Source organism: Mycolicibacterium sp. XJ879, assembly GCF_053483935.1.
On sequence record NZ_JBEFTH010000013.1, the window covers coordinates 1 to 94,871 of the forward strand.

General features: G+C 67.8%; 78 protein-coding genes and 1 tRNA gene. 54 read left to right on the forward strand and 25 right to left on the reverse strand.

The window, feature by feature from the left end; all coding sequences use genetic code 11:
* From ABQF13_RS22120 to ABQF13_RS22145, 6 genes are all read left to right on the forward strand, one after another.
* Nucleotides 1–1,027, forward strand: a 1,027-nt coding sequence (locus ABQF13_RS22120; protein WP_448394939.1) for an MCE family protein, incomplete at its 5' end; no start/stop codon positions are given.
* Nucleotides 1,024–2,046, forward strand: coding sequence for an MCE family protein (locus ABQF13_RS22125; RefSeq protein ID WP_448394940.1), 1,023 nt, complete (start codon nt 1,024–1,026; stop codon nt 2,044–2,046). The genes ABQF13_RS22120 and ABQF13_RS22125, both read left to right, overlap by 4 nt.
* Nucleotides 2,046–3,128: an MCE family protein gene (locus ABQF13_RS22130; protein ID WP_448394941.1), complete on the forward strand. Its 1,083-nt coding sequence runs from the start codon at nt 2,046–2,048 to the stop codon at nt 3,126–3,128. Before ABQF13_RS22125 ends, ABQF13_RS22130 begins: the two co-directional genes overlap by 1 nt.
* Nucleotides 3,125–4,558 carry an MCE family protein gene (locus ABQF13_RS22135; RefSeq protein ID WP_448394942.1) on the forward strand — a complete coding sequence of 478 codons (1,434 nt, stop codon included), beginning with the start codon at nt 3,125–3,127 and terminating at the stop codon, nt 4,556–4,558. The genes ABQF13_RS22130 and ABQF13_RS22135 overlap by 4 nt, the downstream gene beginning before the upstream one ends.
* Complete coding sequence (locus tag ABQF13_RS22140) at nt 4,555–5,739, forward strand: MCE family protein (RefSeq protein ID WP_448394943.1); 1,185 nt, start codon at nt 4,555–4,557, stop codon at nt 5,737–5,739. Before ABQF13_RS22135 ends, ABQF13_RS22140 begins: the two co-directional genes overlap by 4 nt.
* Nucleotides 5,739–7,223 carry an MCE family protein gene (locus ABQF13_RS22145; protein WP_448394944.1) on the forward strand — a complete coding sequence of 495 codons (1,485 nt, stop codon included), beginning with the start codon at nt 5,739–5,741 and terminating at the stop codon, nt 7,221–7,223. The genes ABQF13_RS22140 and ABQF13_RS22145 overlap by 1 nt, the downstream gene beginning before the upstream one ends.
* A gap of 9 nt (nt 7,224–7,232) precedes the next feature.
* Here ABQF13_RS22145 and ABQF13_RS22150 read toward each other — a convergent pair whose 3' ends face one another.
* Nucleotides 7,233–7,754 (reverse strand): Rv2253/PknI dimerization domain-containing protein, encoded by a 522-nt coding sequence (locus ABQF13_RS22150; RefSeq protein WP_448394945.1) that lies wholly within the window; start codon nt 7,752–7,754, stop codon nt 7,233–7,235.
* A gap of 187 nt (nt 7,755–7,941) precedes the next feature.
* On the opposite strand from ABQF13_RS22150, the gene ABQF13_RS22155 reads away from it, so the two are divergent.
* Nucleotides 7,942–8,376 (forward strand): hypothetical protein, encoded by a 435-nt coding sequence (locus ABQF13_RS22155; RefSeq protein WP_448394946.1) that lies wholly within the window; start codon nt 7,942–7,944, stop codon nt 8,374–8,376.
* A 1,045-nt stretch (nt 8,377–9,421) separates the two neighbouring features.
* Here the strand turns inward: ABQF13_RS22155 and ABQF13_RS22160 are convergent.
* Nucleotides 9,422–10,186, reverse strand: coding sequence for a hypothetical protein (locus ABQF13_RS22160; RefSeq protein WP_448394947.1), 765 nt, complete (start codon nt 10,184–10,186; stop codon nt 9,422–9,424).
* A 157-nt stretch (nt 10,187–10,343) separates the two neighbouring features.
* On the opposite strand from ABQF13_RS22160, the gene ABQF13_RS22165 reads away from it, so the two are divergent.
* Genes ABQF13_RS22165 through holA form a run of 3 tightly spaced genes read left to right on the forward strand, consistent with a single transcriptional unit; the run spans nt 10,344 to nt 13,689 of the window.
* Nucleotides 10,344–11,180, forward strand: coding sequence for a ComEA family DNA-binding protein (locus ABQF13_RS22165; RefSeq protein ID WP_448394948.1), 837 nt, complete (start codon nt 10,344–10,346; stop codon nt 11,178–11,180).
* Nucleotides 11,181–11,185: 5 nt separating this feature from the next.
* The gene (locus ABQF13_RS22170; RefSeq protein ID WP_448395014.1) at nt 11,186–12,730 is read left to right on the forward strand and encodes a ComEC/Rec2 family competence protein; all 1,545 of its coding nucleotides are present in this window, start codon (nt 11,186–11,188) and stop codon (nt 12,728–12,730) included.
* Entirely contained in the window at nt 12,727–13,689 is a 963-nt protein-coding gene (gene holA, locus ABQF13_RS22175; RefSeq protein WP_448394949.1) for a DNA polymerase III subunit delta, read from the forward strand. The genes ABQF13_RS22170 and holA overlap by 4 nt, the downstream gene beginning before the upstream one ends.
* A gap of 5 nt (nt 13,690–13,694) precedes the next feature.
* Here the strand turns inward: holA and rpsT are convergent, their stop codons facing one another.
* Nucleotides 13,695–13,955, reverse strand: coding sequence for a 30S ribosomal protein S20 (gene rpsT, locus ABQF13_RS22180; protein ID WP_448394950.1), 261 nt, complete (start codon nt 13,953–13,955; stop codon nt 13,695–13,697).
* Nucleotides 13,956–14,095: 140 nt separating this feature from the next.
* On the reverse strand, nt 14,096–14,953 hold the full coding sequence (locus ABQF13_RS22185) for a ribonuclease Z (protein WP_448394951.1): 858 nt from the start codon (nt 14,951–14,953) through the stop codon (nt 14,096–14,098).
* 238 nt (nt 14,954–15,191) lie between these two features.
* On the opposite strand from ABQF13_RS22185, the gene ABQF13_RS22190 reads away from it, so the two are divergent.
* The gene (locus ABQF13_RS22190) at nt 15,192–15,623 is read left to right on the forward strand and encodes a CBS domain-containing protein (protein WP_448394952.1); all 432 of its coding nucleotides are present in this window, start codon (nt 15,192–15,194) and stop codon (nt 15,621–15,623) included.
* Nucleotides 15,623–16,234 carry a GNAT family N-acetyltransferase gene (locus ABQF13_RS22195; RefSeq protein WP_448394953.1) on the forward strand — a complete coding sequence of 204 codons (612 nt, stop codon included), beginning with the start codon at nt 15,623–15,625 and terminating at the stop codon, nt 16,232–16,234. Before ABQF13_RS22190 ends, ABQF13_RS22195 begins: the two co-directional genes overlap by 1 nt.
* 82 nt (nt 16,235–16,316) lie before the next feature.
* On the opposite strand, the gene ABQF13_RS22200 is transcribed toward ABQF13_RS22195, so the two are convergent.
* Nucleotides 16,317–16,919, reverse strand: coding sequence for a type II toxin-antitoxin system PemK/MazF family toxin (locus ABQF13_RS22200; protein ID WP_448394954.1), 603 nt, complete (start codon nt 16,917–16,919; stop codon nt 16,317–16,319).
* An 83-nt stretch (nt 16,920–17,002) separates the two neighbouring features.
* On the opposite strand from ABQF13_RS22200, the gene lepA reads away from it, so the two are divergent.
* Both lepA and ABQF13_RS22210 read left to right on the forward strand, forming a co-directional pair.
* Nucleotides 17,003–18,862: a translation elongation factor 4 gene (lepA, locus tag ABQF13_RS22205; protein ID WP_448395015.1), complete on the forward strand. Its 1,860-nt coding sequence runs from the start codon at nt 17,003–17,005 to the stop codon at nt 18,860–18,862.
* A gap of 7 nt (nt 18,863–18,869) precedes the next feature.
* Complete coding sequence (locus ABQF13_RS22210; protein ID WP_448394955.1) at nt 18,870–19,568, forward strand: sensor domain-containing protein; 699 nt, start codon at nt 18,870–18,872, stop codon at nt 19,566–19,568.
* On the opposite strand, the gene epsC is transcribed toward ABQF13_RS22210, so the two are convergent.
* The 4 genes from epsC to ABQF13_RS22230 all read right to left on the reverse strand — a co-directional run bounded on the left by epsC (nt 19,565) and on the right by ABQF13_RS22230 (nt 24,487).
* On the reverse strand, nt 19,565–20,149 hold the full coding sequence (epsC, locus tag ABQF13_RS22215; protein ID WP_448394956.1) for a serine O-acetyltransferase EpsC: 585 nt from the start codon (nt 20,147–20,149) through the stop codon (nt 19,565–19,567). The genes ABQF13_RS22210 and epsC overlap by 4 nt on opposite strands.
* A gap of 7 nt (nt 20,150–20,156) precedes the next feature.
* The gene (gene cysK / locus ABQF13_RS22220) at nt 20,157–21,092 is read right to left on the reverse strand and encodes a cysteine synthase A (RefSeq protein WP_448394957.1); all 936 of its coding nucleotides are present in this window, start codon (nt 21,090–21,092) and stop codon (nt 20,157–20,159) included.
* A gap of 56 nt (nt 21,093–21,148) precedes the next feature.
* On the reverse strand, nt 21,149–23,185 hold the full coding sequence (locus ABQF13_RS22225; RefSeq protein ID WP_448394958.1) for a glycoside hydrolase family 15 protein: 2,037 nt from the start codon (nt 23,183–23,185) through the stop codon (nt 21,149–21,151).
* A gap of 69 nt (nt 23,186–23,254) precedes the next feature.
* The gene (locus ABQF13_RS22230; protein ID WP_448394960.1) at nt 23,255–24,487 is read right to left on the reverse strand and encodes an FAD-dependent oxidoreductase; all 1,233 of its coding nucleotides are present in this window, start codon (nt 24,485–24,487) and stop codon (nt 23,255–23,257) included.
* Nucleotides 24,488–24,519: 32 nt separating this feature from the next.
* Here ABQF13_RS22230 and ABQF13_RS22235 point away from each other — a divergent pair, with 32 nt between their 5' ends.
* The 6 genes from ABQF13_RS22235 to ABQF13_RS22260 all read left to right on the forward strand — a co-directional run bounded on the left by ABQF13_RS22235 (nt 24,520) and on the right by ABQF13_RS22260 (nt 28,879).
* Nucleotides 24,520–24,717, forward strand: a complete 198-nt coding sequence (locus ABQF13_RS22235) for a hypothetical protein (protein ID WP_448394961.1) — start codon at nt 24,520–24,522, stop codon at nt 24,715–24,717.
* A 138-nt stretch (nt 24,718–24,855) separates the two neighbouring features.
* The gene (locus ABQF13_RS22240) at nt 24,856–24,948 is read left to right on the forward strand and encodes an Ms4533A family Cys-rich leader peptide (RefSeq protein WP_448394962.1); all 93 of its coding nucleotides are present in this window, start codon (nt 24,856–24,858) and stop codon (nt 24,946–24,948) included.
* 120 nt (nt 24,949–25,068) lie between these two features.
* Complete coding sequence (locus tag ABQF13_RS22245) at nt 25,069–26,097, forward strand: sulfate ABC transporter substrate-binding protein (protein ID WP_448394963.1); 1,029 nt, start codon at nt 25,069–25,071, stop codon at nt 26,095–26,097.
* Nucleotides 26,094–26,972, forward strand: a complete 879-nt coding sequence (cysT, locus tag ABQF13_RS22250; RefSeq protein WP_448394964.1) for a sulfate ABC transporter permease subunit CysT — start codon at nt 26,094–26,096, stop codon at nt 26,970–26,972. Before ABQF13_RS22245 ends, cysT begins: the two co-directional genes overlap by 4 nt.
* Entirely contained in the window at nt 26,969–27,781 is an 813-nt protein-coding gene (cysW, locus tag ABQF13_RS22255; RefSeq protein WP_448394965.1) for a sulfate ABC transporter permease subunit CysW, read from the forward strand. The genes cysT and cysW overlap by 4 nt, the downstream gene beginning before the upstream one ends.
* A gap of 27 nt (nt 27,782–27,808) precedes the next feature.
* Nucleotides 27,809–28,879, forward strand: a complete 1,071-nt coding sequence (locus tag ABQF13_RS22260; protein ID WP_448394966.1) for a sulfate/molybdate ABC transporter ATP-binding protein — start codon at nt 27,809–27,811, stop codon at nt 28,877–28,879.
* A 1-nt stretch (nt 28,880) separates the two neighbouring features.
* On the opposite strand, the gene ABQF13_RS22265 is transcribed toward ABQF13_RS22260, so the two are convergent.
* The 4 genes from ABQF13_RS22265 to ABQF13_RS22280 all read right to left on the reverse strand — a co-directional run bounded on the left by ABQF13_RS22265 (nt 28,881) and on the right by ABQF13_RS22280 (nt 32,172).
* Nucleotides 28,881–29,603: a sirohydrochlorin chelatase gene (locus ABQF13_RS22265; RefSeq protein WP_448394967.1), complete on the reverse strand. Its 723-nt coding sequence runs from the start codon at nt 29,601–29,603 to the stop codon at nt 28,881–28,883.
* Nucleotides 29,582–30,286 carry a phosphoadenylyl-sulfate reductase gene (locus ABQF13_RS22270; RefSeq protein WP_448394968.1) on the reverse strand — a complete coding sequence of 235 codons (705 nt, stop codon included), beginning with the start codon at nt 30,284–30,286 and terminating at the stop codon, nt 29,582–29,584. The genes ABQF13_RS22265 and ABQF13_RS22270 overlap by 22 nt, the downstream gene beginning before the upstream one ends.
* Nucleotides 30,283–31,956 carry a nitrite/sulfite reductase gene (locus tag ABQF13_RS22275; RefSeq protein WP_448394969.1) on the reverse strand — a complete coding sequence of 558 codons (1,674 nt, stop codon included), beginning with the start codon at nt 31,954–31,956 and terminating at the stop codon, nt 30,283–30,285. Before ABQF13_RS22275 ends, ABQF13_RS22270 begins: the two co-directional genes overlap by 4 nt.
* A 123-nt stretch (nt 31,957–32,079) precedes the next feature.
* Entirely contained in the window at nt 32,080–32,172 is a 93-nt protein-coding gene (locus ABQF13_RS22280) for an Ms4527A family Cys-rich leader peptide (protein WP_448394970.1), read from the reverse strand.
* Nucleotides 32,173–32,264: 92 nt separating this feature from the next.
* Between ABQF13_RS22280 and hemW the strand changes: the two genes are divergently transcribed.
* The 4 genes from hemW to ABQF13_RS22300 all read left to right on the forward strand — a co-directional run bounded on the left by hemW (nt 32,265) and on the right by ABQF13_RS22300 (nt 39,970).
* Nucleotides 32,265–33,440 (forward strand): radical SAM family heme chaperone HemW, encoded by a 1,176-nt coding sequence (gene hemW / locus ABQF13_RS22285; RefSeq protein ID WP_448394971.1) that lies wholly within the window; start codon nt 32,265–32,267, stop codon nt 33,438–33,440.
* 77 nt (nt 33,441–33,517) lie between these two features.
* Complete coding sequence (locus ABQF13_RS22290) at nt 33,518–34,030, forward strand: sigma-70 family RNA polymerase sigma factor (RefSeq protein WP_448394972.1); 513 nt, start codon at nt 33,518–33,520, stop codon at nt 34,028–34,030.
* Entirely contained in the window at nt 34,027–34,698 is a 672-nt protein-coding gene (locus tag ABQF13_RS22295; protein ID WP_448394973.1) for an anti-sigma factor family protein, read from the forward strand. The genes ABQF13_RS22290 and ABQF13_RS22295 overlap by 4 nt, the downstream gene beginning before the upstream one ends.
* Before the next feature lie 160 nt (nt 34,699–34,858).
* A complete protein-coding gene (locus ABQF13_RS22300) occupies nt 34,859–39,970 on the forward strand; it encodes a beta-ketoacyl synthase N-terminal-like domain-containing protein (protein WP_448394974.1) in 5,112 nt (1,703 codons plus the stop codon).
* Nucleotides 39,971–39,982: 12 nt separating this feature from the next.
* Here ABQF13_RS22300 and ABQF13_RS22305 read toward each other — a convergent pair whose 3' ends face one another.
* Entirely contained in the window at nt 39,983–41,638 is a 1,656-nt protein-coding gene (locus ABQF13_RS22305; protein WP_448394975.1) for a (2,3-dihydroxybenzoyl)adenylate synthase, read from the reverse strand.
* A gap of 99 nt (nt 41,639–41,737) precedes the next feature.
* On the opposite strand from ABQF13_RS22305, the gene ABQF13_RS22310 reads away from it, so the two are divergent.
* Nucleotides 41,738–45,193 carry a non-ribosomal peptide synthetase gene (locus ABQF13_RS22310; protein ID WP_448394976.1) on the forward strand — a complete coding sequence of 1,152 codons (3,456 nt, stop codon included), beginning with the start codon at nt 41,738–41,740 and terminating at the stop codon, nt 45,191–45,193.
* On the opposite strand, the gene ABQF13_RS22315 is transcribed toward ABQF13_RS22310, so the two are convergent.
* Nucleotides 45,190–46,050, reverse strand: coding sequence for an LLM class F420-dependent oxidoreductase (locus ABQF13_RS22315; RefSeq protein WP_448394977.1), 861 nt, complete (start codon nt 46,048–46,050; stop codon nt 45,190–45,192). The two genes, ABQF13_RS22310 and ABQF13_RS22315, sit on opposite strands and share 4 nt — an antisense overlap.
* Before the next feature lie 359 nt (nt 46,051–46,409).
* On the opposite strand from ABQF13_RS22315, the gene ABQF13_RS22320 reads away from it, so the two are divergent.
* From ABQF13_RS22320 to ABQF13_RS22355, 8 genes are read left to right on the forward strand one after another with little or no spacing between them, the layout of a single operon-like run.
* Nucleotides 46,410–47,156 carry a thioesterase II family protein gene (locus ABQF13_RS22320; RefSeq protein ID WP_448394978.1) on the forward strand — a complete coding sequence of 249 codons (747 nt, stop codon included), beginning with the start codon at nt 46,410–46,412 and terminating at the stop codon, nt 47,154–47,156.
* Nucleotides 47,146–48,456, forward strand: coding sequence for a beta-ketoacyl [acyl carrier protein] synthase domain-containing protein (locus tag ABQF13_RS22325; protein WP_448394979.1), 1,311 nt, complete (start codon nt 47,146–47,148; stop codon nt 48,454–48,456). The genes ABQF13_RS22320 and ABQF13_RS22325 overlap by 11 nt, the downstream gene beginning before the upstream one ends.
* On the forward strand, nt 48,456–51,401 hold the full coding sequence (mbtD, locus tag ABQF13_RS22330) for a mycobactin polyketide synthase MbtD (RefSeq protein ID WP_448394980.1): 2,946 nt from the start codon (nt 48,456–48,458) through the stop codon (nt 51,399–51,401). The genes ABQF13_RS22325 and mbtD overlap by 1 nt, the downstream gene beginning before the upstream one ends.
* Complete coding sequence (locus ABQF13_RS22335) at nt 51,394–56,490, forward strand: non-ribosomal peptide synthetase (protein WP_448394981.1); 5,097 nt, start codon at nt 51,394–51,396, stop codon at nt 56,488–56,490. Before mbtD ends, ABQF13_RS22335 begins: the two co-directional genes overlap by 8 nt.
* Nucleotides 56,487–60,818, forward strand: coding sequence for a non-ribosomal peptide synthetase (locus ABQF13_RS22340; RefSeq protein WP_448394982.1), 4,332 nt, complete (start codon nt 56,487–56,489; stop codon nt 60,816–60,818). The genes ABQF13_RS22335 and ABQF13_RS22340 overlap by 4 nt, the downstream gene beginning before the upstream one ends.
* The gene (mbtG, locus tag ABQF13_RS22345; protein ID WP_448394983.1) at nt 60,818–62,131 is read left to right on the forward strand and encodes an NADPH-dependent L-lysine N(6)-monooxygenase MbtG; all 1,314 of its coding nucleotides are present in this window, start codon (nt 60,818–60,820) and stop codon (nt 62,129–62,131) included. Before ABQF13_RS22340 ends, mbtG begins: the two co-directional genes overlap by 1 nt.
* The gene (locus ABQF13_RS22350; protein WP_448394984.1) at nt 62,109–62,324 is read left to right on the forward strand and encodes an MbtH family protein; all 216 of its coding nucleotides are present in this window, start codon (nt 62,109–62,111) and stop codon (nt 62,322–62,324) included. Before mbtG ends, ABQF13_RS22350 begins: the two co-directional genes overlap by 23 nt.
* An 18-nt stretch (nt 62,325–62,342) precedes the next feature.
* Nucleotides 62,343–62,987, forward strand: a complete 645-nt coding sequence (locus tag ABQF13_RS22355; protein WP_448394985.1) for a DUF998 domain-containing protein — start codon at nt 62,343–62,345, stop codon at nt 62,985–62,987.
* Here ABQF13_RS22355 and ABQF13_RS22360 read toward each other — a convergent pair.
* A complete protein-coding gene (locus tag ABQF13_RS22360) occupies nt 62,970–63,284 on the reverse strand; it encodes a type II toxin-antitoxin system VapB family antitoxin (protein WP_448395016.1) in 315 nt (104 codons plus the stop codon). The two genes, ABQF13_RS22355 and ABQF13_RS22360, sit on opposite strands and share 18 nt — an antisense overlap.
* Before the next feature lie 146 nt (nt 63,285–63,430).
* Here ABQF13_RS22360 and hrcA point away from each other — a divergent pair, with 146 nt between their 5' ends.
* The 8 genes from hrcA to era all read left to right on the forward strand — a co-directional run bounded on the left by hrcA (nt 63,431) and on the right by era (nt 70,763).
* Nucleotides 63,431–64,462: a heat-inducible transcriptional repressor HrcA gene (hrcA, locus tag ABQF13_RS22365; protein ID WP_448394986.1), complete on the forward strand. Its 1,032-nt coding sequence runs from the start codon at nt 63,431–63,433 to the stop codon at nt 64,460–64,462.
* A gap of 39 nt (nt 64,463–64,501) precedes the next feature.
* A complete protein-coding gene (dnaJ, locus tag ABQF13_RS22370; protein WP_448394987.1) occupies nt 64,502–65,650 on the forward strand; it encodes a molecular chaperone DnaJ in 1,149 nt (382 codons plus the stop codon).
* 84 nt (nt 65,651–65,734) lie between these two features.
* A complete protein-coding gene (locus ABQF13_RS22375) occupies nt 65,735–66,475 on the forward strand; it encodes a 16S rRNA (uracil(1498)-N(3))-methyltransferase (protein ID WP_448394988.1) in 741 nt (246 codons plus the stop codon).
* A 105-nt stretch (nt 66,476–66,580) separates the two neighbouring features.
* Nucleotides 66,581–67,621 carry a PhoH family protein gene (locus ABQF13_RS22380; RefSeq protein WP_448394989.1) on the forward strand — a complete coding sequence of 347 codons (1,041 nt, stop codon included), beginning with the start codon at nt 66,581–66,583 and terminating at the stop codon, nt 67,619–67,621.
* Nucleotides 67,622–67,627: 6 nt separating this feature from the next.
* The gene (ybeY, locus tag ABQF13_RS22385; protein ID WP_448394990.1) at nt 67,628–68,164 is read left to right on the forward strand and encodes an rRNA maturation RNase YbeY; all 537 of its coding nucleotides are present in this window, start codon (nt 67,628–67,630) and stop codon (nt 68,162–68,164) included.
* Nucleotides 68,161–69,453 (forward strand): hemolysin family protein, encoded by a 1,293-nt coding sequence (locus tag ABQF13_RS22390; RefSeq protein WP_448394991.1) that lies wholly within the window; start codon nt 68,161–68,163, stop codon nt 69,451–69,453. The genes ybeY and ABQF13_RS22390 overlap by 4 nt, the downstream gene beginning before the upstream one ends.
* Nucleotides 69,446–69,763, forward strand: coding sequence for a cytidine deaminase-like protein (locus tag ABQF13_RS22395; RefSeq protein ID WP_448394992.1), 318 nt, complete (start codon nt 69,446–69,448; stop codon nt 69,761–69,763). The genes ABQF13_RS22390 and ABQF13_RS22395 overlap by 8 nt, the downstream gene beginning before the upstream one ends.
* 85 nt (nt 69,764–69,848) lie before the next feature.
* On the forward strand, nt 69,849–70,763 hold the full coding sequence (era, locus tag ABQF13_RS22400) for a GTPase Era (RefSeq protein WP_448394993.1): 915 nt from the start codon (nt 69,849–69,851) through the stop codon (nt 70,761–70,763).
* 4 nt (nt 70,764–70,767) lie between these two features.
* Here the strand turns inward: era and ABQF13_RS22405 are convergent, their stop codons facing one another.
* Together ABQF13_RS22405 and ABQF13_RS22410 are read right to left on the reverse strand one after the other, a co-directional pair.
* A complete protein-coding gene (locus ABQF13_RS22405; protein ID WP_448394994.1) occupies nt 70,768–71,319 on the reverse strand; it encodes a CAP domain-containing protein in 552 nt (183 codons plus the stop codon).
* Nucleotides 71,320–71,329: 10 nt separating this feature from the next.
* On the reverse strand, nt 71,330–72,820 hold the full coding sequence (locus tag ABQF13_RS22410; RefSeq protein WP_448394995.1) for an amidase: 1,491 nt from the start codon (nt 72,818–72,820) through the stop codon (nt 71,330–71,332).
* 63 nt (nt 72,821–72,883) lie between these two features.
* On the opposite strand from ABQF13_RS22410, the gene recO reads away from it, so the two are divergent.
* From recO to ABQF13_RS22425, 3 genes are read left to right on the forward strand one after another with little or no spacing between them, the layout of a single operon-like run.
* A complete protein-coding gene (gene recO / locus ABQF13_RS22415) occupies nt 72,884–73,741 on the forward strand; it encodes a DNA repair protein RecO (RefSeq protein ID WP_448394996.1) in 858 nt (285 codons plus the stop codon).
* The gene (locus ABQF13_RS22420; protein ID WP_448394997.1) at nt 73,674–74,573 is read left to right on the forward strand and encodes a decaprenyl diphosphate synthase; all 900 of its coding nucleotides are present in this window, start codon (nt 73,674–73,676) and stop codon (nt 74,571–74,573) included. The genes recO and ABQF13_RS22420 overlap by 68 nt, the downstream gene beginning before the upstream one ends.
* Before the next feature lie 22 nt (nt 74,574–74,595).
* Entirely contained in the window at nt 74,596–75,021 is a 426-nt protein-coding gene (locus ABQF13_RS22425; protein ID WP_448394998.1) for a hypothetical protein, read from the forward strand.
* Here ABQF13_RS22425 and ABQF13_RS22430 read toward each other — a convergent pair.
* Together ABQF13_RS22430 and ABQF13_RS22435 are read right to left on the reverse strand one after the other, a co-directional pair.
* Complete coding sequence (locus tag ABQF13_RS22430) at nt 75,010–75,405, reverse strand: Fur family transcriptional regulator (RefSeq protein WP_448394999.1); 396 nt, start codon at nt 75,403–75,405, stop codon at nt 75,010–75,012. The genes ABQF13_RS22425 and ABQF13_RS22430 overlap by 12 nt on opposite strands.
* Complete coding sequence (locus ABQF13_RS22435) at nt 75,402–75,773, reverse strand: ArsR/SmtB family transcription factor (RefSeq protein WP_448395000.1); 372 nt, start codon at nt 75,771–75,773, stop codon at nt 75,402–75,404. The genes ABQF13_RS22430 and ABQF13_RS22435 overlap by 4 nt, the downstream gene beginning before the upstream one ends.
* 70 nt (nt 75,774–75,843) lie before the next feature.
* On the opposite strand from ABQF13_RS22435, the gene ABQF13_RS22440 reads away from it, so the two are divergent.
* Nucleotides 75,844–77,250, forward strand: coding sequence for a glycine--tRNA ligase (locus tag ABQF13_RS22440; protein WP_448395001.1), 1,407 nt, complete (start codon nt 75,844–75,846; stop codon nt 77,248–77,250).
* Nucleotides 77,251–77,411: 161 nt separating this feature from the next.
* A complete protein-coding gene (locus tag ABQF13_RS22445) occupies nt 77,412–78,299 on the forward strand; it encodes a type IV toxin-antitoxin system AbiEi family antitoxin (RefSeq protein WP_448395002.1) in 888 nt (295 codons plus the stop codon).
* Between the two features lie 73 nt (nt 78,300–78,372).
* Here ABQF13_RS22445 and ABQF13_RS22450 read toward each other — a convergent pair whose 3' ends face one another.
* Nucleotides 78,373–80,355, reverse strand: a complete 1,983-nt coding sequence (locus ABQF13_RS22450) for a TPM domain-containing protein (RefSeq protein ID WP_448395003.1) — start codon at nt 80,353–80,355, stop codon at nt 78,373–78,375.
* Between the two features lie 72 nt (nt 80,356–80,427).
* Between ABQF13_RS22450 and ABQF13_RS22455 the strand changes: the two genes are divergently transcribed.
* The 3 genes from ABQF13_RS22455 (at nt 80,428) to ABQF13_RS22465 (ending at nt 84,002) form a co-directional block, all read left to right on the forward strand.
* Nucleotides 80,428–81,690 carry a deoxyguanosinetriphosphate triphosphohydrolase gene (locus ABQF13_RS22455; protein ID WP_448395004.1) on the forward strand — a complete coding sequence of 421 codons (1,263 nt, stop codon included), beginning with the start codon at nt 80,428–80,430 and terminating at the stop codon, nt 81,688–81,690.
* Between the two features lie 24 nt (nt 81,691–81,714).
* Complete coding sequence (dnaG, locus tag ABQF13_RS22460) at nt 81,715–83,640, forward strand: DNA primase (RefSeq protein ID WP_448395005.1); 1,926 nt, start codon at nt 81,715–81,717, stop codon at nt 83,638–83,640.
* Nucleotides 83,641–83,705: 65 nt separating this feature from the next.
* Nucleotides 83,706–84,002: a DUF7155 family protein gene (locus ABQF13_RS22465; RefSeq protein ID WP_448395017.1), complete on the forward strand. Its 297-nt coding sequence runs from the start codon at nt 83,706–83,708 to the stop codon at nt 84,000–84,002.
* On the opposite strand, the gene ABQF13_RS22470 is transcribed toward ABQF13_RS22465, so the two are convergent.
* Entirely contained in the window at nt 83,995–84,252 is a 258-nt protein-coding gene (locus ABQF13_RS22470; RefSeq protein ID WP_448395006.1) for a hypothetical protein, read from the reverse strand. The two genes, ABQF13_RS22465 and ABQF13_RS22470, sit on opposite strands and share 8 nt — an antisense overlap.
* A 149-nt stretch (nt 84,253–84,401) precedes the next feature.
* Here ABQF13_RS22470 and ABQF13_RS22475 point away from each other — a divergent pair.
* From ABQF13_RS22475 to ABQF13_RS22490, 4 genes are all read left to right on the forward strand, one after another.
* Nucleotides 84,402–84,474: transfer RNA gene (locus ABQF13_RS22475), tRNA-Asn, on the forward strand.
* Between the two features lie 525 nt (nt 84,475–84,999).
* On the forward strand, nt 85,000–87,006 hold the full coding sequence (locus ABQF13_RS22480) for an ATP-binding protein (protein WP_448395007.1): 2,007 nt from the start codon (nt 85,000–85,002) through the stop codon (nt 87,004–87,006).
* The gene (locus ABQF13_RS22485; RefSeq protein ID WP_448395008.1) at nt 87,003–88,421 is read left to right on the forward strand and encodes a hypothetical protein; all 1,419 of its coding nucleotides are present in this window, start codon (nt 87,003–87,005) and stop codon (nt 88,419–88,421) included. The genes ABQF13_RS22480 and ABQF13_RS22485 overlap by 4 nt, the downstream gene beginning before the upstream one ends.
* A gap of 40 nt (nt 88,422–88,461) precedes the next feature.
* Entirely contained in the window at nt 88,462–89,667 is a 1,206-nt protein-coding gene (locus tag ABQF13_RS22490; protein WP_448395009.1) for a DNA adenine methylase, read from the forward strand.
* Nucleotides 89,668–89,698: 31 nt separating this feature from the next.
* Here ABQF13_RS22490 and ABQF13_RS22495 read toward each other — a convergent pair whose 3' ends face one another.
* From ABQF13_RS22495 to ABQF13_RS22505, 3 genes are read right to left on the reverse strand one after another with little or no spacing between them, the layout of a single operon-like run.
* Nucleotides 89,699–91,573, reverse strand: coding sequence for an AAA family ATPase (locus ABQF13_RS22495; RefSeq protein WP_448395010.1), 1,875 nt, complete (start codon nt 91,571–91,573; stop codon nt 89,699–89,701).
* Between the two features lie 17 nt (nt 91,574–91,590).
* Entirely contained in the window at nt 91,591–92,556 is a 966-nt protein-coding gene (locus tag ABQF13_RS22500; protein ID WP_448395011.1) for a hypothetical protein, read from the reverse strand.
* The gene (locus tag ABQF13_RS22505) at nt 92,553–93,626 is read right to left on the reverse strand and encodes a helix-turn-helix transcriptional regulator (protein WP_448395012.1); all 1,074 of its coding nucleotides are present in this window, start codon (nt 93,624–93,626) and stop codon (nt 92,553–92,555) included. Before ABQF13_RS22505 ends, ABQF13_RS22500 begins: the two co-directional genes overlap by 4 nt.
* Before the next feature lie 492 nt (nt 93,627–94,118).
* Here ABQF13_RS22505 and ABQF13_RS22510 point away from each other — a divergent pair, with 492 nt between their 5' ends.
* A complete protein-coding gene (locus ABQF13_RS22510; protein ID WP_448395013.1) occupies nt 94,119–94,802 on the forward strand; it encodes a hypothetical protein in 684 nt (227 codons plus the stop codon).
* Nucleotides 94,803–94,871 lie beyond the last annotated feature (69 nt).

Sequence of the window (94,871 nt, forward strand, 5' to 3'; positions counted from 1 at the left end):
TCGGGTCAAACTCAACGGAGCGCAAATCGGCACGGTGGCCGCGATCGACGCGTTGCCCGACGGGAAGGCCGCCATTCGCCTGGCGTTGGAACCCTCTGCGCTGGAACTGATCCCAGCCGACGTACGGGTGGATATCACCTCGTCCACCGTCTTCGGCGCGAAGTACGTCGCGCTGGTCCCGCCGGACAATCCGTCACCGCAGCCGTTGCGGTCCGGTCAGGTGCTCGACTCACAGCATGTCACGGTCGAAATCAACACGATCTTCGAACAACTCGTCACGGTGCTGAACAAGATCGAACCGACCAAGCTCAACGAAACCCTGCGGGCGCTCGCCGCTGGACTCGACGGGCGCGGGCAGAAGTTCGGCCAGACGTTCACGGATCTGGACGCGCTGCTGGCCAAGATCAATCCCAGTCTGGACAACCTCGCCCACGACATCGCGGTCGCACCCCAGGTGCTCGACGCGTACGCCGATGCGGCGCCGCACCTTCTGACGATCGTCGACAGTGCCACCGCGATGAGCGACACCATCGTCGACAAGCAAAGCGATCTGGACGCCTTGCTGCTCAGCACGATTGGGCTGGCCGAGACCGGCAACGACGTGGTCGGCACCAACCGGCAGGCGATCACCGACGTCGTGCACCTGCTGGCGCCCACGACCGACTTGACCAACGAGTACCACACGGCGCTCAACTGCGCGCTGGCCGGCATGGTGCCGTTGGCCACTGCGCCGCCGCCACCGGTTCCCGGTGTGCTGCTGCTGGACTCGTTCGTGCTGGGTTCCGAACGCTACCGCTACCCCGGTAACCTGCCCAAGGTCGCGGCCACCGGTGGGCCGCAATGCGGTCAGTTGCCGGACATCGGTTACGCAACGCGCGCACCGTATGTCGTTTCCGATATGGGCGCCAACCGTGCGCAATACGGTAACCAGGGCATCCTGCTCAACTCGGACGCGCTCAAGCAGGCGTTGTTCGGTCCGATCGACGGGCCGCCGCGCAACACCGCACAGATTGGACAGCCGGGATGAGGCTGTTGGCAACCGCGGTCAAGTTCGGCGCCTTCGGCGGCGTCATGGCCCTGATGACCGCCGCGCTGTTCGCGGTCTTCGGCGAATATCGCTCCGGGTCGGCACACGCCTACTCCGCGGTGTTCGCCGACGTGTCGAGCCTGGAACCCGGGGATTCGGTGCGGGTTTCGGGGATCCGGGTCGGCACGGTAACCGACATCGCGTTGCAACCCGACAACAACGTCGTGGTCCGATTCAATGCAGACCCCGACATCGTGCTGACCACCGGCACCCGGGCGGCGGTGCGCTACCTCAACCTGGTGGGGGACCGCTATCTCGAACTGCTCGACGGCCCCGGCTCAACCGAGATTCAGTCCGCCGGTACCCAAATCCCCAGTGAGCGCACCGAATCGGCGTTGGACCTCGACCTGCTGCTCGGCGGCCTCAAACCGGTCATCCGCGGATTGGACGCCCAGGACGTCAACGCGCTGACCAACTCGCTGATCCAGATCCTGCAGGGCCAGAGCAGCGATGTGGAGTCGCTGTTCACCAAGACCGCGTCATTCACCAACGCGATCGCCGACAACGGCCAGACGGTGCGGCAACTGATCGACAACCTCGACGCGGTGATGACCACCGTGGCCAAGGACGGCGACAAGTTCTCCGACGCCGTCGACCAACTCGAACAGTTGATCACCGGCTTGGCCGCCGACCGAGACCCCATCGGCGAGGCGATCACCGCGCTCGACAACGGCACCGCATCGCTGGCCGACCTGCTCGACAACGCACGCCAGCCGCTGGCGGGCAGCATCGACCAACTCAACCGGGTGGCGCCGTTGCTGGAGGACGGTGAGCCGATGCTGGATATCTCACTGCAGAAGCTTCCCGAGAACTACAAGAAGGTGGTGCGTCTGGGCGCCTACGGAAGCTTCCTGAACCAGTACCTCTGCGGAATCTCCGTGCGCGTCACCGATCTGCAGGGGCGCACCGCGCACTTCCCCTGGGTCATTCAGAACACTGCCCGGTGCGGGGAGCCCTGATGCTGAAATACCGGCAATCCTCGTTCATCCGCACCGGGTTCATCGGTGCGATCCTCATCGTGCTCGTGTGCGTGGTCGGGCTGCAGTCCGAGCGGCTGTTGGCGATGGCGACTTCGGTGAAGTACCAAGCGCTGTTCGCCGAGGCCGGCGGGCTGACGGCAGGTAACGACGTGAAGGTGTCCGGCATGAAGGTCGGTTCGGTTTCCCAGGTCACTCTGGACAAGGGCAAGGCGTTGGTGACCTTCACCGTCGACAGCAGCGTGCGGCTCGGCTCCCAGACCACGGCCCACATCCGCACCGGAACGTTGCTCGGCGAGCGCATGATGACGTTGGAGCCGGACGGCGACGTCAAACTGGGCCCGTCCGAAGTGATCCCGCTATCGCACACCTCTTCGCCGTACTCGTTGACCGAGGCCGTCAGCGAGTTCACGTCGAACACCGCGAGCACCGACACCGCCGCGCTGAACCAGTCGCTGGACACGCTGTCGGAAACCATCGAGCGAATCGCGCCGCAACTGGGACCCATGTTCGACGGGCTGAGCCAGCTGTCGCAGTCACTGAACGGACGCGACGAGTCACTGGGCAACCTGCTCGACAGCGCCGCCGACGTCACCGGAGTCCTCTCCGAACGCAGTCAACAACTCAACACGCTCATCCTCAACGCCAACGACTTCATGGGCGTGCTCGAGCGGCGCCGCCACGCGATCGTGAACCTGCTCGCCCAAACCTCGGCCGTCGCACAGCAACTGACCGGCCTGGTGCATGACAACGAAGCCGAGCTCGCCCCGACCCTGCAGAAGTTGAACATGGTGTACGACATGCTCGAGCGCAACCGCGACAACATCGCCACCGCGCTCAGCGGTCTGGCCAAGTACCAGGTGACCCAGGGTGAGGCGGTCAACAACGGGTTCTACTACAACGCATTCGTCGGCAACCTGCTGCCCGGGCCCGCGCTGCAGCCGTTCCTCGACTACCTCTGGGGCTTCCGGCGCGGCGTCGACGCCGGACAGCCCCCGGACAACGCCGGGCCGCGCGCAGAATTCCCGTTCCCGTACAACGGAATCCCCGGAGGGTCCCGATGAACGGCCGTACGCGGGCGAGGGCCGCACTGTCCGTTGCGCTGGCGGGACTGCTCATCGCGGGGTCGGCGGTGCTGGTGTACCAGAACTTCTTCGGCGCGAAGATCATCACGGCCTACTTCACCTCGGCCACCGCGATCTACCCCGGTGACGAGGTGCGGGTGTCCGGAGTCAAAGTGGGCACCATCAAATCCATCGAACCGGTAGGTGCCGAGGCACGGATCACGCTCGCCGTCGACCGTGGCGTGCCCGTGCCCGCCGACGCCAAAGCGATCATCGTCGCCCAAAACCTGGTCTCCGCACGCTACGTGCAGCTCACACCCGCCTACGAGACCAGCGGACCGACGATGCCCGACGACGCGGTGATCGGCGTCGACCGCACCGCGGTGCCGGTCGAGTGGGACGAGGTCAAGACGCAACTGACGCGGTTGGCAACGGAGTTGGGGCCCTCCAGCGACATCTCCACCACCTCGATCGGACGTTTCATCGACAGCACCGCCAACGCGATGCAGGGCAACGGGGTCAAGTTGCGCGAGACCATCACCCAGCTCTCACAGGTCGGGCGCATCTTCGCGGACGGCAGCACAGACATCGTCGACGTCATCAAGAACCTGCAGACCTTCGTTGCGGCCCTGCGCGACAGCAACATCCAGATCGTGCAGTTCCAGGACCGGTTGGCCACCGTGAGCAGCGTGGTGGATGCCAGCAGGTCCGACCTCGACGCTGCGCTGACCTACCTGTCGGAGGCCGTCGTCGAGGTGCAGCGGTTCGTGGCAGGCAGCAGGGACCAGACCGCCGAGCAGATATCCCGGTTGGCCGGCGTGACGCAGAACCTCGCGGACAACCGGCTGGCGTTGGAAAACGTGTTGCACGCCGCGCCGAACGCCATCGCCAACGGCTACAACATCTACAACCCCGACACCGGCACGATGATCGGTAGCTTTGCGATGTCGAACTTCGCCAACCCCGCACAGCTGGTCTGCGCAGCGATCGGAGCCGTCGAAAACGCCACCGCGGCAGAGTCATCCAGGCTCTGCTCGGAGTATCTGGGACCCGCGCTGCGGCTGCTCAACTTCAACTACCTGCCGATGCCTTTCAACGCATACCTGCAGAAATCGCCGAGCCCGGGCAACCTGATCTACTCCGACCCCGCGCTGGCGCCCGGCGGCACAGGTGGCCGCCCGTCACAACCGGAACCGGCGCCCGCGGTGTCGGCCTACACCGGCATCGGCGACGTCGCGCCACCGGCGGGTTGGGGCCCGGCACCGCCCCGACCGCCGGGAGCATATGCCCCCAACGGATTACCCGCACACCCCCAACCCGCGCTGTTCCCCGGTGCGCCGATTCCACCCGGGGTTCCCGCGCCCACAACCCTTTCGGACATGTTGCTTCCCGCCGAAGCGCAGCCAACCGCGCAGGAGCCCCCATCATGACCATCGGTACCTCGCTGCGCCGCCTGGCCGTGCTCGCCACCGGCGTCGTCCTCGCGGCCACCGGATGCGCCTTCCAGGGACTGAACTCTCTCGCACTGCCCGGCACCGTCGGACGCGGACCCGACGCGTCGACCTACCGGGTCATCATCGCCAACGTCGGCTCGCTGGAATCGAATTCGCCGGTCCTGGTCGATGACGTCGTGGTCGGCAGCGTCGGACGGATGCGCGTGAACAACTGGCACGCCGACGTCGAGATCTCGGTGAGACCCGATGTGGTCATACCGGCCAACGCGGTGGCCACCGTCGGGCAGACGAGCCTGCTCGGCTCCATGCACCTGGCCCTAGACCCCCCGGTGGGCCAACCCGTCAGCGGCAGACTGCAACCGGGAGCGACCATCGGCCTGGAAAACTCCTCGACGTATCCGTCCACCGAACAAACCCTGGCGTCCCTGGCCGTCGTCATCAACGGCGGGGGGCTGGGGCAGGTGGGCGACATCGTCAGGGAGTTCAACGCCGCGCTGAACGGGCGCGAGACAAATATCAGGAGCCTGCTGACACGGTTGAACGACTTCGTCGGCATGCTCGACACGCAACGGGACGACGTCAATGCGTCCATCGCCGCGATGGACCGGCTGGCAACCACGTTCGCCGGTCAGCGCGACGTGATCAGCGCTGCGCTCCAGCGGATTCCGCCGGCACTGGACGTGCTGGTCAGGGAACGCCCGCGCATCACCGAAGCGCTGGACAAACTCCGGCGCTTCAGCGACACCGCCACCGGGTTGATCAACGACTCCCAAGCCGACCTGGTGCGCAACCTCGAAAACCTCGAGCCGACCTTGCAGGCGTTGGCCGATGTCGGACCCGACCTCGGCACGGTGCTGGCGTACGCGCCGACCTTCCCTTACACGCAGAGCTTCATCGACCGCGCGATCCGCGGCGACTACATGAACCAGTTCATCGTCTTCGACTTCACCATCCCGCGGCTCAAGAGGGGATTGTTCCTCGGGACCCGCTGGGGACAGGAGGGCGCGCCGATGGTGCCCGCGCCGGGGGATCCGTGGTATCTGTCCTACACCTACGACCCGCTCAAGGCGCCGATCACCCCGACACCTCCCGAAGTCGCCGACCTGCCGCCCCTGATCGATGCACCGGCCGACGCAATGGCTGAGGGCGGTCGCTGATGCTGTCCCGCTTCGTTCGAAATCAGTTGATCGTCTTCACGATTGCCTCGGTCATCGCCGTCTCGGTGATGCTGTTCACCTATATGCAGGTGCCGACGCTGTTGGGCATCGGGCGTATCACGGTGAAGTTGGAATTGACCGGCACCGGCGGCCTTTACCGGTTCGCCAACGTCACCTACCGCGGGGTGCAGGTCGGCAAGGTGATGGAGGTGCGCCCCACCCGCGACGGTGCTGTGGCGACCCTGTCGCTGGCCACATCGCCGAAAATCCCGGCCAGCTCCCACGCCGCCGTGCGCAGCGTCTCGGCCGTCGGCGAACAGTACGTCGACCTGATGCCCCCCAACGCCGACGGCCCGTACCTTCAGGACGGATCGGTCATCTCGAAAGCCGACACGTCAGTTCCGCAAGCCGTCGGACCCATGCTCGATCAGGTCAGCGCGTTGGTGGACAGTGTGCCCAAAGACAAGATCCACGCGCTGCTCGAGGAATCGTTTCAAGGCCTCGACGGGGCCGATTACGAGATCGGGTCGCTGGTGGATTCGGCGGCGACGATCGTCGGCGACGCCGATGCCGTCGCGGACCAGACCCGGTCGCTCATCGACGACAGCCGCCCGTTGCTCGATGGTCAGGCGCAGTCTGCCGACAGCATCCGGACCTGGGCGCGCAGCGTGGCAGGAGTCACCGAACAGCTCGCCGCCAACGACCCGCAGATGCGCACGTTGCTGGACGCCGGTCCGGGCGCGGCCGACGAAGCCTCGCGGTTGCTCAACGACGTCAAGGCGACGCTGCCGGTGCTGCTGGCCAACCTGACCACGATCGGCAAGATCGGCGTGACCTATCACGCGTCCCTGGAACAACTGCTCGTGCTGTTTCCGCCCTATGTCGCGGCCACCCAGACCGTCGGCGTCTCGCGAAACAACCCGACCGGAATGTCGTTGGGCGACTTCACGATGGCGATGAACGATCCACCTGCCTGCACCGTCGGGTTCCTTCCGCCGAACATGTGGCGCTCACCCGCGGACACCTCGATCGTCGACACCCCCGACGGGTTGTACTGCAAGCTGCCGCAGGACTCACCGATCGGCGTGCGCGGCGCACGGAACTACCCGTGCATGGGGAAGCCGGGTAAGCGCGCACCCACGGTCGAGATCTGTGAAAGCGACAAGCCCTACGAACCGCTGGCGATGCGCCAGCACGCACTCGGCCCGTATCCGATCGATCCGAACCTGATCGCTCAGGGAATCGCACCCGATGACCGGGTGGACTTCGGAGATCGCATTCACGCGCCGGTCGAGGGGACGCCGCCGCCGCCGGAGACGGCGCCTGCGGCAGTGCCGCCCACCGGGCCCTCGGTTGCGGCCGCGATCTACGATCCGCAGACCGGCCAGTACGCCACGCCGGACGGGAAAGTCTTCCGCCAAACGGATCTCGTCACGCCGGCAGGTCCACGACCCTGGCAGGACCTCTTCACCCACGGACGGTGACGGTCAACTTCAACCGTCGACCTTAACCAGCTTGAACGGCATGGTGATGAACACCGGCTTACTGACCCCGCAGGCGCCGCTGACCCCCGTCGTCTGGTCCTCGCCGGCCAGCGTCGTCGACGCGGGATCGGTCATGCTGCCGTCGTCCACGACCGGTACGAACCGAAACACCTGAAGTCCGGGCGCCGCCGTACCGTCCGGGCACGGCACCCAGTTCTCGATGGTGTGCTTGACGAACCAGACGCCGCCGGTCTTGTAGATCGGTGCGCGCCAACCGAAGTCGCTGACCACGGTGCCCGTGCATTCGGTCGGGTAACTGCAGTCCGTCGAGATCGTCCAGGTGCTGCGCAAGCTGTCGAGTTCGCGGAACCTGTCGTTGGTCTTGGCCCATTCGCCGTTCGACGTGGCGGTGTAGGCGCCGTTGAGACCCCACGAGTCCTCGGACGCGTGGGCAATCGGCGCGGACCCGGCGATGGCGAGCCCAAGCGCCAACGCCGTCGCGCAGCCCGCCCAATCGGAGATACCCAACACAGCCTCCTCGCCGCGACCGGTCGGCCAGGACTCAACGTAGCGGGGCGTTCGGGGCGCGGCGCGGCCGTCGCCCGCTCAGCGGGAAATCCCGCCGATGTGCTGTCCCGCTTGCAGGGACACACCGAGGTACGGGTGCACTTCATCGACGAGAATCAGGCGCAGCCGAACTCAAGCCCGGAGAAACCCCATGAAAGCCGCCCTGGTCGCCGCCGCGTTGACCCTCGTCGCGTTGATGTGTCCGGCGCCGGCCGCCGCCCATACCCCGTACGGCAACTTCGAGCTGCGCATCGACGGCCGCTACGACTTCCACACCTGGCTGTGGGCGATCTCGCGCTGCCCCGGGGAGTGCCTCCAGATCCAGGCGATACCGCAACCCAACGCGAAGGCGTTCCCGTACCGGGGGACCGCCCAGCTGGTGGACGGCCGGTACACGATGGCCGTCGACGTCCCGGACGGTTTGCGGTGCGGCAACGTCTATTACGGGCCGGTCATCGCGACGCGCGACGTCTATTCCTGGGATGCGACGACGCGCTCCGGCACCCTGGAGTCGTCCTTCGCCGTGGGATGTGACGGTGCACCGGGCGGCACGTTCACCTACCCGTTCACGCTCGTGCGGCTGTAGCCGGCCGCGGATCGAACTTTTCGGCGCCCGCATTCGTGACCTGAGAAATCCGGTCACAACCTGTGGGGGTCGAGATGCGTGGTCGCGTGCAATCAGGTCTGGTGGCCGCGGTCACCGCCATCGGCGTCGTCGCACCGATGGGCGTCGTCCCCGCACCACCGCCACCGACGTGGACGCCGCGCGCCGAGATTCACGACGTGCGGCTCGCCGCGGCCGCGCCACCCCTGGGTGCGATACCGCTGGCGTTCATCCGCAACCAGTTCCAGTACTGCAGCGTCATCTGCCCCCACGTCGTCGCGGGGCTGGCCACGGTGCCCGTCGCTCTGGTGATGGCGCCGGTGACGTTTTCGGGCGCCCTCGGTACGACCGGGTCACCGTTGCGGGCGATCGGTGCCGCCGCGGCTTCGGTGACCGGGGCGGCGAACGCCGCGCTGACGCCGGTCATCGAAAACGATGTCTATCGCGTGGTGCCGAAGGCGTTCAACAATCTCGAGGTCGCGGTTGTCGAGTTGGTCAACGTCGCGTCGGCCGTGTTGCGACCCGAGGAGTTTTTGCGCGTGTTCGACACCGCGCGGGCCAACATCCTCGCCGCGTTGAATCAGCCGTTGCCGCCGCCGGCGCCGACCGAAACCGGGGCGAAGACGCTGCCGCAGGTGATGGCCGTGGAGGCCATCAGGGTGTTCGCGGCCGTTGCGTTCCAAGCCGGGGAAATGCTGCTGCTCGGCGTCGTTCAAACGGCGGATGCCGCGGCCCAGGAGCTGGCCCGGTCCGGCGACCCGTTCGCGGCGATCGCCGCGGGCACCGCAGCCGCGGCCGGGTCGCTGACCACCGCCGGCCGCATCGTCAACGACGCCGCCGACACCGCGGTCACCAATGTGCGCGCCGCGCTCGCGGACCCGTTCCCGCCCACCGCATCCGCCGTTCACACCGAGGATGCGCGGGACGCCGACAGCCCACCACCTGAGCCTGACACCCAGCCGACGGCCCAACCATCACGCGCGGATGCGCACGAAACCCAACTCGACCGTCGCCAGCGGATGGCCGACTACGACGACGATTCGTTCTCCTCGACCGACTCCTCGGCCACGTCTTCCGCCGGTTCGTCGGCGACCTCTTCCGATGGCTCCTCGGCGGGCCCCTCGACATCGCCGGACCGACCCGACGGTCCGGACGCCACCGACGACGGCACATCCACGGATAACGCGACGCCGAGCGCGACGAAGAACGCGATGAACAACGACCCGCCGAGGTAGGCGTTCATCGGCCCGCCCGGTGAGATGAAGCTGCCCGGCGGGCCGATGATCGTGATCGTCTCAATCAACTGCTCGACGGTGAACACCGCGGCCGCGATCCCCAACCAGCGCGGAAACCGGTCTTCGTTGGCCGCCCAGAGTATTGGCACCGCCACCATGATGTTGGCGACCGTGAGCATCGGCGCCGACATCGCCACGATGTCGCCGATCGTGCGCGCTGTCGCCGAACCGAGTTGACCGGGGTGTAGCGCGAAACCCGCGGTGAACCAACTCGCGACGAGGATCTGGACGAGTACCAGCGCTGAACCGATCGTGCACACGTACGCCGCCGGGCCGGTCAGCCGGTCACGGGCGTGGCCGAGCACCACCACCAACGCCAACGACCCGAACGCCACCAACAGCGCGTGCGCCCGCATCGCGGACGAATGTTCGTTGACATGCGAGACGATGTCGAAGCCGGGCGCTTCGATACCCGGCATGGTCGGCACCATCACCAGCGCTATGGCGAACAGAACGCCGAACGCGATGCCGGCGATCATCGGTGTACGACGATCCATTGCTGCGCTCCCTAGGTGCCGTGGCGATGCGTTGCGCGGGCGCCGGCGGACGACCGTTGACCACACCGTATCCACAAACGCGAATTCATCCACAGCCCACACGGCGTGTCACCGCACATGACCGAATTGGTCGTGGCCGCGCCCTACCTTTCAGCGCATGCGAACCGAATTGCCTGCCGAACGGCTGCAGCGTCGACTGGGCGCCGAAACGGAGTTCGACGCGCGTGACGGCGATCCACCTGCCGACGGCCACCCACCCGACACGCTGCTGTCGCGGTGGCTTCCCGACACCAAGGCGGGCGGCGCCGCCGGCTGGATGGCTGCCGTGCGCGCGGACCCGGGCCGAGCCGGTGCCGTGGCATTGGCCGCGGTGGGCATCGTCGCGGTTCTGGTCACGGTGTTCGCCATCGTCCGCGACCGGCCGCCGCCGGTGACATCGGCGAATCTTCCTCCGGTGCAGATGGTTTCGTCAGGCAGCCCGACACCGAGCGGTGCACCACCTGCGGCTGAGCAGCCCGTCGTCGTCAGCGTGGTCGGGTTGGTGCATGAACCCGGGCTGGTCACGCTGGATCCCGGTGCGCGCATCGCCGACGCGCTGGGGGCCGCCGGAGGACCGCTCGACGGCGCCGACCTGCTCGGGTTGAACATGGCCAGGCGTGTGGCCGACGGTGAGCAGATCATCGTCGGCATCGCGCCGGCTCCGGGGACACCGACCGCGATGGGCAGCTCGATCACGGCGGACAACGCCACCGCCGCACCGGCCGACGCCTCAGCCCCCGCTGACGGCACGGCGGGGCCCGACGCCGTCGTGGACCTCAACACCGCGACGGTCGAACAGCTCGAGACGCTGCCCGGAATCGGGCCGGTGACCGCGTCGGCCATCGTGGCGTGGCGCGAGACCAACGGGCCGTTCAGCAGCGTCGAACAGCTCGGTGACGTGGACGGGATCGGCCCCGCGCGGCTGGAGAAGCTTCGTGACCGCGTCCGTGTGTGAGCCCAGTGGACGCCGGCGTCTTTCGGCTCGATCTGCGCTTAGTGCCCGCGGCGCTGACCAGCTGGGCGGTGACCGCGGCCGGGATCCTGTGGCATATCACGGGTTTGGTCGCGGCAGTGATCGCCGCGGTGGTGCTGACGGCAGCAGCAGGGTGGTTCGGTCATGACCGCAGCGACACCGACGCCGACCGGGGGTCGGTCCGGGCCGGCGTGGTCGCCGTCGCTGTGGTCGGTGCGACGTTTGCCATCGCGATCGGGCTGCGGGTCGACGAGCTGCAAGATCATCCAGTCACGCTGCGCTACGGCACGGTCGCCGCCGTCGTCGTGACACCGAGCGAAAGCCCACGCGTGCTGGGCGGTAACCGGGCGATGTTCCGCGGATCGCTGGTGGCGCTCAACGGACACGAGATGACCGGCCGGGTAGTCGTTTTCGCCTCGGCGGTCGCGGTCGCCGACCTGGCCGCAGGACAACCCGCCGGGTTCCGCGCGCGCATAGGCCGGCCGACGCGCCGCGACCTGTCCGTTGCGGTGCTGTCGGTCAGCGGCGACATGTCGCGAGGGGAGGCGTCGCCGATGCACCAGGCCGCACACCGGGTCCGGCGCGGGTTCGCCGACGCCGCACGGCGAGTGCTGCCCGCCGATCAGGCGGCGATGCTGCCCGCGCTGGTGTTGGGCGACACCTCGGCGGTGAGCGCGCGAACGACCGGCGAGTTCAAGGCGTCGGGTCTGACCCACCTGACCGCGGTATCCGGGGCCAACGTCACCATCGTCTGCGGTGCGGTGCTGCTGGCCGCGGGGCTGATCGGACCGCGCGTGGCTGTCATGTTGGCTGCGGTAGTACTGGTGGCGTTCGTCGTCGTGGTGCAGCCATCGGCCAGCGTGCTGCGTGCGGCGGTCATGGGTGGGATCACGTTGCTGGCGTTGGTGACCCATCGCCGCCGCCAGGCCATGCCCGCGTTGGCGGCCAGCGTGCTGCTGCTGATGGTCGTGTCGCCGGAGTTGGCGGTCGACGTCGGGTTCGCGCTCTCGGTGTCGGCGACGGCGGCCCTCGTCGTCATCGCCCCGCACTGGTCGCGATGGCTCGTCGGGCAGGGCTGGCCCAAGCCGCTGGCCGACGCGGTGGCCGTCGCCGTGGCTGCGCAGTTGGTCACCGCCCCGTTGGTGGCCGGGATCTCGGGCAAGTTGAGCCTGGTCGCCGTCGCCGCGAACCTGGCTGCGGCCCCGGTTATCCCGCCGATCACGGTGGTCGGCACCGCGGCGGCAGCGCTGGGCGCGCTCTGGGCCGACGGCGCCCAACTGCTGATCCGGTTCACCGGGCCCGAGCTGTGGTGGTTGCTGGGTGTCGCGCGGTGGGCCTCGGCTGTTCCCGGTGCATCGCTGCCGGTGCCGTCCGGCCTGCCGGGTGTGGTGACGATCGCGGTGACCGGTGTCGCCGCCGTGCTGGCGTGGCGGTGGCGCGCGGTGCGGGTCGCGGTGTGCGTCGTCGCGATCTGCCTGCTCGCGTGGACGGTGTCGGGTCTGTCGGCCGGGCATGACACGATCGGGGAGTGAGCCAAGAGGTTTCGCGACTGCACCTGGTCCTCGGCGACGAAGAACTGCTGGTCGAACGCGCTGTCGCGGCGGTGCTGCGGGCCGCCCGCAAGAGCGCGGGCACCGATGACGTCCCCGTGGACCGGTTGCGCGCCGGCGAGGTCAGCACCAGCGAACTCGCCGAGTTGCTCAGCCCATCGTTGTTCGCCGACGAGCGGGTGGTGGTGTTGGAGTCGGCGGGGGAGGCGGGCAAGGACGCGGCCGCCGTCGTCGCCGCCGCGGCCGCCGACCTGCCGCCGGGGACCATGCTCGTCGTCGTGCACTCCGGCGGAGGCCGCGCCAAAGCCCTCGCGGACCAGATCAAAAAGCTTGGGGCACAAGTGCATCCGTGCGCCAGGATCACCAAGCCGCGCGAGCGCGCCGACTTCGTGCGAGCCGAGTTCCGCGCGTTGAAAATGAAGGTCGACGACGACACCGTCACCGCTGTGCTCGACGCCGTCGGCTCCGACATCCGCGAACTGGCGGCGGCCTGCTCACAACTGGTCGCCGACACCGGCGGCGCCGTCGACGCCGCGGCGGTGCGCCGCTACCACTCCGGCAAAGCGGAGGTGAAGGGCTTCGACATCGCCGACAAGGCGGTCGTCGGCGACGTCGCCGGGGCGGCCGAGGCGCTGCGGTGGGCGATGATGCGCGGCGAACCCCAGGTGGTGCTGGCCGACGCGTTGGCCGAGGCCGTGCACACGATCGCGCGGGTGGCCCCGCTGTCGGGTGATCCGTACCGGCTGGCCTCAGAGTTGGGCATGCCGCCGTGGCGGGTGCAGAAGGCGCAGAAACAGGCTCGGCGGTGGTCGCGCGCATCGGTGGCCGAGGCGATGCGCCTCGTCGCGGCGCTCAACGCCGATGTCAAGGGTGCCGCAGCCGACGCCGATTACGCGCTGGAATCCGCGGTGCGCAAAGTCGCCGAACTAGCGGCGGACTGAAAAGCTCAGAGCTTGTTCAACGCGCGGGCCAATGCCGACTTGCGGTTGGCCGCCTGGTTCTTGTGGATGACGCCCTTGCTGGCCGCCTTGTCCAACTGCCGGCTGGTCGACAGCAGCAGCTCGTTGGCCTTCTCCTTGTCGCCGGCCTCCACGGCCGCCCTGAATCCGCGCACCGCGGTGTGAAGCGACGACTTCACCGACTTGTTGCGCACCCGGCGCTTCTCGTTGGTGCGGTTGCGCTTCATCTGCGACTTGATGTTGGCCACGCGGATAGTCCTTCGCAAATCTCGATTGGGTTGGGCAAAGTGTGTGGGTGCCCGAACTAGGGCAGCGACTGATCAGGGTACCAGCGAGCGCCCTGATCTCCCAAAGCGAGGCCCGCTGGCCTGCTGATATGAGAACCCGCTCAGCTGGACTTCACCGCGACGCCCGGGTGCACCTCGACGCGGTGCAGGTCGTCGCCCAGCTCGATCTGGCGGTCGAACTTCGAGGCGGCCAGTGCGCGCCATTCGTCTTCCTGACCGGGTTCGATGCCTGGCACGTAATGGGTGAGGATGAGGATGCCCACCCCGGCGCGCGCCGCGGTGTCCGCCGCCTCCTCGACCGACGAGTGGTAGTCGCAGATGTCGCGGATGCGCTGCATCGGCATCGCTTCGACCAGGTCTTTGCGGATCACCGTGTGCACCATCGCGCCGGCCCCGGCGGCCAGCTTGTCGAGGCTTTCGCACGGCACCGTGTCGCCGGCCAGCACCACCGACGCGTCGGCGTGTTCGACGCGGAAACCGATCGTGGGGGCGACCGGGCGGTGATCGGTCGGCGCCGCGGTGATCGTGACGCCGTCGCGGTCCCACACCACCCCCTCGGTGTACTCGTGCACCTCGAGCGGCGGTGGGGTCTTCAGGTCGTCGTGGTGGGCGATCCGATAACCGATGTCGAAGCCGAACGCTTTGAGCGTGGCGTCGACCACCTCCGCCGTGCCCGGCGGGCCGATGATCTGAAACGGCGGCTGTTCGGGGGTGAACGTGGTGACCCAGCGGCTGATGATCATGTCGCCCAGATCGGCGATGTGATCGCTGTGTAGGTGCGTCAGCAGCAGCGCGGTCAGGCCGTTGGCCGCCGCGCCCGCAGCGGTCAACCGCTGCTGGACTCCGCGGCCGCAGTCGATCAGGAACGTCTGCCCTCCCGCCCGCACCAGCGTCGACGGGCCCGCACGGTTCGCGTCGGGTATCGGACTTCCAGTTCCGAGCAGCGTCACCTCGATCATGGCCCCACATATACCTGACGGCGGCGTCGAAAGTGCGCTATTGACCGGATCGAAATCCGCTGTGGTGACGAACAATTCGACCCGCACGCGGCGACGGCGCAGCGTAGGGCGCATGCAACGCACGGTCAAGAGGGTCCGGAGTTTCGCCGCGGTTCTGGGACACCGATGCCAAAAGCTCCCACTTTTGGCCGCGCCGACCTAGCCTGGTGTGAGAAAGATCACTGGAACGGAGGCATCGATGCGGATCGCGGACGTATTGCGCAGTAAGGGTGCGTCGGTGGCGACCATCACCCCGGAGACTTCGGTCGCTGGGCTGCTGACCGAGCTGAGCGTGCACAACATCGGCGCGATGGTGGTGGTTGGGCAGGATGGCCTGGTCGGCATCGTGTCAGAACGCGACGTGGTGCGTGCACTGCAGAAAAGAGGCGCCGAACTGCTCACGCAGCCGGTGTCGGAAATCATGTCCACGCTGGTGGCGACCTGCTCACCCAACGACTCGGTGGACAGCCTCAGCGCGTTGATGACCACCAACCGGGTGCGTCACATTCCGGTGATGGTGAACGGTCGCCTCGCCGGAATCGTTAGCATCGGCGACGTGGTTAAGACGCGCATGGAGGAACTCGAGGCACAACAGGAGCACTTGGAGGCCTATATCACCCAGGGCGGCTGATGCCATTCGCGATCGACGTTCGTCCCCCGCAGAAGGGCGATATCCGGCCGTTGGCCCTCACCCTGGGCAGGGCTTTCTACGACGACCCCCTGATGAAGTGGATGCTGGCCGACGGCAGCCGCCGCACCAAGGGGTTGACGCGGATGTTCGCGACGATGACCCGGCATCACTTTCTGGCCGGCGGAGGCGTCGAGGTTGCGCTCGGAGCCGACGGCATCGGTGCGGCCGCGCTGTGGGATCCGCCCGGCCGGTGGAAGCAGTCGCCGGTGCAGGAACTGCGGATGATGCCCAGCTTTCTTCTGGCGATGCGCGCGGGGGCAAGACGAGGTCGTCAGGTCAGCGAGCTGATGAAGGAATGCCATCCCGAAGAGCCGCATTGGTATCTCGGTGTGATCGGCAGCGACCCCACCGTGCGCGGCGGCGGGTTCGGGCGGGCGTTGATGCAGTCGCGGCTGGACCGCGTCGACGCCGAACACGCGCCGGCCTACCTCGAGTCCAGCAACCCCGACAACATCCCCTACTACCAGCGGTTCGGCTTCGAGGTCACCGGCGAGATCACGCTGCCCGACGGTGGCCCGAAGATGTGGCCGATGTGGCGAAACCCGAGGTAGGTCACCCCTGCGGCGAGCGTGCGCAAACTCCGGCTGAACCGCGGCGCGTCGCCCTCGAACACGCACGCTCGCGGCGTAAAAATTAGCTCCAGGAGTATTCCGCGCGTAGCCGGGTGGCGACCAGCTCGAACTTCTCACGCTCGAGGATCGCGCCTTCGCGTCGGATGCCCTCCTCGGGCACGTCGAGCACCCGGTCCAGCCGCACCCAACTCTGCCTGCTCTCGAAATCCCAGCTGCCGGCGCCGATCGCCACCCAATTCGGATCGTCGCCGTGGTGGTCGCGGCTGGAGAGCATCAACCCGAGCAGAGTGGACCGGTCCCTGCCGACCACCAGCACCGGACGGTCCTTACCGCGGTCCGGATCGTCCTCGTAGACCACCCAGGTCCAGACGATCTCGCCGGGATCGGCGCGGCCGTCGAGGTCGGGGGCGTAAACCAGCTTGCGGGCCCGGTGCGCGGTCGGTACGAAGGTTCGGCTGACCGGGCGTCCCGCGGTGATGGCCGGAGCCTCGGCCTCGGTCGGACCCACGATGACGTCCATGCCGATCTTGATGCCCTGTTGGATACCGCGCTGCAGCGTCGGCGAATTCTGCAGCTGACGGACGAACTTGGGCGCCTCGTTGAACACGAGGTTCTCCGCGAAGCGCTGAAAAGTCTTCCATGGCGGAGCCATATTGCCGAGCATAAGTGAAGTCGCCTGGCCACGATTGTGTCGACCGGCGCCTCCCTCGATACGCTGGTGGCACCCACTGCCCGTCTCACCAGGAGATTCCCATCAGCAGCTTCGCCGACCAGACCTTCACCGCGCCGGCGCAGATTCGGAACTTCTGCATCATCGCCCACATCGACCACGGCAAGTCGACGCTGGCCGACCGGATGCTGCAACTCACCGGTGTCGTCGACGACCGCACCATGCGTGCGCAGTACTTGGACCGGATGGACATCGAACGCGAGCGTGGCATCACGATCAAGGCCCAGAACGTAAGGCTGCCTTGGGCCGTGGAAGAGGGGCCCGGCGCCGGCGACTACGTGCTGCACCTGATCGACACCCCCGGCCACGTCGACTTCACCTACGAGGTGTCGCGGGCGCTGGAAGCCTGCGAGGGTGCGGTGCTGCTGGTCGACGCTGCCCAGGGCATCGAGGCTCAGACCCTGGCCAACCTCTACCTGGCGTTGGACCGCGACCTGGTCATCATCCCGGTGCTCAACAAGATCGACCTGCCCGCCGCCGACCCGGACCGTTATGCCGCCGAGATCGCCCACATCATCGGCTGCGAACCCAGCGACGTCCTGCGCGTGTCGGGCAAGACCGGCGACGGGGTCGCCGACCTGCTCGACCACCTCGTGCGTGAGGTGCCGCCCCCCACCGGCGACGCCGACGCCCCCGCACGCGCGATGATCTTCGACTCGGTCTATGACACCTACCGCGGCGTGGTGACCTACGTCCGCGTCGTCGACGGCAAGATCGTCCCGCGCGAGCGGATCAAGATGATGTCCACCGGTGCCGTCCACGAACTGCTGGAAGTCGGCATCATGTCCCCGGAACCCAAACCCGCCGACGGCCTTGGCGTCGGTGAGGTCGGCTACCTGATCACCGGCGTGAAGGACGTGCGTCAGTCCAAGGTCGGTGACACCGTGACGACTGCGCGCGGCGGCGCCACCGAAGCGCTGACCGGCTACCGCGAACCCAAGCCGATGGTCTACTCCGGGCTGTATCCGGTCGACGGCTCCGACTACCCGGATCTGCGTGACGCGCTAGACCGGCTGCAGCTCAACGATGCCGCGCTGACCTGGGAACCCGAGACGTCGGTGGCGCTGGGGTTCGGTTTCCGCTGCGGCTTTCTGGGCCTGCTGCACATGGAGATCACCCGCGAGCGCCTCGAGCGCGAATTCAACCTCGACCTCATCTCCACCTCGCCCAACGTCGTGTATCGCGTTGTGACCGAAGACGGTTCGGAACTGATGGTGACCAACCCGTCGGACTGGCCGGGCGGCAAGATGCGTGCTGTGTACGAGCCCGTCGTCAAGACGACGATCATCGCGCCCAGCGAGTTCATCGGCGCCATCATGGAACTGTGCCAATCGCGCCGCGGTGAACTCGGCGGCATGGACTATCTGTCTCCCGAGCGCGTGGAGTTGCGCTACACGATGCCGCTGGGCGAGATCATCTTCGACTTCTTCGACTCGCTGAAATCCCGCACCCGCGGATATGCCAGCCTCGACTACGAGGACGCAGGCGAACAGGAAGCCGACCTGGTCAAGGTCGATATCCTGCTCCAGGGTGAGCCGGTGGACGCGTTCAGCGCGATCGTGCACAAGGACGCGGCGTATGCCTATGGCAACAAGATGACGACCAAACTTCGCGAGTTGATCCCGCGCCAGCAGTTCGAAGTTCCGGTGCAGGCCGCGATCGGGTCGAAGATCATTGCTCGCGAAAACATCCGCGCGATCCGCAAAGACGTGCTATCGAAGTGCTACGGCGGTGACATCAGCCGTAAGCGCAAGCTGCTGGAGAAGCAGAAGGAAGGCAAGAAGCGGATGAAGACCATCGGTCGGGTCGAGGTGCCGCAGGAGGCGTTCGTCGCAGCCCTGTCCACCGACTCGTCTGCCGACAAGGCCAAGAAGTAGGCAGCCGATGCGCTCGCGCGGGGTGGCCGTCGTTGCGCTGAGCGCCGGTGTGGTGCTTGCCGGGTGTACGGCCCAGGTCGCCGACCCGCCCACGTTGCGGATCGCCGAGGTCGTCAAACCGTCGCCGGTGCGTGCGCTCGCCCAGATCCTGCCCACCGCCGACGAACTGGCCGCGATGCTGGGCACGACGGGCTTCTCGGGCCAGCTCGTCGAGGGCGGTCCCGACCTGCTGCTGCAGAGCGTCGGGGAAGGTCAAGCGACGCCCGCCGACTGTGTGAGCACCGGTTACCGGTTGCAGAAAACGGTGTACGACGCCGATCCGGTGCGCACGGTGGCCAGCCAGTCCTGGGTGGGCGGCGACGCCACCGGTCCGTCGTCGTCGGGTTTCTTCGGTGTCGTGCAGTTCGCCACCGCTGACGCCGCCCAGGAGTTCTTCGCCGCCGCGGCCGAGAACTGGCACCGCTGCAACGGCGAGACGCTGGTGCTGTACCGGCCCGGCTCGCACACCTCGGCCGTCAGCAGGATCACCGGCGTTGCCGTCGATCAGAGCACTGTGTCGGCCGTCGTGCTGCACGACGCCGGCTCGACAGTTCAGCGCGCGCTGGGCATCGCCGCGGATTGCATTGTGGACGTGGAGATTTCGGATGCGATGGGTGCGCAGGACGCGGTCTCGGTCGCCAACCTGATGTTGGACAAGATCGGTTAGATATACATGGCGGGATCGATGTAGCAGGTAGGGTCGACGGCCTGCTCGCGTTCTCTTTCGGTGCGATGCCGCACGACCGCCGGTATGCCGGTCGCGATCGAATCCGCCGGAACATCGTGGGTGACAACGGCATTGGCGCCGATCGCGCTGTCGTCACCGACCGTGAGCGGACCCAGCACCTTGGCGCCAGCACCGATCGTGACCCGGTTGCCGATCGTAGGGTGACGCTTGACCCGTTTGAGGGTGCGCCCTCCCAACGTCACCCCGTGGTAGATCATCACGTCATCGCCGATTTCGGTGGTTTCGCCGATCACCACGCCCATGCCGTGGTCGATGAAGAAGCGCCGGCCGATGGTGGCGCCCGGGTGAATCTCGATCCCCGTGACCGCCCGGACGATCTGCATCAGCACGCGGGCCGGTCCACGCAGCGCCGGACGCGCCCACATCCGGTGCGCCACCCGGTGGGTCCAGATCGCGTGCAGACCGGAGTACACCAGCGCGTTCTCCACGTCCCCGCGCGCGGCCGGATCGTGGGCACGGGCGTTCTGCAGGTCCTCCCGCAGGGTGGCGAGCAGCGCCATGACGGTCTCAGTCCCGGATGTGCTCGAACAGCGGCGTGGAGACATAGCGTTCACCGAAGTCGGGGATGACCACCACGATCATCTTCCCGGCGTTCTCCGGCCGCTTGGCCAACTCGAGCGCGGCCCACACGTTGGCCCCCGCCGAGATGCCGCCCAGGATGCCTTCCTGGGTGGCCAGGGCACGGGCGACCGTGATCGCGTCGTCGAATCCGGCGTCGATGATCTCGTCGTACACCTCGCGGTCGAGCACCTCGGGGATGAAGTTGGCCCCGATGCCCTGAATCTTGTGCGGGCCGGGTTCGCCGCCGTTGAGGATCGGGGAGTCTGCCGGTTCGACGCCGACGATCTGCACCCCGGGCTTGCGGGATTTGAGTACCCGGCCGACGCCGGTCAGCGTGCCGCCGGTGCCGATCCCGGCGACGAAGATGTCCACCGTTCCGTCGGTGTCGGCCCAGACCTCCTCGCCGGTGGTGCGTTCGTGGATGTCCGGATTGGCCGGGTTGGCGAATTGCTCTGCGGCCACCGCGTTCTCAGTCTCGGCGATGATCTGTTCGGCGCGGGCGACGGCACCGGCCATGCCCTCGGCGCCGGGCGTCAGCACGATCTCGGCGCCGAAGGCCCGCAGCATCACCCGGCGTTCGGTCGACATGGTGTCGGGCATGGTCAGGATCACCCGGTAGCCGCGCGCCGCGCCGACCATCGCCAAGGCGATACCGGTGTTGCCGCTGGTGGCCTCCACGATGGTGCCGCCCGGCCGCAGCGCGCCGGCGGCCTCCGCCGCGTCGACGATCGCTACCCCGATCCGGTCCTTGACGCTGTTGGCCGGGTTGTAGAACTCCAACTTGGCGAGCACCTGCGCCTGCAGGCCCTCGGTCATACGGTTGAGTCGGACCAGCGGGGTCCGTCCCACGATCTCGCTGACGTCGCTATAGATGTTGCCCATACCGCCCTTTGGTCAAGCCCATTTGTCAGACCGAGAGTAGCGGTAACGCACCTCGGCTACATCGGCGCGTTGGCGGGCACGAACCCGCCGGAGCTGTCGGCCTCCTCTTCGGCGCGGATCACGTGCACCACCGCGTTGATCAACGCCAGATGGGTGAACGCCTGCGGGAAGTTGCCGAGGTGGCGGCCCGTGCGCGGCTCGATCTCCTCGGCGTACAGGTGCAGTGGGCTGGCGAACGACAGCAGCCGCTCACACAGGTGTTTTGCGCGGTGGATCTCGCCGATCTCCACCAGCGCCGACACCAGCCAGAACGAGCAGATCGTGAACGTGCCCTCCTCGCCGGCCAGGCCGTCGTCGGTCTCCTCGACGCGGTAGCGCAGCACCAGGCCTTCCTCGGTGAGCTCGTCGGCGATCGCCAGCACGGTGGCCCGCACCCGCGGGTCGTCGGGCGGCAGGAACCGGGTCAGCACCGCCAGCAGCAGCGACGCGTCCAGCGCGTCGTGGCCGTAGCGCTGGGTCAGCACCCCGCGCGAGTCGACGCCGTTCTTGAGCACATCGGCCTTGATCTCCTCGGCGATGGCGCGCCACTGCTGGGCGTAGGACTTCTCACCCTGCAGTTCGGCGAGTTTGGAGCCGCGGTCCAGCGCCACCCAGCACATGATCTTGCTGGAGGTGAAGTGCTGCGGTTCGCCGCGTACCTCCCAGATGCCGCGGTCTGGCTGGCGCCAGTGCTTGATCGCCTCTTCGACCTGTTGTTTGAGCACCGGCCACAACGTGTCGGAGATCTGCTCCCGCGACTTCGCGTGCAGATACACCGAGTCCAGCATCGTGCCCCAGATGTCGTGCTGCATCTGGTTGTAGGCGCCGTTGCCGATGCGCACCGGGCGGGCGCCGTCGTAGCCGGACAGGTGGTGCAGTTCCTCCTCGACCAGGGTGCGCTCACCGCCGACGGCATACATCACCTGAAGCGGGTGGCGTTCACCGTTGTTCGCACCGGACACGTCGGCGATGAACGCGAAGAAGTCGTCGGCTTCACGGTCCAGACCCAAGGTGTACAGACCCCACAGCGCGAACGTGGAGTCCCGCACCCACGCGTAGCGGTAGTCCCAATTGCGCTCGCCCTGTGGGGTTTCCGGCAACGACGTGGTGGGCGCCGCCAGTAGCGCACCGGTCGGGGAGTAGGTGAGCCCCTTCAGCGTCAACGCGCTGCGCTGCAGGTAGGCCCGCCACGGGTGGTCGGGGAAGTTGCCGATGTTGATCCACTGCCGCCAGCATTCGCTGGTCTGCCACATCTTGTCGGCGGCTTCCTCGTAGTTCTGCGGCGCGGGGTGTTTGGACCAGGACAGCGCGACAAACGCGTTGTCGCCCTCCTTCATCCGGGTGCGGGCGCGGGCCTCGTGGCCTTCGAGCCCGAGTCGCAGGTTGGTGGTCAGCCTCAGCGTCGGATGCGCATCGGGGTCGCGGCGGGCGCGGGCGATCGCCTCCCCGTAGGCCTGGGCCGAGTACTCCCAGGTGGCCGGGATGCGGTGGTAGTCGAAGGCCGGTTCGCAGTTCAACACCAACTCGACCGTGCCGCTGACACAGCGCACCGTGCGCAACAGGATGTGCTCGGCGTCCCAGTCCATCGGGGTGCGGCGGTGCGTGCGGGACCTGGCGTCGAGGTCATGCCACGGTCCCATCACCAGCGCGTCGCGCACGATCAGCCAGCCGGTGTGGGTCTGCCAGGTGGTCTCCAGGATCAGGCTGCCCGGGAGGTAGCGGCGGGCGGCAGGCACCGACACCCCGTAGGGGCCCAGCCGGAAGTGGCCTGCGCCGCGGTCGAGGATCGCGCCGAACACGCTGGGGGAGTCCGGACGCGGTACGCACAGCCATTCGATGGAGCCTGCCGACGAGATCAGGCAGGTGTTCTCGCAGTCGGACAGAAACGCGTAGTCGGCGATCGGCGGAAAGGGGTTCCGCAACGACGCGGATGGCGCGTAGGGCATCGGCCCGGTCATCGTCAGTGGGGCGTTCGGGTCGCTGCGGCGGCCCGACGCGGACCCGTTGTCGGTCTCCGATGGCACTTCGGACGGCTCGATGTGTGGTAGCACCATGCCGACATCATCGACTGCGGACCTGCTCGGCGTCCACCGAATCGTTCCCGTGTTCCCGCGCACCGGCCCTCAGCGGCGGGCGAACGCCGGCACGTGTTCGGGCAGCGGGCCGATCGCGACACCGTAGGCCGCGACCCGGCGCAACAGCGGCGCGCGCGCGGCGATCCGGACCAGAAGCGGTGGTTTGGCCGGACCGGTCGCCCCCACCGCCACCGCGATCACCCGCGCGTGGATCAGCCGCTGCACCGCCTGGACCAGCGCCGCAGGCAGCCACCGGCGGGCCTGCACCCGCGCCAGGTGCCGGGTCGAGACCGTGCCGGTGCGCAGCGGAGCGGCCAGCATCCGCCCGGCGGCGACGGCGTCGGCCACCGCGAGATTGATCCCGACGCCGCCGACCGGCGACATCGCGTGGGCGGCGTCACCGATGAGCAACAACCCGTCGGTGTACCAGCGGCGCAGCCGGTTGAGCGCCACGTTGAGCAGCTTGACCTCGTCCATCGACGTCAGCGCCGCGGTGTGCTCGGCCAGCCACGGCACCAGCGCCACCACGTCACGGCGCAGCGCTTCGACGCCCTCGGCGCGAAGGTCGCTGTCGCGGCCCTTGGGGATGACGTAGGCGCATTGGTAGTACTCACCGCGGTCGATGACGATCTGGGCGTGGCCCGTCCCCAGCACCCCGGCCAGCCCGTGCGGGTCGTCGGGGCGGCGCGGCAGCCGAAACCACCACACGTCCATGGGCGTCCCGAAGTTCTTCGGCGTCAGCCCCATCGCCGTGCGCAGCGTCGAGGACCGGCCGTCGCAGGCGACGGTCAGCGGCGCGTGCATCGCGCGGACCTCACCGTCGGCGGTGCGGTACCGGACCCCGACCACGGTGCTGCCGCGCACGATCGGCCCCAGCACCTCGGTGTTGCGCAGCAGTGTGAACGTCGGCTCTTTCTCCGCTGCCGACGCCAACAGCTCGAGGAAGTCCCACTGGGGCACCAGCGCAATCTGCTTGTGCGGACCGGGAATCCGCCGTAGATCCATCCTCACCTCGGTGCCCTGCACGTTGAGGGAGAGCTGTTCGATCTCCCGGTGCGGCAGCTGGGCGAACTGCTCGGCGAGGCCGAGTTCGTCAAGCAACCGCAGCGTGCTGGCGTGCACCGTGTCGCCGCGGAAGTCACGCAGGAAGTCCGCGTGTTTCTCCATGACCGTGACGTCGACGCCGGCGCGGGCAAGCAGCAGGCCCAGCATGATTCCCGCGGGACCGCCGCCGGCGACGATGCAGCCGGTACTGTCGGTGCGCTCCTCGTCCTCGGGCACGGCGCAATCTTTACATCACATACGCTGGCCGGGTGGACGGCTTCCTCAATTGGTGGGACGGCGTTGAGCTGTGGCTCACCGGGCTGCCGTTCGTAGTGCAGACCGCGGTGGTGATGCCCGTGGTGGTCGCGCTGGCGTTCGGCATTGCTGTGGTGCTCGACGGTGCGCTGGGCAACAGCATTCGGCTGGTGCGGCGGGTGCGCCATCTCGACCAAGACGACGACCGATGAGGGGCGGTATGCCACCGTCGCGGGTGACGATGGCGCTGGCTTTCCTGGTGGTATTGGTGCTCGTCACCTGGCTGGTGACGCGTCAGGGCGGCTGATCGACACCGTGCACAACCGGCCGGCTCTGTTATTCTTTGCGCCATGCGTTCGGCGACCGGCAACAAGGGCGGCCACGTCTTGGCCCTCATCGCCGTGGGACTCGCTGCCGTCGCTGATGTCTGCTGTTGTTGCTGACTCCTTTCCCGTCCGCGGTTTTAGTGTGTCGGCGGCAACTGTTCTGAGCCCGAATGCTGCTCGCGCCTTGCCGACGTGACGGATCGTCTTCGTTAGCGTCCCTGCAAGGAAAGGTCATCAATGCGTGATCACCAGAAGTTCTGGCGCACCGCCGCCGTCGTCGCCGCCGCGAGCCTGGTCACCGCGTGCGGCGGCGGATCCAGCGACGTCGTCGGCGGCGCTCCGGAGACCGGTGGCGGCGACAGCACGCTGACGCTGGTCGCCTACGCGGTTCCCGAGCCCGGCTGGAGCCAGATCATCCCGGCGTTTGCGGCTACCCAGGAAGGTGATGGCGCCGCGGTGACCGCGTCCTACGGCCCCTCGGGCGATCAGTCGCGCGCTGTGGTCGACGGTAAACCCGCCGACATCGTCAACTTCTCCGTCGAACCCGACGTCGCCCGGTTGGTCAAGGCGGGCAAGGTCGCCGAGGACTGGAACGCCGACGCCACCGGCGGTGTCCCGTTCGGCTCCGTCGTCACGCTCGTGGTGCGCGAGGGCAACCCGAAGAACATCAGGGACTGGGACGACCTGCTGGCGCCGGGCCTCGAGGTGGTGAGTCCGAGCCCGCTCAGTTCGGGATCGGCGAAGTGGAACCTATTGGCGCCGTATGCCGCCAAGAGCAACGGCGGTCAAAACCCACAGGCCGGGCTGGATTTCGTCAACGAGCTGGTCACGGATCACATCAGGACCCGGCCGTCGTCCGGGCGCGCGGCCAGCGACCTGTTCCTGCAGGGCACCGGCGATGTGCTGCTGAGCTACGAGAACGAGGCCATCCACATCGAACGGCAGGGCGAGCCCGTCGAACATGTGAACCCGCCGCAGACGTTCAAGATCGAGAACCCCGTTGCGGTCGTCACCTCGAGCCCGCACCTCGAGAAGGCCACCGCGCTCAAGAACTTCCTCTACACCCCTGAGGGGCAGAGGATCTGGGCCGAGGCCGGTTTCCGGCCGGTCGATCCCGGGGTTGCGTTGGATTTCGCGGACGATTTCCCCGCCCCGGAGAGACTGTGGACGATCGCCGATCTGGGTGGCTGGCAGAGCGTGGATGCGGCATTGTTCGACAAGGACAACGGCACGATCACGAAAATCTACAAAGAAGCCACGGGATGACAGCTGGCCTGGACGCGAAAGGCCCGCGGCTCCCGCAGGAGCCGTTCGACGATGCCGGGACGCCCAAGGGCTTTTTCATCAGCCGCTACGGCAACACCAAGCTGCGCGTCGGCGTGGCCACCACCTGGTTGTCGATCATCGTGCTGCTGCCGCTCGCCGCGATCGTGTGGCAGTCCGCCGGTGGTGGGTGGGACGCGTTCTGGCAGGCGGTGACCTCCACCGGCGCGATCCAGTCGTTTCAGGTCACGCTGACCGTCTCATTCGCGGTCGCGGTGATCAACCTGTTCTTCGGCCTGCTGGTGGCGTGGGTGCTCACCCGCGACGACTTCGTCGGCAAGCGGTTGGTGGACGCCATCATCGACCTGCCGTTCGCATTGCCCACCATCGTGGCCAGCCTGGTGATGCTGGCACTCTACGGGCCGAGCAGCCCGGTCGGGATCCACATCCAGCACACCAAGTGGGGGGTGGGCATCGCGCTGCTGTTCGTCACCCTGCCGTTCGTGGTGCGCTCGGTGCAGCCGGTGATCCTGGAGTTGGATCGTGAGGTCGAGGAAGCCGCGGCATCGCTGGGCGCCGACAACTTCACGATCTTCCGGCTCGTGATGCTGCCCGCGCTGCTGCCGTCCCTGCTCTCCGGTGCCGGGCTGGCCTTCTCCCGCGCGATCGGTGAATACGGTTCGGTGGTGCTGATCGGCGGCGCGGTACCCGGTGAATCCGAGGTGTCCTCGCAGTACATCCGCACCCTGATCGAGTTCGACGACCGCACCGGTGCGGCGGCGGTATCGATTGTGCTGCTTACGATTTCGTTCGTGGTGCTGTTCATCCTGCGCACCATCGGCTCGCGGGTGGCCAAACGCCAGGAGTTGACGACGTGACGTTGTCGCCTGCGGTTCGCTACCTGCTGCGTTTTCTGGCGCTGGGCTATCTGGCGGTCTTGCTGGTGGTGCCGGTCGGCTTGATTCTGTGGCGCACCTTCGAACCGGGTATCGGCGAGTTCGTCGGGTCGATCACCACGCCGGCGGCCATCTCGGCGCTGCAACTGTCGCTGATCGTGGTGGCCATCGTGGTGCCGCTCAACGTGATCTTCGGGGTCCCGACCGCTCTGGTATTGGCGCGCAACAAGTTTCGTGGTAAGAGCATGCTGCAGGCGGTGATCGACCTGCCGTTTGCGGTGTCGCCGGTGGTGGTCGGTGTCGCGCTGATCCTGCTGTGGGGCTCGGCCGGTGCGCTGGGCTTCGTCGAGAACAACCTCGGCCTCAAGATCATCTTCGGGTTCCCGGGCATCGTGCTGGCCAGCATCTTCGTCACCGTGCCCTACGTGATCCGGGAGGTCGAACCGGTGTTGCACGAGTTGGGCACCGACCAGGAGGAGGCCGCCTCGACCCTGGGTTCCAGCGCGTGGCAGACCTTCCGGCTGGTCACGCTGCCCTCGATCAAGTGGGGTCTGATGTACGGGGTGGTGTTGACCGTCGCGCGGACGCTCGGCGAGTACGGGGCCGTGATCATGGTGTCGTCGAACCTGCCGGGCCAGTCGCAGACGTTGACGTTGCTGGTGTCCGACCGCCACGCGCTCGGAAACGAGTATGGCGCGTACGCGATCTCGACACTGTTGATGAGCGTCGCAGTGATCGTCCTGATCGTGCAGGTGATTCTCGACGCCCGCCGCGCGAAACTGGACACCTGAGCCATGGGCGATGAGGAGACGACGGCTGTGACCACCAGCACGACCAACGCGATCACGGTGCGGGGCGCCAACAAGCGCTACGGCGACTTCGCCGCGCTCGACAACGTCGACTTCGACGTGCCGTCGGGGTCGTTGACGGCGCTGCTCGGCCCCAGCGGTTCGGGTAAATCCACCCTGCTGCGCGCGATCGCCGGGCTGGACCAACCCGACACCGGAACCATCACGATCAACGGCCGCGACGTCACCAACGTGCCGCCGCAGCGACGCGGTATCGGGTTCGTGTTCCAGCACTACGCGGCGTTCAAGCACCTGACGGTGCGTGACAACGTGGCCTTCGGCCTCAAGATCCGCAAACGGCCGAAGGCCGAGATCAAGGAAAAGGTCGACAACCTGCTGGACGTGGTGGGGCTGACCGGCTTTCAGACCCGCTACCCCAACCAGCTGTCCGGGGGACAACGCCAACGCATGGCGCTGGCCCGCGCGCTCGCCGTCGACCCGCAGGTGCTACTGCTCGACGAGCCGTTCGGCGCACTGGACGCCAAAGTCCGTGAGGATCTGCGGGTCTGGTTGCGACACCTGCACGAGGAGGTCAACGTCACCACCGTGCTGGTCACCCACGACCAGTCCGAAGCGCTGGACGTGGCCGACCGCATCGCCGTGCTCAACAACGGCCGTATCGAGCAGGTCGGTTCTCCGACACAGGTTTACGACCAACCCGCCAACGCGTTCGTGATGTCGTTTCTGGGTGCGGTGTCGTCGCTGAACGGCAGCCTGGTGCGCCCCCACGACATCCGCGTCGGACGCACCCCGGAGATGGCCATCGCGGCCAGCGAAGACTCCATCGCCGCCACCGGCGTGGTACGAGCCACCATCGACCGGATCGTCATGCTGGGCTTCGAAGTTCGCGTCGAACTCACCAACGCCGCATCGAACACCTCGTTCACCGCGCAGATTACCCGCGGTGATGCCGAAGCACTCGCCTTGAAAGAGGGCGACACCGTCTACGTGCGCGCCACCCGCATCCCCGCGATACCGGCAGGCTCCGAAGTGCCCGCAGCCGACACCGCCGACGAGCGCGCAGTCGAAAGCCTCAGCTAGGCTAGGCCGCCACGGAGGCGGCGGTGAGCGCGTCGAAGCGGTCCAGTACCGTCGCGGCGACCAGGTTGTGCGATCCCAGCGGCTCGGCCATCGAGATGTCTTGTGCGGCGGCGTAGTTGGCGACGCGATCGGTGATCCGGCCGTGCGCCAGGAACCACGGGGCGATCACCAAACGGCGCGCACCCTTGGCGCGCAGCAGTTGTGCGGCGTCGTCGACGCTGGGATGCGGGCCGGTGGCGAACGCGACTTCGGCGCCCGCCCAACGGGTTCCGGTACCCAGCGTCCGCGCCACCGAGGTGGTGCGGGCGTTCGCGGTAGCGCTCGACGACCCGACGGCCACGACCAGCACTCCGAGGCCGTCGTCGTCCGGAGACGCACCGCGTTCGGCGAGGCGCTGTCGCAACACCGACAACAGCGCCGGATCCTCACCCAACACCCCGGCCTGCTCGACGTCGGCTCCCGAGGCTTCGATCACCGCGGGCAGGTCGATGCGGGCGTGGTAGGCGTCGGCCAGCAGGAACGGCACGACGACGCCGCGGCCGGGCATGTCGGCCAGCACGTCGCCCAGGCTCGGTGCGGCGTTCTCCAGAAACGCCGCACGCACATCCAGCCACGGCCGCAGTCGTCGGATCCGGCCCGCGACCGCATGCGTCACGGCCGCTGAGCGCGGATCGACACTGCCGTGCGCGGTCAAAATGAGCGTCACGAGGCGTGCAGCCCGCATTCGATCTTGCCGGTGCCCGCCCAGCGGCCGCTGCGCGGATCGGCACCCTCGACGGGCTTGGCCGTGCACGGCGCGCAGCCGATCGACGGATAGCCCTCGTCGACAAGCGGATTGACCAACACGCCGTTGGCGTCGATGTAGCGCTGCATGTCGTCGTCGGTCCACGCCGCCAACGGGTTGATCTTCACCAGCCCGAACGCCTTATCCCAACTGATCAGCGGCGCGTTCGCGCGCGTCGGCGCCTCCACCCGCCGGATGCCGGTGACCCATGCCGCATATCCGCTCAGCGCCTTGCTCAACGGCTCGACCTTGCGCGTCCGGCAGCACTCGTTGGGTTCACGAGCGAACAGATCCTTGCCGAAGAGCGCATCCTGTTCGGCCACGGACTTTTCCGGGGTGACGTTGACCACGTTCACGTCGTAGACCGACGCGACCGCGTCACGGGTGCCGATCGTTTCGGCGAAGTGATAGCCGGTGTCCAGAAACAGCACGTCCACACCGGGGCGCACCTTGGCGGCCATATCGACGAGGACCGCATCCTGCATGTTGGACGCCACGATGTAGTTGCCTGCGAAGTTCTCGTCGGTCCAGCGCAGCAGGTCGATGGCGCTGGCACCGTCGAGTTCCTCGGCGGCCCGCTCGGCCAGCGCCTGCAGGTCGGTGTCGGATAGAACGTCAGTCACCGCAGATCCGCCTCCTCGGCTCGCATCGCCCACGTAGCGAAACGCTCGCCGTCCTCGCGTTGTTTCACGAAGTTGCGGACCACCCTGTCGATGTAGTCCCCGACGTCCTTGGACAGCACCTTGTGCTGGCGCAGCTTGCGGCCGAAACCGCTGTCCAGCCCGAGGCTGCCGCCCAGGTGCACCTGGAAACCCTCTTCAGGGCCGTCGCCGTCGTCGACCATCTGGCCCTTGAAACCGATGTCGGCCACCTGGATCCGCGCGCAGGAGTTCGGGCAGCCGTTCAGGTTGATCGTGATCGGCACGTCGAGCTGGGCGTTGATGTCCTCGAGCCGCTTCTCCAGCTCGGGCACGAGCGCCTGTGCGCGGGTGCGGGTCTCGGTGAACGACAGCTTGCAGAATTCGATGCCCGTGCAGGCCATCAGGTTCTTGCGCCAGTGCGTCGGCTCGGCGGGCAACCCCAGCTGCGCCAGCCCGGCGGTCAGGTCGTCGAGCTTGTCGTCAGGCACATCGAGGATGATCAGCTTCTGATACGGGGTGAACCGCGCGCGGTCGGAACCGGCCTTCTCCATCAGGTCGGCCACCGCGGTCAGGATCGTGCCCGACACCCGGCCGGCGATCGGGGCGACGCCGACTGCGTTGAGGCCGTTCTTGAGCTTCTGGATGCCGACGTGGTCGATCGGATGCTTGACCGGCTGGGGCGCCGGGCCGTCGATCAACGGACGCTTCAGATACTCCGTTTCGAGAACCTCGCGGAACTTTTCTACACCCCAGTCCTTGACCAGGAACTTCAGCCGCGCCTTCGACCGCAGCCTGCGGTAGCCGTAGTCGCGGAACACCGAGGTGACGGCCTCCCACACGTCGGGCACCTCGTTCAACGGCACCCACACGCCGAGCCGTTGGGCCAGCATCGGGTTGGTGGACAGGCCGCCGCCCACCCACAGGTCCAGCCCGGGCCCGTGCTCGGGATGGTTCACCCCGATAAACGAGATGTCGTTGACCTCATGGGCGACGTCCTGCAGACCCGAGACCGCGGTCTTGTACTTACGCGGCAGGTTGGAGTACTCGGGGTTGTCGATGTAGCGGCGGACGATCTCGTCGAGCGCCGGGGTCGGGTCGATCACCTCGTCGTGGGACAACCCGGCCAGCGGCGAGCCCAGCATGCCGCGCGGGCAGTCACCGCAGGCCTCGGTGGTCTGCAGCCCGACCTCATCGAGCCGACGCCAGATCTCGGGGACGTTCTCGATCTCCAGCCAGTGGTACTGCAGGTTCATCCGGTCGGTGATGTCGGCGGTGTCGCGGGCGAAGTCGGTGGAGATCGCCCCCAGCGTGCGCAGCGCGGCCACCGAGAGCGCCTTGCCGTCGCAGCGGACCCGCATCATGAAGTACTTGGCCTCCAGCAGATCGGCGTTCTCGTCGCCGGTCCAGGTGCCGTCGTAGCCCTGCTCGCGCTGGGTGTACAGACCCATCCAGCGGAAGCGGCCACGCAGGTCGGACGTGTCGATACCGTCGAATCCCGTCTTGGCGTAGATGTTGACGATGCGGTCCCGCACGTTGAGCGGGTTGTCGTCCTTTTTGAGCTGCTCGTTGCCGTTGAGCGGTTCTCGGTAGCCGAGGGCCCACTGGCCTTCTGCGCGTGGCTTGCGGGCCGGTTTGGCTTTTGCCTGAGTCATTCGGTGTTGGCTCCTTCGTGGAGCCGGCGTTCAGATCGCGCGTGTCACCGGAGAGCTGTCCGGCGGCGCAGATCCGGCGGCCAGCTAAAAGGGATTGGTGGGCTGGGGTCCGTAATCAGCGCGTCAAGGCAGACAGCAACAGGTACAAACGCGCTTGTAATCGACATGCCGACGCGCCACCAGCGAAATGCGGGGGAAGATGCGTGCAGCAGTCACGACGCCAATTGTGCCATGAACTTGGGCCAACGCCCTAACCGGCCCATATTTGCGCTCAGGGCGAGCAGAACTCTTCTGGGAAGCTGGACCATATGACCGTGCGAACGGCGCCCGCGGCGCTGCCGAACCTCAGGGCCACCCCCGGCCGCGCGTTCGGCGTCTACGTCCACGTGCCGTTCTGCGCGACGCGCTGCGGTTACTGCGACTTCAACACCTATACGCCCACGGAGCTGGGCGGCGCCACCCCGGACGGATACCTGGCCGGGCTGCGCACCGAGCTTCGGCTGGCCGCCGCGGCAATGGGTGCGCCGCCGCCGGTCGACACCGTGTTCATCGGCGGCGGAACCCCGTCGTTGCTGGGCGCCGACGGCCTGGCCACGGTGCTCGACGCGATCCGCGCGCATTTCGACTTCGCGCCCGACGCCGAGCTCACCACTGAAGCCAATCCGGAGTCGACGTCGCCGCGGTTCTTCGACCAGCTGCGCGCCGCCGGGTACACCCGGGTGTCGCTGGGCATACAGTCCACGGCCGCGCACGTGCTGGCGGTGCTGGACCGGGTGCACTCACCGGGGCGTGCGCTGGAGGCGGCCCGCGAGGCCGGCGCCGCCGGGTTCGAGCACCTCAACCTGGATCTGATCTACGGCACACCCGGAGAGCGCGACGAGGATCTGCTGCGCTCGATCGAGGCCGCGCTCGACGCCGGCGTCGACCACGTCTCCGGGTACGCGCTGGTGGTCGAGGACGGCACCGCGATGGCGCGCCGGGTGCGCCGCGGCGAGCTCACCACCCCCGACAACGACGAGTTGGCGCACCGCTACGAGCTGCTCGACGCGCGGCTGTCGGCGGCCGGCTTCGACTGGTACGAGCTGTCGAACTGGTGTCGGCCCGGCGGCGAGTGCCGACACAACATCGGCTACTGGAACGGCGGTCAGTGGTGGGGCACCGGACCGGGCGCTCACGGCTACCTCGGCGCGACGCGGTGGTGGAATGTCAAGCACCCCAACGCTTATGCGCAAACCTTGAGCGAGGGCCGGCTTCCGGTCGCCGGTTACGAACTGCTCGATGCCGAAACCCGCCACACCGAGGATGTGCTGTTGGGGGTGCGGCTGCGCGACGGGCTGGCGATGGACCTGCTGAGCGAGGCCGAACGCCGCCGCGCCGCGACAGTGGTCGACGACGGGCTCGCGATCGTGCGGTCCGACCGGCTGGTGCTCACCGACCGGGGGCGGTTGTTGGCCGACGCGGTGGTGCGCACCATCCTTGATTAGCGCCGAACGTGGGTTACCCGCACGGCTTTTTGGCGTTTGCCGTCACACCAGCCCACATTCGGCGGCAGCATGTACGGGTGACCGAGCCCGACCAGGCGGCGCTGCTGCGCGCGATTTCCGATGCGCACAGCCAGGCGCTGCTGCGCTACGTCATGCGGCTCACCCGCGGAGACCGGCCGTTCGCCGAGGACGTGGTGCAGGAATCGCTGCTGCGGCTGTGGCGTAAACCCGAGATCCTGCAACAGCCCAGCGAATCCGTGCGGGCGTGGCTGTTCACCGTGGCCCGCAACCTGGTGATCGACGACCGCCGTAGCGCACGGTTCGCCCGCGAGCTGCAGACCGACGACGTCCCGGAACGGCCGTCGCTGGACGCGATCGGCCCCGCGGTCGACAAATGGATCCTGACCGATGCGCTCAAGTCGCTCAGCGCCGAGCACCGCAGCGTGATCGTACGCGCCTACTACCTCGGCCAGACCGTCGCCGACATCGCGCAACAGGAACAGATACCGGCGGGCACGGTCAAGTCCAGGATGCACTACGCGCTGCGCGCGTTGCGAATTGCGTTGCAGGAAAGGGGGATTGTCCAGTGAGCAAGCCCAGCGGTGCGTCCGACGACGACTTTGCCCGGTGGGACGCCGCCTATGTGCTGGGCGCGCTGAGTTCCCAAGACCGGCGAAGCTACGAAAACTACCTCGCCGCCAACCCCGAGAAGGCCGCCGAGCTCACCGAACTCGCCGAGATGCCGACCATCCTCGAGGCGCTCAGCCCCGACGAAGCCGCGGCGCTGATCGAACCGGTCGGCGCGGCCTCACTGGCGGAAAAGCGGCAACAGCGGTCGCGGCGCGCGATCCTGATGAGCGCGGTCGCCGCGGCGGCCGCGTTGGCGATCGTGGGCGGCGTGATCGGCGCGACGGTGTTCCCCCGCACCACCGATGGGGTGCAGACGGTGGCGATGGCCCCGATGCAGCCGGGCCAGCGCGAGGGACTGACCGCCCAACTCGCGGTCACCGAGAAGGGTTGGGGCACCGAGCTGAACTGGTCATGCGAGTACACCAAGGACTGGGCGCGCAACGTCGCCAGCTACGACATCGTGGTGACCACCCGCGACGGCACCCAGACCGTCGTCGGGTCCTGGCGGCCCGCCGGCGACGAGGCGACCGGGCTGTCGGCGGCGACCAGCATCCCGACGCCACAGATCCACACCGTCGACATCCGGGTCTCCGGTGACGATCAGCCGCTGGCCGTGAAGACGCTGTAGGAACCACAGCACCCCGCCGACGTCAGCGGCACCACGTCGCCCCGCTGTCCCTACTTCCCAAATGTTCGCCGGGATGTGCCAATATTGGCGCCATGGCGCGTTGCGACTTAGGCAAGGCTATCCAGACCAGTGGGGCTTCTGGTGCCCGTCGGACTCTTTCGTGAGCGCAGCCTCCGAGCCCGTCGCGGTGGTCGGCATGGGGTGCCGGCTGGCCGGCAACATCACCACGCCCGCCCAGTTCTGGCGGTTTCTGTGCGACGGCGGCAGCGCGGTCAGCGAAGTGCCCGCCGAACGATGGGAGCCGTACCTGCGCCGCGATCCGCGTAACGCCGCGGTGTTGCGCGACGTCACCCGCTTAGGCACCTTCCTCGACGATCTGCCCGGCTTCGACGCGGAGTTCTTCGGTGTCTCCCCACGGGAGGCCGAGTTGATGGATCCCCAGCAGCGCCTGGCGTTGGAGGTCAGCTGGGAGGCGCTCGAGCACGCCGGGGTGCCGCCGAGATCGCTGGCCGGTAGTGACACCGCCGTGCTGATGGGCGTCAACTCCGACGACTACGGCAAGTTGGTCATGGAAGACCTCCCCGGCATCGAAGCCTGGACGGGAATCGGCACCTCGTTGTGCGGCATCGCCAACCGCGTGTCGCATCTGCTCGATCTGCGCGGGCCCAGCGTGGCGCTGGACGCCGCGTGCGCCGCATCGCTGGTAGCCGTGCATCAGGCCTGCCAGATGTTGCGCGCGGGGGAGACGGCGCTTGCGTTAGCCGGCGGGGTCAGCGCGCTGATCGGCCCCGGCCTGACCCGGGTGCTCGACGTCGCCGGTGCCACCGCACCCGACGGCCGATGCAAGACCTTCGACGCCGCCGCCGACGGATACGGCCGCGGCGAAGGCGCCGCCGTCGTGGTGCTCAAGCGGCTCAGCGACGCGCTGCGCGACGGCGACCACATCTACGCCGTCGTGCGCGGCGGGGCAGTCGCCCAGGACGGCCGCACCGTCGGCATCATGTCGCCCAACGGTGCCGCGCAGGCCGAAATGTTCCGGCGCGCCTGCGCATCCGCAGACATCGCCCCGTCCAGTGTCGACTTCGTCGAAGCTCACGGCACCGGTACCCCGACCGGAGACCCCACGGAAGTTCGTGCGCTGTCGGAGGTTTACGGCGTCGACCGGCCCGCCGACGCGCCGTGCCGCATCGGATCGGTCAAACCCAACGTCGGCCACCTCGAGGGCGGCGCCGGAATCGTCGGCCTGATCAAAGCCGCCCTGGCGCTGCACTACGAGGCGATCCCGCCGACCGCGGGCGTGCGGTCGTTGACCCCGGCGGTCGACTGGGCCAGCAGCGGGTTGCGGGTGCCCACCGAGGTCGAGCAGTGGAAACGCGCCGAGGACGCGCCGCGACGCGCCGCGGTGTGCAGCTACGGCTACGGCGGAACCATCGCCCACGTCCTCCTCGAAGAAGCGCCGCAACGCAAACCCGAAACCACCCGGACACAACACCATCCGGCTGTCATCCCGGTGTCGGCGCGGTCCACCGCACGGCTGCGTGCCCAGGCCGCGGCGCTGTCGGCGCGCCTGCGTGTCGGCGACGTGGCCCTGCCGGAGGTCGCCGCGACGACGTGGCTGCGCCGCTCGCATGAACCGGTGCGGGCCGCCGTCGTCGCCGACGACGTCGACGGTATTGCGGCCGGGGTCGATGCGCTGGCCAACGCGATACCCGACGCCTCGGTGGTGACCGGCACCGCGCTGCCGAGCGCCGCCGACGGCGCGGTGTGGGTGTTCTCCGGGCACGGCTCGCACTGGCCGGAGATGGGCCGCGAATTATTGGCTGATGAACCGCATTTCGCGGCGGTGATCGACGCCGTCGAACCGGTCTTCGCCGCCGAGCTGGGCTTCTCGGCGCGCGACGCGCTGCGCACCGGCGACCTCGGCGGCACCGACCGGGTGCAGGCGTTGACGTTCGCCATGCAGGTGGGGTTGGCCGCGGTGCTGCGGGCCCGCGGCGCGGCGCCGGCGGCCGTGATCGGCCACTCCGTCGGCGAGGTCGCCGCCTGCGTGACGGCGGGGGTGTTCGACCTGACGGTGGGCGCGGCGGTGGCCTGTTACCGGGCCCGCGGGTTCCGCACCGTGATGGGCCAAGGGGCGATGGCCTTGGTGCGGCTTCCGTTCGCGGAGACCGAAATTCGGCTGGGTGCACGCTCCGAGGTGGTGGCCGCGATCAGCGCGTCACCGGAGTCGACCGTGATTTCCGGCGCGATCGACGTCGTCGAAGAGGTCTGTCGGTCCTGGACCGACGAAGGTCTGATGGTGCGCAGGGTCAACACCGACGTGGCGTTTCACAGTCCGGCCATGGACGCGCTCACCGGTGAGCTGGCCCGACTCACCGCGCAGCTACCGCCGACCAGAGCACCCCGGATCCCGCTGTACACCACCGCATTGGCCGACCCGCGCTCGACCGCGCCGCGCGACCAGCACTACTGGGTGGCGAACCTGCGCGGCCGGGTGCGCTTCGCCGAAGCGGTCACCGCCGCCGTCGGCGACGGGCACCGCCTGTTCCTGGAGGTGTCCGCCCATCCGGTGGTGGCTCATTCGATCGTCGAAACGCTGACGGTCTCGGGCGCCGACGAGCACGCGGTCGTGCCATTGCTGCGCCGTGAGCGGCCCGCGATGGCATCGGTGGCCACCGCGCTGGCCGCGTTGCACTGCAACGGCGCACCGGTCGACCACGGGATCGACGTCGCCGCGCCGTGGGCCGACGACCTGCCGGTGACCCAATGGCAGCACCGCCGGTTCTGGCGCACCCCGACGCCGCCGCCGGGCGGGCGCGGCGTTCACGACGTCGATACCCACACCCTGCTCGGCGGCCGCATCGAGGTGACCGGTGCGGTGGCGACGCGCATGTGGCAGACCCGCGTCGATATGGACACCCGGCCCTACCCCGGCGACCACCCGGTAAAGGGCACCGAGATCGTCCCTGCCGCAGTCCTTTTGAACACCTTTCTGGCCGCCGCCGACTCCGACCTGCTCGACGTGCGACTGCGGACGCCGGTGGCGCCCGGTCGCGCCCGCGACGTCCAGGTGGTGCTGCAGGACCGCACGCTGACCCTGTCGACCTGCGTTCTCGACGACGACACCGCCGAGGACGGGTGGCTCACCCACAGCAGCGCCGTGGCCGCCGTCGATGCCGACATCACCGATCTGCGCGGCCACACGATCGACGAACCCGCGATCCGGGTCCGCTGCCCCGAGCCGTTACCCGCCGAACACGTGGTCGACACCCTGGCGTCGCTGGGCGTGGCCGCAATGGGATTCGATTGGCAGATCACCGATGTGCGTCGCGGCGGCGACGAAATGCTGGTCCGGGTCGCCGCCCGGCCCGACGGATCGCAGCCGGCGACCTGGGCCGCACTTCTCGACGCGGCGACATCGGCAGCCTCGACGGTCTTCGACGGCCCGCCGCGGCTACGGATGCCCGCCCACATCGAACGGGTGGCGGTGCACGGCCGCCCACCCGCGGTGGCCCTGCTGCACATCCGGCGCCACGCCGCCACCACCGCCACCGACGTGCTGATCGCCGAGGAGTCCGGGCAGGTGCGCGCGTCGCTGACCGGGATGGCGTTCGAAGAGCTGGAAAGCCCGACGGGCAGCGATGTTTCGCGGATCGTGCACCGGCTGGCATGGCATCCGTTGCCGTGGCGCCAAGACAACCGTCCCGCGGCGGTGATGCTCGTCGGCGGCGACGCCGACACGCGGGGGTTCGTCACCCGCGACCTCGCCGCCGCCGATGTGCCGTATGCGATGTGCGCCGATCCGGACGAACTCACCACGGTTGCCGAACTGGACCGCGACGCGGTGGTGCTGGTGCTGCCTGCCAGCCGCGACTCGCCGCAGAGATCGGTCGACCTCGTGATGCGCACGCTCAAACAGCTGCTCGCCCAGGGCGGCAAGGCGCGGATATGGGTGCTCACCGAGGGGGTGCACGAAGGGACGAACGTCGTGCACGCCCCGCTGTGGGGGCTGGCCCGCGTCGCCGCAGCCGAACACCCGGAGGTCTTCGGCGGGGTGCTCGACGTGGCCGACGCGCACCTTCCCGTCGGCGCGTTGGGGTCGCTGCCCGGCCACTCCGTCGTGGTGGTCCGTGACGGCGTCGCGACCGTCGCCCGGTTGGCCGACGCGGGCCATGGCACCGGGGCGCCGATGCAGTGCGGCGCCGGCGGCACCTACCTCATCACCGGCGGCACCGGTGTGCTGGGACTTCGCATGGCCCAGCGGCTGGCCGACCTCGGGGCGCGGCGGCTGGTGCTGCTCTCGCGCTCCGGCATGCCTGAGCGCTCCCAATGGCGCGACGCGGGGGACTCCGAGCTGGTCTGCACCGTCGAGGCCCTCGAGGAGCGCGGGGTGTCCGTTCACGTCGTCGCCGTCGACATCGCGGCGCCCGACGCCGCCAACACCCTGCGCGCCGCCCTGCGCAACCTGCCGCCGGTGCGCGGCGTGATCCACGCCGCGGGTGTGGAAGCCGGTGCGCTGCTGGTCAATACCGGCCAGGGCGATATCGAGGCCGCCATGCGACCCAAGGTCGACGGCACCGCGACCTTGCACGAAGTGTTTGCGCCCGGGCAGTTGGACTGGATGGTGCTGTTCTCGTCGTGCGGCTATCTCGCCGGCTTCCCGGGGCAGGGCGCGTACGCCTGCGCGAACTCCTACCTCGACGCCATGGCCCGCCACCGCACACGGCTGGGGGACCGCACCGTCAGCGTCGCGTGGACCGCGTGGCGTGGTCTGGGCATGGGCTCGACGTCACGGTTCGTCGCGGCGCAACTCGACGCGCTGGGAATGGACACCGTCACCGCCGACGACGCGATGCGGGCACTGGATATTGCCATGCGACTCGAGGACGCGAATGTAGTTGTGCTGCCGCTGCTTCCGCATGCCGCCGCCGTGCCGATGCTCGCCGACGTGGCACCCGCCGAGACCGGTACGGAGACGCTGCCGGGGGAGGTGGTCGGTGTCGACGCCGATCCGGAGCAGGTCAGCCAGCGGGTGGGGGCGGCCGTCGCAGGCCAACTGGGGCTACCCGAGGACGCCGTTGACATGAGCCGGCCGCTGGTCGAGCTCGGCGTCGATTCGATCATGACGGTCGGTCTGCTGCGCCAGCTGGAGAAGCAGACCGGTCTGTCATTACCGCCGACCCTGCTGTGGGAGTACCCGACGGCCGGCGCGGTATCTGACCGGATCGTCGAATTGGTCAGGGCCGCACGCGAAGAGGTCCCCGCATCCTGAGCGGGCCAGCCGTCAGGACAGCAGCTGCGCCACGACCTTTTTCTTGTCCACCTTGCCGACCGCGGTCTTGGGCAGCGACGGCAGCGGCGCGAGCATGTCGGGCCGGGCGTGCGCCGACACGCCGCGCCCGTCGAGGAACTCGTTGAGCTCGGCCAATGAAATCGGTGCGCCGTTGAAAACCACGGCAGCGCAGATCTTCTCGCCGAGATAGTCGTCGGGCACCGCGACGGCCGCCGCGGCGTAGATCGCCGGGTGCGCGAACAGGTGCTCTTCGAGGTCGGACGCCGAGACCGTCTCGCCACCGCGGTGAATGACGTCCTTGATGCGGCCGGTGACCTCGACGTAGCCCGCCCGTGGACCGTCGGCGAAGATCCGCACCCGGTCGCCGGTGCGGTAGAACCCGTCGGGGCTGAACGATCGGGCGTTGGCCTCATCAGCACGGTAATAGCCGTTGAGCGTGTAGGGTCCGCGCACCAGCAGCTCACCCTCTTCGCCCGGCGCGACCGGGGCGCCGTTGTCGTCGACCACCAGCATCTCATCGTGCGGGGACATCGGCCGGCCCTGCGTGTGGAGCACGATGTCGACGGGGTCGCCGAGGCGGGTGAAGTTCAGCATGCCCTCGGCCATCCCGAAAATCTGCGACAGCCCCGGCGTCAGCCCCGCGTAGATGTAGCGTGCTTCCTCGGGGGTCATCCGCGACCCGCCGACCTGGACCAGCCGTAACGATTTGGGCAGCACCGGTTCCCACTCACAGGCCTGCGTCCACATCTTGGCCAGCGCGTTCACGATCCCGGTCACCGTGATGTTGTGACGGTCGATCAGCGCGAACGCCGACTCCGGGCTGGGATCGGTGGTGAACACCGTCGGGGCGCCGACCGTCATCGACCCGAGCAGGCCGGGACAGCCCAGCGGGAAGTTGTGACCAGCGGGCAGTACCACCAGGTAGGTGTCTTCGGCGGTCAGCCCGCACGCTCGTGCACTGGCGACCGCGTTGTAGACGTAGTCGTTGTGGGTGCGCGGGATCAGCTTGGGCAGCCCCGTCGTGCCGCCGGACACCAGCAGCAGCGCCGGCAGATCCGGGTCGACGGGCACCGGCTCAAAGTCACCGTCGAAATCGCCCAGCTGCGACCAGGATCGGAACGGACCGGGTTCACCGTCGACGAACACGTGACGCAACGCCGGATGGTCGTTCACCAGACCTGCGGCCATATCGCGGTAGTCGAAGCCGGCGATGACGTCGGGAATGACCAGCCCCACCGCGCCGCTGACCGCAGCGAAGTGGCTGAGTTCGGCCGAGCGGTGCCCCGGCAGGCACATCACCGGCACAGCGCCCGCACGCAGCAGGCCGAACAGCGCCACCGCGAACTCACACGTGTTCGGAAGCTGCAGCAGCACGCGGTCGCCGGCGGCGATGCCGCGGTCAGCCAACGCGGCGGCGATCCGGTTCGCGCGCGCGTCGAGTTCGGCGAACGTGTAGGTGACGTGCGCGTCGAGCACCGCGGTGCGGTCAGGCCAAACGGTCACCGCGTCGGTGAGGATCGAATCGAGCCGCCGGTCGGACCAGTAGCCCAGTTTGCGGTACTTGTCGGCCCGGTCGGCGGGAAACGGCACGAACCCTGTGGCCAGGTCGCTGAAGTCGGCCCGCGGCGGCGTGAAACCGGTGCTCATGAACGATGTGGCCCCTCTGGTCGGCGTGTGCGGTGCCTCGAATATAAGGTAGCCTCCACCGGGTTAGTTAGGGCAGCCTGTACTAATTTGGAGGACAGCGTGGGTGATGCGGCGACCAGGTCCGATACCGTGCGCGCGGAGGTCGCCGAACTCCTCGGCGTCAGCCCCGACGCCGTCGACCCCGACGCCGATCTGATCGCCTCCGGACTGGATTCCATCCGGATGATGTCGCTGTCCGGGCGCTGGCGTAAGCAGGGCATCGACGTCAACTTCGCCGCGCTGGCGGAGAACCCCACCATCACCGCGTGGTCGGCGCTGGTCGGCGACCGCACGGCCGAGCCCGACGCCCGCGGCGTTGAAGCCACCGAGGACGGCGAGGCTGACAGCCCGTTCCCGCTGGCACCCATGCAGCACGCGATGTGGTTGGGCCGCAACGACGATCAGCAGCTCGGCGGGGTGGCCGCGCATCTGTACGTCGAGTTCGATGGCACCGGCGTAGACCCGCAGCGACTGCGGGATGCCGCTGCGAAACTCGTTGCGCGCCACCCGATGCTGCGCGTCGAGATCCTGCCCGACGGCACCCAGCGGATCAGCGACCGGGACCTGCCGGTGTGGGTGTATGACCTGCGGGACCTGGCCGAGGACGCCGCGGCCGCACGGCTCGACGCCATCCGCGACGAGAAGTCGCACCAGATCCTCGACGGCGACGTGCTGGAACTGAGCCTGTCGCTGTGCCCCGGTGGACGCACCCGGTTGCACGTCGACATGGACATGAACGCCGCCGACGCGGTGAGCTACCGCAAGTTCATGGCCGATCTCGCGGTGTTCTACCGCGGGGGTGAGCTGCCTGAGTTGGGCTACACCTACCGCGAGTACCGCGCTGCCCTGTCGGCGTCGGACACCGGCCCGACCGAGGAGGATCGGCGGTGGTGGGCCGAGCGGATACCGGAGCTGCCCGAACCGCCTGTGCTGCCGCTGGTTCCACCGGTCGAACAAGCCGATCCGCGTCGCAGCGTCCGGTTGTGGCACGTCTTCGACGTCCCCACGCGCGACGAGCTGTTCGCCGCCGCGCAGCGCCGCGGCCTCACCCCGGCGATGGCGGTGGCGGCGTCGTACTCCAACGCCCTGGCGCGCTGGTCGACGAACGCGCGCTTCCTGCTGAACCTTCCGATGTTCGGCCGCGAGCCGTTCCATCCCGATGTCGAGAAGTTGGTCGGGTGCTTCACCTCGTCGCTGATGCTCGACATCGACCTCAGCCAGACCCGCACGCCCGCCGAGCGCACCCGCGCGGTGCAGGAGACGTTGCACAGCACCGCGCGGCACTCCAGCTACTCCGGGTTGTCGGTGCTGCGCGACCTGGGCCGGCACCGCGGCACCCAGACGCTGGCGCCGATCGTGTACACCAGCGCAATCGGTCTCGGTGATCTGTTCGCGGGGGAGGTGACCGATCAGTTCGGCGCACCGGTGTGGACGATCTCGCAGGGCCCGCAGGTGCTCATCGACGCACAGGCCACACCGCTGGCGACCGGCCTGATGATCAACTGGGATGTCCGCGTCGACGCCTTCCGCCCCGGTGTGGCCGATGCGATGTTCGCCTATCACGTCGCCGAGCTGGCCAGGCTTGCCACCGACGACGCGGCCTGGGAGGCCCCGGATCCGCCCGCGGTTCCGCAGGCCGCGCGTGCAGTGCGCGCTGCGCTGAACGCGACAATGGCGACACCGAGCGGGGAAGCGTTGCACGACGGCTTCTTTCGTGCGGCGCAGGCCACGCCGGATGCGCCCGCGGTGTTCAGCGGCGACGGTGACCTCAGCTACGCCGAGCTGCGCAGCCAGGCGCTTTCGGTGGCGCAGACGTTGCGCGACAATGGGGTCCGGTCGGGTGACCTGGTCGCGCTGGTCGGGCCGAAGTGCGCCGAGCAGATCCCCGCGGTACTGGGCATCCTGGCAGCGGGTGCGGCCTATCTGCCGATCGGCGCGGACCAACCGGCGGACCGGACCGCGCGGATCCTGCAGTCCAGTGACGTTGCGGCAGTGCTGTTGTGCGGAGACAGCCGACCGGGTGCCGAACTACCTGACGTGCCGACGATCCCCGTCGCCGATGCGACCGGTCGCGACGCGCCCTTCGAACCCGACGCCGTCGACCCGTCGGCGTTGGCATACGTGTTGTTCACCTCGGGATCGACGGGCGAACCCAAGGGGGTCGAGTTGACCCACGACGCGGTGCTGAACACCGTCGAGTTTCTCGCCGCGCACTTCGATCTCGGGCCGACCGACCGCAGCCTGGCGTTGGCCTCGCTGGAAGCCGACATGTCGGTGCTGGAGATCTTCGCGGTCCTGCGCGCCGGGGGCGCGGTCGTCGTCGTCGACGAGCAGCAGCGCCGCGACCCCGACCGATGGGCCGAGTTGATCCAACGCCACGGGGTCACGTTCTTGAACTGGATGCCGGGCTGGCTGGACATGCTGCTGAGCGTCGGCGGCGCCCGGCTGTCGAGCCTGCGGGTGGTGCTGCTCGGCGGTGACTGGGTGCGCCCCGAACTCATTGTGGCGCTGCGAAACGCCGCACCGGGCGTGCGTGCGGCGGGGCTGGGCGGTGCGACCGAGACCGCGGTGCACGCCACGCTGTGTGAGGTCGGCGAGCCGCCGCCGCACTGGAACTCGGTGCCCTACGGCACACCGTTTCCGAACAACGCGTGCCGCGTGGTCGCCGCTGACGGTTCGGACTGCCCGGACTGGGTGCCCGGGGAGCTGTGGGTCGCCGGGCGCGGCATCGCGCGCGGTTACCGCGCCCGCCCCGACCTGACCGCGCAGAAGTTCGTCGAACACGACCGCCGGGTCTGGTATCGCACCGGTGATCTCGTGCGCTACTGGCCGGACGGCACGTTGGAGTTCGTGGGCCGCATCGACCACCGGGTCAAGATCAGCGGATACCGCATCGAGCTCGGTGAGGTCGAGGCGGCGCTCAAGCGCGTCGCGGGCGTCGACGCCGCCGTCGCCGCCGTGCTGCCCGGCGAGCCCGACGTGCTGGCCGCGATGGCGCGAACCACCGACCCGGCCGTCGACTCGCACACGGTCGCGGCGAAGATGGCTGAACTCGTTCCGGCACATATGGTTCCGAAAGTTCTGGTGGTGACCGACCGGATCCCGTTCACGGTAGCGGGCAAGATCGACCGGGCGGCGGTGCAGCGCCAACTGGCCGAGGCCGAGGTGCCCGCCGAGAACGCTTACCGGGCGCCGGCGAACCCGTTGGAGTCGGCGCTGGTGGCGATCGTCGCCCGGGTGCTCGGCGTGGATGAACCGCAGGTTGGCGTCGACGATGACTTTTTCGCGCTCGGTGGTGATTCGCTACTGGCGACTCAGGCGGTGGCCAGGGTTCGCGAGTGGCTGGACACGTCGTCGGTGATGGTCACCGACATGTTCGCGGCGCGCTGCGTGGCGAAGCTGGCCGAGCGGTTGCGCGCACGTGAACGCGACAGCGAGCGGCTCAACGCGGTCGCCGAGGTGTACCTGGAAGTCGCGCAGCTGGACAGCGCCGAAGTGCTTTCCGAACTCAGCTAGCTCAGCGCCGCGGCCAGCCGACGCCACTGCTCGCGGGGGAACTCCCTCGGGTCGGCAGTCAGCACCTGCACGCACACATGGTCGGCGCCGGCATCGTGGTGCTCCTTGACCCGTGCGAGCACCGTCTGCTCGTCGCCCCAGGCGATGATTGCGTCGAACAACCGGTCGCTGACCGAGGCCACATCCTCCTCGGTGAAGCCCGCCCGCAGCATGTTGTTGGCATAGTTCGGCATTGCCAGATACGAACGCAGCCAGCCCTTTCCAAGCGCGTGCGCCTCGTCTCGATCGTCGGTGAGCAGCACGGTCTGCTCGGGCAGCAGCAGCGGACCCGCACCTAGCACCTGGCGGGCGCGACGGGTGTACTCGGGTGTGACGAGATACGGGTGGGCACCGCGCGACCGCGTCGCCGACAGCTCGAGCATCTTCGGGCCCAGCGCCGCGAGCACCCGGTTGTCGACCGGCACCGGCGTGTCGGCCGCGTCGATGCCGTCGAGGAAGGCGCGGGTGGCCGCCAGCGGCTTGCGGTAGCGACCGGGCTCCTTCGAGTCGATCAGCGGGGCGTGGCTCACCCCGATGCCCAGCAGGAAACGCTCACCGTGCTTCGCCGCCGAGGCCGCATAACGCGCCGCCACCTCGGCGGGCTCGTGCATCCACAGGTTCAGGATGCCGGTGGCGATGACGACGTCCTTGGTCGACGACAGCAGATGGTCGACCGTGTCGAGGACGGGTCCGCCGACGTCGGGAATCCACAGCGCCGAAAAGCCCAGGTCCTCCAGTTCGGCCGCCGCCTCTGCGGCCTCACCCTGGTCGCCGTAGCGCAGCTGAGAGCTCCAAATGCCGACGCCTGCCAAATCCATGACCTGTCCTTTCGAACGAACCAATGGCACCCACGTTACGCAGACACCGGATGCGGCCAACGCGTCGCCACGTACGACACGCTCGCGCCTGGGCCAGCTGCTGGCCCCCCACCCCGGGTTGCCGCCACCGGTTGAACGATGGCCGTCCAGGGCTGAACGGAAAACAAGCCGCACGTTAAGTGGTCGACATCACCGGATAGCACTCGGAGCGTAGGCGTGTTCGGCGAGCCGAAGATAAGGTAACGTCACGGCCAACTTAGGGCAGCCTGGGCTAATTCACGTGGAGGGATGATGAACGTTATCGCCGCGGCGAATCAGGCTGTCCACTGCCGTGGAGCCGATGCGACGCCAGCGCGCCGATGATCGATGAACAGCGCCAACGAACTTTCGCGCCCTGGATCAAACGCTCGCCCGGCCAGCGCGCCGACGGCGCGACGGTGGTCTTCCCGCACGCCGGCGGTGCCGCGGCGGCCTACCGCGGGTTCGCGTCGGCGTTGGCCGCCCACGGCACCGACGCCTTCGTCCTGCAGTACCCGCAACGCGCCGACCGGCTGTCGCATCCGGCCCCCGACACCGTCGAACAGTTGGCCGCAGACCTGTTCGCCGCAGGCGACTGGACGCGACTCGGGCCGCTGCGACTGTTCGGCCACTGCATGGGCGCGATCATCGCGTTCGAGTTCGCCCGTGTCGCCGAAGCCCACGGTGTCGACGTCGACCAGCTGTGGGTGTCGGCCAGCCAGGCGCCGCACACGGTGGTCACCTCACCGCGGTTGCCGACCGCCGCCGCCGAGGTGGTCGCCAACATGGTCGACCTCGGCGGCACCGATCCGCGGCTCCTTGACGACGACGAGTTCATCGAACTGCTCGTCCGCGCCGTGCGCGCCGACTACCAGGCGTTCAACCGATACGCGTGCGGGCCCGACCGCAAGATCCGCGCCGACATTCACCTGCTCGGCGGACACGACGACCACCGGGTGAGCCAGGACATGTTGCGCCGCTGGGAAATCCACACCGAGCAAGCTGTCACGCTCACGCTGTTCGACGGCGGCCACTTCTACCTCGACAAGCACATTGACACGGTGGCGGAGCTGGTCAATGACAGCTAACGACCCTGTCGTCATCGTCGGTATGGCGCTCGAGGCCCCCGGCGGAGTCGAAACCGCCGACCAGTACTGGGCGTTGCTCGCCGAACAACGCGAAGCGCTGAGCCCGTTTCCCCGCGACCGCGGCTGGGCGGTCCGCAACGTACTCGACGGGTCACGGCGCGACGGGTTCAAGCCGATTCAGGATCTGGGCGGATTCCTCACCGCCGCCGCCACCTTCGACCCCGAGTTCTTCTCCATCTCACCACGTGAGGCCGTCGCGATGGACCCGCAGCAGCGGGTCGCGCTGCGGGTGGCCTGGCGCGCACTGGAGAACACCGGCATCAACCCCGACGACCTCACCGGCGCCGACGTCGGCTGCTACGTCGGCGCATCGACGATGGGGTACGGACCCGACCTGGCCGAGTTCACCGACCTCACAGGCCATCTCATGGCCGGCACCGCGCTGGGGCCGGTCTCGGGCCGGATCGCCTACACGCTCGGGCTCGCCGGGCCCGCACTGACCATCGACACCTCGTGTTCGTCGGCGCTGGCCGCGATCCACGTGGCCAGCCAGGCCCTGCGCTCCGGCGACTGCGATATGGCGCTGGCAGGCGGTGTCTGCGTGATGGGCTCACCGGGCTTCTTCGTCGAGTTCTCCAAGCAGCACGCGCTTTCCGACGACGGCCACTGCCGCCCCTACAGCGCACACGCCTCGGGAACCGTGTGGGCCGAGGGGGCGGCGATCTTCGTCCTACAACGCCGCGCCGACGCGCTGCGCGACGGACGCCGGGTGCTGGCCGAGTTGCGCGCCACCTGCCTGAACCAGGACGGCCGATCGGTCGGCCTGACCGCCCCGAGCGGAGCGGCCCAAGCCCGGCTGTTCCAGCGTGCCATCGACCAGAGCGCCGTGTGTCCGGAAGACATCGGGATGATCGAAGGCCACGGCACCGCAACCCGTCTCGGCGACCGCACCGAGCTGATCTCGCTGGCGCAGACCTACGGCGCCACCGCACCCGGCCGCGGCGCGCTGTTGGGCTCGGTGAAGTCGAACATCGGCCACACCCAGGCGGCCGCCGGCGGGTTAGGTCTGGCCAAGGTGCTGGTCGCCGCCGCGCACGCCGCCGTGCCGGCCACCCTGCACACCGACGACGCCAGCCGCGAAATCGACTGGGACAGCCAGGGTTTGCGGCTGGCCACCAAGCTAACCCCCTGGCCGACGGTCAACGGTCACCGGCTGGCCGCGGTGAGCGCCTTCGGCATGAGCGGCACCAACGCGCACGTGATCGTCTCGATCCCCGAGCGCGGAAACGAGGCGGCCTGATGCAATGTCGCAGGCTCCCCGACGGGCGGGTGCCCGTGGTGCTCAGCGCGCACGCCGAAGAGTTGATCGCGGCCGACGCCGAGGCGGTGCTGCACTACCTGGACCGCGGCCCCGAGCTCGCTGCGGTCGCCGCCACCCTGCTGCGCACCCGCAGGCTGCGCAGACACCGCGCGGTGCTACGCGCGGCCGACATCGACGAGTTGGCCGACGGGCTGCGGGCGCTGAGCGCGGGTGCGGACCATCCGCTGGTGGCCCGGTCTTCGGAGATCTCCGCCGCCCGAACGGCGTTCGTTCTCCCCGGGCAAGGCAACCAATGGCCGACGATGGGCGCAGAGGCCTACCACCAGTCACCGGTGTACCGCGCGGAAGTCGACCGGTGTGCCGTGGCGTTCGTGGCCGCCCGGCAACCGTCGCCACTGCCGTACCTGATCGCCGACACCGAAGGCGGCGCATGGTCACAGGTGCAGATCCAGGCGGCGCAGTTCACTCACGCGGCGGGGCTGGCCCAGGTGTGGCGTTCCTGCGGCATCGAACCCGCTATCGCGGTGGGACACAGCCTCGGCGAGATCGCAGCCGCCTACATCGCGGGCGCGATGACGCTCCCCGACGCCGCGGCCGCCGTGATCGCCAGGGCCGAGGTGGTCGATACGCTGTCGGGCGACTACCGCATGGCGGTGCTCGGCACCAGCGTCGAGGACGCCCAGCACCTCATCGCCACCGTCGACGGCTGGCTGGAGATCTCGGCAGTCAACTCCTTGTCCTCGGTGGTGGTTTCGGGGCACACCGCCGCCGTCGAGACGCTGGTGGTCGCGGCCACGCAACGGGGGTTGTTCGTGCGTACGCTCGACGTCAACTATCCCGGCCACACCAGTGCGCTCGAACCGCTGCGCGACGCCCTCACCGCGCTGCTGCCGCACGGCCAATTCGATTCTGGCGCCGCGGAGTTCATTGGTTCGGCCACCGCAGACATCGTGCCGGCCGGCACCGACTTCGTCGACTACTGGTACCGCAACCTGCGCAACACCGTTCGCTTCGACCGCGCCGCTGTCGCGGCTCACCAGCGCGGGGCGACCAGGTTCGTCGAACTGTCGGCGCATCCGTCGCTGCTGTTCGCGCTCGGCGACCTGTTCGCCGACGAGGACCCGCCGTTCATCGTCGGGTCGGGCCAGCGCGGTGCGCCGTTCGGCGACGCCATGGCGGCAGCCGTCATCTCCGCCGCCGTCGCCGACCCGGCCTTCCGCTGGGCCGACTTGGTCAACACCGATATCCCAGTGCAAACCGGCTTTCCGAACGCGCCGATGCGGTCTGTGCGGCTATGGGCGACGCCGCAACCGCTTGCCCCGATACCCGGGATCACCGTCGCGGACGAACAGTGGGTCCCGAGGGCAACCGCACCCGCCGGTGACGCGGTGCGGCGTATCGCCGTGGTCGAGTTGGTGGGCCCCACCGGGCATCTTGGCGACCGGCTGCGCGACGCGGTCCACCGTCATCCCGGCGCAGAGCCCGCCGCACCCGCCGATGCCGACGTGCTCGTCGCCGTCGCTCCCGTGCTTGACCACCCCGGCGCCGAACTGGCCGCACAGGAGATCGGCAACCTTGTCGACGCCGGGTTGCTCGACTACGTCGAGGCCGCCGGGTCAGGTTGTGCGACCGTGTGTTTGGTGACCGTCGGCGGCGAGCACGTTCGGCCCGACGAACCCGTGGGCCTGCCGGCCCAGAGCGCGCTGGCCGCGATGCACCGCAGCATCGGTCTCGAACACCCCGACCAGACGTTTCGGCGCATTGATCTGCCGTCCTGGGAGATTGACGACGCCACCGCCGCGGCCGCGGTCGATGCGGCGCTCGGCGACGGGCAGGACGCCGCGGTGCGCGACGGAACGACGTACGTGCGCAGGGTGACGGAATCCGCGCAGGCCGCGGTCCCGTGGCCACTGGGCGACGGTGTGCTCGACGACGTGGTGATCACCGGTGGTAACGGAAACGTCGGCCTGCACTTCGCCCGTCATCTCGCCGAGCGCGGTGCCCGCCGGATCGTGCTGGTCAGCCGCAGCGGCATCGACGAGACCACCCGGGCCCGACTCGGCCCGTCCGGTGTCGAGATCGTCGATGCGCGATGCGATATCACCTCCGCTGAGCAGCTATCCGCCGCAGCCCAAGAGCACGCGGGAGCGGGTGCGACGCTGCTTATCCACGCGGCGGGTGCTGCCACGTTCGCCGAACGCACCGGCATCACCGGCGCCGCGTTCGCCGACACCGCGGCGGCCAAGGTCCACGGGCTGGCCCGGATGATGGCGAGTTGGCCGTTGCGTACCGACGCACGAATCGTGCTGTGCTCGTCGATATCCGGCGTGTGGGGCGGCCGGGGCCACGGCGCCTATTCCGCGGCCAACCGGATGCTCGACGTGATGGCCGGCCAGCTCCGCGCCAAGGGCCAGCGCTGTGTGGCCGTGCGATACGGGCTGTGGCACGGTGATCCGCGACGCGGCAGCGGTATCGCCGGACTAGCCGGGGTGAGCCATATCGAACGCGCCGGACTGTTGCCGATGGCACCCGAGATGGCCGTCGCGGCAAGCCTGTGCGACTACGACGCCGATCCGCTGCTGATGGCCGCCGATCCCGAGCGGCTCCGGGTCTTCCTCGACAACAGCGCGGTCGGCGAATCACCCGGAGCGGCAGCCGAATTGGGTGCGAAAGCGGGTGTCGCCGACCGCGTGGTGGCCGCGCTGACCGCCGTGCTGAAGACCGAGACGATCGACCCCGACATGTCGCTGCTGGACCTGGGCCTGGATTCACTTCTGGCGCTGGACCTGCGTAAGCGGCTGCTGCGCACGACCAATACGAAGGTGGCGCTGGCGACCCTGCTCGGCGGCATCACAGCCAGCGAACTCATCGACAGCCTGGACTCTCGGACAGGCACAGAGAAGGTGGAAACCACGCGTGACTGAGACAGTTGATATCCGCGACGACATCGACCAGCGCCGGCTGGAGTTGTTGCGGCGCAGGCTCGCCGAACGGGGTCTGCGGTCGACGAACCAGCAGACCGGCGCGGCCGGACTGTCCGACGGCCAGCGCCGCATGTGGTTCGTCCAGATGGCCGATCCCACCGGCGCGATCCTCAACATCTGCCTGTCCTACCGGCTCATCGGTGCGCTCGACGTGTCACGGCTGCACGACGCCGTCGACGCCGTCGCTGCCCGCCATCCGGTGCTGCGCAGCACCTTTTCCGCCGACAATGACGGCGAACCGCAGCTGACCGTGCACGATGAGCTGACGCCGGGTTGGTCGGCGCACGACCTCTCCCAGCTTTCCGAGCACGCCCGCCGACTGCGCCTGGAGGTACTGGCGCAGCGCGAGTTCAACGCCCCGTTCGACCTCAGCACCGATGCGCCGTTGCGCATCACGGTGATCCGCACCGCCGCCGACGAACACATCATGCTGCTGGTCGCCCACCACATCGCGTGGGACGACGGCTGCTGGCCGGTGTTCTTCGCCGACCTGACCCGCGCCTACAGCGGCGAGCCGCTGCCCGCCCCCGCCGTCGTGCCCGCCGTGGACGACGAACCCAGCGCCGAAGACCTCGACTACTGGCGCGCGGTGATGGCCGATCCGCCCGAACCCCTCGAGCTGCCTGGACCCAACGGCTCGGCGGTCCCGATCAGTTGGCGCTCGCAGCGCAGCACGCTCACGCTGTCCCAACAGACCACCGAGCGGGTAGCCAAACTGGCCAAGGAATCCGGAGCCACGCCCTACATGGTGCTGTTGGCTGCTTTCGGTGTGCTGATGCACCGCTACACCCACGCCGACGACTTCCTGGTCGCCACGCCGGTGCTCAACAGGTCCGCCGAACTCGACGACGTCATCGGCTATTACGGCAACACCGTCGCGTTGCGGCTGCGCCCACAACCGCGCCAAAGTTTCGGCGACGTACTCGCGGCCGCGCGCGACGCCGCCGTCGGCGCGTTCGCACACCAACGCGCCAACCTCGACCGGGTGGTGCGGGAACTGAACCCCGACCGCCGCCACGGCGTGGAGCGGATGACCCGGGTGGCGTTCGGGGCTCGCGGCGCCGACGGTGCCGGCTTTACCCCGTCGGGCATCACCTGCGAACGTGCCGAGCTGCGTGGTCAGTTCACCCAACTGCCGCTGGCTTTCATGGTCGAGTTCGACGGTCGCCATGTGGTGGTGGAGGCCGAGTACCTGACCGAGGTGCTTGACGCGACGCTGGCCCGCCAGCTGCTGGACCACTACGCCGTGCTGCTCGATGACGCGTTGACCAACGCCGGGAAGCCGATCAGCGAGCTGACGCTGATGGGTCCCGGGGACATGGCATGGCTGCGTGACGTGTCGGCAGGAGACGAATTCCACACCCCGGCAAAGACGTTGACCGAGCTGGTGGAGGCGCAGGTCGAGCGCACCCCCGACGCGGTGGCCGTCGTCTACGAGGGCCGTCAGTACACCTACCGCGAGATCAACGAATCGGCCAACCAGATGGCGCACTGGCTGATCGAGAAGGGCATCGGCGCCGAGGACCGCGTCGCGGTGCTCCTGGACCGGTCACCGGAGCTGGTGATCACCGCGCTCGGGGTGCTCAAGGCGGGCGCGATCTACCTGCCCGTCGACCCGACCTACCCAGATGATCGGCTCACGTTCATCCTGTCGGACTCCGACCCGAAACTCGTGCTGCGCGAACCGATCACCGAGCTCGACGGATACCGCACCGACAACCCGGCCGACACCGACCGGGTGCGCGCACTGAACCCGCAGAGCACCGCCTACCTGATCTACACGTCGGGTTCGACCGGCCTGCCCAAGGGCGTGCCGGTGCCGCACCGCCCGGTCGCCGAGTACTTCGTGTGGTTCGCCGACGAGTACGAGATCGACCATCGCGAACGGCTGCTGCAGGTGGCCTCACCGAGCTTCGACGTGTCGATGGGCGAGATCTTCGGCATGCTGGCATGCGGTGGGCGGCTGGTGATCCCGCGTCCCGACGGTCTGCGCGATATCGGTTATCTCACCGACCTGCTGCACAACGAAGGCATCACCTCGATGCACTTCGTGCCGTCGCTGCTGGGGCTGTTCCTGTCGCTGCCGGGCGTCAACCAGTGGCGCACCTTGCAGCGGGTGCCGATCGGCGGTGAGGCGCTGCCCGGTGAACTCGCCGACAAGTTCCACGCCACGTTCGACGCGTTGCTACACAACTTTTACGGCCCCACCGAGACGGTCATCAACGCCAGCCGTTACAAAGTGGAAGGCGCCCAGGGCACCCGCGTCGTGCCGATCGGCACCCCCAAGATCAACACGCAGATCCATCTGCTCGACGCCGCGCTGCAGCCGGTGCCCGTCGGCGTCATCGGTGAGATCTACATCGGTGGAACCCATGTCGCGCTTGGCTACCACGACCGTCCGGCGCTGACGGCCGAGCGGTTCGTCGCAGACCCGTTCACACCCGGCGGCCGGCTGTACCGGTCCGGCGACCTGGCGCGCCGCAACGCCGACGGTGACATCGAGTTCGTCGGACGCGCCGACGAACAGGTCAAGATCCGTGGCTTTCGCATCGAACTCGGCGAAGTGGCCGCCGCGATTTCGGTGGACCCCAGCGTCGGTCAGGCAGTGGTGCTGGCCTGCGATCTGCCGGGGCTGGGCCGAAGCCTGGTCGGCTATCTGACCGCCAACTCCGACGCCGAGGTGGTCGACGTCGATCGCATCCGCAACCGGGTGGCCGCCGCGCTGCCCGAGTACATGACACCGGCGGCATACGTTGTGGTCGACGAGATCCCGATCACCGCCCACGGCAAGATCGACCGGGCCGCGCTGCCCGAACCGGATATGGGCGCGCTGGCCGGTCCCGGCGCCGAGTACCGTGAACCCGCCGGCGAAACCGAGCGACGCGTCGCGCACCTGTTCGCCGAACTGCTCGGCCGTGAGCGGGTGGGCGCCGACGACTCCTTCTTCGACCTGGGCGGGCACTCGTTACTGGCCACCAAACTCGTTGCGGCCGTGCGCTCTCAGTTCAACGTCGACATCGGTGTCCGCGAGGTGTTCGAGCTCGGCACCGTCGCCGCGTTGGCCGAGCGGATCGACGCGGCGACATCGGCGGGCTCCGCGCGCCCGCCGCTGGTCGCGATCCCGCACGACGGCCCGCTGCAGCTGTCGGCGTCACAGCTGCGGATGTGGTTCCAGTACCGCATCGACGGACCCAACCCCGTCAACAACATCCCGTTCGCCGCCCGCATCAGCGGTCCCTGCGACGCCGACGCGTTCGTGGCGGCGGTGCGCGACGTTGTCGCCCGCCACGAGGTGCTGCGCACCACCTACCGCGAGATCGACGGTGTGCCTCACCAGATCGTCACCGACCCCGGTGAGGTGGCGGTGCGCCGCGCGCAAGGCGCCGACGACGCCTGGCTGCAAACCGCACTCGACCACGAGCGGCGCCAGATCTTCGACCTCGAACGCGACCTACCGGTGCGCGCGGCCGTGTTGTCGACGCCCGACACCCACGTGGTGTCGCTGGTGGTGCATCACATCGCCTCCGACCACTGGTCTGCGATGGTGTTGTTCACCGACCTGTTGAGCGCCTACCGGTCCCGCCGGGCCGGCCAGGCGCCGAAGTTCGCGCCGCTGCCGGTGCAGTACGCGGATTACGCGGCGTGGCAGGCGAGCCTGCTCGCCGACACCGATGGTCCGGCGGCGGCGCAGAAAGAGTATTGGTGCGCCCAGCTCGCCGACCTGCCGCAGGATCCCGGTCTGGCACCGGATTTCCCGCGCCCGCCGGTGCTCAGCGGCCAGGGTGATGCCGTCGAGTTCCACATCGACGCCGCGACCCGCGCGAAGTTCACCACGCTGAGCCAGGACCTCGGCGTCACTGAGTTCATGCTGTTGCAGTCGGCGGTGGCCGTGGCGTTGTACAAAGCCGGTGAGCGACCGGATGTTCCGCTGGGCACTCCGGTCGCCGGGCGCACCGAGGCTGAACTGGATCAGCTGATCGGGTTCTTCATCAACATCGTGGTGCTGCGAAACGATCTGCGCGGCAACCCCACGCTGCGCGAAGTGCTGCGCCGCTCCCGCGATACCGCGTTGGAAGCCTATGCGCACCAGGATCTTCCGTTCGATCAGGTGGTAGACGCGGTGCGTCCGACCCGGTCACTGTCGCGTAACCCGCTGTTCGGTGTCGTCGTGCACGTGCGGGACGGGCTGCCCGTCGCCCAACCCATCGAGTCGACTGCCGACGGCGACACCACGTTCACCGCGCTGGAGCCACCGTTTGACGTCGCGCACGCCGATCTGTCGGTCAACTTCTTCGCCGTCGACGACGGCTACCGCGGCCACGTCATCTACCGCACCGACCTGTACCGTCGCGAAACCGCGCAACGGCTGGTGGGCTGGTTGGGCCGTGTGCTGGCCGCGTTCGCCGACGATCCCGACCAGCGGGTGCGCGACGTGCAGATCGCTGACCGTGCCGAGCTGAGCCAAGTCCACCAGTTCAGCGCGGCGGCACAAGTGAGCATCCTCGACGACTGGCGTGACCCGGTGGCGATCGGGGTCGTCGGCGACGTCTACGACCACGTCACCGAAGGAAACGGCACGCAGCTTCAGGCCCGCGGCCGGCGGGGCCGGTGGGTCGAGGACGGTTCCGTGCAGATCGTCGACGAACCCGAGGTGCGGGTGCCGTCGGCCCCCGCCCGGCCCGACGAACCGGCGCGCACCGACACCGAGCGGGCGCTGGCCACGATCCTGGCCGAGGTGCTCGGCGTTGCCGAGGTCAACCGCACCGACGGCTTCTTCGAACTGGGCGGCGACTCGATCCTGGCCGTGCAGGTCGCCGCCCGCGCCCGCGACACCGGGTTGGCGCTGACCGCGCGAATGGTCTTCGAGCACCCCACCGTTTCCGAACTGGCCGCCAAGGTCGACGAGGCCGCCGGCACCCCCCAGGCCGTTGGCACCCATCACGAGCCAATGTCGGCCTCCGGGCTGTCGCCGGACGAACTGGCGGCCGTGACGTCGATATGGGCGGCGTCGCGCGACGGTGCTTCGTGACGACGACGAACGCCGAGGCGGCCATTGAAGATGTGATGGCGCTCAGCCCGCTGCAACAGGGGCTGTTCTCGATGGCGAAGCTCAGCGCCGACGACGATCCGTACGTGATGGCGATGGCCGCCGACATCAGCGGCACGCTGGACACCGCGCTGCTGCGCGACTGCGCGGCGGCGATGCTGGGCCGCCACCCCAACCTGCGAGCCAGTTTCCTGCAGGTCAATTCGAGTAAGCCGGTGCAGGTGGTGCCCAGCCGCGTCGACGTGCCGTGGCGGCAGATCACCGCCACCGCCGACGCCCTCGACGCTCTCGACGCCGACGAACGGCGCCGCCCGTTCGACCTCGAGCGCGGACCGGCCATCCGGTTCCTGCTCATCGAATTGCCCGACGCGCGTTGGCGTCTGGTCATCGTCGCCCATCACATCATCATCGACGGCTGGTCGCTGCCGTTGTTCGTTGGTGAACTGATCACGTTGTACCGCGCCGGCGGCGACCCCGCCGCGCTGCCGCCACCCCCGCGGCCGTACCGCGACTACATCGGCTGGCTCGCGGTCCGCGACCAGGACGCCAGCCGGGCGCTGTGGCGCGAACACCTCGGCGGTCTCGACGGCCCGACGCTGTTGACGCCCGCGCTGGCCGCAGCTGAGCCGCCCGCCGGAGCGCCCCGGCGCACCGAGCTCAAGCTGGATAGCGAGGCCACGGCCACCCTTGCCGACGCCGCGCGCAGCCGCCGCGTCACGGTGAATACTTTGGTCCAAATGGCCTGGGCCACACTGCTGTCCGCGTTCACCGACCGTAGCGACGTGGTGTTCGGGGTGACGGTGTCGGGCCGACCCGGCGAGCTCACCGGTGTGGAGACGATGGTCGGCCTTTTCATCAACACCGTGCCGCTGCGCGTGCGGCTCGACCCGGTGGCGTCGGTCGGTGCGCAATGCGTCGCGTTGCAGCGCGAAGCCGCTGCGCTGCGCGATCACAGCTACGTGCCGCACGCGGAACTGCGCGCGCTGGGCGGCATCGGCGAGATGTTCGACAGTCTGCTGGTCTACGAGAACTTTCCGCCGGGCGGGCTGTTCGGTGGTGGCGACTTCACCGCCAACGGCGCCACCTTCCGTCCCGCTGCGCTGGAAAGCCTGTCCCATTTCCCAGTGACCATCGCCGCGCACATGCTCGACAACCAGCTCACGGTGCTGGTCGAGGCGATCGACGGTGCGCTGGGCCCGATGAGCGCCGAATCGCTGGGACAGCGGCTGCTGACCACCGTGCAACGCCTGGTCACCCACTGGGACAGCCCGCTGCGCGACGTCGGCGTGCTGCTCGACGGTGAGGACCAGCGGTCAGCCCAGACCGTCGACATACCAACACAACTCGGCGTGCACACCACCTTCGCCGAGGTCGCTCGCAGCCGGCCCGCATCACCCGCGCTGAGCTGGTCCGGCGGCGAATACACCTACCGCGAACTCGACGCGGCGGCCGACCGGCTGGCCGCCGCGCTGGCCCGGCGCAACGTGGGCGCCGAACACCCGGTCGCGATCAACCTGTCCCGCGGTCCGCAGTATGTGGTCGCGATGCTCGCCGTGTTGAAGGCCGGCGCCGTGATCGTTCCGCTGGACCCGTCGATGCCCGCCGACCGCATCGCCGACATTCTGCAGCAGTGCAGCGCGACGGTGGTCGTCGACGACGCGCTGATCGCCGCAGCGGCCGACGAACCCGCCAGCGACTTCGCGCCCGCGGCCGTGCACCCCGGGCAGGCCGCCTACGTCGTGTTCACCTCGGGTACCACCGGCACGCCCAAGGGAGTGGTCGGCACCCATCAAGCCGTGCTGGCCTATGCCGGCGACCACATCCGAAACATGCTGCAGCCGACCGCAACCCGGCTGAACCGCCAGCTGCGGGTGGCACACGCCTGGTCGTTCACCTTCGATGCCGCCTGGCAACCGCTGGCCGCGCTGCTCGACGGGCACGCCGTGCACATCGTCGACGACGACGTGCAACGCGACGCCGAGGCGCTGGTGCAGACGATCGGGCAGTACGGCATCGACATGATCGACACCACACCGTCGATGTTCGCCCAACTGCACGCCGCGGGGCTGCTCACCACCGTGCCGCTCGCCGTGCTGGCGCTGGGCGGGGAGGCCGTCGGAATCCCGGCGTGGTACCTGATCCGCCACGAATGCGCGCGCACGAAGATGGCGGCCTACAACTGTTACGGCCCGACCGAAACCACCGTGGAGGCGGTCGTCGCCACCATCGCCGATCACGAGCAGCCCACGATCGGGCGGCCCACCGCGCCCAGCCGCGCCTACGTGCTGGACTCCTGGCTGCGTCAGGTGCCCGAGGGCGTACCGGGTGAGCTGTACCTGTCCGGCGCCCAACTGACCCGCGGATACCTCGGCAGGCCGGGGGAGACCGCAAGCCGGTTCGTCGCCGACCCGTTCGTGCCCGGCCAGCGCGTGTACCGCACCGGCGATGTCGTGCGCCGCCAGGCCGACGGCGCGCTGCAGTTCCTCGGCCGCTCCGACGCCCAGGTCAAGATCCGCGGTTTCCGCGTGGAGCCCAGCGAGATCGCCGCGGTGCTGAACAGCCACCCGGCCGTGCGCACCGCCCATGTCGCGGTGCGCCAACAGCGCCGGGGGCCGCGGTTGGTCGCCTACGTCGCCGCCGAACCCGCACCCGCGGTTGCCGAGCTGCGCGACCTGGTGGCAAAACGGTTGCCCCGCTACATGGTTCCGCACAGCATCGCCGTCGTCGACCAGCTGCCGCTGACGGCACACGGCAAGGTCGACGACGCCGCGCTGGCCGCCATCACCGTGGACGACGGCCCGTCGGCCGCACCCGAAACCGAAACGGAAACCGCGCTCGTCGAGCTGCTCGCCAAGCTGTTGGACGGCGCCGAAATCGACGTCGCCGCCGACTTTCTGACGCTGGGGCTGGACAGCATCGTGGCCCTATCGGTGGTGCAGGCCGCGCGGCGGCGCGGAATTGCGTTGCGCGCCCGGCTGATGCTCGAATGCGCCAACATCCGCGAACTCGCCGCGGCCATCGACAACGAGTCGGCCGGCGTCGAGCACGACGACGACAACGACACCGGGCCGATCCCCGCGCTGCCCAACGCGCACTGGCTCTACGAATACGGCGATCCGCGCAGGCTGGCGCAGACCGAGGCGATCTGGCTGCCCGACACCGTCACCGGCGAACAACTGCGCGCGATGCTGCGCGCCGTCATCGACGGGCACGAGGCGCTGCGCTGCCGACTCGACGTCGACACGATGACGCTGAACGCCCATGAACCGGGCGAGATCCTGACCGAGGTGTCGGTCGACGGCGACCTGACCGAGGCGGTCGCCCGCCATACCGAGGAATCCGTGCAACGCCTTGATCCGCAACTCGGTTCGATGCTGCGCGCGGTGTGGCTGCGACAACCCGACGGTCCCGGCGTGCTGGTGCTCACCGCCCACGTCCTCGCGCTGGATCCGGCGTCGTGGCGGATCGTGCTGGGTGAGCTCGACGCCGGATGCCACGCCGTCTCCGCAGGTAAGGCGCCGGCGCCGAACCGCGAACACACCACCTTGCGCTGGTGGTCGCGCCTGCTCGCCGAACGCGCGAAAGGGCTGCAGACATCCGACTTCTGGGCCGCCCAACTCGACGGTGACGACCCGGCTCTCGGCACGCGCCGGGTGCGCCCGCAGACCGACCGGGTCGGTGACGTCGTCGTCACCGTCTCGGTCGCCGGCGCCGACGTCAGCGCTCGACTGTTGTCGTCGGGCGTGCCGACGCCGCACCTGCTGGCCGACGCCGCCGCCAGAACCGTCACTCGTTGGCGACGGCACCGTGGACAGCACACGTCACCGCCGCTGCTGGCGCTGGAGACCCACGGCCGTGCCGACGGCATCATCGCCGGCGCGGACACCTCCGACACCGTCGGGCTGCTCACCGCGATCTATCCGCTGCGGGTGCAGTCGGCGCGGGACCTGACCGCGATACCGGGCGACGGCATCGACTACGGTCTGCTGCGATATCTACGCCCGGACACCGCGCAACGGCTGCGCGGCTACCGCGAACCACAGCTGCTGCTGAACTTCCTGGGCCGCATCCACGTCGGGCTCGACGGCGGTGTGGTCAGGCTGGATCGCGAGCTGTTGGAAGGTGTGTCCCCGTTGCCGGAACCGGATCTCGCGGTGCGCCATGAGCTCACGATCGTGGCGGCGGTGCTCGGCGAAAGCGATGCCCCGGTGTTGGCCACGCAGTGGCGCACGTTGCCCGACATCCTGTCGGCCGACGACGTCGCGACCCTTCAGTCGATGTGGCAGGAAAGTCTAGGAGAGGTGGTGTGATGACCCCGACATTGGCGGTCGTCGGTGCGGGAGCCAAGGCGGTCGCAGTCGCCGCCAAGGCCGCCGTACTGCGCGACATGGGTGTCGCGGTACCCGACGTCGTCGCCGTGGAACGCACGGGGGTGGCGGCCAACTGGCAGGCCGACGGCGGCTGGACCGACGGTCAGCACCGGCTGGGCACCGGACCCGAGAAGGACGTCGGCTTTCCGTACCGGTCGTCGTTAATACCGCGGCGCAACGCCGAACTCGACGAGCGGATGACCCGGCACAGCTGGCAGTCCTACCTCATCAGCACCGGCCAGTTCGCCGAATGGGTGGACCGCGGCAGGCCCGCCCCCACCCACAAGAAGTGGAGCCAGTACCTGCGCTGGGTCGCCGACAACATCGCGATGAACGTGGTCTTCGGTGAGGTGCAGCAGATCTCGGTCGACGACGGCACCGACGGGCGGAGGTGGGCGCTGCGCACCGCCGAGCAGACCGTGCACGGCGACGCCCTGATGATCACCGGACCGGGCCAGCCCGAGCGGTCGATCCTGCCCGGCAACCCGCGGGTGCTGTCGATCGCCCAGTTCTGGCACCGCGCCGCCCAGTGCGAGCTGATCAGCGCCGAGCGCGTCGCGGTGATCGGCGGCGGTGAAACCGCGGCGTCGATGCTCAACGAGCTGTTCCGGCACCGGGTTTCGACGATCACGGTGATCTCACCGCAGGTCACGTTGTTCACCAGGGGCGAGGGCTACTTCGAGAACAGCCTGTTCTCCGACCCCACCGGCTGGACCAGCCTGACGATGGCCGAACGCCGCGACGCGATGATCCGTACCGACCGCGGGGTGTTCTCCGCGCGGGTGCAGGAGGCGCTGCTGTCCGACGACCGGATTCGGCATCTGCGGGGCAGGGTCGCACACGCCGTGGCCCGCGACGGACGAATCCGGTTGACGCTCAACACCAATCAGGGCGGCGAGAACCTGGAGACAGTGCACGGTTTCGATCTGGTGATCGACGGCTCGGGTGCCGACGCGGCGTGGTTCGTACCGCTGCTGAGCCAGGACGCGCTGGACCTGCTCGAACTCGGCCTCGGCGGGCCGCTGACCACCGACGCGCTGGCCGAGTCCATCGGCCACGACCTCGCGGTCACCAACGCCACCCCGAAGCTGTTTCTGCCCGGCCTGTCCGGGCTGACCCAGGGTCCCGGTTTCCCCAACCTGTCGTGCCTGGGGCTGCTGTCTGACCGAATCCTCGGCGCCAAGTTCGCCGCAGCCGACGCGCGTGCCGACCGATCAGCGAGGAGCAGCGATGAGCACCAACCCATTCGATGACGACGACGCCACGTTCGTCGTGCTCGTCAACGACGAGGACCAGCACAGCCTGTGGCCCGCGTTCGCCGACGTGCCCGCCGGATGGCGCCTCGTCTTCGGCGAGGGCACCCGTGCCGACTGTTTGGCCTACGTCGAGCAGAACTGGACCGACATCCGCCCGCGCAGCCTGCAGGCAGCGACCAACGCGGGGTAGCTGCTCTAGGTTGGTGCGGTGGCAATTGCGACGCGGCGCACGACGGTTGGGGTAGGCGCGGCGTGTTGGATGGCCGCGGCGCTGGGCTACGTCGTGCTGGAGGCGCTGGCCGCCGCGGCGCTGCCCGGCTACAGCTACACCGAGCACTACATCAGCTCGCTGGGTGTGCCGGCGTGGTCGCCGCGCGCGCACCTGATGAACGCGGCCTTCTACCTGCAGGGTGTGCTGTTCCTGCTCGGCGCGGTGCTGGTCGCCAGGGCGGTGCGGGGCCGCATGAGCGCGGTGTTCGTCGTGCTGGTGGCGCTCAACGCCGCCGGTAACTTCCTGGTCGGGGTGGTGCACGGCGGCTCCCCGCTGTGGACGAACGGCTACGAGTGGCTGCACGTGCTGGGCGCGGTCCTGGCGATCCTCGGCGGAAACGCTGCGGCGCTGGCCGGTTCGGCGGTGGTGGCGCGCGCCATTACGGCTCGGTGGTACCGGCCGGTCGGGCTGCTGATCGGGACCGCGGGGATGGTGATCTTCGCGATGCTGCAGAACTACAACGACTGGGCGGTCGACTACGCGCCGGTCGGGCTTGTCGAACGCGCCTGCGTGTACACGATCCTGCTCTGGCAGCTGCTCAGCGCCCTGGTGCTGTGGATGCGGTCAGATCTGTTGCGCTAACGGCATGTCCATGTCGAACACCCGCGCATGCAGCACGGTGCGGTTGCGCAGCGCCGCCCGCACCGCCCGGTGCAGCCCGTCCTCCAGATAGACGACGCCCCTCCAACGCACCGCGTGCGGAAACAGGTCGCCGTAGAACGTCGAGTCCTCCGACAACAACCGGTCCAGGGCCAGCACGGTCGTCGTCGTCACCAACTCATCGAGCCGGATCTGCCGCGGCGGAATCTTGGCCCACTGCCGATGGGACAGCCCGTGGTCGGGGTACGGGCGGCCCTCGCGCACCCCTCTGAAGATCACCGCCGTGCCGTCCTGCGCGTGCACGCTTTGGGCCACCGCTTCACGCTGCGAAGGTTATCGCACGGCAGCGGTTGGCCATGCCTGCTGCGCCGGCGGCTATCACCGCTGCTGATGACCGTAAACTGGAGGCCGATTGGAGGTGAACCATGGGGAGTGCCGACGAGCGTCGGTTCGAGGTGCTGCGCGCCATCGTCGCTGACTTCGTGGCCACCAAGGAGCCGATCGGATCCAAAGCCCTCGTCGAGCGGCACAACCTCGGGGTGTCCAGCGCGACGGTCCGCAACGACATGGCCGTCCTGGAGGCCGAGGGCTACATCGCCCAGCCGCACACCAGCTCGGGCCGGGTGCCCACCGAGAAGGGCTACCGCGAGTTCGTCGACCGGATCAACGAGGTCAAGCCGCTGTCGTCGGCTGAACGACGCGCGATCCTGTCGTTCCTGGAGTCCGGTGTCGACCTCGACGACGTGCTGCGCCGCGCCGTGCGGCTGCTGGCGCAGCTCACCCGGCAGGTGGCCGTCGTGCAGTATCCGACGTTGACGACGTCGACCGTGCGCCGTCTGGAGGTCGTGCCGCTGACCCCGGCGCGGATACTGCTGGTGGTGATCACCGACTCCGGCCGCATCGACCAGCGCATCGTCGAGCTCGGCGACACCATCGACGACCACGAGCTGGTTCAGCTGCGCGACCGGCTGGGCCAGACCCTGGAGGGTAAACCGTTCGGCGCCGCATCGGCCGCCGTCGCGGAGCTGGCGGCGCAGCTCGACGGCACCGGGGGCCTGTCCGACGCGATCGGGCGGGCCGCCACCGTACTGGTGGAAACCCTCGTCGAACACCGCGACGAGCGGCTGGTGCTTGGCGGCACCGCCAACCTGACCCGCAACACCGCCGACTTCGGCGGTTCGCTGCGCTCGGTGCTTGAGGCGCTCGAGGAACAGGTCGTGGTGCTGCGGCTGCTGGCCGCGCAGCAAGAGGCGGGCAAGGTGACCGTGCGCATCGGCCACGAAACCGAGGCTGAGGAGATGTCGGGCACCTCCGTGGTGAGCACCGCCTACGGTAGTGCGGGCAAGGTGTACGGCGGCATGGGAGTGTTGGGACCCACCCGGATGGACTATCCGGGAACTATCGCTAATGTCGCTGCGGTTGCTCTCTATATCGGTGAAGTCCTAGGCAGCCGATAGTTTCGGCACCAACAGAGGCATAGAACAGGCAGGTCAGGCGTGGCACGCGACTACTACGGGCTGCTCGGGGTGAGCAGAGGCGCGAGTGACTCAGAGATCAAACGCGCCTATCGGAAGCTGGCTCGTGAACTGCATCCCGACGTCAACCCCGACGAAGAGGCCCAGACGCGGTTCAAAGAGATCAGCGTCGCCTACGAGGTTCTGAACGATCCGGAGAAACGCCGCATCGTCGATCTCGGCGGCGATCCGCTGGAATCCGCGGGCGCCGCGGGCAACGGCTTCGCCGGGTTCGGCGGGCTGGGCGATGTGTTCGAGGCGTTCTTCGGCGGCGGGCAGGCCACCCGCGGCCCGGTGGGCCGGGTGCGGCCGGGCTCGGACTCGCTGCTGCGGATGCGGCTGGACCTGACCGAATGCGCCACCGGCGTGACCAAGCAGGTCACCGTCGACACCGCGGTGCTGTGCGACCTGTGCCACGGCAAGGGCACCCACGGCAACTCCAGCCCCGCCACCTGCGACACCTGCGGTGGCCGCGGCGAGATCCAGACCGTGCAGCGCTCGCTGCTCGGGCAGGTGATGACGTCGCGGCCGTGCCCGGTGTGCGGCGGGATCGGTGAGGTGATCCCCGACCCCTGCCACCGTTGCGGCGGCGACGGCCGGGTGCGCGCGCGGCGCGAGATCAGCGTCAAGATCCCCGCCGGTGTCGGCGACGGGATGCGGGTGCGGTTGGCCGCCCAGGGCGAGGTCGGCCCCGGCGGCGGGCCGGCCGGTGACCTCTATGTCGAGGTGCACGAGAAGCCGCATGACATTTTCGTCCGCGACAACGACGACCTGCACTGCACGATCTCGGTGCCGATGGTCGACGCCGCGCTGGGCACCACCGTCACCGTCGACGCGATTCTGGACGGCCCGACCGAGATCACCATCCCGGCGGGCACCCAGCCCGGTCAGGTGACGACGCTTCGCGGCCGCGGCATGCCGCATCTGCGGTCCGGGGTGCGCGGCGATCTGCACGCCCACATCGAGGTCGTCGTGCCGTCGCGGCTGGACCACGAGGACATCGAGTTGCTGCGCAAGCTGAAGGAACACCGCGCCAAGGACACCGCCGAGGTGCGCTCCACCAACGGCGCCGCGGGCTCGTCCGGCGGCGGGCTGTTCTCCCGGCTGCGCGAGACGTTCAGCGGCCGCTGACGCGGTTGTGGACCGCGAAATCCACACCAGCGTGGTGATTTCGGCTTCCCAGCGACCCTGGCGCAGGACTCGGCGAAAAAGCGTATGACCGACGCGCTGTTCTACGTCGATACGCTGCCCGGCGTCGGTGAGCTCGCAGTCGTCGACGGTGACGAGGGCTTCCACGCCGCCAACGTGCGCCGCATCCGCGTCGGCGAGCACCTCCACCTCGGCGACGGCGCCGGCGAGGTGGCGCAGTGCGTCGTCGAGGAGACAGCCAAGGGCAGGCTGACCGCGCGAGTGCTGGACCGCCGGTTCGTGCCCCCGCCCGCGCCGACGGTCACCGTCGTGCAGGCGATACCGAAGTCCGACCGCGCGGAGCTGGCCGTCGAACTGGCCACCGAAGCCGGAGCCGACGCGTTCGTGGCCTGGCAGGCGGTGCGGTGCGTCGCGAGATGGGACGGCGCAGCCAAGATCGACAAGGGGCTGCGGCGCTGGGCCGCGGTGGCCCGATCGGCGGCGCGGCAGTCGCGACGCCCCCACATCCCGCAGGTCAGCGGCGTGGTGTCGACGGCCGAGCTGGTCGAGCGGTTCGCCGCCGGCGACGCCGTCGTGCTGGTCCTGCACGAATCGGCCACCCAGCCGCTCACCGACGTGCCGGTCGCCGACGCCGAAGCGGTGTACCTGGTGGTCGGGCCGGAAGGCGGGCTCACCGACGACGAGGTCGCCGCGCTGGTCGGCGCGGGTGCGACAGCGGTGCGCATGGGCCCGACGGTGCTTCGGACGTCGACGGCCGCGGCGGTCGCACTGGGGGCGCTGGGCGTGCTGACGCCGCGGTGGCGGTGAGCCGGCGTCTGGGCTAATCATTGGGAAGCGTCACCGCCCGGCGGTAAACTGGGTGTTCTTGACAAACCAGCAGGCCAGGACACAGAAAGCAGGCACTGAACCCTCTTGACGCCCCGCGAGACGACCGCTGACTCGTCGCAGGCTGAGTCGGTACGCAGCACGATCAATGTTCCGCCCGACCTCGTCGTGGGCCTCCTGGGTTCCGCCGACGAGAACCTGCGCGCGCTCGAGCGCGTCCTGGCGGCCGATATCCATGTGCGCGGCAACGCGCTGACCCTGTCCGGCGAACCCGCCGACGTCGCGCTGGCCGAACGCGTGGTGTCCGAGTTGATGGCGATCGTGGGCCGCGGGCAGTCGCTGACCCCCGAGGTCGTACGGCACAGCGTGAGCATGCTCACCGGCGCGGGCAACGAGTCGCCGGCTGAAGTGTTGACCCTCGACATTCTGTCGCGGCGCGGCAAGACGATCCGGCCCAAGACGCTGAACCAGAAACGCTACGTCGACGCCATCGATGCGCACACCATCGTGTTCGGTATCGGCCCGGCAGGCACAGGTAAGACGTATCTGGCAATGGCCAAGGCAGTCAACGCATTACAGACCAAACAGGTCAATAGGATCATCCTGACCCGGCCTGCCGTCGAGGCGGGGGAGCGGCTCGGCTTCCTGCCCGGCACGCTAAGCGAGAAGATCGACCCCTACCTGCGCCCGCTCTACGACGCGCTGCACGACATGATGGATCCCGAGCTGATCCCAAAGCTGATGAGCGCCGGGGTAATTGAGGTGGCTCCGCTGGGATATATGCGGGGCAGAACGATCTCAGATGCGTTCATCATCCTCGACGAGGCGCAGAACACCACGGCCGAACAGATGAAGATGTTTCTGACCCGGCTTGGGTTCAATTCGAAGATCGTCGTGACGGGTGATATCACGCAGGTAGACCTGCCCGGCGGTTCCAGCTCGGGGTTGCGCGCCGCGATGCAGATACTCGACGGGATCGACGATATCCACTTCGCCGAGCTCACCAGCGCCGACGTGGTGCGACACCGGCTGGTCTCCGAAATCGTCGACGCATACGCACGACACGAGGAGCCCACGCAGCTGAACCGGGCCCAGCGGCGCGCCTCGGGGAACAGGTCACGACGGTAGCCCGATATGAGCATTGAGGTGTCCAACGAGTCGGGCATCGACGTCTCCGAAGACGAACTGATCAGCATCGCCCGGTTCGTCATTCGCAAGATGAACGTGCACCCGGCGGCCGAACTGTCGATGGTGCTGCTCGACACCGCGGCGATGGCCGACCTGCACATGCGGTGGATGGACCTGCCCGGACCCACCGATGTGATGAGCTTTCCGATGGACGAGCTTGAACCGGGCGGTCGGCCGGATGCGCCCGAGCCGGGGCCGGCGTTGCTCGGCGACATAGCGCTGTGTCCGCAGTTCGCCGCCGAACAGGCCGTCGCGGCCGGGCATTCGCTGGGCCAGGAACTCGCCCTGTTGACCGTGCACGGTGTGCTGCACCTCCTTGGGTACGACCACGCTGAACCCGATGAGGAAAAGGAGATGTTCACCCTGCAGCGCGAACTGCTCGAAGAGTGGGTGGCCGATCAGGTCGAGTCCTATCACCAGCATCGCCAGTCCGAGAAGGAACGCAGGCTGCTGGACAACTCCCGATACTTCGACGAACCGTGAGCACCACCGCGCAGCTGATCGCCGCGATCGTGCTGGTCGGTCTCGGTGGGCTGTTCGCGGCCATCGACGCCGCGCTGAGCACCGTGTCGCCGGCTCGCGTCGAGGAGCTGCAGCGCGAGGAACGCCCCGGCGCGGTCCGGCTGGCCAAGGTGATGGCCGAACGGCCCCGCTACATCAACCTCATCGTGCTGCTGCGCATCGCCTGCGAGGTGGGCGCGACGGTGCTGCTGGCGGCGTACCTCGACGGCCACCTCGGTGTGACCTGGGGGCTGTTCGTCGCCGCGGCGATCATGGTGGTGGTCAGCTTCGTGGTCATCGGCGTCGGCCCGCGCACCATAGGGCGACAGCACGCGTACACGATCGCGTTGCTGGCTGCCCTTCCGCTACAAGCGCTTTCGTTGCTGTTGACCCCGATCAGCAGGCTGCTGGTGCTGATCGGTAACGCGCTCACGCCTGGCCGCGGCTTCCGCAACGGGCCGTTCGCTTCCGAGATCGAACTGCGCGAGGTCGTCGACCTGGCTCAGCAGCGCGGCGTGGTGGCCGACGACGAGCGCCGGATGATCCAGTCGGTGTTCGAACTCGGTGACACCCCGGCGCGCGAGGTGATGGTGCCGCGTACCGAGATGGTGTGGATCGAGGCGGACAAGTCCGCGGGCCAAGCCACGTCGCTGGCGGTGCGCAGCGGGCACTCCCGGATCCCGGTGATCGGCGAGAACGTCGATGATGTCGTCGGGGTGGTGTACCTCAAAGACCTTGTCCAGCGCACCTATTACGCCACCGACGGGGGACGCAGCACCAAGGTGTCGGAGGTGATGCGGTCCGCGGTGTTCGTCCCGGACTCCAAACCGCTCGACGAGTTGCTGCGGGAGATGCAGCGCGACCGCAACCACATGTGCCTGCTGGTCGACGAGTACGGCGCCATCGCCGGGCTGGTCACCATCGAGGATGTGCTCGAGGAGATCGTCGGCGAGATCGTCGACGAATACGACGCAGGTGAAACCGTTCCGGTGCAAGACCTGGGCGACAAGCGGTATCGCGTGTCGGCGCGGCTGTCGATCGAAGATCTCGGCGAGCTCTACGACATCGACTTCGACGAAGACCTCGACGTCGACACGGTCGGCGGGCTGGTGGCGCTGGAGTTGGGCCGCGTTCCGCTGCCCGGCGCCGAGGTGACGTGGGACGGGCTACGGCTGCGCGCCGAGGGTGGACCGGACCATCGCGGCCGCGTGCGTATCGGTACCGTCCTGGTCAGCCGGACGGAACCGGCCGCAGAGGAGAGCAATGACTGATCTCGACCCCGAGGACGCCAAGCTGGTGACGCTGGCCCGCGGCGCGATGGGCCGCGCCGAAGCGACCAGCGGCGCTGCGGTGCGCGACGCCGACGGCCGCACCTACGCCGGGGCACCCGTCGCGCTGGACGCGCTGCAGCTTACCGCCCTGCAGGCCGCCGTCGCCGCCGCCGTGTCCAGCGGCGCCACCGGGCTGGAAGCCGCGGTGCTGGTCGGCGGAAGCGCCGACGACGCCGGCGTGGCCGCCGTGCGCGAATTGTCGGCCGACGCAACCGTTCTCGTCACCGACTGGTCCGGTAAGTCCGCATGACGGCACCGTTGGTGTTGACTCTGCGCGCAGGGCGGCCTTTTCCGCCACAACCGCGCCGGGACCGCAGAGTCAACGGGAGCAAGGGGTGAGCTCCGAATTCCGTTCCGGCTTCGTCTGTTTCGTCGGGCGGCCGAACACCGGCAAGTCGACGCTGACCAACGCGCTGGTCGGCGCCAAGGTCGCGATCACGTCGAACCGGCCGCAGACCACCCGGCACACGATCCGCGGCATCGTGCACCGCGACGACTTTCAGATCATCCTGGTCGACACCCCCGGGCTGCACCGGCCGCGCACCCTGCTCGGGCAGCGGCTCAACGATCTGGTGAAGGAGACCTACTCCCAGGTCGACGTCATCGGGCTGTGCATCCCCGCCGACGAGAAGATCGGGCCGGGGGACCGGTGGATCTGCGAGCAGATCCGCGCTGTCGCACCCAACACCACGCTGATGGCGATCGTGACCAAGATCGACAAGGTGGCCAAGGACCGGGTGGCCGCGCAGTTGGTCGAGGTCAGCGAGCTGGTGGGCCCCGACGCCGAGATCGTGCCGGTCTCGGCGACCACCGGAGAGAACCTCGACGTGCTGACCGGCGTGCTTGCGGCCCAGCTGCCGCCGGGTCCGGCGTTCTATCCCGACGGCGAACTCACCGACGAGCCCGAGGAAACGCTGATGGCCGAGCTGATCCGCGAGGCCGCACTCGAAGGTGTGCGCGATGAGCTGCCGCACTCGCTGGCCGTCGTCATCGAGGAGGTCAGCCCCCGCGAAGGCCGCACGCCAGAACAAGGGGACCTTATCGACGTGCGCGCGAACCTGTTCGTCGAACGGGACAGCCAGAAGGGCATCGTCATCGGCAAGGGCGGTGCGCGGCTGCGCGAGGTCGGCACCGCCGCGCGCACGGCGATCGAGAAACTGCTCGGCACCAAGGTGTTCCTGGACCTGCGGGTCAAGGTCGCCAAAAACTGGCAGCGCGACCCCAAACAGCTGGGCCGGTTGGGCTTTTAGCTCCTCAGCCCGGGGCGCCCGCGCCCGGCTGTCCGAACGGGCGCTGCCCCGGGACGTGCACCGGCGGGGCGCCGTCGCCCTTGCCGTACACCGCGACCACCACGGTGCGGTCGATCAGGTTCTCCGACCAGACGCCGATGTCGACGTTGGAGCAGTCGGACATGATCGCGTGGTAGTCGGGCCGGTGATACCACTGGTTGATCAGCTCGATACCGCTGATGGCCAGCGCCGGGTTGATGGCGACGGTTTCGGCGACCACACCGTTGTAGCCGGCGCGGTGCGCGCGGTCGGCCACCGTCGACCCGTCCGAGCCGATGTCGCCGTTGAGCGCCCGATTGTTCAACACGTCGTTGGTGTGCCACTGGGCGGCCAGCCGCAGCTTCGGGTTGATCTTGATGTCGGTGTCGCAACCGGCCAGGTGCTGCATCGTGTAGACGTTGGCGACCACACCGTCGTTCAGCCGCTTGTTGTCGGCATTGGCCACCGACGTCCCGAACACCAGGCCGCCCGCAACCGCCAGTGCGGAAACCGCGTATGCGTAGCGTCGCGTTTTCATGATCGGCACATTACGCGACCTCGTCGGAGATCGACCCCGCAATGTCGGGTTCGGCTCGTCCGGTCGGCTCGGGATCCGGGGCAGGCCCGACGGTCCACCACGGCTGCGGCTGTTTCATCGCCCACCCATTGATGGCCTCCAACTCCGCGGCCAGCGAGACCAGCAACGGCTCGCTGTTCGCCGGACCCATCAGCTGCACCCCGATCGGCAGCCCGGACGAGGTGAAACCGGCGGGCACGTTGATCGACGGCCACCCCAGCAGGTTCCACGGCCAGGTCACCGGACACGCCTTGATCATCGTGCGGTCTGTAGAAAGTCCTGTCAGCCCGTCGAACGCATCGACCGGCGGTGGCGGTTGCGCGGTTGTCGGCGCCAGCACCACGTCGGCGATGTTGAAGATCCAGCCCATCCGACGCTGGGCAGCGGCCTCGCGCGCGCGGGCCTTACGCAGCACGTTCTCCGAAAGCAGCCGGCCCATCCGCAGGTTGGACTTGGTGCGGGTGTCCAGCGTGACGCCGTAACCGAGGCGCTCAGCCCACTCCAGCAGCCCCGACGTCGACCGGGACAGAAAGTTCCACGACATGCCGAGGCTGTAGCTCGGGTCGGCCTCGATGATGCTGTGCCCCAGTTCGCCCAGTTGGGCGGCGACGGCGTCCATCGCGGCGCGGATCTCCGGGTCCAGGGTGGCGCGGAACACCGTGAACGGAAACTTCGTCGACATCGCGACCCGCAGCGGGCCGGGCGCCTGCGCGACGGAATCCGAGACCCGCACCGAAGGTGGCTGATGAAGATCTCCCGGCGCGTTGCCCGACGCCGCGTCCAGCACGATCGCCGCGTCCGCGACGGTTCGGGCCAGCACTCCGTTGACCGTGATGCCGTTGAACGCCTCGGGCAGCGGCCAGGTGGAGATGCGGCCGCGCTGCGGTTTGATGCCGACCAGATGCGTCCACGCCGCCGGGATCCGCACACTGCCCGCGCCGTCGGAGCCGATGGCCGCGGTCACCAGACCGGCCGCGACGGCCGCGGCGCTGCCGCCCGAGGACCCGCCGGGGGTGTGCGCACGCGACCACGGGTTGCGGGTGTGGCCGAACCCCGGCCCGCTGGTGAACGGCCACTGGCCCAGCTCGCACGTGTTGGTCTTGCCGACGATCACCGCGCCCGCCGCGCGCAGTCGTCGCACCACTTCGGCATCTCTAGTGGCCACCGGCACCGTGCCGTCGGCGCCGAATCGGGTCGGCACCCCGGCCACGTCGACGTCGTCCTTGACCGCGATCGGCACCCCCAACAGCGGAAGTTGTTCGCCCGCCGCGCGTTTACGGTCGGCCGCGGCGGCGTCGGCCAATGCCTGCTCCCGCAAGACCACCCGAAACGCGTTGAGCGTCGGCTGGCTGGCCTCGATCACGTCCAGCGAGCGCCGCGTCAGCTCGACAGACGTCACAGATCCGCTCGCCAGCTGGAAAAGTTGCTGCGTGAGAGTGGGAAAACGGGCAGTGTCGACCATCACGTACCAGGATATCGGCGCTGCGACACAAAGATCTGTCGGATGCAGTGGGAGACTGTAACGATGCGGCTGTATCGGGACCGAGCGGTGGTGCTGCGCCAGCACAAGCTCGGCGAGGCCGACCGGATCGTCACCCTGCTGACCCGCCAGCACGGGCTGGTGCGGGCGGTGGCCAAGGGGGTGCGGCGTACCCGCAGCAAGTTCGGGGCCAGGCTGGAGCCGTTCGCGCACATCGACGTTCAGCTGCATCCGGGCCGCAACCTCGACATCGTCACCCAGGTGCAGGCCATCGACGCGTTCGCCAGCGACATCGTCAGCGACTACGGCCGCTACACCTGCGCGTGCGCCATGCTGGAGACCGCCGAACGGCTGGCCGGAGAGGAACGGGTGCCGATGCCCGCGCTGCACCGGCTGACCGTGGCCGCATTGCGGGCAGTGGCCGACGGGGCCCGGCCCCGGGAACTCGTGCTGGATGCCTACCTGTTGCGGGCCATGGGGATCGCGGGCTGGGCGCCTGCGCTGAGCGAATGCGCCCGCTGCGCCGCCCCCGGGCCGCACCGCGCGTTTCATGTCGCGGCCGGCGGAAGCGTGTGCGTGCACTGCCGCCCGTCGGGGTCGGTGACACCGCCGCAACCCGTACTGGACCTGATGGTCGCCCTGCACGACGGGGATTGGGAGTATGCGCAAGCGACCACGTCGTCGCATCGCAGCCAGGCCAGCGGCCTGGTGGCCGCACACCTGCAGTGGCATCTGGAGCGTCAATTGCGGACGTTGCCGCTGGTCGAGCGGGTCTATCGGGTGGATAGGACCCTGGCCGATCAGCGCGTGTCCCTGTTCGGGCAGGATGTGGCCCATGGCAGTGAAGAGGGCCGGGCAAAGGACGCGCAAGCAGACCTACCCCCAGCTGCCTCCGGCGCCTGAGGACTATCCGAGTTTCCCCGACAAGTCGACGTGGCCGGTCGTTTTCCCCGAGATCCCCGCCGGTACAAACGGCAGGTTCGCTCGTCCGCCCCAGCACACGTCGAAGGCCGCCGCCCCGCAGATACCGGCCGACCAAGTGCCCAACCACGTCGCGGTCGTCATGGACGGCAACGGGCGCTGGGCCACCCAGCGTGGACTGCACCGCACCGAGGGGCACAAGATGGGCGAGGCGGTCCTCATCGACATCACCTGCGGAGCAATCGAAATCGGCATCAGACACCTGACCGTTTATGCGTTCTCCACCGAGAACTGGAAACGCAGCACCGAAGAGGTGCGGTTTTTGATGGGCTTCAACCGTGAGGTGGTGCGCCGGCGTCGCGAGAACCTCAACGACATGGGTGTGCGGATGCGCTGGGTCGGCTCGCGGCCCCGCATGTGGCGCAGCGTGATCAAGGAGTTCGACATCGCCGAGCAGATGACCGTCGGCAATGACGTCATCACGATCAACTACTGCGTGAACTACGGCGGGCGCACCGAGATCGTCGAGGCCGCGCGCGCGCTGGCGCAGGAGGCGGTCGACGGCAAGATCAACCCGTCCCGCATCAGCGAGGCGACGTTCGCCAAACACCTGCACCGCGCCGACATTCCCGACGTCGACCTGTTCATCCGAACCTCGGGGGAGCAGCGGGCCAGCAACTTTCTGCTTTGGCAGGCCGCCTACGCCGAGTTCGTCTTTCAGGACAAGCTGTGGCCGGACTACGACCGCCGCGATCTGTGGGCGGCGTGTGAGGAGTACGTGAACCGCAACCGTCGCTTCGGCAGAGCCGAATGATGTACTTGAGCGGCAGGGCCTGATGGCGCTGCAGGAACGGCTCGCCTCGGTGCTCGCAGAGATCCTGCCGGTACAGCAGGAGGACGACGGCGCGGTCACGGTGCACCACGACGAGACGTTCGCGTCGCTGCGCACGGTGACGATCGCCGAGGGGCTCGAGATGGTGGCGCTGACCCAGATGCTGGCGTGGGATCTGCCGTATGACGCCAAGCTGCGCGCCAAGGTGGCCGACCACGCGCACAACACGCTGCTGGGCACCGTGTCGCTGGCCACCAAGAGCGCGCCGGCGCAGATCGCCGCCGGGGCCAAGCGTAACTCCAAGAAAGCCGCAGATGTGTTGCTGCGCTACAACTTTCCCGCCGCAGGTTTGAGCGACGATGCGCTGCGCACGCTGATCCTCATGGTGTTGGCGACGGGCGCGGACGTGCGGCGCGCGCTAGTCGGCTGAGCAGTCCCCGCAGCGCCCAAAGATCTCGATGGTGTGGGTGACGTCGGAGAATCCGTGTTCGCGCGCGACGTCGGCGGCCCAGGTCTCCACGTCGCGGCCCTGGATCTCGACGGTCGCGCCGCAGGCCCGGCACACCAGATGGTGGTGGTGGTCGTCTGAGCACCGCCGGTACACCGCTTCGCCGCTGTCGTTGCGCAACGTGTCGACGATGCCTGCGGCCGCCATCTGCTGCAGCGTGCGGTAGACGGTGGTCAGGCCGATTCCCTCGCCGCGCCGGCGCAGCTCGTCGTGCAGTTCCTGCGCGGAGCGGAACTCGTCGGTCTTCTCGAGCAGCGCGGCGACCGCGGCGCGCTGGCGGGTCGAGCGTACGCCGGTTGCGGTCATGTCTTGCCTTCGCCCGCATGGGTGACGGCGGCGACGACGATGTCGGCGAGGTGGTGATCCACCAGGTGGTACATCACTTCCCGCCCGGAGCGTTCACCGGCGACCACACCGGCCGCCTTGAGGATGCGCAGGTGCTGGCTGACCAACGGTTGCGGCACGCTCAGCGCGTCGACGAGCTCGTGCACGCAGCGGGCCGACTCGCGCAGCTGGAGCACGATCGCGATCCGCACCGGCGCCGCCAGCGCGCGCAATAAATCGCCGGAAGTGTCGAGCACGTCGCGGGGCGGTAGTTCAGGAAACGGGGCGCCGCTGTGGTCGTGGGTGCCGGCGGTGTCGGCGTCGTCGGCCAAAGTGGAAACGATTTCCATTATGGTGCCACCATACATGCGCGGTTGCGCATGTCAACGGGGGTCGAACGGGTCGCTAGGCTGTGCAGTCGTGGCTTCATCTTCTTCGATCATCGACACCGTGGCAAACCTGGCCAAGCGTCGCGGCTTGGTCTTTCAGTCCGGCGAGATCTACGGCGGCACCAAGTCGGCGTGGGACTACGGCCCGCTCGGGGTGGAACTCAAGGAGAACATCAAGCGGCAGTGGTGGCGTTCGGTGGTCACCAGCCGCGACGACGTCGTCGGCCTGGACAGCGCGATCATCCTGCCGCGTGATGTGTGGGTGGCCTCCGGTCACGTCGACGTGTTCAACGACCCGCTGGTCGAGTGCCTCAACTGCCACAAGCGCCACCGCCAGGACCACATGCAGGAGGCGTACCTCGAAAAGCACGGGGCCAAGAAGGGCCTTACCGACCCCGACTCGGTGCCGATGGAGGAGATCGCCTGCCCGGATTGTGGCACCAAGGGGCAGTGGACCGAACCGCGCGACTTCAACATGATGCTCAAGACCTATCTGGGTCCGATCGAGTCCGAGGAAGGTCTGCACTACTTGCGACCGGAGACCGCGCAGGGCATCTTCGTCAACTTCGCGAACGTGGTGACGACGGCGCGCAAGAAGCCGCCGTTCGGAATCGCCCAAACCGGCAAGAGCTTTCGCAATGAGATCACACCGGGCAACTTCATCTTCCGCACCCGCGAGTTCGAACAGATGGAGATGGAGTTCTTCGTCGAACCGTCAACGGCACGCGAGTGGCACCAGTACTGGATCGACGAACGCCTGCAGTGGTACGTCGACCTCGGTATCGACCGCGACAACTTGCGGCTCTACGAACATCCCCAGGAGAAGTTGTCGCACTACTCCGAACGCACGGTCGACATCGAGTACAAGTTCGGGTTCACGGGTAGCCCGTGGGGCGAGCTGGAGGGAGTGGCCAACCGTACCGACTTCGACTTGTCCACGCACACCAAGCATTCCGGCGTCGACCTGTCGTACTACGACCAGTCCGGCGATACGCGTTACGTGCCCTACGTCATCGAACCGGCAGCGGGGCTGACGCGGTCGTTCATGGCGTTTCTGGTCGACGCCTACGCCGAGGACGAGGCCCCCAACGCCAAGGGCGGGGTGGACAAGCGCACGGTGCTGCGGCTGGATCCGCGGCTGGCGCCGGTCAAGGCCGCGGTGCTGCCGCTGTCGCGCAACCCCGACCTGTCGCCGAAGGCGCGCGATCTGGCGGCCGAACTGCGCAAGTACTGGAACGTCGAGTTCGACGACGCCGGCGCGATCGGCAGGCGCTATCGCCGCCAGGACGAGATCGGCACCCCGTTCTGCGTGACCGTCGACTTCGACACGCTCGAGGATCAGGCGGTGACGATCCGCGAACGCGACGCGATGACGCAGGACCGCGTCGCACTCGACACCGTCAGCGACTACCTCGCCGCTCGCCTCAAGGGCTGTTAACTTTCCGGGCGCGAGCGGGCGTGTCAGAGGGCGACACGCCGCGTCAGATGCCGAGTTTGCGCACGCTCGCGACCACACGGTTATCCCCAACTGGGCATTCGTCCCCAACCGCACCGAAAAGGTCGCGGTGCTCGCGCGCGTCCCGCCGAGGATTAGTGGCCATGGCAGACGAAATCGAGACGCTCATCCAAGCGCAAGGTGGCGTCGCCACCACCGCTCAACTACTGGCTGCAATGAGCCGGAGTCAGCTCGATACCAAGATCCGCACCGGGCAGCTGATGAAGGTCTGGCCGGGCATCTACAGCCGTGAGGCGCCGGACAACATGACGCGGCTGAACGGGTTGGATCTACGTGCCGGTGAGCCGGTCGCGGTCTGCCTAGGAACCGCCGCGGCGGCATACGGATTCGACACCGAAGACGTCAGTGATCTTCATGTTCTCAATCCCGAAGGTCATCAACTGCGAAACTCCGACGGGCTGTTCATCCATCGCCGCGAAGGTGCGCCGTTAGGCGAGGTCGACGGCCGGGCAGCGACGGTACCCGCGTGGACCGCCGTTGAGGTGGCGCGGGGCCTGCGTCGTCCGCGCGCACTCGCCACACTAGATGCGGCCCTGCGCAGCGGCCTGTGCGACGCGCGTCAGTTGCGCGCTGCGGCGGCACGACAAGCCGGCAGGCGCGGCATCGTCGCGGTGCGCGAGCTGATACCGCTGGCACGGCCCGAAGCCGAGTCTCCGATGGAGAGTGAGGCCCGGCTCGTCATGATCGACGGTGGAATGCCGCCCACTGCCCTGCAATACGAGATCGTCGACCGCGACTTCCGGACCTGGCGAGTCGACTTCGCCTGGCCGGAACACAGACTCGCAGTCGAGTACGACGGCTTCGACTGGCACAGTGACCTGGACAGCCTTCGGCGGGATCGCCAGAAGCGAGCCGCGCTGAACGAGATCCGCTGGAGTGTCCTGTCGGTGGTATCCGACGACGTCAGATTCAGACCGGCGGCCATGTTGCGCCGCATCGAGGCCGAGTTGGAGCGGTCGTGGGCGGCGTGAGCGTGCGCAAACTTGCTGCTTTCGGCGGCGTGTCGGCCTCTGACACGCACGCTCGCGCCCAAAAGGGGGCAACCTAGAAGCGGCCGCCGCCGCCGGAGAAGCCGCCCCCGGAGCCGCCGAACGACCCCGGGCTGAACCCGCCCCCGCCGAAACCCCCGCCGAAGCCGCCGCGCATCGCACCGCCCAGCATGTTGCCGATGAGGATGCCGCCGATGACCGCGCCCATATTCCCGCCGCCACCGCCGCCGCCGTACGGGCCCATGTAGCTGCGCCGCGCCGCTTCGACATCGGCGTTGGCCAGCGCCTGCGCCTGGGCGGCCAGCATCGCCGCGCCGTTGGCGTGCGCGACGGCCTCCGCCGGCTCCGTCGACCGCTTGGCTTCGGCGGCGCCGATCTGCCGCACCGCCTCGGCCAGCCGTGTGCGGGCCTCTGGGCCGATGGTGCCGCGCCGGGTGTCGATGAAGTCCGACACCGAACGCACCCGGGACCGGGCGGTGAACAACGCTTCCTCAAGCGTGCGGTTCAGCCGGTCGGCGGCTTCGCGTTCCTTCTCGACGGCGGCCAACAGCCGGTCCAGATCGGCGTCGGCCTTGGTCAGCTCGGTGAACGTGCCCAGCGGATCCACTGATCCTTTGCGCTGCGCGGCTGCGACGGCGGCGGCTGCCGCGTCGCGCGCGGCTGTCAGCTCAGGCGCCTGGGGCACCGACCCCTGCGACAACAGGTTCCCGGCCTGCGTGATACCGGCCTTGATGTCCTCGATCGCGGCGGGCAAGCCAGCCGCGGCGCGGCGAATATCGCTGGCCGCGCTGTCGACCGCGTCCAGCAGCGAATTGGCCTGCCCCAAAGCGGATTCACCGGCCCGCACACTCTCGACGAGCTCGGTCTGACGTCCGGCCACGGGCCGCTCGGCCAACTCGCGCGCCCGGGTGATGTTCTCGTCGGCGAACGCCAGCAGCTCCTTGGCCGCGTCGACGTTGTCGGCCACCGACGTCAGCGCGTCGGCGTCGAACTCGTTGTGCAGTTCGGCCAGCTTTTGGCGCGACGGTTCGATGCGCGTGGTGATGTCGACGACCTGCTGGGTCATCTTGTTGAGCCGGGCGGGCGCGTTGATCACCAGGTCCCGCAGCCGCGCGAACTCCGCACTGCGTGCGTCGAGTTCACGGTCGGCCTTGGCGGCGGCCACCACCACCCGCGTCAACAGGTCGCGGCGCTGCGCCGGCGTCTCGGGGATCGCGTCGTCGAGTTGCTGGCGTACGTTGAAGGCTTGCGTCAGAGTGGCTTTGGCGTTGCGCACCGCGTCCGCGAACTTCGCGGTCTGCTCTTCGCCGAACTCTTCGACGGCTAGCTCTAGTTCGTGCTCGCTGGTGAGAAGCGCGTTGTCGACCTCGACGACCATCGACCGCGATAGGTCGTCGAGCGCGTCCACCGACACCTTCGCCAACGCATTGGGATCCGTTGGGTCGACGCGACGGGCCGCGGCGAACTCGGCCTCGCGGCGCTTGCTCCGTCGACGCCGGCTCCACAGCCACAACCCCAGCACGGCGACACCGATCACCGCCAGCACCACCAACACCGATGTCCAGCCGACCCCGCCTTCCGACGTGGTGTTCAGACCGGTGGCCGCCGCGATCGCCGCACCCGCCCAGTCGCCGCGGCGCAGCGCCGGTTCGATGTCGTCGCGCTGCAGCGCCCCCGCGTCGGACTGGTCCAGCACGCTCGACGGCACCTGGAAGGCGTAGGCGCGTTCGTTGGTGGCCACCGCCAACAGCGCGTCGCGGTCACCGAAGTCGCTGAGCTGCATGGTGGTTCGCGCCCAGCGCACTGGGCTCTGTCCGAAACTGTCGACGTAGACCACCCACAGCCGTACCCGCTTGTCGGTGTAGAGCTGCTCAACGGCGCTTTGGACCTGGGCGCGCTGGTCGGGCGACAGCACGCCCGCGCTGTCGGTGACGTAGCCCGCAACCCGGAACGGCGGTTCGGCGGCCGCGGTCGGGGCCAGCAGCACACTGGCGAAGAGCAGCGCGAACACGAGGCGAAGCAGACGGGCAAGGCGCATGGTCGCCAATGTAATGCGACGCGGGCGGAGACCACGCGCTACCCGCGAACACGGCTGGCAGACTGTGGTCCGGTGGCAGTGAATTCCGATCCGTACAACGAGTTCGACCGCGAGCGACAGGTGGTTGAACCGGCCAAGGCTGCCGGGCTGCCGGGCACCGACACCGAACATCGCACCGACTTCGCCCGCGACCGGGCCCGCGTGCTGCACAGCGCGGCGCTGCGCCGGCTGGCCGACAAGACCCAGGTGGTCGGCCCGCGCGAAGGCGAGACGCCGCGTACCCGGCTGACCCACTCGCTGGAGGTGGCCCAGATCGGCCGCGGCATGGCCATCGGGTTGGGCTGCGACCCGGACCTCGTCGACCTGGCCGGGTTGGCGCACGACATCGGACATCCGCCGTATGGGCACAACGGTGAGCGTGCGCTGGCCGAGGTCGCCGCCGACTACGGCGGGTTCGAGGGCAATGCCCAGAACATCCGGATCCTCACCTGTCTCGAACCGAAAATCCTTGATACACAGGGTCATAGCGCTGGCCTGAACCTGACGCGCGCCGCGTTGGACGCCGTCACCAAGTATCCGTGGCGCCGCGATGAGCAACACCGCAAGTTCGGTTTCTACGATGACGACGCAGCCACCGCCGACTGGATCCGTTCGGGCGCCCCGGCGCGGCGGCCGAGCCTGGAGGCTCAGGTCATGGACTGGGCCGACGACGTCGCCTACTCGGTGCACGACGTCGAGGACGGCGTCATCTCCGGGCGCATCGACATGCGGGTGCTGGCCGACGACGACGCAGCCGCCGTACTGGGCAAGCTCGGCGAATCCAGCGGGATGGGCGCGGGCCTGCGTGCCGACCACTTGCAGGCCGCGGCGGCGCGGCTGTCGAGCCTGCCGGTGGTGGCCGCCGTCGGCAAGTACGACGGCAGCCTGGGCGCGTCCGTCGCATTGAAACGGTTGACCAGTGAGCTGGTGGGGCGCTTCGCGTCGGCGGCCATCACGGCGACCCGGGAGGTCGCCGGACGCGGGCCGCTGGTGCGCTACGCCGCCGATCTGGCCGTGCCCGACCTGGTGCGCGCCGAGGTTGCCGTGCTCAAGATCTTGGCGCTGCAATTCATCATGTCCGACCCGCGGCACCTGGAGCTGCAGGCACAGCAGCGCGAACGCATCCACCGCGTGGCGCGTTGGCTGCTCGCGGGCGCGCCCGCGACGCTGGACCCGATCTTTGTGCCTGCGTTCAACGCGGCCGCAGCTGACGGCGCGCGGATCCGGGTGATCGTCGACCAGATCGCGTCGTACACCGAGGGCCGGCTGGCGCGAATGGAACCGGAGGAAGCGTAGTCAGGCTGGGCCTAGACTGTCCGCGTGGCAGGCCGCATTTCCGATCGAGACATCGCGGCCATTCGTGAACGCATCCGCATCGAGGACGTGGTCGGCGACTACGTGCAGCTGCGCCGGGCCGGCGCCGATTCGATGAAGGGGCTGTGCCCGTTCCACGACGAGAAGACGCCGTCGTTTCACGTTCGGCCGAACCACGGCCACTTCCACTGCTTCGGTTGTGGGGAGGGCGGTGACGTCTACGCCTTCGTCCAGAAGATCGAGCACGTCAGCTTCGTGGAGTCGGTCGAACTGCTCGCCGACCGGGTCGGCTACACGATCACCTACACCGGCGCGGCCGCGACGAACGTGCAGCGTGACCGCGGCAGCCGCAGCCGGCTGCTGGCCGCCAACGCCGCCGCCCAGGAGTTCTACGCCGATGCGCTGCAATCCGAGGAGGCCGGGCCGGCACGCCAGTATCTGCTCGACCGCAGCTTCGACGCCGAAGCCGCCGCCAGGTTCGGCTGCGGTTTCGCGCCGTCGGGCTGGGACACCCTGACGAAGCACCTGCTGCGCAAGGGGTTTGAGTTCAAGGAGCTCGAGGCGGCCGGGCTGTCGCGGGAGGGCCGCCGCGGCCCGATGGACCGGTTCCACCGCAGGCTGCTGTGGCCGATCCGGGCCAGCGGCGGTGAGGTGATCGGCTTCGGCGCCCGCCGGATCTTCGACGACGACCCGATGGAAGCCAAGTACATCAACACCCCCGAGACGGTGTTGTACAAGAAGTCCTCGGTGTTGTTCGGTCTGGATCTGGCCAAACGCGATATCGCCAAGGCGCACCGGGCCGTCGTCGTCGAGGGCTACACCGACGTGATGGCCATGCACCTGGCCAACGAGACCACCGCAGTGGCGTCCTGCGGCACCGCTTTCGGCGAGGGTCACCTGGCGCTGCTGCGCCGGTTGATGATGGACGACAACTGGTACCGCGGCGAGCTGATCTTCGTCTTCGACGGCGACGAGGCCGGCCAGGCGGCGGCACTGAAGGCGTTCGACGGCGACCAGCAGGTGGCCGGAAAGTCCTTCGTGGCAATCGCTTCCGACGGAATGGACCCGTGCGATCTGCGGCTGAAGTCTGGCGACAAGGCGCTGCGCGACCTGGTGGCACGGCGCATCCCGATGTTCGAGTTCGCGATCCGCAATCTGATCCCCGACGGCGACGTCCTCGACAACGACCCGCAGGCGCAGGTCGATGCGCTGCGCCAGTGCGTGCCGCTGGTGGCTCGGATCCGTGACTACGCGCTGCGCGACGAGTATGCGCGACGGCTGGCGGGATGGACGGGGTGGAGCGACGAGGGTCAGGTGCTGTCGCGGGTGCGTGAGGAGGCGCAGAAGCGCGGGATGCCGGACCGCCGTCGGCGTCGCGGAGCGGTGACCGAGGCCCCGCCGCGACGGGCGCCCAGCCAGCCGGTGACGGCAGCGCGGCCCGACCCGGCCGACCCGACGCTGTGGCCGCAGCGGGAGGCCCTCAAGGCGGCGCTGCAGTACCCCGCGCTGGCCGGTCCGGTGTTCGACTCGCTGACCGTGGAGAGTTTCACCCATCCCGGGTATGCGGCGGTGCGCGCGGCGATCGAGGCTGCAGGCGGTGCGTCGGCGGGTCTGTCGGGCGGGCAGTGGATCGAGGCGGTCCGCGAGAAGACCGCGGCCCCGGCCGCGGCCGGGCTGGTCAACGAACTCGGCGTGGAGGCCATCAACGTCGACGACGACGAACGGTTGCCGCGCTACATCGGTGGCGTGTTGGCCCGGTTGCAGGAAGTATGGGTGGGACGGCAGATCGCTGAGGTCAAGTCGAAACTGCAGCGCATGTCGCCGGTGGAACAGGGCGACGAGTACCACGCGTTGTTCGGCGACCTGGTCGCGATGGAGGCGTATCGCCGCAGCCTGCTGGAACAGGCCAGCGGCGACGACATGACTGCGTGAAGCCCGGTAACGCGATAGGGTTGGCACGCTATAAACCGTCGGGGGACGGTCAGAAAGGCAAGCTCGTGACATCGACCAACAACCGGGCGCGGCGGCTCGTCGCTGCGGGCGCCTTCGCGGTGGCCGCGGTCGCGGCGCCGTTCGCGGCAGCTGTGGTTTCTACCGGCGCTGACGTTCAGGTCGCGCAGGGCAACTGCCTGGCCTGGTTCGGCAATAAAGAAGACGGCAAGTGCCTCGGCCACTCGAACGGCAACGGCGTCAACGTCGGCACGCCGTACATCGGTCTCTACGGTCCCGACGGCGCGGGCTTCAGCACCGGCCCGCTGCTTCCGGGCACCACCATCTCCGAGGGCATCAACTAGGGCGCTGGCTACGCTGCGAGTTCTCCGGCCCGATCACCGCGGTCTCGGAGTCGATCTCGGTCAGGGTGACCAGCGCCGGATCCGGTGAGACCCGGTCGGCGATCTTGCGGCGGCCTGCATCGATGACGGCCTTGGCGGCCGGGCTCTCGGTGACTGCCTTGTAGGTTCCGGCGATCTGTTCATACCGCCGTCGGCCCGCCTTCGTGCCCAATACGTAGCCGACAGCCAATACGACGAGATACCGGATCACAGGGCCCCTCCCAGTCGACGGTTCATATGTGTCCATCCTGCCTCACGTGGCGGGGTGCGTGCGGGGTGGCGGCGTATTGGCGAGCGGTGCGGCACGTAAGCTAGAGTCACCGTCGATCCGTGGGGCAGATGATGTTCGCGGGTGCGCGATCCCCTGTAGCTCAATTGGCAGAGCATTCGGCTGTTAACCGAAGGGTTGCTGGTTCGAGTCCAGCCGGGGGAGCAAGGTCAGAGGCTCAATAGCCTCTTATGCACAACATCCGCACCACATCGCGCCCCTATATCCTTCCGCGGCGCGGACGATGCGTCAGATGCGCGGACGATGCGTCAGAAGCGCGGACGATGCGTCAGAAGGTAGTGCCTCGGTGTGACTCGAACTCTAATCGCGTGCTCCCGACAACCTTGGAGACTGGCCTACATCGCGCGACCACCTGGTGCGGCCTGATGAATCGTCGTGGGTGGCATTCAACTGCGATGAGCCGTGCGTGTAGCCATGGCAGCCAGCTCAGGACCCGGGGTTCAAACACTCGTTGAAGCAATCTACAACGAACGCCTCGGGATCCGTCAAGAATGTCGAGCCAGTAAGCAGCGTGCGCACGACGCCGTCGGACCAGCCGGCCTGTCGAACGTTTCCATCCGATCGTTTACATGTAGGACGCGGTGAGGGCTTGCTAGAAGCAGATCAAGACGTGACGCCATGGTGCCGCCCCCGGCGGCGGGCGCTTAAGGACCGGAGGAGAACGAGCGAGTGACTGGAATCGCCGAGACAGTGCAGAACTCGACCCAGTTGAAGCAACCGCTGACAGCGTTGCTCAACCAGCAGTGCTACCCGGTGGGCGGGGTGTACAAGCTGGACTACGACTCGGCGGTGGTGCTGACTGACGATTTTAAGAAGCACGAGGCCGGCGGCGTCCCGCGCGGCGGGTTCCTGCTTGCAGCCGCAGGGACGAATACGGCCACCGGCTTCGTGCTCGAAGATCAAGAGGTCATCCTGCTCCGCGTCCGGTCGACCGCGGCGCTGCCGAACGAATCTGAACTGGTGCAGACGCGGCTGGCAGTGGTCCGCGATGCCGGCGCTTCGGGCGTCGGCTTTGACGACGTGACCGACGTGCTGACCCGAAACGAGTTGCAGCAGTCGGCCTTCGACTGCGAGGTGCTGGGCACTTTCTACACCGACTCCGACGAGCGGAGCGCCCCGATCCGGTTCGGCGCCGACATAGACAACGTCGTCGTTTCCGCCCGGTACCAGGTGTTCCTGCCGTCCCCACAGGTGTTGTCCTGGCTGGCCTCGTATCCCGGCCCGACGAATCCGAACGACGCGCTCGCCATCGGACACGTGCGCTTTGCCGCCACGCGCCGTAAGGCACATCTCTCGGGCATCGACACCGCAGAAGTACGCGTCAACGTCGCCGACTTCGTGGGCCGCAAGACTGCTGTGTTCGGCATGACGAGGACCGGCAAGTCCAACACGATGAAGACCCTCGTCACCGCCGTGCACCGGTACGGCTCCGAGCATCGGCGCTTGATCGGGCAGCTGATCTTCGACCCGCAAGGCGAGTACGCCAACGTCAACCCCCAAGACGGGACAGGTCTGCGGCTGCTCGGCGACGACGACACGAGCGTGCGGATTTATAAGGTCGAGCCCGACCCGGCCGATGACCGCGAGAAGCCGCTGCGCATCAACTTCTACGACCAGGAGGTCCTCGAGGCAGCCTGGAGCCTCGTCAGCGAGGCCACCGCCCCGGTGAACACAAACTACGGAAAGAGCTTCCGCTCGGTGGCGCTCACCGAACCCGACCCTGACGACCGCAGTGCCCACAGCCGTTGGGGATGGGCGATGGTTGCGTTCTACGGGTTGCTGGCCAAGTGCGGTTTTCAGTGCGCAACTCTTCCGCAGGACCTCGTCATCGCTGCACCGGCGACCCCCACCGACCAGTTCATTGCCCAGCACGCCGGCATGCTCAGCCAAGCCGGCCGTGCCGGACGCTACCGTGTGCACTCTCCCGCGGCCGCTCGTGCTTTCGCCGAATGGGTGGGTGAGAGGTCGGCGGAATACCCCAAGTGGCACGACACCGAAAACTGCCACTTTGCCGACATTTATGGGGTGTACAAGTACACCGGTATCACCTCGGCAATCCGCACCATCCGCGCCTTTCACGGGGCTCAATCTGCAGGCGACGTCGGTGAGCACCTCTGGCAGGACATGATTGCCGGCCGGTTGGCGATCGTGGACCTGTCCAGCGGCAACGACACCGTCGCGAAGGCGATGTCCGAACGGGTCGTGACCCATTTGCTCAACCGCGCAGGTGAGCGGTTCCGCTCCGATCTTGAGCCCGTGGACATGCAGATCATCGTCGAGGAGGCGCATAACCTGTTCGAGCGCGGCGGGCGCGACGTCGCCGACGACCCTTGGGTCCGGCTGTCGAAGGAAGCCGCCAAGTACCGGATGGGCTTGGTGTACGCGACTCAGGAGGTCACCTCGGTCGACAAGCGCATCCTGTCGAACACGTCTAATTGGCTTGTCGCGCATCTGAATTCGGATCACGAGACGCGTGAGCTGTCGCACTACTACGATTTCAAGGTGTGGGCGCCGAGCATCATGCGAGCCGAGGACGTGGGCTTCGTGCGGATGAAGACGTACTCCGGCAAGTACATCGTGCCGGCCCAGATCGCCAAGTTCGACCATGCCATGGTCAACGCCGCGCGCGTCGCCGCCGGCCTGGCTGAACTCGATGCGCGCGCTGAAGGTCAGTGACTGTCGTGGCGTACCAGATGGAGCGCGCCTCTCGCCTTGGGCACGTCGATACCGTCCGCAACGAGGCCGTGCAGGCTGCCCTGCAACGATGGACGATTACATCCTCTCGGCCCGATTCCACCAGCGAGATCAAGGCGTTGTGCCGCCCGCTGACCGACCTCGAGTCGATCGGCCGGCCCGAGGACGTGGAGTTCTCGATCACCGTCGACGGCTCTGACACCGAAGTCGAGACGACTCGCGACCACCCGACGGTCAAGGTCGGCTACCTGCGTGTCGCGGGCTCCATGGTGCGGCTCGACTCGTTCCGCACGCTCGGCACCCAGCGGCACATCGACCCCCGGGACGTACGCAGCGCGCACACCCAGTACGCGTTCGACGTGGCGTTGCCGGGTTCTCAGCTAGTGCGTCCCGGCCTGTCCGGGGTCGACACCTGGCGCACTGAACTCAATTTGTTCCTGAGCAGCGCACGGTTCGACTCCAGCACCGAGATGACGTTGGCCGACGGCCTGTTGGCATTGCACGGCAGGCGCGGCAAACCTGCCGCCGAGGTCGCTCTTCGCGTGTGCCCCAACTGCGGCGTCAAAGCCGACCAGGGCGTCGCCATCACCGTGGGCGCCGACGGTGGCGAATGCACGGCATGCCGGGATCCGCTGTACCTGTCCGACGTGCTGCGCACCCATGAGGAATACTCCATTGAGGGGTCCAACTTCACACCGATGGGCCGGGTGATGACGGCGACCGAGCGGCTGATGTCGGTTTGCTACCTCAACTACTTCGCCGACACCGCCCCGGAGGTGCTGCGGCACACCCTGTTCATCACCGACGGCCCGCTGGCGCTGTTCGGGCCGCTGGCACCGCTGAAGCGACGGTTCGTCGAGCATCTCGGCGACCTCGCCACATGGTGCGGCGGGCGGGGTTTGACTGCACCATTGATGGTGGGCATCGAGAAATCGGGTGCGTTCGTTGAGCACGCGGCCCTCATTGGAGACCTCATAGCGCCGGGTTCGGTCATGCGCCTGCCGAACACCTACATCAACCGCATCAGCGGCCGTCCGCAGACCAACCGCTACGGGATCGACGAGTTCTACGGCCGCCGGTTCATCTACCGGACGCGCGCCGGGGACCCGCTTGTGCTCACCGTGCCCGCGGCGTCGGGTCTGTCGCCCTATGACGGTGGCGACGCAGTGGAGGGTTTCGAGGCGTACCCTACGCTGCGACTAGTCTGCGAGATCCTCGACTCGCTGCGCACGCACATGTATCAGAACGCCGTCGTGCCGGTCGCGCTGGCTCACTCCGCGGCAGCGCTGCCGCTCGGCGTCGGGCGGTCGGTGCTGACCATGATGGCTCAGCAGAACATTCCCGAGCTGAAGGTGGACGTGCAGGCGGTCAAGCGGCCCTCTTACTTTCCGGCGTAGCCATCGCCGAAATGTCGGAAACGTGGTGCAGGATACGGGCATGGCCCTCGTCAGCACGCTTGCGGCAACGACGGCCGCGGCCCGTCTCGCGGGTGTCGCGGACAGATTTGGCGCATCACCGGCTATCGGCTCGCTTCCGCGTCCCCTGCCGGCGGAGCTGGAGTCGATCGAGCATGCGCTAGCCGCTGGCCGCTATCAGTCGCCTTTGCGCTATCCGGGAGCCAAATCCGCTCTGGCGCCGGTGATCGCCCGGATCATCACCGCCGCTCGGCGATCCCGCGAAGTCGGAAATGTCGATCTGCTGGTCGAACCGTTCGCCGGCGGAGCGTCGACCTCGTTGCGGCTGGTCGGGTCTGGCATAGTCGACCGCATCCTCCTAGCCGACGCGGACCCGCTCGTCGCGGCATTCTGGCAGAGCGCCGCCGAGGACACCGAACGCCTTATCGACCGCGCCCACGACGAGTGGAATCGGTTCGTCCGTCCTGGCGGGCGCGCGGGTGTTGAACGGTGGGACTACTGGAGGGCCTGGCAGCCACGTCGGAGTGCCGCACCGCGGACGCGACGACTAGGAGCGGCGATGAAGTGTCTATTCCTCAACCGCACTACATTCTCGGGAATCCTGCACGGCACCGCCGGCCCGTTGGGTGGCCGTCTACAGCAGAGTCCTTACCCAATCGGATGCCGTTGGAACCCCCACGCCCTCGCCGAGCGCCTTCGCTTGGTCGGGCACCTCTACGAGAGCGGCCGTCTGGTTGATGTGTGGCGTAAGGACTGGAAGCAGACTCTGGTCGACGTGCCCGAGTACTACCCCCAGTTGCTTCCTTCGCGCGTCGTGGCGTACTTGGACCCGCCGTACGTTGAGAAGTCGTCCGCTCTGTACCGGGCGTCGTTCGACCCGTCTTACAGCTATCAGGGGACCCGACTAGCTCAGGCGTCCAAGGACGACTCCCTCCACCTCATGCTGGCTCATTACCTCACCTGTAAAGCGCAGTTCCGCTGGGTGTTGAGCTACGACAATCATCCGATGCTGACCGAGAACAGGTGGCTTTACGCCCGCAGCCGCATGACGCCGAGCGCGTCCGACCGCGCGCTGCTTGGCGTGTCGCAGTGGGCCATAAGCAAACGTCTGGTGACGACGCGCTACTCCGCGGCCGGCCGCGTCGGCAAGCGTTCGGCCAATGAATTGCTGCTTACGACGCTGCCGCCGGCGACGGTCCCGATCGATCACCAGTTGAGGGCACTCTGAGCCACTGCTTGACCCCTCAAAATCCGCAGCGTCAGTCTGTCTGCGTGATCCGTTTACGTCGCTTCTGCAGTGCCGCTTCCAGAATTGCACGTGACTCCGCCGCCGACTGATCGAAGAAGTCCGCTGGCCAATTATCAATGCCGCCGTACTCGTTCGTCTCGACAAGTCGGTAGGTCGTTCGGCCCTCGCTCTGTTCGGTGAACAGCAAGCCGACTCCGTCGCGCACGGCGTCGGACTCGTCTTCGGCGATGCGCAGACGAAGCCGCGAAACGAGATACTCACTATGGGTTTCGACGATGAGTTGACGGTTCGACGCCGCGATGGCGAGTAGGAAGTCGGCCAGCCGCTGCTGGACTGCCGGGTTGAGATGCAATTCGGGTTGCTCAATGAGCACCAGGGAGCCCCGCGGAGCCTCTAGGCACAGTACAAGGACCGGCAGCAGTTGGCTTACACCCGTGCCGACACTAGTCAAGTCGAGGTCTACGTCGACGAACTGCTGCTGGATCTGCAGCTCCAGACCCAGTCGGCCCTGATCGTGGGTGTCGATCCGATCACCCATCTTCAGGTAAGCGACCCACTGGTTCATCGCATCTTTGAGCTTCACCCGCGATGTGGCGCCAAGGCGATTGTTTGCACCAGGCAGCGGGACGTCGACGATGCGTGAGCCGCTGTTTTGCAAGACGGCGGCCAAGAACTCGCCTTTAGCGCCGATGTACCCCGTGGCAGCTTCAGCGGAATCCTGGTAGACGACGCGAGGATCCTCGCGCAGCGGGCCGAGATACCGGACCCTCGAGCGGAGAAAGTTGAGGATTGCGCGCACCGGTGCCGACGTGCGTTGCAGTGAATTTACGACGGGTACCTCGCCGGTAATCGCCGCGTCGTTGAGCCGGCGAACGACCGCGGCGCCGAATAGAGGATCGATGACCTTATTCGCGTCGACGCTGAGACTGTGCGCCTTGGTGTACTTATCCTCGAATAGATTGCGCACGGCAAGCCAGATATGCCGGGTGGTCTTCAAGTCGGCTTCGTTGCGACGCCAGATGCTGACGATGTCGCCAACAACGAGCTCCTCGAGTTCTGCCCAATCCTGCTCAGTAGAAGCGTCGTCGTTCTTCGCTCGCTCCGTGGTGTAGCGACGCCGAGCCGACGAACTCTCCATATAGGCGTTTCTCCACGCCTCCCACAGCAGCTGACTCTTCGACTCGCGCACGATTCCGTTCATCGGCAGACCGCCTTGCAGCGTCACGTCGACGAGGTCGAGTTTCTGCTTGCCGGTGGTATACGAACCGATTAAGTGCCGATCCGCGACGGCGTCGGCCTCCGGCGAAGAGTCCGCTGGTGCTGCGCGCGCGTGTAATTGGCACGGTCCCAGGCGGTGATCGGTTTCGGTGTCAACGCCAGAGACCGAGAAGTGAACCTCGTCGATATAGGCGTGTCCGCTCTGCCCCTCAGGAGCCTCGCCAAGAAGCATCTCCCAGTCCACAAGCTGGCTAATGGTTCGATGGCGCTGGCGGGCCCGAATCCGAGCAGGCACCGGTCCGCGGTTCAAGTCCACTCCGGAGGTCAGTTGAAACTGCCCGCCCAAGGCGAACGACGTAGGACGGACCTCGGATGGACCCGCGTAACGGGTCTGTTCGACCGTGCCGAGTCGAATCGTCGTTCCGTTGAGAGGGAAACGGTCACCCGATGTCGAAGCCGCCGCAGCTTGACTCGCGGCCAGGATGCTCTGAATTAGCGTGCTCTTCCCCGCACTGTTAGCGCCGACAAGAACCGTCAACGGCAAGAAGGCGACCTCGGCGTCTTTGACAGACTTGAAATTTTTCAGCCTCCACGCTTTTAAAGTTATATAGGCATCCTCGCCGCGCGCGAGAACCGCACGATTGAACTCGTCATCATCATCAATCATCAACACTCCTGACATATTTAAGAATGGCAAGGCACAAGGACGCTTTGAAACATTCGGCGTCCAACCGTGCGGCGTTGCGGGTAGGGAGCGGCGTCACGGGACCGGCCCAGGAACCTGACGAACGTAGTACCCGAGGCGCCACAATTCAACAACGCCTGGATCTGCAGCGATTCCAAGCCCGGTCGGTCGACGGCAGCAACGTCCGGCACGTCCGGCTCTTCGTCTATTGACCACAACTTTTGATTGAGGACCTGAGTCACGGTGTTATAGAGATCGAGCAGACCCGACCTGCGGTAAGACTCCTCGAGTTCGCGATCACTAAGAATCCCCTGCATAAGCCAGGTCGGCATCGAAACCTCACCGCTTTCGACCTTTGACACAACGTGAAGCACAAAATCCACCAAGTCAAAATCCGAGAACCCAGCGGGATCCATTCTGAACGACACAGGATCAACGATCAGATCCTGCTTTCCGTCGATTAACTGCCGAGTGCAGTCTCCCGTGACAGCTTTCAACCGATCCAACTCCGCAACTTTATTGGCCCATCTCGGATCCGACGATGAATCAAGTGGCGGCCCCGCCCTGTGTTGATGCGGAATGGCATCAGCAGGCGGATTTCTAGGAAACAGATCTCGAACCATCTCGCCGGAAAGCGAAGCAATGGTTTTCAATTGCACATTCCAGACATATCCGAAGACGTCTGTTTGCGCGGCGAGCGCATATGGCAATCCAGTCGAATCCGGTGACAGATAAATGTCTCTGTCGGTCGCCAACTCGACGTCTGGAGTCAAGAGCACCACAGTGAACGAATATGACCGCGGGTCGGAATCCACTACCAGCACGAGGACGTTATCTGCCGAACGCTCCATGGGTTCGGCACGACAGATAGAGCCGACGGACGGCAGCCCGCCGCCACCGTCGGCGTCAACGCGCGGGTACGTCGCCTTGAGTTGAGACAGCCAGCTGTAACGGGGTTGGTTCATGGCGTTCCCTCCGTCGTCGCAAGTGCGACGATTAACGCGTCCATTAAGGCGTCATCCGAGACGTTCCCGACGTCGGCCAGCGCGACTTGGAGTTGCGCGAAGGCTTCGCGCTTGTATTTGTCGACTGTCGGTCGGCTGATCTGCAGCAGCCTTGCCAAGCTGGCGTCAGAGTCGCCGCGCAACTTGCCGATTAGCACCCTACGTTCCACGGCGCTGAGAGCGGTTACCGCCTGATCCACGGTCTCCTTCATTACCTTCGCCTCCTCGGGGCCGGGAGACGATTTCAGCCCGAAATGCTCCTCATTTGCCTCAAGCTCGCTAGGCACTAGGAATGTCAACGCCTCGCCAAACAATTCGTCGAGTAGTCCGCGGGTGACCGACGGGTAGGTCGCGGCGATGTCTGCGACGGCCGCCTCGAGTTCGGCCCGTGCCCATACTGGACTCGCACGTTCGCTCGACTCTCCTGGCAGGCGAGGGAGCTCCTTCAATCGCGTCACCAGCCGATGCCGCTGCAGCGAGTCTGGTGGGCTCCCAGGTGACCGGCCATCAGTTCGGCACCATGCCTCGCCGTCGGCGTCGGTCGACAATTCGTAATTGGGCGCGACCAGTGCCTGCACGGCGCGATCGACCAGATTGTCGACCACCGTGCGGCGTGAACGACGTCGGGAGGACACCGCAAATTTTGTTTGTCGCCACAGCAGGCGACGAATTGAGTCCAGATCGTGGGCGACTGTGCAGATGTACTCGATCTGGCGCTTTCTCAAAAGGTGTTCAACGACGTCTTGAAGCAGGTCTTCGCGCGCCGCGTCGTCCCACTTGGCGGTTCCCGAATACGTCTGTGGTGCATACCGGTTGGCGACGATACGACACATTCTTTCGACTTCGGCGACCCACAACTCGCCGATGCCCTCGATTCGATGCTCGTGGACAAGATCATCAAACAGCCCCCCGATCGCCAGTCGGTCCTCGAGATCCTCGGTAACCTCTGGCGGCGCTGCATCGGCGACCTCATCAAGTGGATCTAGCTGTGCATTCGGGCCATCGTCGCTCGGCAGTGAGCCGTCAGTCATGTCGGGCCTGCCATGACAGCTCTTACCGTGTTTTCATCGTCTTCTGAACAGAGGCGATTCGCATCGCACAACTTGTCTTTGCTCACCGGAAGTGGAAGCCGAGTGACCACCCAGCCGTCCCTATCAAGCCAGCATGTGGGCCACTCGTTGCGATGGCCATGAGCCGGGTTAAGCGGTTCAGCACTATGCCTTTGGGTCGTTCGAGCGTAGACGACCGCAAGCGGCCCCGACTCCGGCCACCTGCGGAGCACTATTGCTCTATTTCTGTTCTTATGTGGCGCGAATGGTAAGTCCTTATCGGGCAGATGAAACCACGCCTCGCCCTCAGGCGGTCCTAGGCCAAGTCGTGCGCGCAGGCCGTCTAGAGCTAGCCGCGCCACGCCACCCCCTACACATATAGCAATCACCACCCCTGTATCCGCGGTCGCGCTCAATAATGCATCAACCGGGCCGAAAACTTGACGGTTCGACGTCCCCATCTACGGACGTGGCGTGGCAGGACCGGCGCGGCTCGTCACCGTGGGGTCGCCGCTGGCCCACGCGGAGATACTGCTGGCGGCTGGCCGGCAAGAGCTTCGGCGCCGCACCCGAAGGCGGTTGTTACCAACAAATCCGCCCATATGGCAACCCTGGGTTGAGAAGGATTACAACATCAGGTACAAACCGTACCGCGGCGGGCCGGCCGACCGGCTCGCCGACGGCTCGTCGGCCCGCTGGCTTGAGGAGCGGATTGGTACAGAACGGCTGCATCCGGCTGCGCCCTTCGCAGCCACAACGTGGACGAACTTGTATTTCAAGCACGACCTCGTCGCAGGAGCGTTAGCCCCTCATTTCGGCGACGGGATCCGCGATGTATGCCTCGGGGAGTTCGACGCAAAATTGACGAACTTTGTTGGCCGGCGATACCCGCACTCCAGTTATTGGCCTGGACGCGGCAAGAATCGAATTGGCACGGACGAGTCGGCCAGGGAACTGCGCAATCTCATTCTGAACGTAGCACCCATGCTCGTAATTGAGGGCGATGCCAAAACGCTCCGAGCTGTTAAGCCTTTGCTGGAACCTAAGCGACGGGACTGGCCTCACAACGACCCCAATTTTGGCGATCTGGTGGAAGTCCGGCTTCTGCAAGATGCCATAGAAAGTACTCAAGAGTCTCCGGTCAAGCGCTGGTTATAGCCATGGGGTTCGCCGTGGATCACAATCGTCGACGCGCGAGAACTTGCCGAAATCATCGCAGAAGAAAAG

Excerpts from the sequence above, each read along its gene's own strand:
- ABQF13_RS22125 (WP_448394940.1), top strand. The coding sequence starts at position 1,024 with ATGAGGCTGTTGGCAACCGCGGTCAAGTTCGGCGCCTTCGGCGGCGTC.
- ABQF13_RS22130 (WP_448394941.1), top strand. The coding sequence starts at position 2,046 with ATGCTGAAATACCGGCAATCCTCGTTCATCCGCACCGGGTTCATCGGT.
- ABQF13_RS22135 (WP_448394942.1), top strand. The coding sequence starts at position 3,125 with ATGAACGGCCGTACGCGGGCGAGGGCCGCACTGTCCGTTGCGCTGGCG.
- ABQF13_RS22140 (WP_448394943.1), top strand. The coding sequence starts at position 4,555 with ATGACCATCGGTACCTCGCTGCGCCGCCTGGCCGTGCTCGCCACCGGC.
- ABQF13_RS22145 (WP_448394944.1), top strand. The coding sequence starts at position 5,739 with ATGCTGTCCCGCTTCGTTCGAAATCAGTTGATCGTCTTCACGATTGCC.
- ABQF13_RS22155 (WP_448394946.1), top strand. The coding sequence starts at position 7,942 with ATGAAAGCCGCCCTGGTCGCCGCCGCGTTGACCCTCGTCGCGTTGATG.
- ABQF13_RS22160 (WP_448394947.1), bottom strand. The coding sequence starts at position 10,186 with ATGGATCGTCGTACACCGATGATCGCCGGCATCGCGTTCGGCGTTCTG.
- ABQF13_RS22165 (WP_448394948.1), top strand. The coding sequence starts at position 10,344 with ATGCGAACCGAATTGCCTGCCGAACGGCTGCAGCGTCGACTGGGCGCC.
- ABQF13_RS22185 (WP_448394951.1), bottom strand. The coding sequence starts at position 14,953 with ATGATCGAGGTGACGCTGCTCGGAACTGGAAGTCCGATACCCGACGCG.
- ABQF13_RS22190 (WP_448394952.1), top strand. The coding sequence starts at position 15,192 with ATGCGGATCGCGGACGTATTGCGCAGTAAGGGTGCGTCGGTGGCGACC.
- ABQF13_RS22195 (WP_448394953.1), top strand. The coding sequence starts at position 15,623 with ATGCCATTCGCGATCGACGTTCGTCCCCCGCAGAAGGGCGATATCCGG.
- ABQF13_RS22200 (WP_448394954.1), bottom strand. The coding sequence starts at position 16,919 with ATGCTCGGCAATATGGCTCCGCCATGGAAGACTTTTCAGCGCTTCGCG.
- ABQF13_RS22210 (WP_448394955.1), top strand. The coding sequence starts at position 18,870 with ATGCGCTCGCGCGGGGTGGCCGTCGTTGCGCTGAGCGCCGGTGTGGTG.
- epsC (WP_448394956.1), bottom strand. The coding sequence starts at position 20,149 with ATGGCGCTGCTCGCCACCCTGCGGGAGGACCTGCAGAACGCCCGTGCC.
- cysK (WP_448394957.1), bottom strand. The coding sequence starts at position 21,092 with ATGGGCAACATCTATAGCGACGTCAGCGAGATCGTGGGACGGACCCCG.
- ABQF13_RS22225 (WP_448394958.1), bottom strand. The coding sequence starts at position 23,185 with ATGGTGCTACCACACATCGAGCCGTCCGAAGTGCCATCGGAGACCGAC.
- ABQF13_RS22240 (WP_448394962.1), top strand. The coding sequence starts at position 24,856 with ATGCGTTCGGCGACCGGCAACAAGGGCGGCCACGTCTTGGCCCTCATC.
- ABQF13_RS22245 (WP_448394963.1), top strand. The coding sequence starts at position 25,069 with ATGCGTGATCACCAGAAGTTCTGGCGCACCGCCGCCGTCGTCGCCGCC.
- cysT (WP_448394964.1), top strand. The coding sequence starts at position 26,094 with ATGACAGCTGGCCTGGACGCGAAAGGCCCGCGGCTCCCGCAGGAGCCG.
- ABQF13_RS22265 (WP_448394967.1), bottom strand. The coding sequence starts at position 29,603 with ATGCGGGCTGCACGCCTCGTGACGCTCATTTTGACCGCGCACGGCAGT.
- ABQF13_RS22275 (WP_448394969.1), bottom strand. The coding sequence starts at position 31,956 with ATGACTCAGGCAAAAGCCAAACCGGCCCGCAAGCCACGCGCAGAAGGC.
- hemW (WP_448394971.1), top strand. The coding sequence starts at position 32,265 with ATGACCGTGCGAACGGCGCCCGCGGCGCTGCCGAACCTCAGGGCCACC.
- ABQF13_RS22305 (WP_448394975.1), bottom strand. The coding sequence starts at position 41,638 with ATGAGCACCGGTTTCACGCCGCCGCGGGCCGACTTCAGCGACCTGGCC.
- ABQF13_RS22315 (WP_448394977.1), bottom strand. The coding sequence starts at position 46,050 with ATGGATTTGGCAGGCGTCGGCATTTGGAGCTCTCAGCTGCGCTACGGC.
- ABQF13_RS22320 (WP_448394978.1), top strand. The coding sequence starts at position 46,410 with ATGATCGATGAACAGCGCCAACGAACTTTCGCGCCCTGGATCAAACGC.
- ABQF13_RS22325 (WP_448394979.1), top strand. The coding sequence starts at position 47,146 with ATGACAGCTAACGACCCTGTCGTCATCGTCGGTATGGCGCTCGAGGCC.
- mbtD (WP_448394980.1), top strand. The coding sequence starts at position 48,456 with ATGCAATGTCGCAGGCTCCCCGACGGGCGGGTGCCCGTGGTGCTCAGC.
- mbtG (WP_448394983.1), top strand. The coding sequence starts at position 60,818 with ATGACCCCGACATTGGCGGTCGTCGGTGCGGGAGCCAAGGCGGTCGCA.
- ABQF13_RS22350 (WP_448394984.1), top strand. The coding sequence starts at position 62,109 with ATGAGCACCAACCCATTCGATGACGACGACGCCACGTTCGTCGTGCTC.
- hrcA (WP_448394986.1), top strand. The coding sequence starts at position 63,431 with ATGGGGAGTGCCGACGAGCGTCGGTTCGAGGTGCTGCGCGCCATCGTC.
- ABQF13_RS22375 (WP_448394988.1), top strand. The coding sequence starts at position 65,735 with ATGACCGACGCGCTGTTCTACGTCGATACGCTGCCCGGCGTCGGTGAG.
- ybeY (WP_448394990.1), top strand. The coding sequence starts at position 67,628 with ATGAGCATTGAGGTGTCCAACGAGTCGGGCATCGACGTCTCCGAAGAC.
- ABQF13_RS22395 (WP_448394992.1), top strand. The coding sequence starts at position 69,446 with ATGACTGATCTCGACCCCGAGGACGCCAAGCTGGTGACGCTGGCCCGC.
- ABQF13_RS22405 (WP_448394994.1), bottom strand. The coding sequence starts at position 71,319 with ATGAAAACGCGACGCTACGCATACGCGGTTTCCGCACTGGCGGTTGCG.
- ABQF13_RS22410 (WP_448394995.1), bottom strand. The coding sequence starts at position 72,820 with ATGGTCGACACTGCCCGTTTTCCCACTCTCACGCAGCAACTTTTCCAG.
- recO (WP_448394996.1), top strand. The coding sequence starts at position 72,884 with ATGCGGCTGTATCGGGACCGAGCGGTGGTGCTGCGCCAGCACAAGCTC.
- ABQF13_RS22420 (WP_448394997.1), top strand. The coding sequence starts at position 73,674 with ATGGCAGTGAAGAGGGCCGGGCAAAGGACGCGCAAGCAGACCTACCCC.
- ABQF13_RS22425 (WP_448394998.1), top strand. The coding sequence starts at position 74,596 with ATGGCGCTGCAGGAACGGCTCGCCTCGGTGCTCGCAGAGATCCTGCCG.
- ABQF13_RS22430 (WP_448394999.1), bottom strand. The coding sequence starts at position 75,405 with ATGACCGCAACCGGCGTACGCTCGACCCGCCAGCGCGCCGCGGTCGCC.
- ABQF13_RS22435 (WP_448395000.1), bottom strand. The coding sequence starts at position 75,773 with ATGGAAATCGTTTCCACTTTGGCCGACGACGCCGACACCGCCGGCACC.
- ABQF13_RS22445 (WP_448395002.1), top strand. The coding sequence starts at position 77,412 with ATGGCAGACGAAATCGAGACGCTCATCCAAGCGCAAGGTGGCGTCGCC.
- ABQF13_RS22450 (WP_448395003.1), bottom strand. The coding sequence starts at position 80,355 with ATGCGCCTTGCCCGTCTGCTTCGCCTCGTGTTCGCGCTGCTCTTCGCC.
- ABQF13_RS22490 (WP_448395009.1), top strand. The coding sequence starts at position 88,462 with ATGGCCCTCGTCAGCACGCTTGCGGCAACGACGGCCGCGGCCCGTCTC.
- ABQF13_RS22495 (WP_448395010.1), bottom strand. The coding sequence starts at position 91,573 with ATGATTGATGATGATGACGAGTTCAATCGTGCGGTTCTCGCGCGCGGC.
- ABQF13_RS22500 (WP_448395011.1), bottom strand. The coding sequence starts at position 92,556 with ATGAACCAACCCCGTTACAGCTGGCTGTCTCAACTCAAGGCGACGTAC.
- ABQF13_RS22505 (WP_448395012.1), bottom strand. The coding sequence starts at position 93,626 with ATGACTGACGGCTCACTGCCGAGCGACGATGGCCCGAATGCACAGCTA.